At 69.8% G+C, this 113,227-nt stretch carries 97 protein-coding genes and 9 pseudogenes (1 of these 106 cut by a window edge); 53 read left to right on the top strand and 53 right to left on the bottom strand.

Features of this window, described 5'->3' with window-relative positions; all coding sequences use genetic code 11:
- Positions 1-136: 136 nt before the first annotated feature.
- A pseudogene (locus ACFYQ6_RS28125) lies at positions 137-647 on the top strand (transposase family protein).
- Between the two features lie 569 nt (positions 648-1,216).
- Here the strand turns inward: ACFYQ6_RS28125 and ACFYQ6_RS28130 are convergent.
- Complete coding sequence (locus ACFYQ6_RS28130) at positions 1,217-1,981, bottom strand: GNAT family N-acetyltransferase (protein ID WP_388765810.1); 765 nt, start codon at positions 1,979-1,981, stop codon at positions 1,217-1,219.
- An 881-nt stretch (positions 1,982-2,862) separates the two neighbouring features.
- On the opposite strand from ACFYQ6_RS28130, the pseudogene ACFYQ6_RS28135 reads away from it, so the two are divergent.
- Positions 2,863-3,670, top strand: a pseudogene (locus tag ACFYQ6_RS28135) (IS5 family transposase).
- Here ACFYQ6_RS28135 and ACFYQ6_RS28140 read toward each other — a convergent pair.
- Positions 3,583-4,062: a hypothetical protein gene (locus ACFYQ6_RS28140; RefSeq protein ID WP_388765824.1), complete on the bottom strand. Its 480-nt coding sequence runs from the start codon at positions 4,060-4,062 to the stop codon at positions 3,583-3,585. The pseudogene ACFYQ6_RS28135 and the gene ACFYQ6_RS28140 overlap by 88 nt on opposite strands.
- A 200-nt stretch (positions 4,063-4,262) precedes the next feature.
- Entirely contained in the window at positions 4,263-4,469 is a 207-nt protein-coding gene (locus ACFYQ6_RS28145; RefSeq protein ID WP_361581513.1) for a hypothetical protein, read from the bottom strand.
- Positions 4,470-5,263: 794 nt separating this feature from the next.
- Here ACFYQ6_RS28145 and ACFYQ6_RS28150 point away from each other — a divergent pair.
- Both ACFYQ6_RS28150 and ACFYQ6_RS28155 read left to right on the top strand, forming a co-directional pair.
- A pseudogene (locus ACFYQ6_RS28150) lies at positions 5,264-7,093 on the top strand (PP2C family protein-serine/threonine phosphatase); the annotation flags it as partial.
- Positions 7,094-7,325: 232 nt separating this feature from the next.
- The gene (locus ACFYQ6_RS28155; protein ID WP_388765568.1) at positions 7,326-8,090 is read left to right on the top strand and encodes a hypothetical protein; all 765 of its coding nucleotides are present in this window, start codon (positions 7,326-7,328) and stop codon (positions 8,088-8,090) included.
- Positions 8,091-8,494: 404 nt separating this feature from the next.
- Here ACFYQ6_RS28155 and ACFYQ6_RS28160 read toward each other — a convergent pair whose 3' ends face one another.
- Both ACFYQ6_RS28160 and ACFYQ6_RS28165 read right to left on the bottom strand, forming a co-directional pair.
- Positions 8,495-8,656 (bottom strand): hypothetical protein, encoded by a 162-nt coding sequence (locus ACFYQ6_RS28160; RefSeq protein WP_388765571.1) that lies wholly within the window; start codon positions 8,654-8,656, stop codon positions 8,495-8,497.
- Positions 8,657-8,793: 137 nt separating this feature from the next.
- Positions 8,794-9,477 carry a TetR/AcrR family transcriptional regulator C-terminal domain-containing protein gene (locus ACFYQ6_RS28165; RefSeq protein WP_361581521.1) on the bottom strand — a complete coding sequence of 228 codons (684 nt, stop codon included), beginning with the start codon at positions 9,475-9,477 and terminating at the stop codon, positions 8,794-8,796.
- A 121-nt stretch (positions 9,478-9,598) separates the two neighbouring features.
- Here ACFYQ6_RS28165 and ACFYQ6_RS28170 point away from each other — a divergent pair, with 121 nt between their 5' ends.
- Both ACFYQ6_RS28170 and ACFYQ6_RS28175 read left to right on the top strand, forming a co-directional pair.
- Positions 9,599-10,303 carry a DUF4386 domain-containing protein gene (locus ACFYQ6_RS28170; protein ID WP_388765573.1) on the top strand — a complete coding sequence of 235 codons (705 nt, stop codon included), beginning with the start codon at positions 9,599-9,601 and terminating at the stop codon, positions 10,301-10,303.
- 421 nt (positions 10,304-10,724) lie between these two features.
- Positions 10,725-11,447 carry a DNA polymerase beta superfamily protein gene (locus tag ACFYQ6_RS28175; protein ID WP_388765575.1) on the top strand — a complete coding sequence of 241 codons (723 nt, stop codon included), beginning with the start codon at positions 10,725-10,727 and terminating at the stop codon, positions 11,445-11,447.
- A gap of 68 nt (positions 11,448-11,515) precedes the next feature.
- On the opposite strand, the gene ACFYQ6_RS28180 is transcribed toward ACFYQ6_RS28175, so the two are convergent.
- Positions 11,516-11,761, bottom strand: coding sequence for a hypothetical protein (locus tag ACFYQ6_RS28180; protein ID WP_361581529.1), 246 nt, complete (start codon positions 11,759-11,761; stop codon positions 11,516-11,518).
- A gap of 100 nt (positions 11,762-11,861) precedes the next feature.
- On the opposite strand from ACFYQ6_RS28180, the gene ACFYQ6_RS28185 reads away from it, so the two are divergent.
- The 4 genes and pseudogenes from ACFYQ6_RS28185 to ACFYQ6_RS28200 all read left to right on the top strand — a co-directional run.
- Entirely contained in the window at positions 11,862-12,191 is a 330-nt protein-coding gene (locus ACFYQ6_RS28185) for a hypothetical protein (protein WP_361581532.1), read from the top strand.
- A 304-nt stretch (positions 12,192-12,495) separates the two neighbouring features.
- On the top strand, positions 12,496-12,801 hold the full coding sequence (locus ACFYQ6_RS28190; RefSeq protein ID WP_388765577.1) for a hypothetical protein: 306 nt from the start codon (positions 12,496-12,498) through the stop codon (positions 12,799-12,801).
- Positions 12,798-13,217 carry a hypothetical protein gene (locus ACFYQ6_RS28195; protein ID WP_361581538.1) on the top strand — a complete coding sequence of 140 codons (420 nt, stop codon included), beginning with the start codon at positions 12,798-12,800 and terminating at the stop codon, positions 13,215-13,217. The genes ACFYQ6_RS28190 and ACFYQ6_RS28195 overlap by 4 nt, the downstream gene beginning before the upstream one ends.
- A gap of 404 nt (positions 13,218-13,621) precedes the next feature.
- Positions 13,622-14,002, top strand: a pseudogene (locus ACFYQ6_RS28200) (VOC family protein); the annotation flags it as partial.
- Between the two features lie 484 nt (positions 14,003-14,486).
- Here ACFYQ6_RS28200 and ACFYQ6_RS28205 read toward each other — a convergent pair.
- Both ACFYQ6_RS28205 and ACFYQ6_RS28210 read right to left on the bottom strand, forming a co-directional pair.
- Positions 14,487-14,948, bottom strand: a complete 462-nt coding sequence (locus tag ACFYQ6_RS28205) for a HEAT repeat domain-containing protein (RefSeq protein WP_388765579.1) — start codon at positions 14,946-14,948, stop codon at positions 14,487-14,489.
- A 288-nt stretch (positions 14,949-15,236) separates the two neighbouring features.
- Positions 15,237-15,398, bottom strand: a complete 162-nt coding sequence (locus ACFYQ6_RS28210; RefSeq protein WP_388765581.1) for a hypothetical protein — start codon at positions 15,396-15,398, stop codon at positions 15,237-15,239.
- Positions 15,399-15,496: 98 nt separating this feature from the next.
- Between ACFYQ6_RS28210 and ACFYQ6_RS28215 the strand changes: the two are divergent.
- The 5 genes and pseudogenes from ACFYQ6_RS28215 to ACFYQ6_RS28235 form a co-directional block, all read left to right on the top strand.
- Positions 15,497-15,726 (top strand): annotated as a pseudogene (locus ACFYQ6_RS28215) (thioredoxin family protein); the annotation flags it as partial.
- A 173-nt stretch (positions 15,727-15,899) separates the two neighbouring features.
- A complete protein-coding gene (locus tag ACFYQ6_RS28220; RefSeq protein ID WP_388765583.1) occupies positions 15,900-16,250 on the top strand; it encodes a S41 family peptidase in 351 nt (116 codons plus the stop codon).
- 126 nt (positions 16,251-16,376) lie between these two features.
- Positions 16,377-16,607, top strand: coding sequence for a hypothetical protein (locus ACFYQ6_RS28225; RefSeq protein WP_388765812.1), 231 nt, complete (start codon positions 16,377-16,379; stop codon positions 16,605-16,607).
- Between the two features lie 43 nt (positions 16,608-16,650).
- A complete protein-coding gene (locus tag ACFYQ6_RS28230) occupies positions 16,651-17,040 on the top strand; it encodes a hypothetical protein (RefSeq protein ID WP_388765585.1) in 390 nt (129 codons plus the stop codon).
- 22 nt (positions 17,041-17,062) lie between these two features.
- On the top strand, positions 17,063-17,284 hold the full coding sequence (locus ACFYQ6_RS28235; RefSeq protein ID WP_388765813.1) for a hypothetical protein: 222 nt from the start codon (positions 17,063-17,065) through the stop codon (positions 17,282-17,284).
- Positions 17,285-17,460: 176 nt separating this feature from the next.
- On the opposite strand, the gene ACFYQ6_RS28240 is transcribed toward ACFYQ6_RS28235, so the two are convergent.
- From ACFYQ6_RS28240 to ACFYQ6_RS28250, 3 genes are all read right to left on the bottom strand, one after another.
- A complete protein-coding gene (locus tag ACFYQ6_RS28240) occupies positions 17,461-17,769 on the bottom strand; it encodes a hypothetical protein (protein WP_388765587.1) in 309 nt (102 codons plus the stop codon).
- Between the two features lie 264 nt (positions 17,770-18,033).
- Positions 18,034-18,279 (bottom strand): hypothetical protein, encoded by a 246-nt coding sequence (locus ACFYQ6_RS28245; protein WP_388765589.1) that lies wholly within the window; start codon positions 18,277-18,279, stop codon positions 18,034-18,036.
- A 108-nt stretch (positions 18,280-18,387) separates the two neighbouring features.
- Positions 18,388-18,765, bottom strand: coding sequence for a MerR family transcriptional regulator (locus ACFYQ6_RS28250; RefSeq protein WP_055704887.1), 378 nt, complete (start codon positions 18,763-18,765; stop codon positions 18,388-18,390).
- 75 nt (positions 18,766-18,840) lie between these two features.
- Between ACFYQ6_RS28250 and ACFYQ6_RS28255 the strand changes: the two genes are divergently transcribed.
- The 4 genes from ACFYQ6_RS28255 (at position 18,841) to ACFYQ6_RS28270 (ending at position 22,213) form a co-directional block, all read left to right on the top strand.
- Positions 18,841-19,569 (top strand): SDR family oxidoreductase, encoded by a 729-nt coding sequence (locus ACFYQ6_RS28255; protein ID WP_388765591.1) that lies wholly within the window; start codon positions 18,841-18,843, stop codon positions 19,567-19,569.
- Between the two features lie 141 nt (positions 19,570-19,710).
- A complete protein-coding gene (locus ACFYQ6_RS28260; RefSeq protein ID WP_388765593.1) occupies positions 19,711-20,730 on the top strand; it encodes a hypothetical protein in 1,020 nt (339 codons plus the stop codon).
- Positions 20,731-20,743: 13 nt separating this feature from the next.
- Positions 20,744-21,829, top strand: coding sequence for a hypothetical protein (locus ACFYQ6_RS28265; protein ID WP_388765595.1), 1,086 nt, complete (start codon positions 20,744-20,746; stop codon positions 21,827-21,829).
- A gap of 180 nt (positions 21,830-22,009) precedes the next feature.
- Complete coding sequence (locus ACFYQ6_RS28270; RefSeq protein WP_388765826.1) at positions 22,010-22,213, top strand: hypothetical protein; 204 nt, start codon at positions 22,010-22,012, stop codon at positions 22,211-22,213.
- Positions 22,214-22,676: 463 nt separating this feature from the next.
- Here the strand turns inward: ACFYQ6_RS28270 and ACFYQ6_RS28275 are convergent, their stop codons facing one another.
- Positions 22,677-23,798 carry a hypothetical protein gene (locus tag ACFYQ6_RS28275; protein WP_388765597.1) on the bottom strand — a complete coding sequence of 374 codons (1,122 nt, stop codon included), beginning with the start codon at positions 23,796-23,798 and terminating at the stop codon, positions 22,677-22,679.
- Positions 23,799-23,947: 149 nt separating this feature from the next.
- Between ACFYQ6_RS28275 and ACFYQ6_RS28280 the strand changes: the two genes are divergently transcribed.
- The 3 genes from ACFYQ6_RS28280 to ACFYQ6_RS28290 all read left to right on the top strand — a co-directional run bounded on the left by ACFYQ6_RS28280 (position 23,948) and on the right by ACFYQ6_RS28290 (position 26,310).
- Complete coding sequence (locus tag ACFYQ6_RS28280) at positions 23,948-24,103, top strand: hypothetical protein (protein WP_361581564.1); 156 nt, start codon at positions 23,948-23,950, stop codon at positions 24,101-24,103.
- A gap of 156 nt (positions 24,104-24,259) precedes the next feature.
- A complete protein-coding gene (locus ACFYQ6_RS28285) occupies positions 24,260-24,598 on the top strand; it encodes a thioredoxin domain-containing protein (RefSeq protein ID WP_361581567.1) in 339 nt (112 codons plus the stop codon).
- A 209-nt stretch (positions 24,599-24,807) separates the two neighbouring features.
- The gene (locus tag ACFYQ6_RS28290; protein ID WP_361581569.1) at positions 24,808-26,310 is read left to right on the top strand and encodes a hypothetical protein; all 1,503 of its coding nucleotides are present in this window, start codon (positions 24,808-24,810) and stop codon (positions 26,308-26,310) included.
- Between the two features lie 178 nt (positions 26,311-26,488).
- Here ACFYQ6_RS28290 and ACFYQ6_RS28295 read toward each other — a convergent pair.
- From ACFYQ6_RS28295 to ACFYQ6_RS28320, 6 genes and pseudogenes are all read right to left on the bottom strand, one after another.
- A pseudogene (locus ACFYQ6_RS28295) lies at positions 26,489-26,590 on the bottom strand (IS630 family transposase); the annotation flags it as partial.
- Positions 26,591-26,657: 67 nt separating this feature from the next.
- On the bottom strand, positions 26,658-28,352 hold the full coding sequence (locus ACFYQ6_RS28300) for an alpha-amylase family protein (protein WP_388765599.1): 1,695 nt from the start codon (positions 28,350-28,352) through the stop codon (positions 26,658-26,660).
- Positions 28,349-29,347, bottom strand: a complete 999-nt coding sequence (locus ACFYQ6_RS28305) for a TIGR03885 family FMN-dependent LLM class oxidoreductase (protein ID WP_388765601.1) — start codon at positions 29,345-29,347, stop codon at positions 28,349-28,351. Before ACFYQ6_RS28305 ends, ACFYQ6_RS28300 begins: the two co-directional genes overlap by 4 nt.
- Positions 29,348-29,404: 57 nt before the next feature.
- A complete protein-coding gene (locus ACFYQ6_RS28310) occupies positions 29,405-31,105 on the bottom strand; it encodes an alpha-glucosidase (RefSeq protein WP_388765603.1) in 1,701 nt (566 codons plus the stop codon).
- A gap of 443 nt (positions 31,106-31,548) precedes the next feature.
- On the bottom strand, positions 31,549-34,800 hold the full coding sequence (locus ACFYQ6_RS28315) for a GH92 family glycosyl hydrolase (RefSeq protein WP_388765605.1): 3,252 nt from the start codon (positions 34,798-34,800) through the stop codon (positions 31,549-31,551).
- Positions 34,801-35,422: 622 nt separating this feature from the next.
- Positions 35,423-36,754, bottom strand: coding sequence for a wax ester/triacylglycerol synthase domain-containing protein (locus ACFYQ6_RS28320; protein ID WP_388765607.1), 1,332 nt, complete (start codon positions 36,752-36,754; stop codon positions 35,423-35,425).
- A gap of 468 nt (positions 36,755-37,222) precedes the next feature.
- Between ACFYQ6_RS28320 and ACFYQ6_RS28325 the strand changes: the two genes are divergently transcribed.
- From ACFYQ6_RS28325 to ACFYQ6_RS28340, 4 genes are read left to right on the top strand one after another with little or no spacing between them, the layout of a single operon-like run.
- Positions 37,223-38,317 (top strand): polyprenyl synthetase family protein, encoded by a 1,095-nt coding sequence (locus ACFYQ6_RS28325; RefSeq protein WP_388765609.1) that lies wholly within the window; start codon positions 37,223-37,225, stop codon positions 38,315-38,317.
- Positions 38,314-38,799 (top strand): polyprenyl synthetase family protein, encoded by a 486-nt coding sequence (locus tag ACFYQ6_RS28330; RefSeq protein WP_388765611.1) that lies wholly within the window; start codon positions 38,314-38,316, stop codon positions 38,797-38,799. Before ACFYQ6_RS28325 ends, ACFYQ6_RS28330 begins: the two co-directional genes overlap by 4 nt.
- Positions 38,768-39,376, top strand: coding sequence for a polyprenyl synthetase family protein (locus ACFYQ6_RS28335; RefSeq protein ID WP_388765815.1), 609 nt, complete (start codon positions 38,768-38,770; stop codon positions 39,374-39,376). The genes ACFYQ6_RS28330 and ACFYQ6_RS28335 overlap by 32 nt, the downstream gene beginning before the upstream one ends.
- Complete coding sequence (locus ACFYQ6_RS28340) at positions 39,373-40,104, top strand: haloacid dehalogenase-like hydrolase (RefSeq protein WP_388765612.1); 732 nt, start codon at positions 39,373-39,375, stop codon at positions 40,102-40,104. Before ACFYQ6_RS28335 ends, ACFYQ6_RS28340 begins: the two co-directional genes overlap by 4 nt.
- Positions 40,105-40,854: 750 nt before the next feature.
- Here the strand turns inward: ACFYQ6_RS28340 and ACFYQ6_RS28345 are convergent.
- Complete coding sequence (locus tag ACFYQ6_RS28345) at positions 40,855-41,439, bottom strand: PadR family transcriptional regulator (protein ID WP_361581596.1); 585 nt, start codon at positions 41,437-41,439, stop codon at positions 40,855-40,857.
- Between the two features lie 108 nt (positions 41,440-41,547).
- Between ACFYQ6_RS28345 and ACFYQ6_RS28350 the strand changes: the two genes are divergently transcribed.
- The 4 genes from ACFYQ6_RS28350 (at position 41,548) to ACFYQ6_RS28365 (ending at position 46,139) form a co-directional block, all read left to right on the top strand.
- A complete protein-coding gene (locus ACFYQ6_RS28350) occupies positions 41,548-42,660 on the top strand; it encodes a Rieske 2Fe-2S domain-containing protein (RefSeq protein ID WP_388765614.1) in 1,113 nt (370 codons plus the stop codon).
- A 1-nt stretch (position 42,661) separates the two neighbouring features.
- On the top strand, positions 42,662-43,684 hold the full coding sequence (locus ACFYQ6_RS28355) for a PDR/VanB family oxidoreductase (protein WP_388765616.1): 1,023 nt from the start codon (positions 42,662-42,664) through the stop codon (positions 43,682-43,684).
- Positions 43,685-43,732: 48 nt separating this feature from the next.
- Positions 43,733-45,070 carry an MFS transporter gene (locus ACFYQ6_RS28360; RefSeq protein WP_388765618.1) on the top strand — a complete coding sequence of 446 codons (1,338 nt, stop codon included), beginning with the start codon at positions 43,733-43,735 and terminating at the stop codon, positions 45,068-45,070.
- 460 nt (positions 45,071-45,530) lie between these two features.
- Positions 45,531-46,139 carry a TMEM175 family protein gene (locus tag ACFYQ6_RS28365; protein WP_388765620.1) on the top strand — a complete coding sequence of 203 codons (609 nt, stop codon included), beginning with the start codon at positions 45,531-45,533 and terminating at the stop codon, positions 46,137-46,139.
- Between the two features lie 289 nt (positions 46,140-46,428).
- Here the strand turns inward: ACFYQ6_RS28365 and ACFYQ6_RS28370 are convergent, their stop codons facing one another.
- The gene (locus tag ACFYQ6_RS28370; protein WP_361581865.1) at positions 46,429-46,593 is read right to left on the bottom strand and encodes a hypothetical protein; all 165 of its coding nucleotides are present in this window, start codon (positions 46,591-46,593) and stop codon (positions 46,429-46,431) included.
- 728 nt (positions 46,594-47,321) lie between these two features.
- Between ACFYQ6_RS28370 and ACFYQ6_RS28375 the strand changes: the two genes are divergently transcribed.
- Positions 47,322-47,474, top strand: a complete 153-nt coding sequence (locus ACFYQ6_RS28375; protein WP_361581611.1) for a hypothetical protein — start codon at positions 47,322-47,324, stop codon at positions 47,472-47,474.
- 185 nt (positions 47,475-47,659) lie between these two features.
- Here ACFYQ6_RS28375 and ACFYQ6_RS28380 read toward each other — a convergent pair whose 3' ends face one another.
- Positions 47,660-49,621: an acyl-CoA dehydrogenase gene (locus ACFYQ6_RS28380; protein WP_388765623.1), complete on the bottom strand. Its 1,962-nt coding sequence runs from the start codon at positions 49,619-49,621 to the stop codon at positions 47,660-47,662.
- Positions 49,622-49,753: 132 nt separating this feature from the next.
- On the opposite strand from ACFYQ6_RS28380, the gene ACFYQ6_RS28385 reads away from it, so the two are divergent.
- Positions 49,754-49,948, top strand: a complete 195-nt coding sequence (locus ACFYQ6_RS28385; RefSeq protein WP_388765624.1) for a transposase family protein — start codon at positions 49,754-49,756, stop codon at positions 49,946-49,948.
- Here the strand turns inward: ACFYQ6_RS28385 and ACFYQ6_RS28390 are convergent.
- From ACFYQ6_RS28390 to ACFYQ6_RS28410, 5 genes are all read right to left on the bottom strand, one after another.
- Positions 49,936-50,133, bottom strand: coding sequence for a hypothetical protein (locus tag ACFYQ6_RS28390; protein ID WP_361581868.1), 198 nt, complete (start codon positions 50,131-50,133; stop codon positions 49,936-49,938). The two genes, ACFYQ6_RS28385 and ACFYQ6_RS28390, sit on opposite strands and share 13 nt — an antisense overlap.
- A 720-nt stretch (positions 50,134-50,853) precedes the next feature.
- Complete coding sequence (locus ACFYQ6_RS28395) at positions 50,854-51,270, bottom strand: nuclear transport factor 2 family protein (RefSeq protein ID WP_361581617.1); 417 nt, start codon at positions 51,268-51,270, stop codon at positions 50,854-50,856.
- A 99-nt stretch (positions 51,271-51,369) separates the two neighbouring features.
- Entirely contained in the window at positions 51,370-51,801 is a 432-nt protein-coding gene (locus ACFYQ6_RS28400) for an Rrf2 family transcriptional regulator (RefSeq protein WP_361581849.1), read from the bottom strand.
- A gap of 372 nt (positions 51,802-52,173) precedes the next feature.
- The gene (locus ACFYQ6_RS28405) at positions 52,174-53,202 is read right to left on the bottom strand and encodes an NlpC/P60 family protein (RefSeq protein ID WP_388765627.1); all 1,029 of its coding nucleotides are present in this window, start codon (positions 53,200-53,202) and stop codon (positions 52,174-52,176) included.
- A 780-nt stretch (positions 53,203-53,982) separates the two neighbouring features.
- Entirely contained in the window at positions 53,983-54,549 is a 567-nt protein-coding gene (locus ACFYQ6_RS28410) for a rhodanese-like domain-containing protein (protein ID WP_388765629.1), read from the bottom strand.
- An 83-nt stretch (positions 54,550-54,632) separates the two neighbouring features.
- Between ACFYQ6_RS28410 and ACFYQ6_RS28415 the strand changes: the two genes are divergently transcribed.
- A complete protein-coding gene (locus tag ACFYQ6_RS28415; protein WP_056792769.1) occupies positions 54,633-54,911 on the top strand; it encodes a metal-sensitive transcriptional regulator in 279 nt (92 codons plus the stop codon).
- A 24-nt stretch (positions 54,912-54,935) separates the two neighbouring features.
- On the opposite strand, the gene ACFYQ6_RS28420 is transcribed toward ACFYQ6_RS28415, so the two are convergent.
- From ACFYQ6_RS28420 to ACFYQ6_RS28440, 5 genes are all read right to left on the bottom strand, one after another.
- Positions 54,936-55,679: a sulfite exporter TauE/SafE family protein gene (locus ACFYQ6_RS28420; protein ID WP_361581626.1), complete on the bottom strand. Its 744-nt coding sequence runs from the start codon at positions 55,677-55,679 to the stop codon at positions 54,936-54,938.
- Complete coding sequence (locus tag ACFYQ6_RS28425; protein WP_361581629.1) at positions 55,676-56,041, bottom strand: rhodanese-like domain-containing protein; 366 nt, start codon at positions 56,039-56,041, stop codon at positions 55,676-55,678. Before ACFYQ6_RS28425 ends, ACFYQ6_RS28420 begins: the two co-directional genes overlap by 4 nt.
- 37 nt (positions 56,042-56,078) lie before the next feature.
- Positions 56,079-57,443 (bottom strand): rhodanese-like domain-containing protein, encoded by a 1,365-nt coding sequence (locus ACFYQ6_RS28430; protein ID WP_388765631.1) that lies wholly within the window; start codon positions 57,441-57,443, stop codon positions 56,079-56,081.
- Between the two features lie 832 nt (positions 57,444-58,275).
- The gene (locus ACFYQ6_RS28435) at positions 58,276-59,211 is read right to left on the bottom strand and encodes a nitrilase-related carbon-nitrogen hydrolase (protein WP_388765633.1); all 936 of its coding nucleotides are present in this window, start codon (positions 59,209-59,211) and stop codon (positions 58,276-58,278) included.
- 189 nt (positions 59,212-59,400) lie between these two features.
- Positions 59,401-59,619, bottom strand: coding sequence for a hypothetical protein (locus ACFYQ6_RS28440; RefSeq protein ID WP_388765635.1), 219 nt, complete (start codon positions 59,617-59,619; stop codon positions 59,401-59,403).
- Between the two features lie 505 nt (positions 59,620-60,124).
- On the opposite strand from ACFYQ6_RS28440, the gene ACFYQ6_RS28445 reads away from it, so the two are divergent.
- From ACFYQ6_RS28445 to ACFYQ6_RS28455, 3 genes are all read left to right on the top strand, one after another.
- The gene (locus tag ACFYQ6_RS28445; protein WP_388765638.1) at positions 60,125-61,318 is read left to right on the top strand and encodes an NAD(P)/FAD-dependent oxidoreductase; all 1,194 of its coding nucleotides are present in this window, start codon (positions 60,125-60,127) and stop codon (positions 61,316-61,318) included.
- Positions 61,319-61,703: 385 nt separating this feature from the next.
- Entirely contained in the window at positions 61,704-62,657 is a 954-nt protein-coding gene (locus ACFYQ6_RS28450) for a sigma-70 family RNA polymerase sigma factor (RefSeq protein ID WP_361581640.1), read from the top strand.
- 263 nt (positions 62,658-62,920) lie between these two features.
- Positions 62,921-63,163, top strand: a complete 243-nt coding sequence (locus ACFYQ6_RS28455) for a DUF6411 family protein (RefSeq protein WP_361581643.1) — start codon at positions 62,921-62,923, stop codon at positions 63,161-63,163.
- 427 nt (positions 63,164-63,590) lie between these two features.
- Here the strand turns inward: ACFYQ6_RS28455 and ACFYQ6_RS28460 are convergent, their stop codons facing one another.
- Positions 63,591-64,544: a DUF1963 domain-containing protein gene (locus ACFYQ6_RS28460; RefSeq protein WP_388765640.1), complete on the bottom strand. Its 954-nt coding sequence runs from the start codon at positions 64,542-64,544 to the stop codon at positions 63,591-63,593.
- Positions 64,545-64,696: 152 nt separating this feature from the next.
- Here ACFYQ6_RS28460 and ACFYQ6_RS28465 point away from each other — a divergent pair, with 152 nt between their 5' ends.
- Entirely contained in the window at positions 64,697-64,831 is a 135-nt protein-coding gene (locus ACFYQ6_RS28465) for a hypothetical protein (RefSeq protein WP_388765642.1), read from the top strand.
- Between the two features lie 200 nt (positions 64,832-65,031).
- Positions 65,032-65,700: a hypothetical protein gene (locus ACFYQ6_RS28470; protein WP_388765644.1), complete on the top strand. Its 669-nt coding sequence runs from the start codon at positions 65,032-65,034 to the stop codon at positions 65,698-65,700.
- A gap of 491 nt (positions 65,701-66,191) precedes the next feature.
- Here the strand turns inward: ACFYQ6_RS28470 and ACFYQ6_RS28475 are convergent, their stop codons facing one another.
- Complete coding sequence (locus tag ACFYQ6_RS28475) at positions 66,192-66,968, bottom strand: MerR family transcriptional regulator (RefSeq protein ID WP_388765647.1); 777 nt, start codon at positions 66,966-66,968, stop codon at positions 66,192-66,194.
- A gap of 218 nt (positions 66,969-67,186) precedes the next feature.
- On the opposite strand from ACFYQ6_RS28475, the pseudogene ACFYQ6_RS28480 reads away from it, so the two are divergent.
- Positions 67,187-68,352 (top strand): annotated as a pseudogene (locus ACFYQ6_RS28480) (serine hydrolase domain-containing protein).
- Positions 68,353-68,712: 360 nt separating this feature from the next.
- Here ACFYQ6_RS28480 and ACFYQ6_RS28485 read toward each other — a convergent pair.
- Positions 68,713-69,771 (bottom strand): DUF2330 domain-containing protein, encoded by a 1,059-nt coding sequence (locus ACFYQ6_RS28485; protein WP_361581658.1) that lies wholly within the window; start codon positions 69,769-69,771, stop codon positions 68,713-68,715.
- Positions 69,772-69,914: 143 nt separating this feature from the next.
- On the opposite strand from ACFYQ6_RS28485, the pseudogene ACFYQ6_RS28490 reads away from it, so the two are divergent.
- Positions 69,915-70,254 (top strand): annotated as a pseudogene (locus ACFYQ6_RS28490) (transposase); the annotation flags it as partial.
- 23 nt (positions 70,255-70,277) lie between these two features.
- Here ACFYQ6_RS28490 and ACFYQ6_RS28495 read toward each other — a convergent pair.
- Together ACFYQ6_RS28495 and ACFYQ6_RS28500 are read right to left on the bottom strand one after the other, a co-directional pair.
- Complete coding sequence (locus ACFYQ6_RS28495; protein ID WP_361581661.1) at positions 70,278-70,685, bottom strand: Imm10 family immunity protein; 408 nt, start codon at positions 70,683-70,685, stop codon at positions 70,278-70,280.
- 390 nt (positions 70,686-71,075) lie between these two features.
- Complete coding sequence (locus ACFYQ6_RS28500) at positions 71,076-72,287, bottom strand: serine hydrolase domain-containing protein (RefSeq protein WP_361581664.1); 1,212 nt, start codon at positions 72,285-72,287, stop codon at positions 71,076-71,078.
- A 728-nt stretch (positions 72,288-73,015) separates the two neighbouring features.
- Here ACFYQ6_RS28500 and ACFYQ6_RS28505 point away from each other — a divergent pair.
- Positions 73,016-73,579 (top strand): GNAT family N-acetyltransferase, encoded by a 564-nt coding sequence (locus ACFYQ6_RS28505; RefSeq protein ID WP_388765650.1) that lies wholly within the window; start codon positions 73,016-73,018, stop codon positions 73,577-73,579.
- Between the two features lie 112 nt (positions 73,580-73,691).
- Here the strand turns inward: ACFYQ6_RS28505 and ACFYQ6_RS28510 are convergent, their stop codons facing one another.
- A complete protein-coding gene (locus ACFYQ6_RS28510; protein WP_388765817.1) occupies positions 73,692-76,322 on the bottom strand; it encodes a SpoIIE family protein phosphatase in 2,631 nt (876 codons plus the stop codon).
- A 644-nt stretch (positions 76,323-76,966) separates the two neighbouring features.
- Here ACFYQ6_RS28510 and ACFYQ6_RS28515 point away from each other — a divergent pair.
- A complete protein-coding gene (locus ACFYQ6_RS28515; RefSeq protein WP_388765652.1) occupies positions 76,967-79,126 on the top strand; it encodes a cellulose binding domain-containing protein in 2,160 nt (719 codons plus the stop codon).
- Positions 79,127-79,745: 619 nt separating this feature from the next.
- Here the strand turns inward: ACFYQ6_RS28515 and ACFYQ6_RS28520 are convergent.
- Complete coding sequence (locus ACFYQ6_RS28520; protein WP_361581670.1) at positions 79,746-80,027, bottom strand: hypothetical protein; 282 nt, start codon at positions 80,025-80,027, stop codon at positions 79,746-79,748.
- 270 nt (positions 80,028-80,297) lie between these two features.
- Here ACFYQ6_RS28520 and ACFYQ6_RS28525 point away from each other — a divergent pair.
- The 3 genes and pseudogenes from ACFYQ6_RS28525 to ACFYQ6_RS28535 all read left to right on the top strand — a co-directional run.
- Positions 80,298-80,498: pseudogene (locus ACFYQ6_RS28525) on the top strand (helix-turn-helix domain-containing protein); the annotation flags it as partial.
- Positions 80,499-80,705: 207 nt separating this feature from the next.
- Positions 80,706-81,158: a hypothetical protein gene (locus ACFYQ6_RS28530; RefSeq protein WP_388765828.1), complete on the top strand. Its 453-nt coding sequence runs from the start codon at positions 80,706-80,708 to the stop codon at positions 81,156-81,158.
- Positions 81,159-81,269: 111 nt separating this feature from the next.
- A complete protein-coding gene (locus ACFYQ6_RS28535; RefSeq protein WP_361581672.1) occupies positions 81,270-81,458 on the top strand; it encodes a hypothetical protein in 189 nt (62 codons plus the stop codon).
- Between the two features lie 62 nt (positions 81,459-81,520).
- Here the strand turns inward: ACFYQ6_RS28535 and ACFYQ6_RS28540 are convergent, their stop codons facing one another.
- Positions 81,521-82,159, bottom strand: coding sequence for a hypothetical protein (locus ACFYQ6_RS28540; RefSeq protein WP_361581675.1), 639 nt, complete (start codon positions 82,157-82,159; stop codon positions 81,521-81,523).
- A 240-nt stretch (positions 82,160-82,399) separates the two neighbouring features.
- Between ACFYQ6_RS28540 and ACFYQ6_RS28545 the strand changes: the two genes are divergently transcribed.
- Positions 82,400-82,957 (top strand): hypothetical protein, encoded by a 558-nt coding sequence (locus ACFYQ6_RS28545; protein WP_388765654.1) that lies wholly within the window; start codon positions 82,400-82,402, stop codon positions 82,955-82,957.
- Positions 82,958-83,263: 306 nt separating this feature from the next.
- Here ACFYQ6_RS28545 and ACFYQ6_RS28550 read toward each other — a convergent pair whose 3' ends face one another.
- Positions 83,264-84,187 (bottom strand): RNA polymerase sigma-70 factor, encoded by a 924-nt coding sequence (locus ACFYQ6_RS28550; protein WP_388765657.1) that lies wholly within the window; start codon positions 84,185-84,187, stop codon positions 83,264-83,266.
- Between the two features lie 203 nt (positions 84,188-84,390).
- Between ACFYQ6_RS28550 and ACFYQ6_RS28555 the strand changes: the two genes are divergently transcribed.
- Complete coding sequence (locus ACFYQ6_RS28555) at positions 84,391-84,774, top strand: DoxX family protein (protein ID WP_388765659.1); 384 nt, start codon at positions 84,391-84,393, stop codon at positions 84,772-84,774.
- 49 nt (positions 84,775-84,823) lie between these two features.
- Entirely contained in the window at positions 84,824-85,162 is a 339-nt protein-coding gene (locus tag ACFYQ6_RS28560) for a hypothetical protein (RefSeq protein ID WP_388765660.1), read from the top strand.
- A gap of 86 nt (positions 85,163-85,248) precedes the next feature.
- Here ACFYQ6_RS28560 and ACFYQ6_RS28565 read toward each other — a convergent pair whose 3' ends face one another.
- Complete coding sequence (locus ACFYQ6_RS28565; RefSeq protein WP_388765663.1) at positions 85,249-87,015, bottom strand: hypothetical protein; 1,767 nt, start codon at positions 87,013-87,015, stop codon at positions 85,249-85,251.
- A gap of 916 nt (positions 87,016-87,931) precedes the next feature.
- Here ACFYQ6_RS28565 and ACFYQ6_RS28570 point away from each other — a divergent pair.
- Together ACFYQ6_RS28570 and ACFYQ6_RS28575 are read left to right on the top strand one after the other, a co-directional pair.
- Complete coding sequence (locus ACFYQ6_RS28570) at positions 87,932-89,044, top strand: serine hydrolase domain-containing protein (protein WP_388765664.1); 1,113 nt, start codon at positions 87,932-87,934, stop codon at positions 89,042-89,044.
- A 205-nt stretch (positions 89,045-89,249) separates the two neighbouring features.
- Positions 89,250-89,660: a hypothetical protein gene (locus tag ACFYQ6_RS28575; RefSeq protein ID WP_388765666.1), complete on the top strand. Its 411-nt coding sequence runs from the start codon at positions 89,250-89,252 to the stop codon at positions 89,658-89,660.
- Between the two features lie 102 nt (positions 89,661-89,762).
- On the opposite strand, the gene ACFYQ6_RS28580 is transcribed toward ACFYQ6_RS28575, so the two are convergent.
- From ACFYQ6_RS28580 to ACFYQ6_RS28630, 11 genes are all read right to left on the bottom strand, one after another.
- Positions 89,763-91,196, bottom strand: a complete 1,434-nt coding sequence (locus ACFYQ6_RS28580; RefSeq protein WP_388765819.1) for an MFS transporter — start codon at positions 91,194-91,196, stop codon at positions 89,763-89,765.
- A 138-nt stretch (positions 91,197-91,334) separates the two neighbouring features.
- Entirely contained in the window at positions 91,335-91,865 is a 531-nt protein-coding gene (locus ACFYQ6_RS28585; protein WP_361581701.1) for a flavin reductase family protein, read from the bottom strand.
- Entirely contained in the window at positions 91,862-92,830 is a 969-nt protein-coding gene (locus tag ACFYQ6_RS28590; RefSeq protein WP_388765668.1) for an acyl carrier protein, read from the bottom strand. Before ACFYQ6_RS28590 ends, ACFYQ6_RS28585 begins: the two co-directional genes overlap by 4 nt.
- Entirely contained in the window at positions 92,827-94,155 is a 1,329-nt protein-coding gene (locus tag ACFYQ6_RS28595; protein WP_361581706.1) for a condensation domain-containing protein, read from the bottom strand. The genes ACFYQ6_RS28590 and ACFYQ6_RS28595 overlap by 4 nt, the downstream gene beginning before the upstream one ends.
- The gene (locus tag ACFYQ6_RS28600) at positions 94,152-95,183 is read right to left on the bottom strand and encodes a MupA/Atu3671 family FMN-dependent luciferase-like monooxygenase (RefSeq protein WP_361581709.1); all 1,032 of its coding nucleotides are present in this window, start codon (positions 95,181-95,183) and stop codon (positions 94,152-94,154) included. The genes ACFYQ6_RS28595 and ACFYQ6_RS28600 overlap by 4 nt, the downstream gene beginning before the upstream one ends.
- A 2-nt stretch (positions 95,184-95,185) precedes the next feature.
- Entirely contained in the window at positions 95,186-99,922 is a 4,737-nt protein-coding gene (locus tag ACFYQ6_RS28605; protein ID WP_388765671.1) for an SDR family oxidoreductase, read from the bottom strand.
- Positions 99,915-101,876 (bottom strand): non-ribosomal peptide synthetase, encoded by a 1,962-nt coding sequence (locus ACFYQ6_RS28610; RefSeq protein WP_388765674.1) that lies wholly within the window; start codon positions 101,874-101,876, stop codon positions 99,915-99,917. Before ACFYQ6_RS28610 ends, ACFYQ6_RS28605 begins: the two co-directional genes overlap by 8 nt.
- Positions 101,873-102,940, bottom strand: coding sequence for a 3-hydroxyacyl-CoA dehydrogenase NAD-binding domain-containing protein (locus ACFYQ6_RS28615; RefSeq protein ID WP_388765676.1), 1,068 nt, complete (start codon positions 102,938-102,940; stop codon positions 101,873-101,875). The genes ACFYQ6_RS28610 and ACFYQ6_RS28615 overlap by 4 nt, the downstream gene beginning before the upstream one ends.
- On the bottom strand, positions 102,937-104,157 hold the full coding sequence (locus tag ACFYQ6_RS28620) for a Coenzyme F420 hydrogenase/dehydrogenase, beta subunit C-terminal domain (RefSeq protein WP_361581720.1): 1,221 nt from the start codon (positions 104,155-104,157) through the stop codon (positions 102,937-102,939). Before ACFYQ6_RS28620 ends, ACFYQ6_RS28615 begins: the two co-directional genes overlap by 4 nt.
- Complete coding sequence (locus ACFYQ6_RS28625) at positions 104,154-105,425, bottom strand: aspartate aminotransferase family protein (protein ID WP_388765678.1); 1,272 nt, start codon at positions 105,423-105,425, stop codon at positions 104,154-104,156. Before ACFYQ6_RS28625 ends, ACFYQ6_RS28620 begins: the two co-directional genes overlap by 4 nt.
- Positions 105,422-106,840, bottom strand: coding sequence for a 3-phosphoshikimate 1-carboxyvinyltransferase (locus tag ACFYQ6_RS28630; RefSeq protein ID WP_361581725.1), 1,419 nt, complete (start codon positions 106,838-106,840; stop codon positions 105,422-105,424). The genes ACFYQ6_RS28625 and ACFYQ6_RS28630 overlap by 4 nt, the downstream gene beginning before the upstream one ends.
- A 470-nt stretch (positions 106,841-107,310) precedes the next feature.
- On the opposite strand from ACFYQ6_RS28630, the gene ACFYQ6_RS28635 reads away from it, so the two are divergent.
- Both ACFYQ6_RS28635 and ACFYQ6_RS28640 read left to right on the top strand, forming a co-directional pair.
- Positions 107,311-108,318 carry a LuxR C-terminal-related transcriptional regulator gene (locus ACFYQ6_RS28635; protein WP_361581728.1) on the top strand — a complete coding sequence of 336 codons (1,008 nt, stop codon included), beginning with the start codon at positions 107,311-107,313 and terminating at the stop codon, positions 108,316-108,318.
- A 377-nt stretch (positions 108,319-108,695) separates the two neighbouring features.
- Positions 108,696-109,268: a GNAT family protein gene (locus tag ACFYQ6_RS28640; RefSeq protein WP_361581731.1), complete on the top strand. Its 573-nt coding sequence runs from the start codon at positions 108,696-108,698 to the stop codon at positions 109,266-109,268.
- A gap of 2 nt (positions 109,269-109,270) precedes the next feature.
- On the opposite strand, the gene ACFYQ6_RS28645 is transcribed toward ACFYQ6_RS28640, so the two are convergent.
- The gene (locus ACFYQ6_RS28645; protein ID WP_361581735.1) at positions 109,271-109,786 is read right to left on the bottom strand and encodes a GNAT family N-acetyltransferase; all 516 of its coding nucleotides are present in this window, start codon (positions 109,784-109,786) and stop codon (positions 109,271-109,273) included.
- A 161-nt stretch (positions 109,787-109,947) separates the two neighbouring features.
- Between ACFYQ6_RS28645 and ACFYQ6_RS28650 the strand changes: the two genes are divergently transcribed.
- On the top strand, positions 109,948-113,227 hold the 5' portion of the coding sequence (locus tag ACFYQ6_RS28650) for an amino acid adenylation domain-containing protein (RefSeq protein ID WP_388765681.1). It continues 1,265 nt past the right edge of the window; 3,280 of the gene's 4,545 nt are visible here — the first part of the coding sequence; it begins with the start codon at positions 109,948-109,950; its stop codon lies off the right edge, out of view.

Here is a 113,227-nt window from a genome sequence, read left to right on the forward strand (position 1 = left end):
GGTCCCACTCCGCATTCGTCAGATCACCACGGCCCATACAAACAGCCTGACCCCAACACCCCACGCACGTCAGGAGATCCGAGAAACAGTGCCTAAAAGTCGTTGCAGAACGTCTGGGATAGGGCATTCCTCATGTATGGGTGGGGTATTGCGGGCTGAGCCGTTGTGGGTGGAGACGTTCACTGGGTTGCGGATGGGCCGGTTCGAGAAGTTGGTGAAGGTAGTACGGGAACGGGGAGGGAACGGTCCCGGTGGAGGGCGCCCTTGGTGCCTGCCGCTGGCGGACCGAGTCCTTTTGGTGGCCGTCTACTACCGGACCAACCTCACGATGCGGGAACAAGGCCGACGCCCACGCCTGGCGAGAGTCGGACCTGCCCGCCATCGCGGCCGGGACAACGGTCATCGCGGACGGCGCCTACCTGGGAACCGGACTGATCGTCCCGCACCGCAGAAGAGCCGGACGCCCACTCCTGCGCGGCCCGGAGGAAGACAACGCCGAACACCGACGCGTCCGCGCCCGCGTCGAGCACAGCTTCGCCCGCATGAAGAACTGGAAAATCCTCCGCGACTGCCGCCAGAAAGGAGACGGGCTCCACCATGCCGTCCAAGCCGTCGCCACCATGCACAACCTCGCCATGACAGGCTGAACCAGCAGGTCAAACATCATCCCGGCCTGCCCACACCCACCCTTCTGCAACAACTTTTAGGGCATGTATCGAAACGGATCTTGAGCTGTGAATGATCACCGTTCACGGGACGAGGAGATCTCACGGACGAGCAGTGGGCAGTGCTGGAACCGTTGCTGCCGAAGGGCGCGAGAGTGGGACGGCCCCTTGTCTGGCCCCGACGGCATACGGTTCCGTGTGCGGACCGGTGTGCCCTGGCGGGACGTGCCCGTCGAGTACGGACCATGGAGCAGGGTCTACGACTTGTTCCGACGGTGGCAGCGCAACGGCACCTGGCAGCGGATCCTCAATCGGCTTCAGTCCCTGGCCGATGCGAGAGGAGCGATCGTCTGGGACCTGAGTATCGACTCCACAGTCTGCCGCGCTCACCAGCATGCAGCCGGGGCCCATAAGCGGGGTGACCCCGTGGCCACGAGATACGACAAGCTCGCGGGCCGCTACGAGGCCACTGTCCTCGTAGCGGCATCAATGAATGGCTGTGACCAGCTCAATCAAGGGCGACGGACGGACGTCCGTGGAGTCGTGGAAGTTCAGGTGTTGATGGCGTGTTCGACGAACTGGCCGCAGGCGCGGAACCCCAGGCGGCGGTACACAGGCTCGCCGTCGGCCGATGCCTGCAGGACCGCGATGCCATGGTCTCGCTCGCGGGCAGCGTGAAGGGCCGCGAGCGTGATGGCTCCGCCGTAGCCGCGCCGGCGGTGGGTGGCCAGGGTGGAGATGTTGTAGACGCCGGCGACTCCGGCGTGGTGGAACACCTCGGCGGAGCAGACCGGACGGTTCTCCACGTAGCCCACCAGATACCGGGCCGGGCAGGTCGCGGCCATCGCCTGGGAAGCAGCTCGGGCGAAGAAGTCGCGGACGGTTTCGGCGGGTGGGTTCCAGTTCGCGGCGAGGACCATGGCGTAGTCGGCGAGTTGCTCGGGCGTGGTCACCGTTCGGATGTCGAGACCCGGGGCAGAGGGAATCGGCAGGGTGTCGTCCAGCTCGGCCCACATGGCCGTCTCACGCTCGGACACCGGCAGGCCGGCTGCTGTCAGGCGGGTGGTGAGGTCTGTCGGTGTCGAGGCAGGTCCCACCCACCAGGAGAAACTGCGGCCGGTACCGGCCAGCGCCCCGACGGTCTCGGAGATACGGGCCGCGGCATCGTCGGCGGTGAAGCGGGCCGCGGCGACGATGTTGAACGTGTCGTCGTCCAGGCCGCTGTCCGCGACCAGGAGGTCGCCGGTCTCCGTGACGGTCGCACCGGACATGCTCCGGTGCAGATGGCAGGCGTGTTCCGCCAGGTTCCGTTCCATCCTGTCCGTCAAGTCGGCTTCATCGGGAGAGTAATCATTCATAGGGATCGATACCAGCACGACCGGGCGAAGACTGCATGTAATTTTAGGCGGTGCCGCGCCGACGACCAGCACTTTCGGAAACACGCCCCAGCGCCCTGCACGCCACCGTCAACGCCCTGGCGACCGAAGAGCGCGCTCGCGCCATGGACGCACTGCCCTGGATGACCGCCGTCGGCTGCGGGGAACCGGGATTCCTGCGCCGCGTCCGGCGCATGCTCCATCCGGAAGAACTCGAACCGTGCGACGCTTCATAGGCCCCGCTGCCCTGAACAACGACCGACCAGCCCTCGACCACGTCGACCAGGACCAGTTTCAAGGCCTCGCTCCGGATGCGGATGCGCCGGCAGAAGGCGACACATACGACCGGCAGGCCCGTACCTCAGCGCCCCGCCCGGGTTGGCCGGTGCGGGGCATTCGCGCCTCCGCGTGCCAACGGGACGTCAGAGCGCCCCGCGGCCGCCCATGTCGGTCAGGTGCGGATACTGCGGCTCGCCGAACGAAGAAACTTCGGCGGCGTCCAGACGCAGCCGTTCCGTAGCGCAGCGGGTGGCGCCACACGCCGTGGTCCTGTGTCACGTCGGCGCTGATCCCGATGAGGACGGGTCTACGAGGCCCGGCTCCAGGGTGGTGCAACTGGTCCAGGACGCGGCCCCCGGTCCCCGGATGGTCGAGGCCCGGGACACCCACAGTCGCCTCGACAGCCGCGCCCCTAAGATGGACCGCTCCGCGTGACAGGCGCGAACTTCCCATTCCTGTCTGCTGATCACTCACTGATCGTTTCAGAATGAGTTGAGCCGTGGGTCTTGCGCTCGACGATCTTGGTCGGCAGGGTGTCCGGCGTGCGTGCTGATCTTGTTCCTGACGACCTGTGGGAGCGGGTGGCCCCGTTGCTGCCGCCGCCCCCAAACGGCGCCATCGCCACCCGGGGCGGCTGCGTGTTCCCGATCGAGTGGCGCTCGCCGGCGTCATGTACGTGCTGCGGACCGGTGTCGCGTGGCGTGACGTCCCCGCAGAGGCGGTGGGCTGTTCCGGGGTGACGGCCTGGCGCCGACTGCGGGACTGGACCGAGGCCGGCGTCTGGCCGCGCCTGCACACCGCCCTGTTGATCGAGCTTCGTCGCGCCAGCCTGCTGGACCTGGACGACTGCTCCGTGGACGGATCGCACGTCCGGGCGCTAAAGGGGGGGACCACGTCGGACCCTCGCCCGTCGATCGGGCCCGCTCTGGCTCGAAGCACCACCTGATCGTCGACCGTAACGGAACCCCGCTCGCCGTCACGCTCACCGGTGGCAACCGGCACGACGTCACCCAGCTCCTGCCCCTGCTCGACGCCGTTCCGTCGATCCGGGGTCTGCGGGGGCGTCCCCGCCGCAAACCCCGGTGTCTGTATGCCGACCGGGGCTACGACTTCGACAAGTACCGCCGCCTGCTGCGGAAGCGCGGCATCAAGCCGATGATCGCCCGACGCAGCGTCGCTCACGGCTCCGGACTGGGCAAGGTGCGCTGGGTGGTCGAGCGCGCCTTCGCCTGGTTGCACCAGTTCAAACGGCTCCGAACCCGCTACGAGCGCCGCGCCGATCTCCACCAGGGCCTGCTCGAACTGGCCTGCAGCCTCATATACCTGCGCCGCCTCCGAACTTCATTCTGAAAGATCAGTAAGGGGCGGCGCAACGAAGTTGGTGGCAGGGTAGCGAAGTCGGGTTCCTGCCCCTGCGAGCTGAACTCAGTGGTGACGCTCACGGAGCCGTCCCAGTCCGGTGCCTCCACGAGCGTGAGGGTGGCATCCTCGGCCTCGACGACCCGCACCGTGATCCCGCCGCAGTCCTCACCTGGAAACGCAATGGAGAAGTGGGGATCCATCTCCATGAGGAAGTCCCAGCCCTCGCGTTGGGTCGCATCAAGGGCGTTGGCATGCCGACCGGTCGCCCGCCACTTGCCGACCGCGTCGACAGTGACAGTGATGTCGATGTCGTACATCTCAAGGCAAATCGACTGATTAGCCCACCATTCGAGGCGGCCCTGACCCACGAATCGATCCATGAGCACACTATGCAACTGTGCAGGCCGACCGGGCGAGCCTGCACGGCTGCCGGCCGTCGTGGGGCAGGCCGCGACACAGAACTGCATGGGGCAGACCGGACGGGGCCTCGCCTCATCCGGCTGGCACCCCACACGCCTTCGCCGCCTTGCGACCTCATTCTGAAACCATCAGTCAGTCAGGACCTCGCGCCGAAGCCCATCTATTTGAAGACTCCGAGTACCACCGCGAGCACAGCGCTGATCACCATCAGCGCCATCGCGAACGCCTTGCCCGACGTGGACACGGACTCCGGTACCGGACTGCCGCCCCAGCGGGCGACGGCGAACGCGACACCTGCCACGAGGAACGAGAAGACCACCGCCAGGCCGATCCCCAGGAGCACCATCAGGATGTGGGTGACGTTCAAGACTCCCCTCCAAGATTCACTTCGTGTAGCGGTGCGCCGTCGCACCGCACTGAAAATGACGATCCACCCCCCACCTGCGCGGATGAACCGGTTGGATGTTGTTCGCGGGACAACGTGGGGTTGTTTGGTCACAACCCGATCTGGAGGGGGACGACGTGGGAGCAGCAAGGCGGCCCGGGCGGCCGTGGGCGGAGGCTCGTGGGGCATCCCAAGAGATCAACGCGGTCGTTCACATCCTTCGCGGCTGGCTCGATGCGTCCAATGTGTCGGTGGCAGCACTGCACCGTCTCCTGACACCGGAACACTTCGACGGAAGCCCAAGATCCGTCCCTCCGGTCTGGCGGTTACGCGACCAGCTCAACGGCGTGGGTCTGACCTGGGAACTCGCTGAGGCCGTCGCAGACATCTGCTTTCCGTCCGAGACGGTGCAGGAGGCGACTCACCGGCTCGACCAGCTTCGGCGGTTGTGGGACGCCTCGAAGACCTCACCCACCGCGGCTCATGTCGATCCGACGTTCAACCTCGTCGAGGCGCAGAAGCACACGATCCGCGCACTGGAGGAACTCAACCGTGTGCGGCAGGCATACGAGGTCAGCGAGCAGGCCCGACAGCAGGCCTTGCGAGTGGCCACAGTCCTTTTCGCGCTGCTCGGCCAGACGCAGGCTCAGGTAGCACAGCTCACACGGCAGCTCGATGCCCTCCGCGCCGCTGACAGCCCTCGTTCCGTCGACGAGCTACGGACCGAGGGCCGCCTCGATCGCGCCCAGAAGCAGACTGAGGACCTTCGCCTCCAACTGGCACGAGCCGAGGAAGAACGCGACAGAGCACAGCAAGTCGCGGATCTCGCTGCCCGACAGATCAGCCGGCTCGAAGAGGAGCTCCGCGAACTCAGGCCCGATGCGGGCGACGGTATTCCGGTGCAGAGCGGAGCGGAGGTCACACTCCCTGGGCCAGTGGGGGCCGCTGCGGATGATGACGCTCTTGACCAAGTTGACGCTGCCCTCCAGAAGGCCCGCGACGTTCTCGATAGAGAACACGAGGCGGTTCAAGAAGCTGCCGAGGACGTCGGGTGGCGGGATGCCGGCCGACAGAACCAAGCCCCTCCAGAAGCTGCCGAGGACGACGCGTGGTGGCTGATCGGAAACACAGCGAGCCAGGGTGGAGTCGTCCCGGGCCAGGTCGTAAGGGACGTACCAACGGTACGAGACGACGACGAGCTGTTGTTCGGAACAACTTCTGACAACCCCCCGACCAGCGCAACTGCCCCGGGCTCCGGCACCGAACTTGCTGTCCGGAGGGAGGGTGATCGCGTGCGGTTCATCGGGGCCGCGACGCGTCGGATCTCGCGTGGGATGGACCTCGACGAGATCGTGCTCGGGCTGTGCCGCGCGAGCGTGCCGACGTTCTCCGACAGCATCCTGGTCTACCTCCGGCACCCGCTCCCTGTGGGCGACGAAAAGCCGGCCGTGCCGTTCGTACTGCGCCTGCGCCGCACCGATCAGCTGCGGTTTGATGACGTGGAAGTCGAGGAGCTGCCGCTCACCTCCGACTTGGACCCGGCTCCTGCGGCTGAACTCAGCGAAGTGCGTTCCGGTGGGGCCCTCGCCGAAGTGCTGCGCGGTGTCCGGCCGGTCTTCGGCGAGGCGATCAAGCCTCGCGCCGCGATGCGAGAGCTGTGCGGCCCCGAGCACGGCTTACCCGGTTCGCGCCGGGTCATCCTGGCACCGCTGCGGGGACGGCGCCGCGTCATCGGCGTTGCTGTCTTCCTGCGGGGCCCCGACCGGCCTGCCTTCGACCCGGACGACCTGCTCGTCTCCGCTCAGCTCGCCACCCATACGGCGCTCAGCATCGACAAGGCCGTCCTGTACGGCCGGGAGGCGTACATCGCCGGGGAGCTGCAGCGCGCAATGCTGCCGAACTCGCTGCCGCAACCCATCGGTGCCCAAATCGCCTTTCGCTACCTGCCGGCCGCCGAAACGGCCCGGGTTGGTGGCGACTGGTACGACGTGGTCCCGCTGCCTGGCAGGCGGGTGGCCCTGGTGGTTGGCGACGTTATGGGCCACTCCATGACCTCTGCTGCGATCATGGGGCAACTGGGGACCACCGTGCATACCCTGGCCGGACTCAACCTGCCGCCGGAGGAGGTTCTCAGGCGACTTGATATTCAGGCACGTCGCCTGGGTCCCGACCGGATGGCGACCTGCATGTACGTGGTGTACGACCCGGTTGCCCATCGGATCAAAATCGCCAACGCAGGCCACCCTCCTCCGATCCTGCTGCACCTCGGCGGTCGGGTGGAGGTTCTGCGGGTCCCGCCAGGGGTGCCGATCGGTGTCGGCGGGGTCAACTTCAGCACCATCGAGATCGACGCGCCTCCCGGCGCCACGCTGATTCTCTACACAGACGGTCTGGTCGAGTCCCGGATGCGGGACGTGTGGACCGGGATTGAGCAGCTGCGGGAGCGCTTAGCCACGGTCAGCTTTCGGAGCGGATCCCACCACTCGCCGCCTCTGGAGGCGCTCTGCGACGACGTCCTGGACATGCTTGGCCTGGGCGACCGGGACGACGACATCGCGTTGCTCGCGGCTCGTTTCGACGGGATCGAACCGCATGATGTGGCGTACTGATACGTGCGTCGCGCGCCTCCGGGCCAGCCTGACAAGGAACGGGCAGCAGCGCACGGCCGCGGAGGCAGAGCTGGAGCGTGCTCGGGCGGAGCGGCGTAAGGCCGATGAGCTTGCTCGAGAGGCAGCGGAACAAGTCGCCGGGCTGCGTGCCGAGATCGAGCAGTTACGCCACGGCCGGTCCCTCCCCGAGGACGCGCCCAGCCCTGCAGGTGTGAGCGCTGGAACAGGAATGATCAAACCGCACCGAGATGACGCGACGCCGGACGACGTCGATACCGCCTTGGCCAAGGCTGCCTGGCACCTCGACAAGAAGGCCGATCGTCTTGATCTACTGGCGGACGAGCTCCGCCAGGACAACCCGCCGGACAACTCCCCCACCAGCATCAATACCCCGGACAACTTGCTGCACAGGAACACCACCGGCGACCCCGGGCCCCGTCACACTGACGAGGACGAGCAGAGCCTCGCTCGGCAGCACGCGATGAAGCAGGAGATCCTGCAGAGCTACTGGCAGCTCAGGGCAAACCGTGAAGCCTATTGCCGCACCATCACGCAGTTCCCTCCCTCGGAGGCGTACGAGCTGGGCGCCCTGATCTACCAGATCGCCACCCCTGAAGAAGGCGAACTGGTCTGGAGCACGTACGGGTCTCACGCGCTCCACCTGCTCGCCTTCCTCGAGAAGCTCGCGGACGGGGGCTGGGGGCACCACGCCACGCAGATCCTCGTGGACGCTGCACGCGGCCGCAAAGTAGGCGGGTTGCTACAGCTCATCGACGAGATGGAAGTCGCAGGGACCGACCCAACGCCTGTCCTCAGCGACATCGCGATACACCGGGCCACGCGCGATATCCTCCCATCCTGGCGAACCTCAGCCTGCGGGACAGACGCAGCATGCTGGCCGACTTCCGCACGCACCGAAGCATCGGCGACAAGCAGGAATTGGTTCGCGCAATGCACGCCGCCAACCGCCCTGATTGGGAGATCTTCGACGTAGGGCTGGCCTCCATCCCAGCCCCTTTCGCACCAACTCCCGCAACCGCGGACGCCCATCCCACCTTGCGACTCCGCCTCCCGCCACAGTCTTGAGCACCAGGTTTCGACGCGACTGACAACAACGCCACCACCGCCGGCATCGTCTACGGCGGCGCACCGGCACTCACTCCTCGCCGGCAGGGAGCGGGCAACTGCGAGGGGTCGCCCAGGGGCACCGCAAGGTCGCTCAACATCACTGGAGGGCAGGGGCTTCCGCCGCCCTCATGGCCGCAGCATCACCTGTGCGGCGGCCTTTCCGGTCGAACATAGCCGCGCCCTGAGGGACTCAGGACGGCGGACAGGCGCGCAGGGCGGCAGTGCAACGCCCGGCCTCCGCAGCTGTTATGCCGGAAGCGGTGGTCTCGCTCAGGCGGCCCACCCGATAGAGGAGACGTTGCTGTGGGCGTCGTACTCGGAGCCGATGTCTTCGATGATCTGATCCCAGATCGCGTCGAGCTCTGGTAGATCCTCCTCAAGCCAGGCGTCCACCGCGCGGTCCCATACGCCGCGGACGTTGATGCGCGACAAACCAGCAGTACCCCAGTCCAGTCGCCTCGCCGTACACCAACAAACCCCCCTCCCAGCGTCAGAGGGATCGCCGTCGAGTTCTGGGCTCGGCTGGGCTTCCCTTACCCCTTCGACGCTAGGTCAGCCCTCCGCACCCGCTACGCGTTCCGTGCGGACGTCCATCCTTGGCAGCGGAGGCTTTCGAAGCCGTCCAGGAGGAGGTCGAGGGCGAATTCGAACTCGAACTGGTCATCACAGCCGCCACCGACCGGGGAACCCCCGTCGTGTGCGGCCGTCGCGGCCAGCTCCGCGATGTGCGGGTAGCGCGCCGCCAGCTCGGGGCTCGGCGGGCCGGAGGGGTCCGGGGCGTCGAACAGTTCCTGGCTGAAGCCGAGCAGGCGGCTGCCCATCGCGTGCATGACGTGGTGCGTAAGGTCGGCGGAGAGGCCGCCGTCCCGGAAGCTCCCGGCCATGGAGTCCAGATACGCCAGCACGGCCGGGGTAGGGCCGGTCCGCGACTCGATGACCCGGGCCGCCCAGGGGTGGCGCAACAGGACCCGCCGGGCCGAGAGGATCCGCCCGCGGACCGCGCTCTGCCAGTCGGGGCCCGCAGTCGGCGGGGCGATCTCGCCGACCACTGTGTCGACCATGCCGTCGAGCAGCTCCTCCTTGTTGGCCACGTGCTTGTAGAGGGCCATCGGTACGACGTCCAGCTCCTGCGCGAGCCTGCGCATGCTGAGCGCGTCGATGCCGGTGGCGTCGGCAAGCGCGACGGCGGCGCGCAGGACGCGGTCCTTGTTCAGAGGGGTCCGATGCGTGTGTGTGGCTTTCTGTCGGGTCATTCCGGTCGGCCCCTTCCCTCCTCGACAACGCCTACTCCTTGACGAGTGTACGCCGTACACCTATGCTCCGCCAGTGTCAGGTGTACGGCGTACACCACACCGAGCGAGAGGTACCGGGAAGATGAGTCCGGATCGAAGAACCGCGGTGGCCACCGGGTCGCTGTTCCTGCTGACCGAGGCCGCCGCGATAGCCGGGGCCGTTCTGTACCGCCCCCTGCTCGGAGCGGCGGACGGCCGGCTCGCGCAGGGCGCCGACATGCGGGCGACGCTCGGGGTGCTCTGCGAGGTGGTGCTGGTGGTGGCGGTGGCCGGTACCGGGGCGGCACTGTTCCCCGTCCTGCGACGCCACGGCGAGGGGCTCGCGCTCGGGTACGCCTTCGGGCGGCTGCTGGAGGCGGCCGTCATCACCCTCGGGATCGTCGCCGTCCTGGCGCTCGTCACCCTGCGGCGGGACACGGAGGCGGCGACAGGCGCCGACGTCGCGCTGGTGGCCGTGCACGACTGGACGTTCCTGCTCGGACCCAACATCGCCCTCGGCCTGAACAGCGTCCTGCTTGCCTACCTTGCGTACCGCACACGGCTCGTGCCGCGCTTCATCGCCGTGCTCGGCCTGGTCGGCGGGCCGCTGATCTGCGCCTCGGCCGTCGCCGTGATGTTCGGGACCTACCCGCAGCTCTCCGTGGCGGGGGCGGCCGCCGCACTCCCGGTGTTCGCGTGGGAGCTGGCTCTGGCCGGGTGGCTGATCGCCAAGGGGTTCGGGCCCGGCTCGGACACCGCGTCCCGGGCAGACGGAGAGGTGGCCGATCCGGCAGGTGTCCGTCGGTGAGGTCGGCCCGAGCTTGACGACAGAGCCGTCCGGGGGACGCGCCAGCCCTGCCCGGGCGGGGGAACGTCATGATCTACGAAAAGCAACGACCGACACGCGCTCGAACGGCTCAGCGGCCGCTGACGATGGTCAGCACCGGAGGCATCTCGAACGGCTCAGCGGCCGCTGACGATGGTCAGCACCGGAGGCATGACGAACGAGCGGTAAGGGCCGCGCGTGCTCGAGGCGCGACTGCCGAGTAGGCGACTGTTCACTGGGGCGGCGTGCTCCTGCCCATGCCACCGAGAGGCGACGTGAAAAGCACCGTGGCGTCACCGACCGGCCCGAATCCAGCGAGCGCTCCCGACTTGCCCTCGGTCGAATATCGGCTCGACCGCACGTCGTGCTTCTGCTGCTATGGGGACCCCGCCCGCATCTGCTGGTGGCACCGGCCAGCCGAACCAGCAAAGGATCATCCGTGAACGTCCTGCTCGCAGGGATCGTCGGCTCGACCGCCTACGGGCTGGCCCGCCCCGGATCCGACATTGACCGGCTAGGCCTGTTCGCCGCCGACACCGCCGACTTCCACGGCCTGCACCGGCCAACGGAATCCCACGTCACCAACCACCCCGACCGGACGCTTCATGAGGCCGCAAAGTGGTGCCGGCTCGCCCTCGGCGGAAACCCGACCGTCATGGAACTCGTCTGGCTACCCGACGCCCTCTATGAAGTGCGGACCCCGCTCGGCGACGAACTCATAGAAATCCGCTCGACACTGCTCTCCGCGAAACGGGTCCGCGACGCCTACCTCGGCTACGCCACCCAGCAGTTCAAGCGGCTGTACGACCGCGGCGACGGATCGTTCTCTGCCGACACGAGGAAGCGCACCGAGAAGCACGCCCGCCATCTGCGGCGCCTTTGTCACCAGGGCTTCGAGCTGTACTCCACTGGTCGCCTACGAATCCGTGTCGAAAACCCCGACGAGTATCACGAGTTCGGGGAGCAGGTCGCAGCCGACGCAATGGTCGCCCTGCCCATGCTCCAGCGGTACGAAGCCCTCTTCGATTCCACGACCAGCGTGCTACCCGACAAGCCGGATGAAGGACCGGCCGAAGCGTGGCTTCGGCGGGTACGGGCCGCCCACTACGCACCGTCGACGCACTAGCGACCAGCCGCCCCGCAGAACATCGCGGCCCCCGCCGCCCGGCGGGGGCCGTTCGTCCCGAGCCGTGCTTATGGGGCCACGGAGTGCAGCGGGGTTTCCTCGTGCTCGTAATGCGCCAGGGCCAACCCCAGCCCGAAGAACGTGGGCGCCCACTCGCCGACGAAGATCCCCCACCGGTCGGCCCGCGCCACCCCCATTGGTTCCATCTTCATCGACCCGCACCACGAAGTGATCGACAGGCCGATCGAGACGAACGCTGCGGCGTAGGCGTGCTCGGACTTCAAGCCCTTGTCATGCAACATCTTGACGATCATGGCGCTCCCGGACGAGTCGAGGACGAAACTTCGTCCAGGCTCCCCCGGAACGCAGACCGCCGCATCTTGGACCCCACGCCAGTCGAGGAGGCACACCGACGTGCTGGATAACCTGCCGGAGAAGGCAGCTCTAAGCATCGAATGCATCGAGTCTGTGACGCCGGGCGTTACCGGCGCGGCGGACGACGTGGCCGTGTGTGTGGTCCGCTGCATTGAGGGGACGGCACGGCTGGGCATGGAGTTCCAGCACCCGGCTTCCGCAGCCGGCCCTGGCACGGCCGCGCCAGGGTTCTTGCTGACTGCCATCGAGTGGTACGGGAAGCAGGTCGAGCAACTGGACACCGTTCACTCCGGCAAGGTCACGCTCACGGGAACCGGAGCGGAGACGCTGGCCAAGCGCGATGTCCTGAACTCGGCACCCCGGCACTGAATGCCCCGTCGGCTCGGCCGTCGAAGACCTCACCCCCCGGTCACCTACGCACCCGCAACAACAGCAAGGGATCGGTCAAGCTGGCCGGCAAGTCCTACTACTCCGGGGACTTGTCCACCGGCAAGGTGATGGACAACAAGTACAGCGTCTCCGCCCGCATCTACAAGGGAGGCCCCACCGGCTCCCAGACCCGCCGGGCCCAGAACCGCTGGGCCACCCGCTCCAAGGTGGGCAGAGGTTCTGCCACGGAGGTTCGACGACCGGCGAGGTCTGTAGCTGGAAAGTCACCAGCGGAAAACATACAGTGAAGTACGGCGACGGCATTAACCTCAAGAACGCCACCCGTGCCAAGAAGAACTCGGGGACGTGCATCTACCCGGGTGACTCCGGCGGTGCCATCTACACCGTACTCAGCAGTGGCCACATCTACGCCAAGGGCGTGAACTCAGGCGGACTCTGTGCCGGCTGGGGTATCGGCTCCGAGGGAAATGGCGACGGATGGAACGACGACAAGGACTGTTCCGACGCCACCGACTGGGACTGCGAGATTCCCTTCACCGACATCAAGCTGGCCGAGGATGCGCTGCCCGGCCTGGTGAAGAAGTGGTGACCCGTGCACTGCGCTGCGCCAGGGTCACACTCGCAGCCCTGGCCACGCTCACCGCTTGCGGCGGGCGTCCGGAACCCTGCCCGGCGCTCGACCTCATCCCGACGGTCGGCGTGTCCTGGCGGGCCGAATCCCTGCACTACGACACGGCCACCACGTACCGGTTGTGCGCCGCAAAAGTCTGTACGACGGGTGCATTGCAAGCGTATGGCGACCAGGTGCAGGTCTCAGTGGATCTGCCGGAGAGTTTCACCGACAGGACACCACAGGTGACACTTCGGCTGTCGGACGATTCGGGCACGCCAGTCCTGAACGCCGCTGAGACAATCACTTTGAAACAGGCGGAAGACGGCTGCGACCAGGTCCTGACCGGAGCGTTGCAACTCACCGCAGACGGTAGGTTGAAGGACGTGCGCTGAACCATGCCGGGCGGGGGCGAAGACCCCGCCCGGCAGCCAGCGACACCCTCCGGAGGTATGTGTCGTGGCCGTTAGCCGCGGTCACCGCGCGCAGCGCCTCGGACGAGGCACGCGGGGGCGGACCAGCTTCATCGCGGCAGGCATCGAGACCTTGGCCCCCTCGTGGTAGCCGGCGAGATCGGGCGGGAACAGGGCGCGTACGGCTAGGGAGGAGATCGCGGGGAGCCATATGCGGCGGCCGACCCGCCGAGCGCTCCCGGAATATCCGCCTCCTTCTTCCTGGCAGGCCAGCGCCGTGCCCCGGGTCGACGCCGAGAAGCCGGACCCGCGTTCCTCGAGAACAGCAGCCCCACGGAGACCGAGTCAGCATGTTTGATGCCCTGCGAGCCCTTAGGCTCACCCGCATGCTGAGACTCGGAATCCCCGTCATTGGAGTCACGGACGTGCCCCGTGCAGCGGCCTTCTGGACCGCGGCGTTGGACCTGGTCGCCACGCAGGAGTGGCAGAGCGAAACGTGGCAGACACTCAATCACCGAGACGGCTCCGGCCGGGCCCTTGCCCTGATGCGCAGCACGTCCCCTGTTGAGCCGTGACCTCGTCTCCACCTTGGCCTCTTCACGGACACGGCCGAGGAGCAAGAAATGGAGGTCCGGCGGCTCGTCGGCCTCGGCGCGCGAACCGTTGACTGGGACCTCTACCCTCCCGAACCCGACTTCGTTGTTCTCGCCGGCCCGGATGGCAACATCTTCTGCGTTGTGGACCTGAGCCATGCACCCAGCGGCGGCCACGACTCGGCCCGTAACAGACCCCTGCGTCCACGGCGCCCTCACCGGCCCCGCTGCAACCGGAGGCGTCCTGATGTCGGCGGGGCGCGAAAACCAAGCGCGATGCCTATCGTGCAGGAGCTCGACGAGGCCGACTCGGCGAGCCAAGGCGGGCGCGCAGCCGCTGGTTCGGTTCGGGCGACCTCATGGCGGGGCTGACTGCGGTGAGCACGCTGACATGACCGATGAGGGATACGCGGCGCGCAAGAAGACTGCGACGTACCCCAAGCGCTCGTGAGGGCCTCCCCGTGAACGCGGCAGGCATGCGAGAACTGCTGCGCGGGTGGATCGTCAGCCGTGGCGCAGCTCGCCTCGCAGGAGAGGCGAGGGGAGCTCGCGAGAAGGCGGTCGCATGCGCGTCCCGGGTGGAGCACAAGGATTCGCACCCCTCGTTGGGCTGGAAAGCCGCCGCGCTGCAAGACCGGGTGCTGCCTGGAGCGCGAGATCATCGGGCGGGCGGTTGGTTCCGTTCCCACCGCCATCTCCCCAGGGCGCTGGCTCGGTGGTCGTGCTCGAAGCCCGCACCCAGTTCTCCCACTCGGTCGATGGCCTCCGCGGTCCGGGGGTCGTCACGCAAAGCGAGACCGTACGCCGCTTCGAGCCAGGTCAGCTGATCCTCCTCGTCGAGCAGATCCGCCAGAGTGTCCGCGACGATCGCCGAACGGTCCGACGAGATGGCCAGCTGTTCGGCTGCCGCAAGCCGTACCAAAGGGTCCGGATCTGTGGCCAGTGCGAGAAGGGACAGAGTGACCTCCGGCAACAGGCCGGAGTCCCTGCGGCCCACCCTGCACGCTGCCATGCGCACTTCGGGGGCCAGGTCGTTGACAAGGGCGGCGAGAGCGGCTCGGGCGGCCGGAGATGCGACGGCGAACTCCTCGACCAGGGCGTACGGCACCTGCTCGCGCACGCGCGGGTCGGGGTGGGAGCAGAGCTGAAGACACGCTCACTCGAATTCGTCATGGTGAGTAGCGCCGTGCATGCCCCTGACCCGCCGTGGTGAGTGGGATGCCGGAGCTCACCACAGCTTCGCCGTACTCACCACGGGCCCAGGCTCCTTCACCGTGGCGGCGCCGCGCTCTCGCCAGAATTCACCAAGCCGTCCAGACCGTGCAGCTCGCCCGATGCTGAACCAGCAGGACGCCGCCCGGGTCTGGCTGATGCCGCCGGCAACCTACTCTCCGCAGGCCACCGCCACTCAGCTGAAAATGCCCGCGCTCTCCAGCCAGCCAATCAGGAGAGCAACCCCAACCAGAACCAAGCAGCCTGTTCCTGTAGAACCACAACCTCCTTTGCGGCCGACCGCCCCCAGAACCAGAGCAGCCACAATGATCACAACTAAAAACGCGATACCCGCCATGCGTCCTCCCCCGGACCGCTTCCCTTGCAAAAGAGGCTCCCAGGCAAAAGCCGTCCAGACAATGAGGCGGTAGTGGTACTGGAGGACCGGCGACGTTGTTCGAGCCCTGCCGGGTGATGGATCTCGTCGTGGGTGGCATCGCCGACGACTACACGGGCCGCCTGACGGCCGTCCGCGCCGACGTCGAACGACGTCCGACCGCAACCGAGCGATGCGGGATCACCGGAGCCCCGTCCTGCGTCCTGCTGAAGGAGGGGAGGCGGTGGCGCACGGTACGGGGCCTATGACCACCGTCGAGGTACGGAAGTTCCTGGACGGCCACCTCTGAGCGGCCGCTGTGGCACATGGCCGCGACGCCCCTCACGTCTCGTCGATGGGAGCATTTTTTCTGGTGATCAGAAGAACGATGTCGGCGTCTTGGCCGACGCGGCTGCGGTGGTGGGCACGGTGATGGGTTCGTCGGCTTCGTGGCGCCCCGCAGCCGTTGGTGGGGCCTTAGGGATGGATGCCGCCGGTGTCGCCAAGCGCAGGGGTCCCGAGCCCGGCGGCGGGGTGGCGTCGCCGGTGAGCCGCATCAGCAGCTGCTCGCCCACCCCTCCCAGCCGAGGCCCCGCTGCGCGGGAAGGCGCCCCGGCGCCCGCTTCGGCGGCACAAGCCGGGGTATGTGCGACCAGCAACCACACCTTCTCCGCGGCCGAGGAACTGGCGTACGACCTGCAGCAGCTCGGCCGCGCGGCGGTCGTCGGCGAACGCACCCGCGGCGGCGGGGTGTTGCCGGCGTCATGGGACCAGGCCACCGCGCGGGTGATGGAGATGCCCAGTACCCCGCTCAACACCGACGCCGGGATCTGAGCTGCGAGGTCCAGCAGGGCCGTGATGCGGCTGGCACGGGCGCGGATGCCGACCCTGTTGAGCCGTACTGTCGGCTGGCTCGCGGTCATCGCCTGCCCGGCGCGACCACCCGGTAAGAGCCACGGCATGCCAGCCGTCGCGGTGGTCGTCTCGACACCGCAGTCGCTGTGCCTGCAGCGGCAGAAGCCGCGAACGGCCAACCGGCGCGTGCCCGGCGACGTCGTACGGGCCCAACATCAGGCGATGACGTACTCGCAGCAGCCTGTCCGCCGAAGGGTTCACCGCGATCGTCTTTGCTTACCACCTGGACCGCCTCGAGCCGCTACCGAGCCGGCTCTCGCGAGCCAGGGAGGCTGACCTCGAGGGCAACGGCGGCGAGGGTCTGGGCGATCTGCTGCTGGTGCGCCGTTTCCTCGGTACGGAAGTCCTGCCTGTGTGGCAGTGGCGGCCCGACTCGGATCTGGTGACCGGCCGCGACCGTGTCGGGAAGAGCAGCCTGGGTCAGCGGCGGTCCCTCACCCTGGCTTGTCGCGCTGACGCGGATGGGGAGGGCGGCTTCGACTTCGACATTCTCCTGCCGTGCCCTACCGACCCGGAGTGCACTGGGCCGGCTTGGGCGCCAGGCTACTCGGTCACCGACCTGCACCAGGCGCTGACCGGTGCCATGGACAGTGACCCGGACTTGCACTGCACCGTCCATGGCTACGGCGACGTCGAGGAGCAGGACCATGGGGCCGAGGGCCGCCACGACGACGTCGATGCGCAGGGCTTGGAGGTGATCGGCGGATGACGGCCATCACTCCCCCGCGCGGCTGGGACGAGGCCACTTCCACCGCGGTCGGTGCGGCGTCAACCGCAGCGCCACCACTGAGGAGGATTACCGCCACGCCCTGGGCGTCCACGGTGACGCCCACGCCGTGTGGGACCGGCTCAACCCCATCGAGCGCGACGGGCTTGCCTCGATCCTACGCACCATCCTCACCGCACCGGATCTCGCTGCGGAACTCTTGGCCCTTGCGGACGGAAGCCGATGAACTTCCGCGAGCACACCAGCAATGAGGGCTGGAGCGACTGGGAGCTCGCCTCCCTGGCCGTCGACATCCGCAGCGGGGCCCGCTACGGCGGCATGCTGAAAGCGGAGGTGAAACCGCGGATGCGGGAGGAGTTCACCGCCGACGAGGTGCGCCGGATCGACGCGCCAATCGCTCGGTCAGTAGCGGAGGCGAGCCTCGGACCCGTTGATACGCACCATGCAGTCCTTGAAGAGCCGCAACGGAGTCTGCTGACCGTCAACCGGAGCCAGCGCGAGCCCCAGATCCTGTATCGGTTTGGCCAGGGCAACGAACCTGAGCCCATCCGGGTCCGGGCCCTTGTAGGTTGCCCATGCCTCGAACAGCGGCCTCACGCTCTCCCAGCCAGGTCCCGGGGTGAAGCGCGTCAGGAAGAACGGCTGATCACAGCCGTACTCACTGAGCTCGCCGACCAGGACGTCTCCCTGCAAGAGCTGCCACTGCGTCATTTGGTGCCCCCGTCCCCCCAACGCCCAGTCGAGTTCGCATCATCGCAGCGTGCAACTCTCTGGCCAAGCACTTCATTCTGTAACGATCAGTAAGTCGTCCAACCAGCACAGCAACAGCCAACTCACCACGCCGAAGCCGCCACTCACCACGTCACACGCAACTCACCACGAGCAGTTGCCAGACCGTGACCCCGCAGGAAGTCCCGTGATGAGCGAACCGGTGAGCAGCTACCGGTTCAGTACCTGAGCGCACACCGGCTGCTGTCAGGACTGCCAGCGTTCTTCCGGACGCGCGTCGCCTGCCGCTCCGTCGACACCTGCGTACGCAGTGAGTGCGGCGGCACGATGCTCGCAGAGCTCCTCGGAGACCGCCAGGCAGGCTTCGAGAGGGCCTGGGAGGAGTGGCTCGCCACCCAGATCGGGCCCCGCGTCGTCGGCGGCCACTACGACCACGGTGACGACGCCACCACCTACGAGGTCCTCGACATCGGCCCGGGCCCCGTCAGGCATGGCCCGATTCGGCAGATCAGAGGACGTCGGCCCGGCATACGCCAGGCAGAGCAGCAGCCCCCAGTACTCCAGCCGTAGATCGCTGGTGCGGCGTCCGACCGACCGCGCCTACGGGTGCGTGTCCGTGATCGCGATGACCTCGTCGAGGCGGTCCAGGGCGGCCTGCAGGTCGTCGACCTTGGCCTGGATGCGGTCGCGCTCGGCGCGCAGCATGGCTCGCTGCTCGGCGTCGGTGTGCCCGGTGTCCCAGCATGGAAGGAGTTCCGCGATCCTTCGACTGGTCAGACCGGCGGCGAACATCTGTTGGAAGAAGCGCACCAGGGTGACGGTGTCCTGCCGGTAGAGGCGCTGGCCCGATGGGCTGCGCTCCGCGATGAGCAGCCCCTGCTGCTCGTAGTAGCGCACGGCGCGTACCGAGACACCGGCGCCCCGCGCCACCTCGCCGATGCGGACCAGCCGCTCGGCCGCAGCCTCCGTGACGGTCATGGTGATTCCTCTCGCCCCGGTTCTGACGGCCAGCACTTGCCTCTGACGTCAACGTCAGGTTTTAGCGTACCGGGCATGGACATCAACAACTCCGTCGCCCTTGTCACCGGAGCCAACCGCGGCCTGGGCCGCGCCTTCGCCCAGCGCCTGCTCGAACGGGGCGCCCACAAGGTCTACGCGACGGCCCGCCGACCGGAGACCGTGGACCTGCCCGGGGTCAAGGTTCTGCCCCTCGACATCACCGATCCGGCGTCCGTGAGGGCCGCCGCCGAGGCCGCCCCGGACGTCTCGCTACTCGTCAACAACGCGGGAATCAGTACGGGGACCGATCTGGTGACCGGTTCGCTGGACGCGGTGCGGCACGAGCTGGAGACCAACATGTTCGGCCACCTGGGAATGATACGGGAGTTCGCGCCGGCACTCGCCAGGAACGGCGGGGGCGCGATCGTCAATGTCCTCTCCGCCATGTCGTGGTTCGGGGGCAAGGGCGCCAATGCCTACCACCTGACCAAGGCCGCCGCCTGGGCCATGACCAACGGCGTCCGCCTGGAGCTCGCCGGGCAGGGCACTCTCGTCACAGCGGTACACCTCGGCCTGGCCGACACCGACATGGCGGCGGGCTGGCCCGTGGACAAGATCGCTCCGTCGGACCTGGCCGACGCGGCGCTCGACGGTGTCGAGGTGGGCTCCGCCGAGGTCCTTGCCGACCAGTGGAGTCGGGACGTCAAGTCCCGGCTGCCGCTGACGCCGGAAGAGTTCAACGCCGCGATGGACCGCGCCCTGGCGGCGCTGATGGCGGCCTGAGAGGCCCGCGCTGACTTCGGTGTATTGCTTCTTACGGTCGGTCAATACGCGCCGTCTCAGTCGGCGGCCGGAACAGGGGTGGCGTGGGCAGCCCCCGGGGCGTGTGTCACGATCTCCCCAACCTGTGGGGGGTGTTGCTGAATGGCGCAGGACATTGCGCTGCGGCCGGTGGTGGATCCGGCCCTCGAGGACGCGGAGCGGGCGCTGCTGGAGGAGTCCGCCGACGGACTCTTCCCAGCCACGCTGCCGCTGCCCGAGGAGCCGGGGCTGGGCGGCCGTACCAAGGCGGACATCTGGACGGCCCTGGGGGTCTCCGCGGTGTGCGCGCTACTGCCGGTGACGATCCTGTGGGCGCTGATCGGCGTGTTGCCCGGCCTGGCCGTCGGACTCGCGGCGCAGGCGGGGCTGATCTGGGTCGGGGTCCAGTTCGGGTTCGAGGCGTTCATCCTGACCGTCGTGGGCGTGCACCTGCTGGCCTGGCTGCTGATCGTCGTCCTCGGCTGCGGGACCGGCGAGCGGCAGCGGGTGGCCCGGCTGCGCCACGGCCGCTACTACCTGGCCGAGGACTTCGGCGACGACTCCCTGCGCGAGCTGCTGGGTCACTCGCCGCTGCGCCGGATGGAGCGCGCCCAGGCCGCTGTGACGGCGGTACTCCAGTCGCAGGTCGACCGGGACGGGCTGCTGGACGACATCGCCAACGACGTGACGCTGCCGGCCCAACAGTACGAGATCGCCCAGCGCCTGGCCGAGCTGACCCGGCTGGCGCGGAGGGTGCGCATCGCTGCCGGGGACGCCTCCGGCTCGCGGGTGGAGGAGGTCCTGCGGACTCAGCGGCATGCGCTGCGGCTGTCGTCGAGCGCGCTGGAGGAGCGGGTGGAGGCGCTGGAGCGGTACGCCGAGAACACCCGCGCGGCGGACGCGGCGTACCGCGAGTGGGAGGCCGTACGAGAGCTGGAGGAACTTGGCGAGGACATGCACGAGCTGGTGGTGAACACGGTGCGGGACGAGCTGGCCGTCGCCGAGATCGAGGGGCTCGCCGACCGGTCCCGGCTCCAGGACCTGCACCGGGTGCTGGACGAGGCGCGGGAGGCGGGGCTGCTGGCCACGCGGTTCGCCGACGAGCCGGCCGGCCGCCGGTCCGGCGACAGCGGCCGGGCGTGAGGGGGAGGACGACATGACGCAGACATCCCAGCCGAGACGCGAGTTCCACTCCGGCCGCGGCAAGAAGACCTTCGACCGGATCCCGGGCGGGTTCTACCTGGTCGGCGCCCTGGTGATCCTCTTCGAGGTGGTCGCGCTCGGCGCGGTGGGCCTGGGCCTGGCCGTCAGCGACCCGAGCGACGATGGGGCATCCCCGGACAAGGGATCCCGGCGGGTCGAGGTCACCTACATCGCGACGGGCGACCACCCCTCGGTGGACCTCACCGTCGGGGCGGCGAACGGCAACCACGAGCCCCACGGGGTCGTCATCCTGCCGTACCGCAAGACCGTCGAGCTGGCGGCGGGTGCCGACTTCTATCTGGAGGTCAGAAGCCGCGAGGACCAGGAAGGGGGCAGTCTCACGTGCACCGTGCTGGTCGGCGGCAAGGTGGTCCAGCAGGCGCACAGCACACCGGACTCCTCGTCCGCCACCTGCGCGGGCAGCACCGCGGACGCCCCGCAGCGGGGTATCCCCGTGCCCACTCTCACCCCCGGCGCCTCCCCGCTGCCCGAGGAGCGGCGGCTCACCGGGACCGCCAAGGTGCCGGACTACCCGGGCGAGGGCTCGCCGGTCATCGGCACCGTCACGGACTCCTCCCTGGAGTACGCGGAGCTGGGCGGCACGTGGGACCGGAGCAAGACGCTCGATCCGGTCTTCGACGGCTTCACCCGCAAGCAGGAGGGGCGCCAGCGCGCACTCGTGAAGTCCACGCAGGTCGACGAGGACATCATGGCCGCGGCCGGCGGCACCGGGGAGCTGCGGGGCGTGGCGGGCGCGGTGATGGACGAGCGGCGGCGCTACGAGTACCCCCGCGACCAGGCGATCCTGGTCGACGTCGCCTCGCAGCCGCTGAAGGTCGACGGACATGACGCCTGGCTGCTGGTCAGCGAGATCCACTTCCACAAACGCGGGGTGCCGTCCACGATGGACCTGAACGCGGTCCTCGTGGTCGACACCGGGCGGGTCCGCCCCTCGGTGCTGTGGGTCGTACTGCCGGAGACGAACAAGAAGCTCTGGCCGGACCTGAACACTTTGGTCGCATCCGTCCAGGTCCGCTGACCTGCACCGATACGGGACGGGCCCGGGCGCGCGACGCGTTCCGGGCCCGTCCGGTAGAGCGCGACGCTGGCCGGCCGGGCACGGCATCGAGTCGGCGGCGACCAGGTCGACGAGCGTGCCCGACGTACGGGTGCGGTGCCAGACGATCGTGCAGTAGCGCGGGCGGAGCCACTGCTTCACGTGCTCGTACGTGGTGGCGGTGGCTGGCCATCCGTAGAGGCGTGCGACGTTCAGGCGCAGCACCTCGCGGTCGCGCTGGGCAGGGACTGCCTCGCGGATGTCGGGACGCTGCGGACCGAGACCGGCGTGTTCGGGCCGGTGGTCTCCGACCCTTCGGTCTCCCAAGAATCGCCCGTCATCGAGCGAGAGACGGAAGTCGCCTGATCCGGGGACTCAGTCCTGGCCCAGCTCCTCGCCCGGAGGGATGTAGGCGTCGGCGCTGTCGGCATCGTCAACATGCCCGTGAGCATCCATCGTGATGGCCGTTGCCCGACCGTGCGAGGTGATCAGCCAGGCGAGCACCTGTTTCGTGAGCGGGGTGTTCCCTGGGCCCTCGTCTTTCCAGTGGGCCCGCCACCCGCCACCCGCCACCCGGAATTGCGGCCACGACCTGGTCGGCCTTCGCAAGGTGAGAGAAGTCCTCGTAGTCCGTTACGGGACGCATGGCTCCTCGCTTCGGGTCGACGACAAGCGCCGTTCCGGTCGCCGGGTCCCATGCCTCGACCCGCACCATACGGCCGATCTCGGTCTCGGTGCCATTGAAGACCGCGGTCCAGCCGGTCTGATTGAAGTAACGAAGATCCACGCTCCCGTCCTTCCTCTCGACTCTGTCGCTGGGCTTGTGATGTCAGCCGTCGAAGCGGATCCAGTCGACGGGCAGATCGGCTAGCGGTGCCAGGGCGCTTCGGTGGCTGGCGCCGGCCCAGGCATCGAATTTTTCGCCGTCCTCACTGCTGACATGCACGACGAGGCCAGGGGCCACGTAGAAGTGAGTGGGCGCCCACGGCCAGAAGGGGCGCAGGGGCACAAGGTGCAGCGCTTCGGTGAATCGAGCGACCTGTGCCGCCGTGAGTGTGCGCGGCAGTGCCAGGTAGTCGGCGCTCATGGAAGCCTCGAAGAGGGAGAACTGGATCAGGAAGCCGCTGAGTGGTTCTTGTTCGGCGATCGGTTCCTCGTCGAACTCACGGAACCAGACAGTCGGATCGGCCTCAGGTCCGTCGAGGGTCCACAGGAGTGACCAGAAGAAGCCTCCTTGGTTCTCGACGCCGAAGACAAGCATCTCCCCCAGGTGGTCGGTGTGCAGACCTGGCTCGGGCAGGATGCTGTTCTGGGTTCCGAGGGCGCTCGGCCGCTGCCTCGCAAGCCGGTACAGCTGCCTCAGTCCAGCAGGCAGGCACGACGGAGAGCAGGTGGCAGGCGGTTCGGTAGCGTCTGCGTCTGAGTACCAGCCGGTGATGAACTGGTCCAGCGCTGCCGCACGGTCACCCTTCACGTTCCTGAGCCACTCCAGGCCCGGCAGGTCTACGGCGGGAAGCGGTGGGCGTACCCGATTGAGGAGCTGTCGACTCAGGGGTGCTTCGAAGCGCAGTTCGCAGTTGGTGAGAACGCCGTCGGATGTGCGGGCCCGGCTCACCTTGGCGGTGCCGAGGTACAGGGCCTGCTCCCCAAGGCGTACCGCAATGTGGATCTGCAACGAGCTTTCGTCCGCGGCCCAGGGCGATCCCATCAGTCGCTCTGTGACCGAAGCCGGTGCAGGCCCGGTCAGACGGACCTCCTCCGCACTCCACACACCGCTCCCGGCGGGCGAGTCCCCCGCTTCCACGGTGATCACCGTCTCCGCCGGGCCTATGACGATGCTGGCACCCCCCACCATGAAGCGCTCCGCGCTCACCGGGCCCCCGACGAGCACGGACACGTGCTCCTCATCGAATACCAGCGCCGAAATCGCGACAGAGCCCTGATCAGTCATCCCCGCATCATCCTCGACCACCAGTGGGCACCCCTGATCTCTGCCGGCTGGGGCCGTCACAGGAGCAGCGCCATAGCCTGTTCATCCGTACTTACTTCCCCACATACGCCAGTACGCCGACACCAGCCGCCATGGCGTTTGATCCCGGCTTGTCGAGCATCAGGGCCGCGCGCAATGCCGACGGCCGCCTGGAAGTATTCGCCACCGGCACGGACCACGCTCTCTGGCACAAGTGGGAGACAGCCCCGATCAATGGATGGGCCCCCACCTGGACCTCCCGTGGCGGCAGTCTCAAGATCTTCTGAATGAGCTCCTCCGAGGCAGTCAGGGGCGGGGACCATTTGTCTTCAGGGGCCCCGTCCTCCCTTCGAAAGGCCAACCAGACAACCGACCGGGCCGACCTGACACACCGCGAGAGGGATGATGGGAATGCAATGACGGACGTGCAGTGAGGAGCTTCCATGGCAAACAGAGTTCATCGTGCTCGTGAGGACGCGGAGTTCGATTTCATCGTCGGGGTGAGCAGCGTTCCGGTCCTCGCACACTTCACCGGGGCATGGCCCAAGGCAATCGAGCCCTGCCGGGTGATGGACCTCGTCGTGGGTGGCATCGCCGACGACTACGCGGGCCGCCTGACGGCCGTCCGCGCCGACATCAAAAGATGTCCGACCGCAACCGAGCGATACGGGATCACCGGAGCCCCGTCCTGCGTCCTGCTGAAGGAGGGGGAGGCGGTGGCGCACAGTACGGGGCCTATGACCACGGCCGAGTTGCGGAAGTTCCTGGACGGCCACCTCTGAGTGGCCGCCGGGCCGCAGCCCGGCCGTACGGATCGCCAGCTGACCGGGGGCCGCTGGCCCGGCAGCAGAGATGATGATCCGTGACGATTGATCTTGAGCTCTTCGCGCACTACTTCCAGATCCACGCGTGCGGTCAGGGGGGCGCATGATGCGCCAGGAAGGTGCCATCGGTGCGGCGGGCTGAACCGTCAAGGTGGCAGGATGACGTGGTGTCCGACTCTCTTCATGAACTGTGGCTGCGAGGCATCGCTTTCAACACGGCGGCGCCTACCGACGTGCTGATTCGTCTCCTGGGCGAAGGCGCCGGTGAGGCCGGCTTGTTGATGTGCGAGGGCCGCGACCTGCCGGACGCTGTCATCGACGAGGCTGTGCGCCACCCGGTCGAGCGAATTCGCAAGGCTCTCGCCCGCAATTGGCACCTCGACCCCGAACGACTGGCTCCTTTGGCGTCGGACCCTTCGGGCCTCGTCCGTGCGTCTCTCGCCGGCGGTCCCCGGCCCCAGCCACGGTGGGTTCGGCCCCTGCCGGACGACATCCTCGTCACGTTCCTGACCGCTGAGGAAGGAGGCGAGGACGGCAAGGTCACCGCAAAGGAGATTGTCGGGGAGCTGTGGTCCTCCCGGCAGGTCCCTCCGTCCTTCCCGCGGGACATGGCCGGTCACGATCATCCCGCCCTGCGGCTGTTCGCTGCCTACCAGTGGCAGTCGCTGACCGCTGCACAGCACGATGCCCTGCTCGACGACCCGGACCCTGTGGTGCGGAAGGCGGCGCGGGAGACCAGCTGGGTACTGGATCCGGAGGCGGTGGAGGCCAAGCTGCCGTCCGTTGGGCCACGCAACAGGTGGTTCGTGCTCGGCACCTGTGCCCTGTCACCGGCGGTCGTAAAGCAGTGCTTCACGGACGACGAGGTACACCCGCTGGCCCGGAACCGCCATACGCCGGCTGACGCCCTCGCCCGGCTCGCCCGCCACCCGGATGCAGAGATCCGTAGGCTGATCGCCACCCGGCCCGACCTGGGACCGGAAGCGGCGGCGGAGCTGAGGCAGGATCCGGACGAGGACGTGCGAATGCGCGCTCGTCTTCAGTCTTCCATCCGTACCTGGGCCGAATTCCAGGCGGTGCAAGTGGTCGTCGGGCACGGCCCCGACTGCACCTGCCCGATCACGAAGCCGGCTACCGAGCCGCCGCCCGACTGGTACGCCACCTGCGCGGCGTCCCCGGAACCGGTGCTTCGCCAGGTCGCGGCGAGCTGGCCCGGCCTGCCCGCACCACTCGTCGGGGCACTGGCGCTGGACGAGGACGAAGAGGTACGGATCCGGCTGGCCTGCCACCACCCGCTGGCTCCGGCGCCCCTTCTCCTGGATGTCTTCGTGACCCGCCCGGCCCACCGTCCGCACCTGCTGACCCTGCCGGCATTCCCCCACACCGGCCGGACCCACCTCCTCGGCCACCCGGACCCCGAAGTACGCGCCCTGGCCGCAGCCGACCCGAACCTGGCCGAACCTCCACTGCAAGACCCCGACGATGCAGTACGCCGGGCAGCCGCCGCCAACCCAACGCTTGCACCGGCGACTCTGGAAGCGCTGCTCACCGACCCCCGCACCGCAGAGGGTGCCGCGGCCAACCCGTCCCTGCCCGCCTCCCGCCTGCACGCACTCCTCGACCACTGTCTGAACGGCGTCGCCACCCCGCAGACGGCGACCCGCCTCTGAAAGAGCGTTGTGACCTTATGAGAGCGTTTCCGCGGAAACCGCCAGAGACCTTCAGCGACTGCTCCGAGCCGAGATCGGGCCGGGCGTGAGCGAGCGAGAACTCGACGCGGTCGAGACGCGGTTCGACTTCACCGTCTCGGCGGACCACAGGGTCTTCCTCTCCGCCGGGCTCCCGAACGGGCCGGATCCCGAGCGGGCCGAACTCGCCGAACGCGAAGATCCGGTCCGGGAAGCAATCCAGGATGTGCTCGATTCGGTCGAGCTTGGCGTCGTACCGAGGTCACCTCACACCGTCCACCGTCCCGCGGCACCGGGAGACCGTGTGGTCGGACACCTCGCGCGTCGGATCACACCGCTGTCGCCCGATCCGGATCGTCAAGTGGGGTGTTGACCCTCAGCCACCGGTAGCCGTACGGGTCCAGCGCGACATCGACGAGGCCGGCGGCCGCCGACTTGAGGGTGTCACCGGTGAAGACATCGGTGAGCAGCCGGCCGCCCCTCAGCCCCGGGACCTCGACGGAGGCGGTGACGGACCGCTCGGAGAAGTTGTGCAGCACGAGCACCGCGCCGCCCTCCAGCGAACTGAGGTGGACCAGCACGCCCGGATCGTCCGCGTCGATGACCCGGTAGTCGCCCCAGGCCAGTTCGGGGGTCTCCCGGTAGCGTTCGATCAGCGTCCGCATCCGGCCCAGCGGCGAAGCCGGGTCGTGCCGCTGGTCGTGCGCATTGACCCGCGTCGGGCCGAACGCACCCGTCACGACGGGATTGGGCAGCTCCGCTCCCTCCCCCGCGGTGAAGCCGCCGCTCTTGTCGGGCGTCCACTGCATCGGGGTGCGGACGGCCTGCCGGCCCTCGGCGGCGAGGTTCTCGCCCATGCCTATCTCCTCGCCGTAGAACAGCACCGGTGTGCCGGGCAGGGAGAAGAGCAGGCTGTACGCCAGTTCCACGCGCCGCCGGTCGCCGTCGACCATCGGCGGCAGACGGCGGCGCAGGCCCCGGTCGTAGAGCTGCATGTCCTTGTCGGGGCCGAAGGCGGCGAACACCTCGGCGCGCTCCTCGTCGTCGAGTTTGTCGAGCGTGAGCTCGTCGTGGTTGCGGACGAACGTCGCCCAGTGCGCGTCGCGGGGCGCCGCGGGGCGCTGCCGGAGAGCCGCCGCAAGAGGGGCCGCCTCGCCCCGCGCCATCGACAGGTACATCTGCTGCATACCGATGAAGTCGAAGCACATCGTCAGCTCGTCACCGCGGGAGGACTCCGAGTCGCCGAAGAACTTCGCGGTGTCCGGGTAGGGCAGGTTCACCTCGCCGAGCAGAACCGCGTCACCGCTGCGACGTCCGAGGAAGGCCCGCAGGTCGGCGAGGTACTCGTGCGGGTCGGGCAGCTGGTCCGCGTCCTGCTGGCCGTCGGTCTCCAGCAGGAACGGCACCGCGTCGACCCGGAATCCCGACAGTCCGAGCTGCGTCCAGAAGCCCATGATGCGCGCTATCTCGTCACGGACCGCCGGGTTGGCGACGTTGAGGTCGGGCTGCTGCTTGTAGAACCGGTGCAGGTAGTACTGCTCGGTGGTCTCGTCGTGCTCCCACACGCTCTTCTCGACGTCAGGAAAGACCACACCCTCGGGGCCGTCCTCCGGCGGGCTGTCGCACCAGACGTACCAGTCACGGTACTTCGACGTGCGGCTGGAGCGGGCGTCCTGGAACCACGGATGGTGATCGGAGGTGTGATTGACGACCAGGTCGGCGATGACCCGGATGCCCCGGTCGCGGGCGGTGCGCACGAACTCGGTGAAGTCGCCCAGTGTGCCGAGCCGGGGGTCGACGGCGTAGAAGTCGGTGATGTCGTAGCCGTCGTCGCGCTCCCGCGTCGGGTAGAACGGCATCAGCCACACGCAGGTGACGCCGAGGCGCACCAAGTGGTCGATCCGCTGTGTCAGGCCCGCGAAGTCGCCGGTGCCGTCGCCGTCGGAGTCCTGGTACGTCTCCACGTCCAGGCAGTAGACGACCGCGTTCTTCCACCACAGGTCGGAGGTGCGGGTCAGCCTCATCGGGCACCCTCCGCGACGGCGGCCGGGGGCCGGGTGACATCCAGCTGCGGCAGCACCTTCGCGCCGAACGCGTCGATGAAGGCGCTCTGCTCCTTGCCGACGTGATGCAGCATGACGGCGTCGAAGCCGAGGTCGGCGTACTCCTGGAGCCAGGCCGCGTGCCGGCCGAGATCGTCGGAGATGTTGACGGACTCCGCGACCCTGTCCGGAGAGACGTGCTCGCTGACGTTGTCGAACAGCTCGGCAGAGTCGAGGTCCCAGCTCGCCGGCGGCCCGTGCACGTTGGTGCGCCACTGGTCGTGGGCGAGTTCCTGGGCGGTTGCGAGGTCGGGGGCCCAGCTGAGGTGCACCTGGAGGTGCAGCCGGCCGACGCCGCCCGCCGAACGGTAGGCGTCCACGATCCGGAGCAGTTTCTCGCGCGGCGCGTTCACCGTGATCAGGCCGTCCGCCCACTGAGCGCACCACCGCGCGGTCGCCTCGCTGCACGCGGCCCCCACCAAGGGTGGCACCGTCTCCGGACGGGTCCACAACCTGGCCCGGTCCACGGTCACCAGCCCGTCGTGGCTCACCTCCTCGCCGCGCAGCAGCGCCCGGATGATGTCGACGCACTCGCGCAGTCTCGCGTTCCGGACGTCCTTACGCGGCCAACGGCCGCCGGTTATGTGCTCGTTGGACGCCTCACCGCTTCCCAGCGCCGCCCAGAAGCGGCCTGGGTACATCGCGGCGAGGCTGCCGATCGCCTGCGCGACGATCGCCGGATGGTAGCGCTGGCCCGGGGCGTTCACCACTCCGAAGGGGATCCTGTCGGTGGCTTGGAGCGCCGCGCCGAGCCAGGACCAGGCGAAGCCGGACTCGCCCTGCCGGACGCTCCACGGTGAGAAGTGGTCCGAGCACATCGCGGCGGTGAAGCCCGCGCCTTCCGCGCGCACGGCGGCTGCCAGCAGGTCGGCGGGAGGTACTTGTTCATGGGAGGCGTGAAATCCGTAGACGGTCATGGGATCCGCGTACCCGGCGCCGGAGGGATCATCGGTCGCCGTCCACGCCCGCTCGGGTCAGTCGTTGCGCCGGTGCACCCGCGCCTCCCACGGAGCCAGCACCAGGCGGCCTGGCCGCGGGGGGACCGACGGACCGTTGCCCATGACGAGTTCGGCGCCGTCCCATCCGGCGGGCATCACGGCCGAGGCCGTGTCGCCGGTGAAGTTCCCGACGACCAGGAGCACCGTGCGGCCGTACCTGCGGGTGAACGCGTAGATCCGCTCGTCGTCCGGCAGCAGCATCGTGAAGTCGCCGTGCACGACGGCCGGTTCCTGGTGCCGGAGGGCGATGAGCCGACGGTAGTGGTGGTAGACGGAGTCGGGATCCGCGAGGGCCGCTTCGGCGTTGACCTCGGTGTGGTCCGGGTTGACGGGGATCCACGGGGTACCTGTGGTGAACCCCGCATGCGGGGACGCGTCCCACTGCATGGGTGTACGGGCGTTGTCGCGGCCCATCGCCCGTAGTCCCGGCAGGACGTCTTCGGGTTCCGCCCCCGCGCGCAGCGCATCCGTGTAGTGGTTCAGGGACTCGATGTCCCTGAAGTCCTCGATGGTACGCAAGGGCGCGTTGGCCATGCCGAGTTCCTCGCCCTGGTAGACGTACGGCGTGCCCCGGTGCAGGTGGAGCACGGTCGCGAGCATCGTCGCGGACCGGGTCCGGTGGATCGGTCCGTCGTCACCGAACCGGGAGACCACCCGGGGCTGGTCGTGGTTGTTCCAGTACAGGCTGTTCCACCCGACGTCGGCGAGGCCTGACTGCCAGCGGCCCAGCGAGGCCTTGAGGTCGGTGAGCCGCAGCGGGCGGGGATCGAACTTGCCCCGCCCGTGGTCGAGCCCCACGTGCTCGAACTGGAAGACCATGTCGAGCTCGGCACGTGCCGGGTCGGTGAACAGGCGGGCCTGCTCGACCGTCACCCCGGGCATCTCCCCGACGGTCAGCAGCCGGCCCGGGTACCGGGCGATCACCTCGCGGTGCATCTCCTGGAGGTAGTCGTGTATGCGGGGTCCGCAGACGAAGTAAGGCGACCCGTCACCGTACGGCCCCTGTTCGTGCACCTCGGCGTCGGGGAGGGCGGGGTCCTTGGAGATGAGGTTGACCACGTCCATCCGGAAGCCGTCCACGCCCCGGTCCAGCCACCAGCGCATCATCGCGTACACGGCCCGACGCATCCAGGGGTTCTCCCAGTTGAGGTCCGGCTGCTTCGGCGAGAAGAGGTGGAGGTAGTACGCGTCGCTCGCCGCGTCCAGCTCCCAGGCGGAACCGGAGAAGAAGGAGCCCCAGTTGTTGGGTTCGCGTCCCTCACGTGGCGGACGCCACCAGTACCAGTCGCGTTTCGGGCTCGCCGGGTCGCGTGACTCCTGGAACCACGGATGTTCGTCGGAGGTGTGGTTGACGACCAGGTCCATGACGAGTTTCATCCCGCGCTCGTGGACGGCGCCCAGCAGCCGGTCGAAGGCCGCCAGGTCGCCGAAGACGGGATCGATGTCCTGGTAGTCGCTGATGTCGTACCCGTTGTCGGCCTGCGGGGAGGGGCTGACGGGCGACAGCCACAGCACGTCGACGCCGAGCCCGGACAGATGGTCCAGGCGTCCGGTGAGGCCGTCCAGGTCGCCGACGCCGTCGCCGTCGGAGTCGGCGAAGCTGCGCGGATAGACCTGGTAGACCACTGCGGACCGCCACCACGCGTCCTCGGCGTGCCCCATCTCGTCGGCTGCCATCGGTGGACTCCTCTCGCCCGGGGGTGGGAACGTGAGTCTCCTTTCCCCGGGGGCTGAGGTCATACCGTGTCAGGGCGGCATCGCCGGCCGGGCGCCTCCGGTACCCCCGGGACGAACCGACCCGCTGGGGCCCATCCCTGCGCGCACCTGCCGGCCCCTTCTCGGCGAACTCCCACGCAAGGTATGCCGGACCTCGCCCCTCCGCGGTCCCGTGCCGGAGGGCCCGCCTGATGCAGCTCACGACCCTGCACGGCCTGACGCAGATCCATCCGTCGCCGGAACGGGTGCTGGCCCCGGCAACTGTTGGACGGGCCGACTGCACGATAGCGCCTTGCTCCGGGCCGAGTGGCCCCGGCGCCTTCGCGCCGGGGCCACGATGAGATGGGTGCGCCGATACGAAACGACGCACCGTCGCCTGGGTTTCGGCGGTCCGCCGTCCCTCTCTAAACGAGCGTCATCGCGTAGATCTCGACGCGGGTGTCGTCCGGCAGCGAGACCGAACGGACCGTCTTGCCCCCGTCGAGCTCCGCGGCCGTACCGAAGAGACGAATGGACGGCCCGTCGACACCGCTGCCCCGCTTGATGCGGTGCGGCATATCGAGGACGACCGTGCCGCCGTCCGGCGCGGAGCCCGCCCAGTCGCCGAAGGTCACCGGTGCCTCCGTGCTGCTGCCGTCCGTGTAGTGCACGGTCAGTGTGGTGGTCACAGGACCGTTGTGCGCCGAGCCGACCAGCCGCAGCGCACTGTGCTGTCCGGCGGGCAACAGGAGGGCCTGCCCGCTTGCTTCGAGGAAGTTGTTCGCCGTGCCGGTGGGGTCCGGCGCGTCGTACGTCACGCCGTCCCACGTGACCGGCCCCGCCTTGGGCAGCAGGTCGCCGTCATAGCTCCAGCCGTGTCCGTCGAAGTCGCCCTCGTCGGAGTTCGCCACCGTGGCCGTGCCGTCGTGGCCGAGCTCCGTGCGCAGGTCCACTGCGCACTGCCCGTTCGCCTCACTCGCGCAGGTCGTGGCGGCTCCCACCGCGACGGTGGCCTTGCGGGTGACGGAGTTCGTCCCTCGGCCCGTGACCTTCACCTCCACCGGGTAGGACCCGGTGGCGACGCCCGGCGGCACGGTGATGTCGAGCGACACCTTCTTCTGCACCGGGAGGTGACCGGAATCGATCACCAGCGGTGAACGCTGTGCCGTCGTGGCCTTCCAGCCGCTGGGCACCTTCACCGTGACCGACACGTTCAGCTTGCCGGGTGCCTGCCCGAGGACGTCCAGAGTGAACTTCGCGGTCTGTGCGGCGTCACCCGTGGGGACGACCGCCGAAGCGGGACGCAGCGACGCGTCGACGTGCTTGCGGCTGTCGGGGGACGCCTGGTTGACGGAGGGCGGCTGAGCGCCCTTGCCCGTGCCCCATGAGGAGGGGGAGGTCCCGAGCCGATGGGCCAGGGTTCCGCCGTGCGCGAGCTTGTTCCAGCTCAGCCAGGTCTGGGGTACGTCACGGCCGTTCAGGGCCACGTTCTGCACGTACCGCTTCGTGTCACTCGCTCCGGGCGCCCCGATCGTCAGCGTGCCGCCCTGGCCCTTGGTGCCGGACACCTTGGGATAGCTGCCGATCCGGACGGTCGCCGACTCGAACTGCGGGCTGGACACGGCCAGGAAGTCGCCGCCGCTCATCGTCGGGTAGAGGCCGAGGGAGGAGAAGACGTACCAGGCCGACATGGTGCCCAGGTCGTCGTTGCCCGTCATCCCGTCCGGGCCGTCGGTGAACAGCGTCATCGCCGCACGCACCACGGTCGCGGTCTTCGCCGGGGCGCCGACCCAGTTGTACATGTACGGGGCGTGCAGGTCCGGCTCGTTGTTCGGGTTGTACGTCGGCTTGCCGTAGTAGTCGTACGGCTGCGAGATCCAGTCGTTGCGAGCGGTGCCCGCCGGGTCGGTGAGCAGCTTGTCGTGGACGAAGAAGGAGTCGAGCCGCTTCTCGGTGGCGCTCCGGCCGCCCATCAGGCTGACGAGGCCGGCCGGGTCCTGCGGTACCAGCCACTGGTACTGGTACGCGCCGCCCTCATGGAACTGGTGCGCCGCCTCGACCGGGTCGTAGGGCGTGAGCCAGGTGCCGTCGGCCGTCCGCGGCCGGAACTGCTGGATCGAGGAGTCCCACAGGTTCCGGTACCACTGCCCGCGCGCGGCGAACATCTTGGCGTCCGACTTGTGTCCGAGCCGGTCGGCCATCAGCGCGAGCGACGCATCGGCGGCGGAGTACTCCATCGTCGCCGACGCCGGGTGCTTGCAGTCGTTGTCGCCGCCCTTGTCCGCGCAGTCCTTGCCGAGCTCGAGACCTGACGGGATGTAGCCGCGCTCGGTGTAGTAATCCGATCCCGAGCGTCCGTTGTACGGCGAGTCGGCGGGTGGGGTGCTGGTCGCGTTCTTCTTCAGCAACGCGTAGGTCTCTGCCTCGTGTCCGGCGAGCAGACCCTTTGACCAGGCCTCTACGAGGAAGGGCGTGACCGGGTCACCGGTCATGATGTTGGTCTCGCTGTTGGCGAGCGCCCAGCGGGGCAGCCAGCCGCCGTCCCGGCCGGCCGCGACGACCGACAGCGCGACGTCCCGGGCGACCTTCGGCTCCAGCATCTGCAGAAGCTGGTTCTGCGGACGGTAGGTGTCCCAGAGCGAGAAGTTCTGATACGGCGTGTAGTCCTTTGCCGTGTGTGTCTTGTTGTCGAACCCCTGGTACGTGCCGTCGACGTCACCGGCGAGGTTCGGGTGCAACTGGCTGTGGTAGAGCGCGGTGTAGAAGGCCTTCTGCCGGTCCGCCGCGCCTCCGCCGACCCGGATGGAATCCAGTTGCTTCTTCCAGGTGTCCTGCAACGCCTTACGCGTGGCGTCGAAGTCGAAGGACTTCTCGGTCTCCGCGGCCAAGTTCTTACGGGCGCCCTCCACGCCCGTGTAGGAGAGCCCCACCTTCAGGACGGCGTCCCGGTCGGTGGTCGCGTCGAAGGTCACCCAGGCGCCGTTGGCGCCGCTTCCCTCAGCGTCGCGGGTATCGGGCCTGGGGGCGTCGCCCTCCCACGTCCCGTGGGCTTTGAAGGGCCGGTCGAAGGTGGCGCTGAAGTACACCGTGTGCTCATCGTGTCCGGCGCAGAAGCCCCCGGCGTGCACCCGGCCTTCGATCGTCCGGTCGCCGACGACGTGCACCTCGGAGTCCAGCACGGACTGGTTGGCCTTGCCCGTGTTGAACAGGACGTTGGCCGAACCGGTGGAGGGGAAGGTGTAGCGCTGCCACCCGGTGCGCTCGGTGGCGGTGAGCTCCGCGTCGACGTCGTACTTCTTCAGTCCCACCCGGTAGTAGCCAGGGGCGGCCTGCTCGTCGTCGTGGCTGTACGGGGAGCGGTAGGCGTTCGGGTCCACGGAGTCGACCGCGCCCGTGGTCGGCATGATGGGCAGCTCGCCCATGACGCCGCAGCCGACGCCGGACAAGTGCGTCTGGCTGAATCCGTAGATCGAGTCCTGCTTGTAGTCGTAGCCGCCCTGGCCGCCGGTGTCCGGACTGACCTGGACCATGCCGAACGGCGCGCTCGCCCCGGGGAAGGTGTTGCCGAAGTTCTGGGTTCCGACGAACGGATTGACCAGATCGATCGGTTCCGCGTCCGCGGCGGCGGCGGGCTGGGCGAGGCCGACCACTCCCCCACTCACGAGTACGGCGGCCATCAGACCGGCGGTTATACCGGAAGCACGGGGACGGAACGGTCTGAAAGCAAACCGCATGGAGTATTTCCCTTCGAGTCCTGACACGACTGACAACGTTGTCACAGTGTTCGTTGGCACCGTAACCCCGACCGCCCCAGATGTCACTGGGTGAGTGAGGGGCAAAATCCTGACGTGCCGGCAGAAGGGGCGTCGCCAAGCGACCCGCCTGCCCTGGCTCGCGGCTTGCAGGGCGGATGCGCCAGCCAACGGCGCACCCAACGACACACGCAAGGGGCGGCGCTCTCGCGGCCCGAGAGGAACAGCGCGACGGCTTCGCCGGAGACCTCGTCGGGCACGTCGAGGCACGGGGTGGGATGGAACCCCCAGGCCGGGAGCGCCAACAAGTAGCCGACGGCGAGCGGAACAGCCCGATCACGTCGCACGTCCGTGATGACCTGGGCGGGATCCAAGGCGCTGTGGAGGCCGGCGCGACATCTACCGCGACGTGGCGGCATCGGCCGGTCCGTCCACGTGGGGTTGGCCGGGCCCTCGCCGCGGGCTCGCGCAGCGGAGTCGAGGATGCGGCTCCGGCTGCGGGGCGTCGCACGGATGCGGTGGGCTCTCCCGTGGCCACCCCCTGCGTTCACGGCTCCGGGGTGAGTGCCGCTGCCGCTGCCGTGGCGGGCTGGGGGCCGGCCGGCGGGCGGCCGGCAGCTGTCGACAGGTCTTCCAGTGCCTGCCTCCACAGTCCGGGGAGGCATTCGGCGTCGGGGAGGGCTCTGTCGATGCGGAAGCACACGCTCGCCTCGCCCGCGTAGACGAGCATGACCACCGCCAGGGGTGCGCCGGGCGGGCAGCACATGAGGGGATCGATCCGGGTCACCACCGCGTCGCCATATCGGAGACGTTCGCGCATCACCAGGCAGGACGCGACGAGCGTGAGCCGGACCGGAGCGGTGCTCACGGCCACGAGGCGCTGAAGAAAACCGGCAGGCAGGCGGGTGAGAGCCGAGCGGAGTACCGCTCGGTGTCCGGGCAGCTTGAGAGGCGAAGTCGCTGCACGGGTCCCGGCGAGTCGCTGGAGGAGGGGAAGAGGGCCGGCCGGGAGGTCGACGCGGGTCAGGAAGAGGCGGTTGCCGGGGGCCCCTGCTTCATCCTTGGAACGCAGGTTGACGGGGATCATCACGGGAATGGGAGCCTCGGCGGCGAGCGGCCAGGAGGTGCTCGCCCACTGTGCGATCGCGTGGCCCAGAGCGGTGAGGTAGACGGCGTTGACGCTGGCGCCGCCGGCACGGGCTGCCGGCTTGAGCGAGGCCGCAGGGGCATGGATCCATGCGGTGCGACGGCGGCTGGACAGTGGCTGCGACGGTGAGGTCCACACCTGGTGCTTCCTGGCATACCGCAGGAGGACCGCGGCACTTCGCAGCACCTGCCGCAGCCGGGGCCGCGGCTCGGGCTGCGGCAGGGGCCGCAGTACCACCGCGGACGGCTCGGAACGTGCATCCGGGCCGAAGAGCGGTTGCAGGATCTCGACCACGGTGGCACCGTCCTGCACGCTGTGGTGCGCCGCGTACAGCAGTGCGAACCCGTTGGAGACATGGCCGTGCAGCAGGACCAGGCGCCAGGCCGGGGCATCCACGGGCCAGGGGTCACGCAGTAGATCGTGAACCGCCGCCTCGAGAGACTCCCGGCCCCTGGCCAGGCGTTGGGCGATGACATGACGCGCGGGGTCGGGAACGGCGTGTACCCACTGTGCCCGCCGGCCGTCACCATGAAGGAGATGCGACGTGCGCGCAAGGCCGGAAAGGCGCGTGGCCACGTGCTCCTGGAGCTCGAGCAGCCCGGGCGCGGCGCCCGACAGGTGCAGGACCGCACCGATGGTCGACCCTGCGTCCGGATGCTCCGCGCGTTGTTCGAGGTCTCGCAGGAAAAGGTCGGCCGCTCTGGGAGGGAGGAACGCTTGCATATCAGTCATGTACGGGGGCGGAGGCCGTTCACGCAGAGGTGGCTGGGGGCGAGAGGCAGTGCGGCTGTGTCGCGGAGTCGGCCGGCGTTAGCGAGAAGCCGTCCGATGTTCAGTCGGCTGCGGCTCTCGTCAGCCGGTGAGGACCCCGCTCCGGCTGCGCGGCCGGCGGAGGCCCCAGGTGTGGACGCTGAGGTTGCCGGCAGTGCATGGGGCGCGTGGACTCGACCTCCGGGTGCGTTCGCAGCCTGAGCCAGAAGGAGCCTTCCCCGCACGAGGCGTGACGACGGCGCCCCGCCGTCGTTGCACAGCACAACTGTCGTGGTGAGCGGCTTTCTCCAGGTCACAGCAGGCGAATGAGATTTGCTGTTGCTGGAGGACGTCCAACCACGCGTCCCGCGCCGGCGGCGGACCGCTGTCGGCGCCCGGGGGGAGGTATGCAGCCCGAAACGCGAGCGAGCGGCAAAATGGGGAGTCTTCATGAGCGCGTCACCAAGTACGGCGTGGCCTGTGAGCGCGACTGACGCCAGAGCCGATCCGACCGCAGCCCGCACTGCGGTCGACCGGGCCCTGGAAGCGTTCCTGTCCAGCAAACAGCCGTCCGGCCGGCCGGAACGCTCCGGTCCCGGAACAGACCATTTGATCGCTGTTCTGCGTGCGTTCCTGAGCGGCTGCGGCAAACGGGTCCGCCCGCTGTTCTGCCACATCGGGTGGCGGGCCGCCACGAGCACGCCGCCGGACGTGCGAATCACCAACGTCGGTGTCGGACTCGAACTCCTCCACGGGCACGCCCTGGTCCACGACGACGTAGTGGACCGCTCTCTCCTGCGGCGCGGCAACCCGGCGGTGCACGTGGCGTACGCGGACTTGCGCGGCGGGGGCGCCTGGCACGGTCTGAGCGCCGCAGTGCTCCTCGGCGACATGGCGGCCTTGTGGGCCGAGGAGCACTTCGCCCGCCTATACGAGCCGGGCGTCCCACCGGCGGCCCGTGACCACCTGGGTGCGATGCGTGCCGAACTGCTCAACGGCCAGCTTCTGGATTTGGTCAAGCCCTCCCAGCTGTTCGGAACGGTGCCCGAGGCGTTCGCCGTCATCCACGCGAAGACCGTCGCCTACACCGTCCTCGGTCCGCTCCTGATCGGTGCCGCCATGGCTGGTGCCGACCCGGACGTGACCGACGCCCTGGCCGGCTACGCCCGACCGCTGGGTGAGGCGTTCCAGCTGCAGGACGACCTGGAGGACGTCACGGCCGGACCGAACTGCCCCGGCGGCGGTGAGGACCTGAAGGAGGGCAAGCGCACCGTGGTGGTGGCTCTGGCCGCCGAGGCCGCCACGACCGGTCAGCGCGCGTCCATGACCCGGCTCCTGGGCCGGGCCGGCATGGACAAGCTGCGCTCCACGATCGCGGCCACCGGGGCCGTGGAGCAGGTGCGGGCCATGATCACCGCTCGGCGCGGGAAAGCCCTCGAGCGGGCGGCGAACGGACCCTTCACCGAGACCGGACGAGCACTGCTGAGCGCGATGACCGACGTGGCACTGCCCGGTGTCGCCGACTGGCCGGAGGTAGCCGCATGACCACGACAAGTACGGACCACACCGCACCGGCGCCGGCAGCCAGGCTGGCCCGAGCCCGGCGCGACATCGACCCGGTGCTCCGGGAAGCGGTCGACACCCTCCCCACAGGCGGAGTGCGCGAAGCAGCCCGCTACTACTTCGGCTGGATCGACGCCGAGGGCCGCCCCACCGGGAGCCTGGGAGGCGGCAAGAGCATCCGTGCCGCGCTGGTGCTCGACACCGCGACAGCTCTCGGCGCCGAGCCGCCGGCCGCGCTGCCCGCCGCGGCGGCCGTGGAGCTGATCCAGGCGTTCACGCTGCTGACCGATGACGTCCTGGATCGCGACCGCACCCGGCACGGCCGGCCCGCCACTTGGACCCTCCACACCGCTCCCACCGCGCTCCTGGCCGGCAACGCCCTGCTGTGCCTCGCCCTGGCTCTGCCGGGCCTGCCCCCCGGGCGCGGCCCGGCTGCTCGGGCACGCGACCGCAGTCACGTGTGAAGGCGCGGACGCTGACACTGCCTTCGAATCCCGGAACGACACCACCTGGGACCAGTGCCTGACCATGACCCGGCAGAAGGCGGGAGTCTTCCTCGGTGCGACGGCGGGTGTCGGCGCCCGATGCGCGGGCGCCGACACCGGGGTGGTGGACTTGTTGGTGGAGGCGTTCACCGTCGCCGGGGTGGCGTTCCAGTGCGCCAACGACATGCTGGGCGTCTGGGGAGACCCGGCCAGAACCGGCAAGCCCACCGGGGGCGACCTCTCAGGGCTCAAGCGCACCCTGGTCACGGTGGATGCCCTCGCCCACGTCAGCGATGCCGGCCAGGCCCTGACCACCCTCTACGCCACCCACGCGTCCCTGGGACCGGCGGAGACCGCACGTGCGACGGAACTGGTGAACGCGACCGATGCCGGGCGCCGCGCCCTGGACTTCATCGCCCGCCAGACCCAGCACGTCCTGGCTCTCCTCGACCAGGCGGTGCCGGACCCCGGCGCCCGCCGGTGTCTGGAGGCACTGGCCACCATGCCGACCACCTACTACACCGCCTACGCCGATGCACGAGGACCGAGGCCGTGAACCACTCCAGCCTGGCAGGTGACCCGGCCTCCGACAGCCTGCGCCCCGCCGTTCCCGCGTCCGTCGGCCGCCTGCCTCCTCTGGGTGCGGTCGTGTGCGACATCGACGGCACCCTCACCACCACCTCCAGCGCGCTGACGGTCACGAAGACCCTCGGCACCCCCGCGGCCGATCACGCCCGCCTCTACCGGGCGTTCAAGGCCGGAACCCTCGTCGGCGACGAACTGCCCCGCGCACTGTGCACGTTGTGGGCCGGGGCCCGTCGGGAGGACCTGCAGGCCGCGTTCGCCGCCGTCCCGCTGCGCGATGTCGACCACCTGACCGCCGCCGTCCGTGAGCGGAACGTGCCCCTGGCTCTGATCAGCTCCTCCGTCGTCGAGTACGCCGAGGTCACCGCCGCCCGGATCGGCGCCCGGATCGCCTGCGGCGCCGGCCGTGTCGTATACGACGACCACGGCTACATGAGCGGCCTCGCCCTCGATGCCACCGCCCAAGCGGCTCTGACCGAGCTCAAAGTCACCCAGTTCCACGATCTGGCCCGCTCCCTCCACCTGGAACCTGACCAGATCCTCGTGCTGGGCAACAGCCCGAACGACACCGGTCTGTTCGCCTCCACCCGCCGATCCGTCCTCATCGACCCGCTCGGCAACAGCCCCCACCGCCACCAGGCCGCACACACCGCGACCGACCTCCGGAACGCCGCCGCCTACCTGGCAGTGCGGCCGTGAGTGAGAATAGGGCGACGGCGCAGGCGTGGCAGGCGGGGCGGGCGGGGTGGTCACTGTCTCGTCCTGCGATCGGGTCGCGCAGTTCCCCGCCCATACGGCGGCGGTGGGGTCTCATAAGCCCGGTGCCCAAATGGGCCTCCGTCGGCGATCCTCATGGTCGTTCCGACGGCCGCTTTCGCGCTCCGGACTCCTCCCACGCCATGCAGTCGTTGCGATAAGGGCCGCCCCAGCACCACGGTCGTGGACGACCCGGCGCGGGTCATGGACGACCCGGCGCCGTACGTGACGATGACTGCTTGACGTGCAGCACTGGAGGCTGCAGCGGGCGTCGGCGACCGCGGTGCGGGTCGTCGGGGTCCGGCGGTCGTACCTCCCGAAAACCCAGCAGGGCCGGGAGCCACCAGATCACTGCGAGATTTTCGCGGTCGTGGACGGAGGTACCGCCGGAGACCGGACAGAGGCCGGGCGAAGACCGGACGGAGCGCGGCAGGCCGGACGGAGGCGCCGGCAGCGCCGTGGGCGGGCATGGGACGGGGTCAGCAGTTCGGATGCCGCGGCGGCGCGGCCACCGCCCCCAAGGCCGCCGGGCCCAGGACGGGTGGAGTCAGGGGCGGTGGGGGCCTGGGACGGGTGGGGCCAGGACGGGTGGAGTCAGGGGCGGTGGGGGTCAGGGCGCCGGGCATCGGCCCCGGGTCGACCAGGTCCCGGGTCCCCGGTACTCGCCCCGGCACCGGCGCTCGTCGGCAGGGGTCAGGACCCGTGCAGTTCGTCGGCGAGTGCGAAGCCGTCCGCGATCCATGCCAGCTCGGTGCGGGCACGGGCGATGAGCCCGTCGTAGGCGTACACCTTGTAGCGCACCGCGAGTTCGGCCTCGCGCTCGGTGAGCTTGGACAGGCGGGCCGCCAAGGTCGGATGGGTGCGCTCGACGAGTGCGGCCCTGGTGCCTTCGAGCATGCTCAACTGCTCTTGCCAGTACGCCTCTTGCTGCCGAAGCTGCTCACGCACCGAGGCGGGGTCGGCGAATTCGAAGTAGGCGGCTTTCAGATAGGCGGGGTCGCGCTGCCGCTGCGGCGTCAGCGGGGACTCCATCCAGGACCGGAAGTCGGCAAGCCCTGCGTCGGTGACGTGGTACTCCTTCTTCGTCCCCTTCTGTCCCCATCTCACCTCGATCGACTTGAGAAGCCCGTCGCGCTCCAACCGGTTGAGCTCGGGATAGATCTGCGAGTCCGGGGCGTGCCAGACGTGGGCCACCGAGCGGCTGAAGCTCTTCGAGATGTCGTACCCGGTCATGGGGCGACCGGTGAGCAGCGCGATGAGCGCGTAACGCAGCGACAAGGCACCTCCCCCTCCGAAATCACCAAGCTACACACCCTTGCCATCTCACTATATCGATAGTTAGTTTGTGGCCCGCGCAACACATACCTCTCTTCATAGGGAGTTTTCATGCCTGTCACCACTCCGCCCTCCACCGCGGCGGCGAAGATCTTCAACTACCCCCGCAACGCCTGGTACGCGGCCGCCTGGGATCACGAGGTCACCGGAAAGCAGCCGCTGGCCCGCACGATCGCCGGCGTCCCGCTGGCGCTGTGGCGCACCACCGAGGGCCGCCCGGTCGCCCTCGCCGACGCCTGCTGGCACCGGCTGGCGCCCCTGTCGATGGGCAGGATCCTGGGCGACGAGCTGCAGTGCCCTTACCACGGCCTGCGCTACAACGCGGCCGGCCGCTGCACCGGGATGCCCGCGCAGGAGACGATCAACCCCAGCGCGTTGGTCCCGTCCTTCCCTGTCGTCGAGCGGTACCGGTACGTCTGGGTCTGGGTCGGCGATCCCGACCTCGCCGACCCGACGACGGTGCCCGACATGCACCAGATGGATCACCCGGACTGGGCCGGCGACGGAGAGACGATCCACGCCGAGTGCAACTACCAGCTCATCCTCGACAACCTCATGGACCTCACCCATGAGGAGTTCGTCCACTCCTCGAGCATCGGCCAGGAGGAACTGTCCGAGGCCGAGTTCGACGTGACCCACAAGGGCGACACCGTCACCGTGGCCCGGTGGATGCGCGACATCGACGCCCCACCGTTCTGGCTGAAGAACATGCGCGACAAGTTCCCCGGATTCTCCGGCAAGGTCGACCGCTGGCAGATCATCACGTTCGAGGCACCCGGCACCATCTGCATCGACGTCGGCGTCGCGAAGGCGGGCACCGGGGCACCCGAAGGCGACCGCAGCCAAGGGGTGAACGGGTACGTGATGAACACGATCACCCCCGAGAGCGACCGCACCGCCCACTACTTCTGGGCGTTCATGCGCAACTACCGCCTGGACAGCCAGACGATCACCACCCAGCTCCGCCAGGCCGTGCACGGCGTCTTCGGCGAGGACGAGGAGATGCTGCGCGCCCAGCAGCGCGCCATCGACTCCAATCCCGAGCACGAGTTCTACAGCCTCAACATCGACGCCGGCGGTATGTGGGTGCGCCAGATCCTGGACCGCATGCTCGCGGCCGAGGGACGGGGTTCCTCCGCGCCGGCCGCCGGTCAGGTGGCCTGACATGGCGGTGCAGACACAGACCCGCTGGCAGCGGGCCCGGGTCGTCGAGGTCTCCGACGTCGCCGACGGCGTACGCCGCATCGTCCTGGCGCCGGAACACCCCGAGCACGCCGCGCCCGGCACGCACGTCGACGTCCGGATCGGTTCCGGGACCGGCACCGGAGACGGAGTGAGCCGCGTGCGGTCGTACTCGGTGGTGCGCTCGGAGGACGGCGGTCAGCGGCTGACGCTCAGCGTGCGGCTCTCCCCCACCTCGTCCGGGGGTTCGGCGGCGATGCACCGGCTGCGGACCGGGGACGAACTCACCGTCACGGGCCCGCTGCAGAACTTCCCGCTGGCGGTCGGCGCCTCCCGGTACGTGCTCGTCGCCGGCGGCATCGGCGTCACCGCACTGGTCGCGATGGCATCCGCGCTCCGTCGGCGCGGAGCCGATTACGAGCTGCGGCTCGTCGGGCGCAGCCGCGCCGTGATGGCGTACGTCGACGAGCTCGTCGGTGAGCACGGCGACCGGGTCCGCCTCCACGTCGACGACGAGGGCACCCCTCTGGCGGTCGACGACCTGGTCGCCGCGATAGCCCGGGCACCCTCCGCCGCCGGAACCGAGCTCTACATGTGCGGTCCGATCGGGCTCATGAACGCCGTTTCCCGCAGCTGGGCCGAGCACGCCCTGCCCACGACCAACCTGCGCTTCGAGACCTTCGGTTCCAGCGGCAGGTACCCCGCGCAGGAGTTCCTCGTCCGTCTGCCCGAACTCGGACGCGAGGTCACCGTCGCCCCCGGCGCGTCGATTCTCGACGCCCTCGACGCGGCAGGCGTCGAGACCCTGTCGGACTGCCGCAAGGGCGAGTGCGGGCTGTGCCTGGCGAAAGTGCTGAACTCCACCGGCACCGTCGACCACCGCGATGTCTTCCTGAGCGAAGCCCAGAAGGAACGCTCGGACATGCTCTGCCTCTGCGTCTCCCGAGCGGTCGCAGCAGACGACGGCTCGGACACCCCCGCTGTTCTCTCCCTCCGCCTGACCTGACCCGGCGGGCACCCGCGAACGCCCGGATCTCTCACCACCTGGACACCCATGAACATCACCGCACGCATTTCGCAGGCACCGATGAGCGGCTACCAATGGCTGATCGTTGCGCTCTGCACCTTCATGAACTGCCTCGACGGCTTCGACGTCATGGCGGTCGCCTTCACCGGGCCGTCGGTCACCGAGGAGTTCGGACTCAGCGGATCGGAGTTCGGGCTGTTGGTCTCCGTCGGCCTGATCGGAATGGCGATCGGCTCGATGCTGCTGGCGCCCTTCGCCGACCTCATCGGCCGACGGCCGCTCATCCTGGTCAGCCTCGTCCTCGGCACGATCGGGATGTTCGGCGCGGCGATGGCGCCGTCGGTGACGGTGATGGGCCTCTTCCGCCTGGTCACCGGCATCGGTGTCGGCGGCATCCTGGCCAGCACCAACGTGATGGCCAGCGAGTTCTCCAACGCCAGGAACCGCGGTCTCGCCATCGGTATCTACACAGCCGGGTACGGGATCGGCGCCACGGCGGCGAGCCTGGTCGCGAAGACCGTGGTGGGCGGCGACTGGCGGATCGTCTTCTACGCCGGCGGCATCGGGACGCTGCTCGCCCTGATCGTGATCGCCGCCGTCCTGCCCGAGTCGGTGGCCTTCCTGGAGCAGCGCCGTCCGGGCAACGCGCCGGCGCGGATCAACCGGACCCTGGCCCGCATGCGCATGGAACCCGTCACCGGCGCCGACCTCGACCGGGCGACCGCCACCGGGTCCGCCGCCGAGCGGGCCGGCTCGGGCTGGCTCAAGCAGCTGCTGACCCCGACGATCCTGCTCTGGCTCACCTTCATCACGATCATGTTCGGCTTCTACTTCGTCAACAGCTGGACGCCGACACTGCTGGTCGAGGAGGGCTTGTCCGAGAGCGCGGCGGTGACCGCCGGAATGGCGATCTCGATCGGCGGTACGGTCGGCTCCGTGCTCTACGGTGTCGTCGCCCGGGTACGCACGCCGCGGGTGGTGCTGATCGGGTTCTCCCTGCTCTCGGCCGCAATGATGATCGTCTTCATCGTGAGCACCTCGACCCTGTGGCTCGGGTTCGCCGTCGGCGTCGTCGTCGGCGCTCTGATCAACGGCTGCATCGCCGGCGCCTACACGGTCGGACCGCCGCTCTACCCGGCCAACGTGCGCAGCGTCGGCATGGGCTGGGCTCTCGGGATGGGCCGTATCGGCGCCATCCTGTCCCCGACCGTCGCAGGCATGCTCAAGGACGCCGGCGCCTCCGCGACGCAGCTCTACATCGGCGCGGCCGTGGTCGTTGCCCTGTGCGCACTCGTCCTGGTCGCCCTGCGTCGGCACGACCCCGAGTCCCCGCCCGTCGCGGCCGAGGAGGCGCTCGCCGCCTGACCTCCGTCCGTTCTCCGGCCGGCCGGAGACACCGCGGGACCCGCGCACCGGGCACCGGCCACCCCGGTCGTGGTCCGGCAGGCTCACCCGCACGTCAGCGTCATCGCCACCTCCGCGTGGTGCCGGTCCACGTCAACTCAGGCCTGCCCAGGCCTGTCTGCGTGGACCGGCACCACGCTTTCGTCGCCCTCGCCCTCGCCCTCGCCCCCGCCCTCGACCTCGCCACGCGCTGTGAGCCCCGCTGGTGACGGTGCGTCAGTCTCGCCTCGCCTGCGGACACCGGCGTGGGGCGGTACGACAGCAACGCGACCGGCGCCCGAGCCGCGAGCACCACACACCTGGGCGTGGCAGGCAGCGGCCCTCCGACGGCGTGCGAGGGCGGAGGGCCGACGGGCGACTGGGGGACGACACGTGTCTGGTTGGCTCCTCCGGTGGAGGGCGGGTGCTACGAAGTGTTTCCATGAACGAGAGTGCGGGGCAGGAAATCGTCCCACCCGAGGTGGAGCTTGTTTCGAAGGACAGGATGCTCGCTCTGACCGACGGAGTGGTGGCCATCGCCATGACGTTGCTCGTGCTGGACATCAAGCTGCCCGAAGGGCTCGACGGGAAGCAACTGCATCAGGCCCTGGACGACGTGCAGTCCCAGGTGGGCGCCTTCGCGCTCAGTGCGGTGGTGATCGCGCTGTTCTGGCGGGCCCACCACGCGGCGCTGCGGGTCGTCGGGCCGATCGACTCGTACCTCTTCTGGCTCAACGTCACGTTCCTGCTGCTCCTGTCGTCGATTCCCTTTCCCACCAAGGTCCTCGTGGACTACGGCGACCGATTCCTCGGCCCCGGCCTGTACGGAGCGGTCATCGGCACGACCGCGCTCGTGCTCTACGGGATGGAGCTGCGCACCAGCCGTGCCCTCGGTACTTCCTGGCGCCGCGTGCCGTTGCCGGCGCAGGCCGTCGTGTTCCTGCTCTCCGTAGGGATCGCGCGAGTCTCACCGGTCGGCGCGATGTACAGCTGGGCCGCCGCCGTACCCCTTTCCATGGTCGCGACCCGGATCGCGTCCCGGGGCCACTGACCGCCGGGCCCAGCCCTCTGCTCGACTCTGGGGCCGGGCTGCGCGGTGTGCGGTGGCGCTCTGAGGGAGGGCGGGGTCCCGGGTGGCTGTGCGGCCGAGGGCGTCGTCCGGTCGCCACGGCTCCTGGTCGGTCCGGGGCGGAGCGGGTGAGCGCTGCGTCTGCCTTCGTCACTGCGTCGTACGGGCGCGCAGGCCGGCGGCTGCTCCGAGCGGCCTTCTCCACGCAACACCCTGACAGCTGCGTTCGGTCAGGAACGCGGCTCCGCCTTCGGCGTGAGGGCTGCGTCGATCAGGCACGGAGTTCAGTGGCGGCGGGCCTCGTCGGGAAGGTCGGATCGTGGAGCCCTTCAGCGACGACGGCGTCGATCGCCCGGCCCGTGATGACGGCGAGTGTCCGGGCGTCGACCCCTGCGCCGGCGCGCGCCTGTGCCGCGGCGTCCATGAGGTGCGGCACAGGCGGCCCCACCTTGTCTCCGGCTCGTACGCGAAGCCTGTCGGTCGGCCGCTTCCACGGTCATGCGTGTGTGCTGCGGATGCCCGCGGAAGTGCTTGATCATCGAGCGCCGTGGACCGTGTCGGACAACCTGTGGGAGCGGACACAGCCACTGCCGCCGACTGCATCTGCCACGTTCCATCGGCTGACCAGCGGAGATGTCGTTCGTGGACCGTCTCCCACGGCCCGAACCGTTCCGGCGGATCCCGCACTGCACACCGGTCCGCACCCGGTGGAGACCCCCGTTGATCACCCGGTGGCGGTCGCTCCACCGGGCACCACGCGCACCACCAGGAGGTATAAACGACTGCAGCCGATCCCACTCCGCATTCGTCACATCCCCACGACCCGTACAGCCGCCCTGACCCCAACACCCCACCCACGTCGGGAGATCCGAGAGGCAGTGCCTGGTGCGCCAGGGACGCCTCACGGGCACAAGGCCCGCGTGGCCAGCTGGCGTGGCTGATGACGTCTGGACGCGACAAGGCCAATAGGTGGGGCTCGTGGCCAATAGGTGGGGCTCGTGAGGGACGGGTGACGTCATGCCTGGCCGACGCCACCAGGCGCCCCGCGTGCCCCCTGCCCGAGGTCAGCTTCCCTGACGGACCGTCGAACTCATGGGGGACACCAGGGAAGTACCGTGTGCGGCCGGGTGCGGCCGGACCGCACCACACGAAGCACTGAACGAAATGGACGACGGGCAGCACCAGTGCGACGAATGCCTCGGAACGGCTGTGGCCACCGGATCCATGGACACCACGCTGCCGACTGCAGACGAAAGCATCACCCGGCCCATCGGCGAACCCGACGAAGCCCATCACCGCAGGCGCTACGTCGCCTGACGTGCTTGCATTCCCGGCCTGAACGGCGCAGAGGTCCGGGTCGGGCCCGTTCTCGTCATCTGTTCAGCACGTGGCGCTTCCGCCGGACGAGCCGAGGAGGCGGGTGCCGAGGACCCGGCCCCCTCCCCCGGCCTCGGACGGGCAGTCCGGGGTCGCCTTGGCCGCGGCGAGACGGAGTCCGCAGATCAGCCCACCAGATCAGGCGCGCGCAGCATTTCGGTAGGGATGCCCCAGGCGTCGACGAAGGGGACTGCGAGGGGCCGGACCTTGCGGCATAGGTCGTTCACCTCGCGGCTGATCGCCTTGGAACGCTGGACGGTCAGCCGGCCGTGCTCCATGAACCAGGCCCGGTCCGCCTCGATCGTCGACAGGGCGAACAGATCGCACAGCAAGCCGAGCGCGACCTTGTTTCCGCTCTCGGGCAGCGCGCGGACCTTGTCGACGAACGCCTCCAGCACCAGCCGCTCGACGTGGGCGTGGGCCACCGCGATGACGTGGTCCTGCACCTGCGAGAAGACGACGCCGGGATCGCGCTTCTGGTCGATCCCGCGCTTGAGCCGGCGGGCCACGCCGGCGAGCATGTGCTCCTCGCGGTAGCGAAGCATGGCGAGATGGTATTCCGAGTCGAGCAGCCCGGCTTCCTGGTCCCACTCGTCACCGCCGGGCAGCAGGTCACGTACCCGTTCGAGCAGCTTGTGTACCGATGTCTTCTCGATGACCGTCTCGACGGCGAGGTTGGTGACGTAGCGGACCATACCGAGCTGGTCCAGGTCCTCGAACTCGCTCGCGTAATGGGTGAGCAGGCCCTTCGCCACAAGCTGCAACAGGACGTGGTTGTCACCCTCGAAGGTGGTGAAGATGTCGCTGTCGGCCTTGAGGGCGGCGAACCGGTTGACGGTGAGATATCCGGCGCCGCCGCATGCCTCGCGGCACTCCTGGACGACCTTGGTGGCGTGCCAGGTGCCGAGCGCCTTGGTGCCGGCGGCCCGCGACTCCAGCCGGCGTCGCGCCTGCGGGTCGTCCGCGATGCCGGAGAAGACTTCGTGCAGTTCCGTGCGCACGACGTCCTGCGCGAAGTGCAACGCGTACGTACGTGCGATGAGGGGCAGCAGACGGCGCTGATGCAGTCCGTAGTCGAGGAGCAGTTGCTCCTCCGCATTCGAGGTCGCCTCGAACTGCCGTCGCCGCACGGCGTACTTCGTCGCGATCACGAGGGCGACCTTCGCGGCGTTGACCCCGGCGCCGCCCACGCTGACCCGGCCCTGCACCAGCGTGCCGAGCATCGTGAAGAAGCGGCGGTCGGGGTTCTCGATCGAACTCTCGTAGACGCCTTCGGCGGTGACGTCGGCGAACCGGTTCAGCAGCGCCTCGCGCGGCACCCGTACGCCGTCGAACCAGATGCGGCCGTTGTCCACGCCGTTGAGGCCCATCTTGCGGCCGTCGTCCTCGATCCGGACTCCGGGCGCCACCTCGCCGCCGACCCGGACCGGCACGACGAACGCGTGCACACCCTCCGACGTCCCGCCCACCTCCAGCTGGGCGAAGACGACCGCCAGCTCGGCGTGCCGGGCCGCGTTGCCGATGTAGTCCTTGCGCGCCCGGTCACCGTGGGTGGTGATGACGAACTCCTGGCCGGCGGCGTCGTACCGCGCGACGGTGCCGAGCGCCTGGACGTTGGAGCCGTGCCCGGTCTCTGTCATCGCGAAGCACCCCATCAGCTTCCCGGTGATCAGGTCCGGCAGATAGGCGTCGTGGTGGCGTTCTGTGCCCAGATGCAGGATCGCGCCACCGAAGAGGCCGAACTGCACACCCACCTTCACCAGCACCGACAGGTCACCGAAGGCGAGCGTCTCGAACGCGGCGATCGAGGCTCCGATATCGCCGCCCCCGCCGTACTCGCTCGGGAAACCCATGCCGGTCTGGCCCGTCGCGGCCATCCCGACCACCAGCTCGCGCACCCGCTCGCGAAACGCGTCGACGCCGAGCTCGTCGGCCTCCTCGAGAACGGAGGCATACCTCACCAGGTTGGACCGGACGAGGTCGCGGATCCCGGCGTACTCGCCGTCGAGCAACTCGGTGAGTGCCCGGACGTCGACCTCGGGCTGCACGTACCCGCTCGTACCAGTGGATGTGTTGTCAGTGACCATGCCATTTCGCTACCCTGCCCGGCGACGATCAAGCGGTCGGCCGTGGCCTCTGAGCCATACGACGCAAGCGTTCACATCCCCACGATCCTGGGGCATCAGGCCTGGCTTGCGTCCCTGACACGGACGTGTGCCGTGGGCGCGGGTGCAAAGCACCACTTGGTGTTCATCGACCGGCTTCTGGCCACGCTCGTGCACCTCCGCCATGGGGTCCTCATGAGGTGCTGGTTCGGCGTGGACCGCTCGACCGTCACCCGGGCCATCGGCGAGGTGCGACCCCCGCTCGCCGAGCGAGGTTGCACCATCGAACAGGGCCTTCAGGACTCGTAAGGACCGCCGCGGAAGTACATACTCCTGTGCGCTCGGGGACGGTCACCGCGCCCGTGCGCGGCATCGGAGCGGTCGGCAGGTGCCATCCGTTCGGCCAGCACCCGCAGCGTCTCCAGGCCGGCCAGCACCTCCGCGCGATTGTTCGCCACCTTCATCCAGGCCGGCAGCCGAGCAGACATCGACATCGTCGGCCGCGCTCCGCGACGCTCCCGCAATCGCGCCCCGACGTATGCGGACAGCTCGGCAACATGCTCCTCGTTGTAGGCCCACAAGATGTGACCGGCGCAACGGGTCTGCAGCCACAGAGGCCGCTGGAGGAACGGATCCTCGCTGCCACCCAGCTCCGCGCCGACCAGCCCAGCCCCCTGCGCCTCAGGTTTCCGGTCGGCGACTGCACCGCACCCTCCACAGGCCAGGCGACGCGGCTGGAAAAGGAGCTCGCTGAAGTATCTGGGATCAGGAAGGCCAGGCCGGGGAATCACGAGAGCGCACCCGCCGCATCGCGGACAGACCACAAGCATCCGGCCTGCGAACGACCATGTTGTGCAGGTGCGTGTAGTACTCGGCCGCGTACTCATCGTCGATCGCCGGAAGGACCTTGCCGAACGCCCACGTCAGCCGCGCCAGGCGTACGCGGGCCTGTTCGTCGTAGGTCGGGTGTGGGTGATAGCGGTACAGAAGTCTCGGCGAGAACGATCACGGTCCGGACGGCGCGAGCGTGCTGAAACCGGAACCGCCGGTTACCGCGACCCACTCGTCCCACGACCGGGGCGGTCGCGGAACGAGTGCGTTCAAACCGGTTGCTGGGATGCCTGCAACGATGTGCCGTTGGCCAATGGGGTGGAGCTGGGCGAAAACGACGCGCTGTCCATGTGCCCGGGGTGCAGGTAGCTGGGCGCTTTCAATCAGCTGGCTTTGAAGGCTTCGTCCACTGTGAGGGTGTCCTCGTAGAGGTGCAGGCGGACTATTTGGGCGCCCTCGACCGTCAGGTGGATGGCTGCCGGCGTGGCGAACTCCTTACCGGTGGCCGCGACAGTGTGCGTCCAGGCAGCCAGCAGGACCACTTCGCCGCCGTCGGCGATGATGTTCTTGAGTTCGACCACGCTCCGGCCGGGTACGAAGTGCGGCCACATCGTGGTGAAGTACGACGCGACCTCCTCCCGCCGGGTGCGGCGCCCGGTCCACGACAGCGTGTCACTGCCGGGGACATACCAGTCGATCTCCTGGCTGAACAGTTCCTGGATGCCATCCGGGTCCTGCTTGCCGAGGCGTTGCACGAACTCCTCGGCCACGGTCCGCGAGGTCTGCGTGTCTGTTGTCATCGTTCTCGTCCTTCGTCTCAGCACCCGAGCGGTGCAAGATTGACGTAACCATTTCCGTTACATCACTGGGCGCAGAAAAGCGTGCCTCGACCGGGAAGGTCAGGCGGCTTTGAGGATGTCGCGGAGGACGTCCTCCAACGTGGTCCTGGCCAGCTCCCTACGCAGAGCCGCCTCCACATCGCCGTAGACCGCGGTCAGGGTCGGCCCGATGCCATGGCCCACGACGCATCCGGAGTCGGGCGCGGAAGGATGCATGGCGAAGACCGGCCCTGGCTCGATCGCCTGGTAGACGTCGAGCAGCGTGATGGCCGCCAGATCTCGGGCGAGCATCCAGCCCGCACCGGCGCCACGCCGCGAAGCGACCAGACCGGCCCGGCTCAGGGGGGCGAGCAGGCGACGGATCACCACCGGATTGGTGTTGACGCTCGTTGCGATCTGCTCGGAGGTGGCAACCTCGTGGCCCTGTCGTTGATACAGGCCGATCCAGGTCAGTGCGTGTGTCGCGATGGTCAGTCTGCTGTTGGCGCTCACGGTGGCTGCCACCCCCTCTCCTGTCGTAACAGTATGCGTTACGACAGGTATCGGCAACCGCCCTCCGTCGAGTGACCTGGGTCATGCCGTTCCGAGGTCCCTGGAGGGTCGGTCAGATCGTCGCCTTCGACGGTCTCCACGACGGCAACCCGCATCCGGTGCGGCATTCCGCCGTATCGCCCCTGCCCACAGTTGACGAAGACCCAGGCGGCGCCCGTACCGGGCGGTAAGCAGAGCCTTGAGCGTTCCCGGCCGGGTGCCGCTGGGCGAGGCCCGCAGCACCTTCCCGAAGTACGCGGCAGACGGCCCCATCTCCCTCAGCCGCGGCCGGAGCACTGCCCGCGCTCGCAGGGTGCAGGTGCCGCGGTGTGATCAGATGCGGACCGCACCGTAGAAACTGCCGATGGTGCTCATCGATTCGATGCGGACGTAGGCGCCCGGGTAGGGGGCGTGCAGGACGTTGCCGCCGCCGGCGTACAGCCCGACGTGCGAGTTACCACTGAAGAAGACAAGGTCGCCAGGCTTCAGCTGGCTCTGCCCGATGCGGGTGCCCTGGTTGATCTGGGTGTACGTGGTGCGGGTGATCTCGACACCGGCCTGGTGGTACGCCCATTGGGTCAGGCCCGAGCAATCGAACGAGTTGGGGCCCGTGGTGACGGAGTGCGAGTACGGCATTCCGATCCGCGTGCTGGCCGCCTGGAGCGCGGCGGCTCCGAGGCCTGACGCGGCGACCTCGTTGCCGAGGTCGAGCCGCCCGCCCGCATCGCGACTGGCCCTCTGCTCCTTCTCGGCGAGCTCGGCGCGCTCGGCCACGGTCAGGGTGTTCAGCAGGTGCTGGGCGGCGGCGAGCTTGGCCTGGGACGCCTTCTTGCTCTTGCCGAGTGCCTCACGCACCTCGGCGAGCTCGGCAAGCTTGCCCTGGGCCTCCTTGCGCTCCTGCGCCAGTGAACGCTGCTTGGCCTGGATCTTCTGCAGAGACTCTGCCTGCCTGGCAGTCAGGCCGTCCAGCGCCGACGCCTGGTCGAGGAAGTGGTCCGGGTCCGAGGAGAAGAAGAGCTGTACGGAAGGGCTGATGCCTCCGGAGCGGTACTGCGCGGTGGCGATCGAACCGAGTTGGCTCCGCAGCGTGTTCAGCTCGTCCTGCCCGCGCGCGACCTTGTCCTGTACCGCGCCGATTTCCTTCGTGAGCTTGTCCTGCTGTTCCTTCGCTCCGTTGTACTTTTCGCTGGCTTTCTCGGCCTCCGAGTAGAGCTTGTCGACCTTCGCCTTGACCTCGCTCCTGGTCGGCTTGGGGTCGGCGTGGGCTGCCTGGGCGGTCAGGGCGACAGCGGCGGCGGCGGAGGCGGTGAGCACAGTCACTCGGGCGCGGCTCGGTGCTTTGGGACGACGGTGGGACGCCACGGAGGCGAACTCCTTCTCCTCGAGCCGCCCACCGGGTCGCGGAGGAGCTGAATCGCTGGCTCCAGGCGCGTCACGGACACGACGGCGTCTTCGCTGCCACCCGGACGGGTGATCGATCGCGCGAAGGTTCGATCGCAAACTTTAGTGATCATTTCGTGATCGGAGCAATTTCCGCCAGGAGAATCGTGAGGTCCGGAAGATTTCTTTACTCGCCACGTACAACGCGTAACGGCTACCTGACAGTTCGCTTCCGACCGGTGGGTCCAACCCCTCTGCGCGCCCTAGTTGGTGGCCTGAGCCGACGGCTGCCTTCGTCCTGTCATGCAAAGGGATGACTGAAGTCGACGCTTGGCAGGATGACTTGGGATCGGTGCCCGCTCGAGCGGCGGCTCGGTTCTCTCGGGCGGATCTGCCGTGGCGTGCGCGGTGTGAAGTCCGCGGCCTGATGGAACGCCCCACCCGCAAGAGCGCAGGTCACCGTACCCCGGGACGTCCACCAGCGGCCTCAGTCGCAGGCGCGCCAGTACCGCCTGATGGTCGACCGCCAGGGGCCCGCTCGCCGTCCACCAGCGGCAACTCGTACGGGAGGATCCCGCGGCCGGGTGCGGCCGGATCATGGTGGAACCGGTTGCGGGGCCCGCGCGCGGCTCGGGCTCCACGGTCCGGTGTACGGAAATGCCCCGGGCAGTCTGTTCGTCACGCAGGGCCTGGAGGGTGGTCGCCTTCCCGACTCCGCTGGGGCCGTGGGCCACCCGTTCCTGACCTGGAGCCTGTGGTCGGTCAGTCCTGCAGGACGCGCAGGGTGGCGAGGAGGTCGGTGGTGCGGGGCTGGTTGTGGGGAAGTTTGGCGAGAACGGCGGCCATGCCGCAGGTGTTGGTGGCGGCTGAGAAGACGAGACCGGTGCCGATGGCTGCGGACAGCCAGCGGGCGGGGCGCCAGCGGGTGCCGGCGGCAAGGCCGAGGGCGACGAGGGATCCTGCGGCAAGGCGGACTTGGCGTTCCATGGGCCAGACGGCCGGGGCGTTTTCGGGGCGGAGGAGGGTGTGGCCTTCGCCCGCCCAGGCGGTGGTGCCGCCGGCGAGGGTAGTGGCGGGAATGCCGGCTGCGGCGAGTTCGGTGCAGGCGGTGGCGGAGCGGTTGCCGGAGGCGCAGACCATGAGAAGGGTCCCCCGAGAGGCGGCCGCCTTGAGGGCGGGCAGGGCGGTGTGGAGGTGGTCGAGGGGGATGTTGTGGGCGCCGGGAAGGTGGCCGGAGGCGTACTCGCCGGGGGTGCGCACGTCGATGACGGTGTAGTCGTCGAGGCGGGCGGCTGCCTGGGCGGGGATGAGTGCGGTGGGGGTGGTCATGCGGGGGCGGTCCTTCCGTGCTGTTCCGGGAGCGGGTACAGCTTCCCGTATAATACCCCTAGGGGTATCTATGGAGGTGGATGGTGGAGCTGGAGATGGCGGCCGACGAGCTGAAGTCGGTCCTCAATCGGCTGCGGCGGGCTCAGGGCCAGATCGCGGGGATCATCAAGATGATCGAGGAGGGCCGGGACTGCGAGGACGTGATCACACAGCTCGCCGCCGTCTCCCGTGCGCTGGACCGGGCCGGGTTCGCGATCATCGCGACCGGGCTGCAGCACTGCATGGCGGAGGGCGGTCAGGAGGCCGGTGACCGGGATCAGATGCGGGCCCGGCTGGAGAAGCTGTTCCTGTCCCTGGCCTGAGTCGGGACCCTGCGGCCGGCATGTTCATAGGATCACGTCGATCACCATGAACACAGCCACCGCCAGGAGCACACCGGCAAAGGCTCTTTGCAGGCTGTTGCCGGAGACCTTGGCGCTCAGGCGTTTGCCGTCCCAGGCGCCGAGGATAGCCGCTCCCGTGAACGGCCCGATCAGCGTCCAGTCGAGGCCGCCGCTGTTGCCGGTGCGGGCGATCAGGCCGGCGAGTGAGTTGACGGTGATGACGAGCAGGCTGGTGCCCACCGCCCGCCGCATGGTCAGGCCGAGCACGCTCACCAGGGCCGGGACGGCGAGAAATCCGCCGCCGACACCGAGGAATCCGGTTACCGCGCCGAGTCCGGCGCCTGCCCCGGCCGCCTGGCCGGGTCGTATCCGCTCCGCCGGCCGCGATGAGGACGGGCGGAACATCCGTACGGCCGCCAACGCGGCTATGACAGAGAACGCGATGGTGAGGGCTGCTTCGGGTACACGTCCGGCGGCTGCTCCCGCGAAGTAGGCGGGGATGATGCCGGCGGCGGCGAACAGTGATCCGGCTCTCCAGGCGACCTGGCCGTCCCGGGCGTGGGCGTACAGGGCGGTGGCGGAGGTGGCGGCCACGATGATCAGGCTGGCGGTGGTGGCCGCGGAGGGGCTGAAGCCGAGCAGGTAGATCAGGGCGGGCACGGCCAGGACGCTGCCGCCGCCGCCCAGCGCCCCGAGGGCGAGACCGACGACGGCCCCGGCGATGAGGGCGAGAACGAGGGCACTCACGCTATCTGGCCGCTGTTCCCACGCTCGTCGAGGACCGGGTGTCCGGCGGCGGCCCACGCGTTCATGCCGCCCTTGACGTCGACGGCCTGCGCTCCGCGCTGGGCGAGGAGTTTCGCGGCCTGCTGGGAGCGATGACCGCTGCGGCAGATCACCACCAGCGGCCGGTCGGAGGCATCGGCCGGCAGGCCTCCGCCGGCCATCAGCTTCGACAGGGGTACGTGGACGGCACCGGGGGCGTGGCCCGCGTTCCACTCGGGCTTCTCCCGGACGTCGAGCAGGATGGCGTCCGGCATGGCGCCGCTGGTGCGGCTGAAGGCCTGGTCCACGCTGACGCGGGGCCGGCTTCGGCGGAAGAGGAACATCTGGCTCTCCACTCCTTCTCGTGCGGTGGGCGGGTTGTCAGCCGGTGATCAGGGGCAGACCGGCGTCGGTGGCGGCGTCGAAGCCGTCGTCGACGGCGACGACGTCGCGGCCGACGGCGTCCAGCAGGGAGGCGGCGATCGCGGCGCGCATGCCGCCGGCGCAGTGCACCCACACCGGCCCCGGCGGCACCTCCGCGAGGCGGCCGTGGAGCTCGTGGACGGGGATGTGCACCGAGCCTTCGATCCACCCGTTCACGCGCTCGGAGTCACGGCGCACGTCCAGGACCACCACCCCGTCGCGGCCGTGTGCGGCCAGCCCGGCGAAGGTCGAGCGCGGGAAGGATGCCGGAGTCCGGCCGGCGGGCAGCCAGTCGGCGGGGGTACCGGTGGCGGCGGCGGCCGGGCGGTCGATGCCCACCCGAACCAGTTCGCGCTGGGCGCCGGCCAGCTGCTCCGCCGATTCGGCGAGCAGGGTGACCGGCTTGCCCCAAGGGATCATCCAGGCGAGGTAGGTGGCGAGCTTGCCATCGGCCTCGAAGTTGAACGATCCCGCGACATGTCCTTGGGCGAACGCGATGCGGTTGCGCAGGTCGACGACCCACTCGCCGGCCGCGAGGCGGGCGGCGATCTCATCGGCGTCCGCGCGGGCGGTAGGGGTCAGGTCGAGCGGTGCGGGGCCCGCGGCGTTGGCCGGGCCCATGTGCGCGTAGTAGGCGGGCACGTCTTCCAGCCCGGCCAGCAGGTCCGCGACGAAGGTGTCCACGTCGACGGTGAGCGCGGTGTTGGCACTCTTCTCCTTGCCGATCGTGGTCTCCTCCCCCTCGGACTGGGCCGAGGAGCAGAAGCTGCCGAAGCCGTGGGTTGGCAGCACCGCCGTCTCGTCGGGAAGAGCGGAGACCAGGCGGTGGGCGGAGGCGTGCTGGGCCCGGGCCAGCTGCTCGGTCAGCCGCGGCTCGACCAGGTCCGGCCGTCCCACCGTGCCGATCAGCAGCGACCCGCCCGTGAAGACGACCACCGCACGTCCCGACTCGTGCAGCGCGTAGGAGGTGTGGTGCGGTGTGTGTCCCGGCGTCGCGATCGCCGTCAGCGTCACCCCACTGCCGGCGTCGACCTCCACGGTGTCGCCGTCTGCCACAGGGACCCGGGCGAAGGTGACATTCGCGCCCGCCGGCACGAGGTACTGGGCGCCGGTGATCCGGGCGAGGTCGAGTCCGCCGGTGATGTAGTCGTTGTGGACGTGGGTCTCCACCACATGGGAGATCCGCACACCGCGCCGGGCTGCTGCCGCCAGAACCTGGTCGATGTCGCGCGGTGGGTCCACCGCCACTGCGGTGCCTTCACCGCCGGCCAGGTAGCTGCGGTTGCCGAGACCTTCCAGCTCGATGGTGTCAACGAAGAACACGCCGGTACTCCTTACGAATGGAAATTACCCCGGGGGGTATCTGCTTCCACCGTAACACCAGTACCCCCGGGGGTATATTCCAAGGAGTGTGAGGAGGGACTTCGAACCCCGCGGCTTCCGCGCGCGCCTACCGGATCACCCTCCCCACGTCGACGTGGGGATCGGCCGCTCTCCGGCGGACCGCCGCCGCCCGGACCGGCAGCCCGAAGCGCGAAACCGCCCGTCTCCCCCGTCGCCGACAGCGACGACCCGGCGCTGCCGGAAGCCCCGGCCGAGGCGGGCGGCGCAGCGGACGATTTGGAGGTGTAGGGGCTTCCGCCGAGGCGCGGGGGCCGTCGGCACACCGAGCCCCTTCCGCCGGACGCCCGCCGACGCCACCGACCGGCTGCCGAACCTGCACCCGTGATCCTCATAGCGGGCGCCGGACACAACAGACGGGTGGCGGGCGTGACTCTGATCGGCGGTGCCGACCATCTCTCGGCCCCCAACGGCGAGAGGGCCGACCTGACCATGCATGACTGCGGCCGGGCTGGCCGAGGCCACCGCCGCACACCCTTGCGGCTTCGAGGCCGCATTCATCGCATACGAGCAGTCCGTGTGCTCCCGCAGCGGCGCTGTGGCCGCCGTCGGGGCGGAACTCCACGAGTTCCCTGGGTGCCGGCACACCCTACGAACTGATCAACATGGACATCGCATACGTACAAGCCCGGAGCTGGGCGGCCGCGGCGTCGATGTCACCGCCGTTCAGGAGCGTACGAACACGCTCGTGGCCAGGCCCAGGCCGAGGAAGTGGGCCAGGGGCCGTCGCGTGAACGGAGCCGGGCGGGCGCTGTCAGCTCGCGGGCTTGAGGGTGTGGTTGAGGGTGAGGCGGTTGTCGGTGGGGTGGTGACCTTCTGGGCTGAAGGGCGGGACGGTTGCTGGGAGACAGTCGGCGATGAGCAGGCAGTCGTGATGGCGGTCTTCGGCGGTGGCGGCGATCAGGGGTTCACCGTCGGGGGCCCAGATGCCGGAGTTGCCTTGGTACTGCCATGCGCCGGCGGAGACCTGTTCCCAGCCGCGACGGTTGGCGTAGGCGATGAACAGGCGCCAGATGCTGGCCATGGCGGGGATGATGTGGCGGGTGGCGTCCTGGTAGGGGACCTGGCTCATGGTCCCGTCGGCCAGGCGGAAGTGCGCGTCGGCGGCGGTGGGCCCGATCACGACCTGGGCTCCGCGTTCGGCCAGGTACTGGTACAGCGGCGGGAACTCGCACTCGTAGCAGTTGAGCACGCTCACCGCGATGCCGTTGAGACTGACCACGGGAGGCAGGTCCTGCCCGAAGGAGTAGTTGCGCCGCTCGGCGGCCCCGTACAGGTGGGTCTTGCGGTAGTTCGCCGTCACCAGCCCGTCGGCCGCGATCACGCTGATCGAGTCGTAGAACTCGGCTCCGTCGCGTTCCGGATACGGCAGAACCACAGCCAGGCCGTTCTCCTTGGCTGCCAGTCGGGCGCGGTCGACCGAAGGGCCCTCACGGTGCTCGGCCAGCTCGCGGCACTGCCCGGGGTCGATGGCGTAGCCGGTGGTGTACTTCTCCGGGAACACCACCACCTGGCAGCCGTACTCCGCCGCCAGCGCGCTCACCTCCACCAGCCGCTCCATGTTGCACTCCACTGCCTGCCGGCTGCCGACAGCGCCCTGCCCCTGATAGAGGGCCACCCGCAGGCCCTCACCGAAAGTGGGCGCCGCACGCGAAGCGGAACGGAAGACGACGCGGACAGGTGCGGTCATCAGCAGGAATCCCTCTACGAAGAACGGCCCGGGTGACCGCCACTGCAGCAAGAACGACTCACCCCGCCTTCGGACACCAAGATCCTCAACCTGCCCCTACCGGGCCCCGACGCGACGAACTCGAGGCTCCCGCCTGCGCGCCTGACCGGTAGCCGAGTCGCTCGGAGCGGGACAGGGACGTCGGCACGCTCACGGTGACCAGGCTGCGGTCGCACGGACAGACAGGCCGGTGCGCACCCGGATGCCGGTGAAGAGGACCTCGGCGACGCCGAAGAAGGTGACGCCCAGGTCGTGCGCGCGGCGGAAGGCGGCAACACCCACTTCTTCGTCTCCTGGGCCATAGGCCACGGTCAGGCTCATCGAGCCGTCGCCGACCGCCGAGGCGGTAAGGCCCCTGCTGCAGAGCACGTCAACACGCTGTTGCTGCGGCAGGTCCTCGCCGAAACGGCTTGGGCGAGGATGCTCACCGAGAGGACCGGCGCGGCTTGACCGCCCTGTTCTGGCCCAACGGCAATCTGTACAGCGCCTTCCGCCTGGACATGGACGCCGGGCGCGACCTGGGACCAGTTGCCGCGATGCCTCGCCGCCGCACGTCTGCTCGCGCCGTCGACCGGTCAGAAACGGAGGCACGTCAGAGGAGTTCCCGGCTCAATCGACCAGGTGTACGACACCCGAGCCGGCCCGGCAAGGTCAGATACAGATGCGGAGCAGTGGTCGCCGCGTCGCAGGTTCGGTGACCCGTGTCCATCACACGCCCGCGGATTCCTGTCCGCGTCGCCTCGGCATGGCGGGCATCGGGTAGCAACGGTTCCACCTTGCCGTGATCCACATCACACCTGATTCCTGTCAGGAATCAGGCCGCTGTCCCGTTCAGGTCACCGACAGGGAGCCGGTCAACCGACAGGAGCAACACATGAAGCACCGCATCGTCGTTCTCGGCGCCGGCTATGCCGGGGCCTACGCAGCCGGGACCCTGGCCCGTCGGCTGTCCCCGGCAGGCACCGAGATCACCGTGGTCAACGGTGAGCCGGATTTCGTCCAGCGGCTGCGGTTACACCAGCTCGCGGCCGGCCAGGAGATCGAGGCTCCGCGGCTCGCCGACGTCTTCGCGGGCACGGGGATACGGCTGCGCCTGGCCCGTGTCACCGCCCTCTACCCCGAGCGGCAGGTCGTCGCCGTGGCTGACGCCGACGGCGGAAGCGGCGAGCTCGGATACGACACCCTCCTCTACGCGCTCGGCAGCCGCGTCGCCGACCACGGCGTCCCCGGCGTGGCCGAACACTCCTTCCATGTCACCAGCCGTCCGGCGGCGCTGCGCCTGCGCGAGTGCCTGGACAGCCTGGGCGCAGGCGCGAGGGTACTGGTCGTCGGCGACGGGCTGACCGGCATCGAGACCGCCACCGAGATCGCCGAATCCCGGCCCAGCCTGTCGGTGACGCTGGTTGCTCGCGACGAACTGGGCGCCCCACTGTCCCTGGGAGCCCGCAGCCATCTGCGCCAGGCCTGTGACCGGCTGGGCATCACTGTCCTGGAGCACACCAGCGTCGAAGGCGTCGAAGCGGCGCGAGTGCGGTGCGCCGACGGCACCGTCCTGGCGTCCGACGCGACCGTGTGGACGGCCGGGTTCGCGGTCGAAACCATCGCCGCCGTCGGCGGGCTGGAGGTCATCGACAGCGGTCGGATCGTCGTCGATCGCACCATGCGGTCGGTCTCGCACCCGAACGTCTACGCCGTGGGCGACAGCGCCTATGCCATCGGCGACAACGGCCGGCCGCTGCCGATGTCCTGCGCTTCGGCCGGCTATACCGGCATGCAGGCCACGGCGGCGATCGTGGCACGCCTGACCGGGCGCACGATCCCTAACGCCAAGCTGGACTACCACGGCAACCACATCAGCCTCGGGCGGCGGGACGGGATCCTGCAGATGGTCGACGGCGAAGCACAGGCGAAGCCGCAGTACGTGGGCGGCAGGAAAGCCGCGTGGATCAAGGCGGGCATCCTGAAGATGTCGCTGTGGACCACCTCGCACCCGACTTTCGGCCTCCCCAAGCGCAAGAGCCACCTGGTCGCCGTACCGGATGTGTCCGCAGAGAGAGCGGCCTCGTAGCCGCAGCCGTGGGCAAGCACTGCCACGACGCTTCGACACCTGTCGCTTCGAGGGTCGGGGGCGGATCACCCTCGCCCCGTCCTGTGCACGCCTGAGCACCCCGGTACCGGGCCGGATACCGGCCGCCCACCTGCGAGGCCGGACCAGCAACCGGGCGGAGCCACCGCTGACCCACGGTGTGTGCAACCAGCCCCGGCACCAGGTGAAAACCTCTCTCCGTCCGAGGAGGGCGCATGGGTACTCCGGCCCCACATGGGGCCGACACACTGCCGTCGTCCTGGCCGACGGTGGCCAGGACAGCCGTCCTGCTCACCACACTCATCAGTGTGCTGCTCCGAATCCGCCGAGAACGTGGTAGCTCAGCCGTCCAGTTAGGTGGTTCCGCGTGGACAGCACCGCCGATCATCGCTTCGACACCAGTCGGTTCGAAGCCAGCCGGAACCGGCTGGCTTCGCTGGCGTACCGGATGCTTGGCTCCGCCGCCGACTCGGAAGACACCGTGCAGGACGCGTTCTTGCACTGGCACACTGCCGACCGGCAGCGGATCAAGGTGCCGGAGGCATGGCTGACCAAGGTCGTCACCAACCTGTGCCTCGACCGGCTCCGCTCCGCGCAGGCCCGCCGCGAACGCGCCGTCGGTGCCTGGCTGCCCGAACCGCTCCTCGACGGCGACCCGATGCTCGGCCCGGCCGACACTTTCGAGCAGCGTGAATCGGTCTCCCTGGCCGTGCTGACACTTATGGAGCGCCTGTCACCGCTGGAGCGGGCCGTCTACGTCCTGCGCGAAGCGTTCTCACACAGCCATGCCGAGATCGCCGAGATCCTCGACATCACCGATTCCGCAAGCCAGCAGCACCTCCACCGGGCCCGGCAACGCATCACCGCCGCGCGCCGCGGCGCCGGCGAAGTCGACCCGGCATCCGCCCGCAGGATCGTCGAGGAATTCCTCGCCGCTGCCACCTCGGGCCGCACCGAACGCCTGGTGGCGCTGCTCACCGACGACGCGACCGCGATCTCCGACGGTGCCGGCCTGACCGAGAAACTGCTGCGGTACGACACTCCGCAGCGCATCGCAGCCATCGCACGGGCCGGCTTCAAATCCACACCCGCAAAGCAGCGACTTGCCGGAGGAATCTCTGCTGTCCACTACGCGCTCGTCAACGGCGCCCCCGCCATCCTCTTCGTGCCCGACGGCAAGGTTGTCGGCGCCGTGACGTTCGACATCACAGGCGGCAAGATCGCGACCGTGCGCGGAATCGCCGCCCCCGCCCGCCTCTTCCGCCTCACCGAAGCCTGGCGGCAGCACGGACCGGACACACCGGTCATCCCCCAGTGGTGAGACGGAGGCGACCGCGGCCAGGCGCGGCGCCCGCGTTGCACAGGCCCCGCGTCGCCGCCGCGCTCCGCCCGGCCGGTGACGCAAGGAGTTCTTCGCCCACGCCCCACTACTCGCCGCCATCGGGCCCAGCAGCCGTACGGAGCCGCCAGGACAGCGAGGCGGGCAGGCAGCCTCACCACCTGATACCCACCACGTGACTGCATCGGCGCATACCGGTGGACCACGAGGGCACACGGCATGACACCTCAACCTAGGAGTCATTCATGGTGATTGTTGGCATCATCGCTGTCTGTGTAGTTTTGGCCGTACTCGCATTCTTCGTGCCTCGGCTCTCTCGCCATCCCGAACGAGGCACCCAGCGAACCCTCGGGGCGGGTTCGCGCGCCGGTAGCAAGGCCCCAGGGCCGCTGGGCCGTCTCTTCAGCAAGCCGTTCCGAAGCAGCTCCAAGGCCGTTGGCAGCAGCGGATCCGCCGGCCGCCGGGCCCGCGGCCACATGCCGTTCTGACCGGCCCGCCGCCCCCGGCGACGGGAGAGGACGCGATCGCATCCGCCCTCGAAAGCGAGCAACGGTTGACGCGCCCGCGGTGGGGCGGAATGCCCCACCGCGCCTGGCCTTCCCTCTCCAAGATCTCCCGGCACAGGTGCTGGGACACATACGCCCGGACCGCGTCCTGCCACGCGCGCGAGCCCACCCCGAGCCGCCCGGAACCACGGCATGACAGCGCACGGCCTGCGACAGCGGCGTTCGCGGGTACGTCGGAGCTGGTGGCTCGCGTCTGGGAGACGCTGGAGCTTCCGGGCTCGGCAATGGGCTGCAGCCCGCTGAACGGGGCTGTCCAGGAATTCCGGCGCCATGATCACACCAGCTACCGGAACACGATCTCAGCTGAAACCAGTGGTTACGGGAGAGCGCTCGAGGTGCGTCGAATTGATCACGGGGCCTCGAAGTTGGTCACGGCCAGTGCCTTGACCACCCGAGCGGCGGCCAAGTCGTCTCGGCAGATCACGAAACTCGTGTAGTACTCCTCGTACACCCGGGCTTCACTGGCGAGCGATATCCATTCGCTCGTCAGCCGGTGCTTCTCCTCCTCCAGGTGGGAATACCATTTCGAGATCGGGATGGCTGGGATCTCGCCTGCCTTCTCGCGTCCCGCGAGGGTCTGCTCCGCAATGCTGTTGATCACCTCATCATCGGCATATCCGCCGATGACTGCGCTGACAACGCCTGCGCCGGACGGCCAGAAGTCGTGTGCCAGCGCCCGGAGTTCCTCCAGATGCGGCAGGTCACGCTCCATGTACCGGGCGAGCTGCTGCTGGAAGGGCGACATGTCCTCCCGATCGAGGTCCTCCCAGAACTCGTGCCAGTCCTCGTCGTCGCCCTCCTGGAGCCAGAGGGGCAGTTCGGCTCTGAGTTCGGCGCTGACGTCGAAGTGCTCGCGGACGCACGTGGAGCTGGGGGCCTCCGCGACTGCGGTTTCGGTGCCGTCCGGTACGTACACGACTCGCGCGTACCTTCCGGTCGTGTCCTCGTGATCCATTTCCTGGTTCACGAAGAAGAGCAGCGTCCCGTCCGCCGGCAGGTCGAAGCCGTCGACTTTCGGCAGCGCCCCACAATCGACGGAAAGAAGCAACGGCAACGGAATGTCCTCCGCGGAGGGCCAGTTCATGCCCACCGGCAGCCGGGGCAGCCCACCGAGCTGCCCGACCGGAAAACCACCGCCCACGGACAATCCGATCGACAGGCGAAGGTGCTCGCCGAATCTGCTGATCTCGTCGCCCGGGATGCCCGACTCAAGCGCTGCCCGACGAAATTCTCCCTGAAGATCCATACCCGAGAAGATAAGCCCGTTCCAACCCAGCTGTGCCGTCGGAGTGTCGGTGGACATGAGCTGTACGTGGTGGAGCGAGCAGTCGGCAACCTTGGATCGTCCCAGCGGATCCGCCTCCAGGAAGCGGTGCGTCGGACGGATAGGCACCGGCCTCACGGACCTGCGCGGCATTCCGGTCAGGGAGACGGTTGTGGCCGCCGGGGCTGCCGATGTCCACCGTCCACATGCTCCGCCGCGGGCACAACCCGAATCTGCTGCAGGCCCGCCTGCTCGCCGGGGTAGCGAACATGTCCGAAGCAGACGTCGGAGTCAGCGCCGGACTCGGCGACGGCAGTACGCGGTAGCTGGCAGGTGGTGGCGGCACGACGCGGCCCTGGCGCTGCGTCAAGCGGCGTTCGCCCTGAGGCCTGACCACTTCGCGTAGACGCTCCTCCACGGTGTGCTCTTCCGCCAGATGATGGAGCGGCGGACCATCCTGCCCTGAGCCTCGAGGCTTCGGGCGCCGCAGGCCTTCCTCGATCCAGCCTCTTCTAGAGTGCTCTGCATGCCGATATCCGTACATGCGCTCGCACACCGGCCGGTGACCGCTGCTGTCGTCGCCGAGCTCGTCGCCCTGCCCGCTGTTGCTGCCCCGGACACCGACGACGTGATGGCCGCGGAGATGCAGCGGCGCGGATGGAGCTGGGAACACGAGCTGGTCTGCGATTCCGTCAGGACCGGATACGGACACATCCTTTGCACCGACGGCTATGACCCGTTCGGCCGCCCTGACGCCCGGCGCTTCCTTGTCTTCGGCGAACTGTATCCCGTCGACCCGGACGACAAGGACATGGCCAACGGCCCCTGGCTGTACGACATCATGGACGACTGGCAGCGACTGCCCGGCTGGAGCGGCCGCCGGCCGTGCACAGATCAGGACTGCGAAGCAGTTCTCGCCGAGGCGGAGCAAGCCGTGACCGAACACCTCGGGTCAGGTCCGGAGAGGACGCTGCTGTCATCGGCAGCAGTTGTCACCGGACCACCGCTGACCCACCGCATCTGGCGCACCCCCACACACGCCGTGGTCCTGGGGCCGGCTGCCGACAACGGCCCCTACGCCTACCTCACCCACCTGCAGCTGTCCCTCACACCCCTTACCTGCGGCCCCGCTCTCCCAGCCGCTGAAGACGAGGACGGCCTGACCGCTTGGATCAGCACGCACGTCGACTGGTGATCTCGCCTCTGACGCGCCCGTGCGCACCATCGGCACACGATCCCGGACCACAGGCTGCCGCCAAGGTGATCCGTCAGGTTTCCGTGGTCGACGAACGGGCGGCTACCACAGCAGCAGGACGGTATCCCGCCACGCCCTGGAGCTCCCACTCCCCCGTCGCCAACCCGTCGAACGCCTCCGTACGCACCGACCATTCCCCCTCAGCGCGGGCCTACGCGTACACCACCTGGCCTGCGCGCCGGGCGTGCAAGCGGGCAGCAGCGCCTCCCCGGTGTCGGAGACGACCCGCAGTGACTGCACGCGGAGTCGAAGCCGCCCAGGTCAAGGACGCCGCGGGCGGCGGGGTGGCGTAGTCGGTCGCGGACACCCTCGGTCCGGTCGCAGCGGCCGGGAGGGGAAGCCGTCCTCGAGGGCCCGCCACCGCCCTCGTCGCACGACGGCGCCGGAGGCGCATGTCCAGTCTGCGGTCCCGACCTTCTCCTGCGAGGGCGTCACTGATGCGGGATGTGGATACCCGCCGCCCGCAGGTTCGCTTCGACCAAGGCGTTCAACCGGGCGATGGCGGGCCCCTGGTCTTCCCGGTGGTGGTTGACCAGTCCGTACCGGGCGGCGGCGTCGGACTGGTTCCGGAAACCGGCCGGCATCGTCTGCAGCGCACTGTTGGTCAGCAGGTTGGCAGCTACTGCAGAGGCGAGCCCGTCGATCCGTGGGTCGTCGGGATCCCAGGATCTGGCGTCCCAGCTTCGCTTGGTCAGCTCGACGAACTCCGGGTCTGCGAGCGAGCGTTCGAGGTGGGTCAGGAAGTTGTCGAATATCTCCGGAATCAGTGCCCGGGCCAGCACCAGGCCCTCGCGCTGAACGGCCATGTAGTCGGAGCTGAAGCCGAGTTCGGCGAGTCGGTCCAAGATCGCACAGGCACGGTCGGGCAGAAGGGCCCGGTCGCTGTGGTTGAGCCGGTGCAGCGTGTCGCGGCGTTCGGTCAGGTCCTCGATCCGTTCGGTGAGGCGGTGATGGACGTCGTCCAGGGCGGCGGCGAACCGCTCGGGATCGGCGTCGAGCAGGTCGCCGATCTCGGCCAGTGGTACCCCGGCCCCGGCCAGGGTCCTGGCCTGGATCAGCCGAAGCAGGTCGGCCGACCCGTAACGCCGGTAGCCCGAACCGTCCCGCTCCGGTTCGGCGACCAGGCCGAGCCGGTGATAGTGGCGCACCGTTCTGATCGTGACGCCGACGAACGCCGCTGCCTGACCGATCGTGAGCCCGTTCGCCATCGGCTCAGCACACCTCCAGAGCGTGGGCGGCACCGGTCTCGGAGTACGGGTTGCGGGGGATCACAGGGGCGAGGGTAGCGCGCAGAGGTCGGTGCCGGTCAGCCCATGGCCGCGCGAGGTTGACCTTGACCTTGGGTCAGGGTGCACGCTCATCGCGAGGCCGCCTCGAAGGGGCCGGTAGCCACTTGGGCCAACTGACGCGAAATTGAGGAACGACCATGAGCGAGTCCCTCCACACCACACAGAACTCCGCTGCCGGACAGGATCGTCCGGAGCTGTGGAAGGCCATCCAGGAGATCGTCGATTCCGGTCTCGCCGGGGTGTCGCTGCGCGTGAACGATGAGCGGGGCGAGTGGGTCGGCAGTGCCGGGGTGGCCGAACTGGGCGAGGCCGGCAAGCCGCCGGTCGACGGGTACGTCCGCATCGGCAGCAACACCAAGACCTTCACCGCGACGCTGGTGCTGCAACTGGTGGCCGAAGGCAAGATACAACTGGACGCTCCGGCGGCCGACTACCTGCCCGAGTTCGCCCTTGACCGGCGGATAACGGTGCGGATGCTGTTGCAGCACACCAGCGGCGTGTTCAACTTCACCGGCGAGCTCCTCGCGGACGGGACGGTCGTAGCGGGGATCCCCTCCACCATCTCGGGTCAGGAGTGGGTGGACAGCCGGTTCAAGACCTACCCGCCGGAGGACCTGGTAGGGCTGGCCTTGTCCAAGCCGGCACGGTTCGAGCCGGGAACGGGCTGGAGCTACTCCAACACCAACTACGTGCTGGCCAGGCTGCTGGTCGAAAAGGTCACCGGCCGTTCGTGTGCCGAGGGGAGACGCAGGAGCGGATTCTGGGGCCGCTCGGACTGTCGGGCACTGTGGTTCCGGAGACCTCACCGGAGATCCCCGAGCCGCATGCCCACGCCTACTACCGGTACGAGGAAGCCGGCCGGCAGAAGACGGTCGACGTCACCCGCCAGAACCCTTCCTGGATCTCCGCCGGCGGCGACATGATCTCCACCACCCAGGACCTCCACACGTTCATCTCCGCGCTGGCGGGCGGCAAACTCCTGCCGGCCGGGCTGCTGGCCGAGATGCGCACGCCGCATCCCGAGAGCGGCTTCGGCCTGGGGCTGCGTGTGCAGGACGCGGGACCCGAGGGCGGCACCCTCCTCTTTCACAACGGCGGCGCCGCGGGCCACGCGGCGCTGATGTACAGCACACCCGACGGCAGCAAGACCCTCACCGCCGCGCTCAACTATGTGGACGACGCCTCGATGTCCCTGGCCGGGGCGTTTCTGAAGGCGATGGAGAGGCTCGTCGAGGAGGTGTTCGGCGGCGGACAGGCCGGATCGACCGACGAAGTAACTGGTCCGGCCCAGCCGACGAACTGACCACCCCGCGCCCCTCGGAATGGGCATGAGTGCGACCCGTGCCCTGGGCGACGCGTACCCCGAACCCTCGGCGGTCTCGCTCTGCGGCACGGTGTGGCCGCCGATGTGCGCGCAGAGCACGTTCGGTGCCCCCGCTCCGACCCGTGCCCGGCGGGCTTCGGCGTTCCGACGGCCCAGGGGCGCGGAGGAGGATCGCCCGGCTCGACAAGGAGTCCAGGCCCGGACCGGCAAGGGGCAGTCAGCCGGCAGCGAGGGGCGGCTCACGGGCAGTGAGCCGGCCGCGGCAGTGGCTCATGGGGCGACGGGCCGGCCGCAGCGGTCGGCCCGCCGGGACATGGGGGCGCCGACCAGCACGGTGGTTCAGGTGGCCGGACGTACCGCAGGGCGCCGCCGCCGGACACGTACCGCAACGGCCGTCCCGACGGCCGCGAGCAGCACACCTGCCACCGTGAGGAACCAGACCGGGATTCCGCCGCCGACCGTGAGAAGCCGGTCGTGGTAGATCACTTCCCGGTACGGGGTGTCGACGGCCGCCGACGTCAGCTCGTGGTCGCCGTCGATCCGTGCCGGGAACGGGAACGACTGGTCGATCGCGGTCAGGTACACCGGTCCGTCGGCGCCCACGAGCTCGGCGACCGCGCCCTCCGGTTCGATCGGGCCGGCGAAGGTCACCTCGGGCGCCCGCCCGCCGATGTCGTCGCGCGGTTCCATGCGGTGGTCGGCGAGGACGTACAGGCCGAGTGACTGGGGGGTCTTCGCGAGACGAGAGAGCCGCATGGGATAGATCAGCCGCTCGCTGGCGAAGCTGATCCGCAGCGGATCGAGCTCGCCCCGGAGCGTTGTGCCGTCCGCGTCGGGTGCGAGGCGCACCGCGACGTACTCCCAATTCTGCTCGACATACGGCTGCAGTTCCGCCGCAAGTCCGTCGGACAGCTCGAAGCCGTTCTTCTCCAGCCAGCCGCTGAGTGCTTTCGGGTCGGTGGCGGTGAGCCGTGCCACGTCGAAGGGGCCGAGTCGCTCGCGGCCGACGACCCCGACTGCGCCGGCGCGGGGCGGTGCGGCTCCCGCGCCGTCCGAGGCAGCGCCGGCGAATGGCCAGTCCTTACCGCGCGGCCAGAAGTAGTGCCGGTCCTTGTGCTCGGGGCGGGTGAGCTGTTCGAGCTCGTCGAAGAGCTCCGTGTCACCGAGTTCGACGTCGGCGCGGCCTGGTACTGGCATGATCCAGGCGGCCCGCTCGGCGGTCCCCCGCACGGTGAAGCGCATGACGATCTGTTCCGTACGGCCGTCCCAGCGCACGGCGGAGCTCTCCCGGTCCACCCCGATGTACTGGTTCCGGTCCGGGATCATGGCTCCGCAGCCGCACGCGTACGCCGGCGCGATCAGTGAGCCGAGCTGCAGCGCGAGCAGCGCGACGAGCATGGCCAGAATTCTGTGTGTCCCCCGCATGCACCCTCAGACGCGGAGCACGAAGATCCGGTTCCGGCAGGCGGCACCCCTTGTGTACGGGCGGAGTGCGGCAGGCAGCACTACCGGCGCCTGTCTGCAGCCACGCCTCGTCGCAGGAGCGCGGTCCGTCGGGTTCGAGGATCCAACTGACCTGTGACCGGAACGGGCTTCCGCGGTCGTTGCGTATCTCCGGTGTGACCATCCACGACAGTCAGGGCCTGGAGCCGCTCGTACGAGACATCCCCCCACCCGGTCCCGCCGCGGGCCCCGGCGCCGGCGAAACTGCTTGCACATAAGGGCTACGACTACGACCACCTGCGTCGATGGCCGCGTGAGCGTGGAATCCGCCAGCGTATTGCCCGCAGGGGCGCCGAGTCCGCGCAGCGGCTGGGCCGGCGTCGCTGGGTGGTCGCGAGAACGGTGTCCTGGCTTGCGGGCTGCCGTCGGCTCCCACGGATATCGACGTCTCGACAATCGGATCAAACCGGGAAACCGGTGAGCCGAGGCCGGGCTTCCTCACGTCCGAAGGTCAGCACCTTCACAAGCACGTCGCGCATCTCGGCAATGCTCTCGGCCGGCACGTCGAGCACTGCCTCGATCTTCGCGTCCTCCAGCTCCAGATCGTCCAGACAACCGGGGTCGAGCGTCACCGTGAGCAAGGTCCCTGTGAGAGCCACCTCGCGGACACAGCCATAGGCTGTGCTCTCGTCCGGGGTCATCACGCAGTACGTGTCGAGCCCGAGCACGATGTCCTGCGGAGATGGCTCGTCGGCAGCGCTCGTGAACAGGAGGAAGAAGCCCTCGTCCTCCTCCGCGACGCCGGCCTGCATCTCGCCGTCGACATCGGCCTCGGCCGCAACCGCACGGGCCGTGAACCTGTATGTCATATGCCGGTTCTACCAGGAACCCAGCAGATCTCACACTCACCCCCTCCGCCGCAAGTGTGTGAGATACCCGTGGGCGGTCGCGGACACCACCGTGAGGTGGACGACGTTCGACCGGGTGCACCTCGACCGTCGGCCGGAACGTCCACCGGGCCGTGGAGGAGGAGTCCGAGGAGTTGTTCGAGACCGTCCGGCTTCTCCTTGGTCCCGACACGGGCTCCTCCCCCGGCGACGTCAGCGAGCAGGGAGTACGTCATTGACGCGGCAGTGCTCGCCATGGACCGGGCGTCGCTCGATCCGCTGGATTCTGAAGAACCGGCCTGCACACCTGCACCGGTAGGTGCCGCTCCGTGGGCAAGTGCGGACCGGTCACCTCACGGACGCGTCACCGTCTCAGTGGCGCACGACGCCGGGTGCGATGTCCTCGGTGAACGACGCACCGGCGGAGCGGAACTGCTTGCTGCTCTTGACGGGGTCGACACCGCAGAAGGCGGCTTCGAGCGTGCCGGCGAGACCCGTGTTGACGGTGCCGTTGTTCGACGTGTTGGCCATCGACGTCATGCTGCGCTTGCCGTCGGCAGTCGTGAAGGCGTACGTGTAGTAGCCCTGCACGGTTCCGGTGTGACCGTAGACCTGCACACCGCAGGAGAGCACCCTGCCCCGCAGGCCGAGGCCGTAGGACTGGGTACCGTCCGCGTTGACCGGGACCATGCTCATCATCTCCCGCAACTGCGGCTGGGGGACGAGCTTGCCGGACACGAGTGCGGCGAAGAACCGGTTCAGGTCTGCGCCGTTCGAGATCACGGCACCGGCGGACTGGGCCCAGGAGGCCGTCTGCTCCGTGGAGTCCACCAGGGGGAGCGTGGTGTCGTCGTCGCGTACGTAGCCCCGTGCGAAGGACCCCGTGAGGGTCGTCACCGGATGCACGTACGAGGTGTTCCTCAGGCTGAGCGGCTGGAAGATCCGCTGCTCGTACTGAGTGGCCATCGGCACCCCTGTGAGGTGCTCGATCATCTGGCCCAGCACCACGAAGTTGGTGTTGGAGTAGCTGTAAGCGGCCCCCGGTGCGCCGGTGGGCTGGTGCGCGGTCGACAGGTCGATGAGCTCCTGGAAGGAGAACACCTTGTTCCGCACCGCTTCGAAGCCCGGAACGGTGTTGTAGAACATGTCGTTCGTGTAGTCCCACAGTCCGCTGCGGTGGCTCAGCAGGTGCCTCACCGTGACGCGGTCATCCGGCAGCGGCTCGGGGAGGTAGTCGTTCGCCGGTGCGTCGAGGTCGACGCGCCCTTCGGCGACGAGCTGCATGAGCACAACGGTGGTGAAGCTCTTGCTGACACTGCCGACGCGGAATTTGCGATCCGCGTCCATCGCGGTACCGGCCGCGGTGTCCGCCTCGCCCGAGGCGATCCGGTAGCTGGAAGCACCGGAATCGATGCGGGTGAGCGCGCCGGGCGCGCCCTGCGCCATCGCCTGCTTCTGCACGGCGAGGACGCCCGTGATCGACGGACTGGGGAGGACAGTGGTGGCGGCGCCGGCAGGGGTGACGGCCAAGGCCGTCATCATGACGGTGCCTGCGAGCGCGACGCTCGCGTTCTTGATGCGCATCCGATTCTTTCTGACGTGATCGGGTGAAGACGCTGACGGCAGTCGCAAGCAAGCCAGGACGAGTACCTGACGGGAGAAGTCGTTCAGCTCTCGGCCCGGAGAAGGTCCTGGGCCCACGATGTGCCGGCCAGAACCATAACGCACAGGGTGGTCGGCGGCGGGGAGCCGAGCTGCTGGTACTGCACTTGCCGAGGCCCCGTCAGGTGGCAGGCGGGCAAGGCGAGGAGGCCCTTCCTACGGTGAACGCAGCAAGGGCGGCACCGTGTACCGTGCGTTGCTCGGACGTCGTCTCCACCAACCCCTCCCGATCCCAGCAACGGTGATGACGGGGCTCGCCCATTTCCGTTCAGTTCGGAGGCCGTAGCGATCGCCAAGGACGTGATCGCACCAAGATGATCAAGCGCCAGATGTTCGGCCGGGCCAGATTTCCGCTCCTCCGTATGCGTGTCCTCCTCGCCGGCCCCCGCCGCACAGCCACTGAACGCCAGGCAGGTCCGGAGAATTCTGAGAGGCGCATGGCGGATCTCCTCGACGACCGGGCCGGAGCATGCCATGGAGATCACCGTCCGGTCCACGGACTTCCTGGTGGGCGGATCCTCGCGCGGATCGGTCGGAGACACGCAGGACGATCGCGAGACGTGTCTCGGCGTAGGTGTCACGGCGTCCGTGTGGCCGCCGCCTCCATGTCCGCCGAGGCCGTAACCCGGTGGACAGCTCTCCGGCTCCGGGTGAACATCACCGCGATGAACAACAAACCTCTCTCCGCCCCCAAACGCGTCCGTTTCGTCGAGCTCAGCGCAAAGGCGCTGCGGGCGCTTGCTGACGGTGACATCGCCGGCGGCAGCGCCGAGGCCGGGGTCGCCCTTGACGCGCACTTCGTCGGTGAGCGAGCCCGCTGGATCTTCGGGTATCGCGCCGACCAGCTCGCCGAAGACCCCTCTGCCGCGCCCTGGATCACGCGTGCCGCGGTGTCCGAGCCGGACGGGGCAGTCGTTGGCGACGCCGGGTTCCACGGGCCGCCGGATGAGGCCGGCATGGTCGAGGTCGGCTGTACCGTCGTGCCCAGGTACCGCCGCCAGGGCTATGCCCGCGCCATCCTGAAGGCGTTGCTCCTCAGGGCCGCGGCCGACCCCGACGTCAGGACCGTGCGCGCCAGGATCGAATCCGACAACACCGCCTCCCTGGCGTGCATCGAGGGCTTCGGCTTCACGCGCGTCGGCGAGCGGGGGGACGAGCGCGACGGACTCACCATCGTCTTCGAGGTTCCGGCGGACGCCATTCAGGCCGGATAGCTCCGAACGACGTTGTGTCCTGACGAGAGTGTCGGTTAACGCGGTGCTGCCTCGCTGCCCGCAAGTCCTCAGCGGGCAGCGAGGCAGCAGTCCACATGTCACAGACGTCGCTCTATTCTTCGTCGGTCCACTGGTCCAGAAGGTCGTCCTCGGTGACCGTGGGCGAAGGCGCTCGGTCACGCAAGGACTGCTCGGTCCAGATGACCTTGCCGCGAGGGGTGTATCTGGTACCCCAGTGCTGGGAGCACTGGGCAACCAGGAACAGTCCGCGTCCGCCTTCGTCCGTGGTAGCCGCACGGCGTAGATGGGGGGAAGTGCTGCTGGCGTCGGAGACTTCGCAGATCAAGTTCCTGGTGTCGTGGAGCAGCCGCAGGCGGATGGGCTGGGTGCCGTAGCGGATGGCATTGGTGACCAGTTCGCTGACGATCAGTTCGGTGGCGAACGTATGCTCTTCCAGGCCCCAGGTTTCCAACTGCTGAGTGGTTTCGGCGCGGACACGTGAGACGGTGGCGGGATCGCTCGGAACATCCCAGACCGCGACCTTGTCCGGGCCCAGCACACGAGTGCGGGCCACCAGTAGCGCGATGTCGTCGATGGGGCGATCGGGCTGAAGTGCCTGCATGACGGCGCTGCAGGTCTCCTCCAGAGTTCGGCGGGGCTGGTCGGTCAGGACGTCACGCAGGATGGTCAGGCCGGTGTCGATGTCGCGTTCGCGGTTCTCGATGAGGCCGTCCGTGAACAGCACCAGCCGGGAGTCGGCAGGCAGATGCAGGGTCGCTGTCTCGATCGGCAGGCCGGCGCCCAGGCCCAGAGGCGGCGAGACGGGGATGTCGGGGAAGGTGACAGTGCCGTCGGGGTGGGCGAGAGCAGGGCCCAGGTGCCCGGCCCGGGCGACGGTACACACCGCGCTGACCGGGTCGTAGATCGCGTAGAGGCAGGTGGCACCGGTGATGCCCGTACTGTCGGCGCCCGTCGCGCCCTCCGTGTCGAGAGTGGCCACCAGCTCGTCGAGGTGGGCAAGGAGCTCGTCGGGCGGCAGGTCCAAGGCGGAGAAGTTGCGCACAGCGGTGCGCAGTCGCCCCATGGTGGCCGCCGCGTGCAGTCCATGACCGACCACATCGCCCACCACAAGGGCTACGCGTGCGCCGGGCAGGGTGATGACGTCGAACCAGTCCCCACCCACCCCGGCTTGCGCGGGCAGGTAGCGCTGGGCCGCCTCGATCGCGGACTGTACGGGCAGGCCGTGGGGCAACAAGCTGCGCTGCAGCTCTACTGCCATGGAGTGCTCGCGGGTGTAACGGCGAGCATTGTCGATGCACACCGCTGCCCGGACACCCAGCTCCTCGGCAAAAGACCTGTCGTCCTCCTCGAAGGCCGGGGACTCTCCCGTCCTCCAGAAGTTCGCCACCCCCAGCACCACTCCTCGGGCCCACAGCGGAACGGCCACCCACGAATGGAAACCGTGATCCAGGATCTGCTGAGCGCGTTCCGGGGCCTGGGCGCGCCAGCCGTCTGAGGCGGTGAGGTCCGGCTCCAGGACGGTGTGGCCGTGCGCGAGGCTGACGGCCGCAGGGGTGGTGGGGAGGAACCGGATCAACTGCCCGACAGCGTGGAAGGGGTGTTCCTCATGCAGACCGGCAACGGCCGTGCGGCGCATCTCCGTATTGGCCCCGTCGGGCTCCTCGCCGCGCAGGACCGGGTCCAGAAGCTCCACGCTGACGACGTCCGCGAACCGGGGAACGGCCACCTGCGCCAGTTCCTCCGCGGTGCGCACCACATCCAGTGTCGTGCCGATCCGTACACCGGCGTCGTAGAGTAGCTGCAGCCGCTCCCGGGCGACCTCGGCCCTTCCCGTCAGCGCCTGCAGTTCGGTGGTGTCCCGCAGCGTGACCACCCTGCCCGCCTGGCCACCATGCCCGTTGACGGACCGCACGTTGACCGCCAGCAGCCGGTCCCCGGCCAGATACACCTCGTCGGTGGCCGTGCGGCCGCCGGCCAGCAGCTCTCCGAGGCCCGTGGCCAGGCCGAGGTCACTGACGGGCTGTTGCTCCGCGTCCTCGGGCAGGCCCAGCAGCCGCCGCGCCTCGTCGTTGGCAAGCAGAAGCCGCCCGTCGCCCCCGACGATGAGCACTCCCTCGCGAACAGAGTGGAGTACGGCATTGTGATGCTCGTACATCCGGGTCATCTCGACCGGGCCGAGGCCCCCGGTCTGGCGCCGCAGCCGCCCGCTCACCAGTGCCGACCCGCCCGCGGCCAGCACGAGCGCGGCGCCCGCTGCGCCGAAGAACACCGGTAGCTGACGCCCCACCGTCTCGTTCACGTTCTCGATCGTGATCTCTGGATAAACGACGCCCGCGACCGAGCCATCGGGCCGGAAGACCGGGACCGCTGCGTACACGGCCGGCCCCACAGGCCCGTCGAAAATATGAGTGAGGGTTTTGCCCTGTGCCGCCTCCTTGTAGGGCCCTACGACATGTTTCCCGATCAGGTCCGGGTCCCGGTGGGTGAGCCGGATTCCGGACGTCGTCGAAACGACAATGTTGTCGAGGTCGGATTTCTTCCGTACGGCTTCGGTGTACGGCTGCAGAACAGCCGTCGGGTCGGAACTGTCCAGCGCTTCAACCACTCCCGGGGAGTTCGCGAACGTCTCGCCGGCGACCATCACCTCGTCGCGGGCCGTTTGCGTGGCCTGGTGCCGTGCCTGCAACACCAGAGCCACCACGGTCGCGGCAACGAGCAGCATCACTACGGCCAGCTGCAGGAAAAACACCTGACCGGCCACGCTTCGCAGACTCAGCAGTGACCGCAGGCGTTCCCCTGGCGTGCGATGAACCGCGTCCCGCTCACTCTTGGACCGAGTCGGCCGCCCGGCTTCGGAGGACGGCCCTTTCCGCCCGGACCTGGTACGCAAGAAGCGAGGGGCGAAGGCAAGGAATCGACCGCGGTATTTAATTCCACCCATCGCCCCAGTCTGCTGCCTCCTGATGGAAAATCTCCGCACTGTCCCCGATGGCCGCGCACCTTTACCTGAAAGAGCCGCGGGCGGTGACAAACCAGGGCTTCATCACGTTACGGAGTCGGTGCGGCTGGTCCGGACATGACCGGTCGGGGTGCACAGGAGAGCAGGTTCGATGTCCGGGGCCGCTTCCTGACTGTCTGTCACCCCACGGAACTATCGGGCTCCACTCCTGGTCCGCGTCGAGTCCGGCGTCCCGCAGAGCGCGTACCGCGGGGGCGAGGGCGCCCTGGTCCGCACCATTGACGCGGTCATGCCTCCCCCGCATCATCATGGGAGCGCTCCCATCAGCGTCGCACCGAAGGTGCCCACCGAACACGCACACCGGGCGTCCTGCCGACCGACGCGGCGCTCGCCGAGGAGGACACGTCATGCCGCTCGCACGCCTCTTTGACATCGGCCGGTTAGGCCGGCCGCCTCACAGAGCCGGAAGAACCGCTGGCAGACGCCCGGCCGCCGCGCTCGCCTGCGCCCTGGCCACGGTCGCCGCCCTCGCCGCCGCTCCCCCGGCGCCCGCCGCGACCGGCCGGACCGCGGCGGCCCCTGCCCCCACGGCGACGGCCGCCGACGAGGCGTCGACCGTCGAGGTGTCCGTCAACGCGGGGCTCGGGCTCGGCACCATCGACAAGGCGGCCTTCGGCGTCAACCACGCGCTCTGGGACTCTCGCATGAACGACCCCGAGGTGACCGGCCTGCTGGGCGAGGCGGGCGTCGGCGTGATGCGCTACCCCGGCGGCTCCTACGGCGACATCTACCATTGGAAGGACCACACCGCCCCTGGCGGTTACGTGGCGCCCGGTACCACCTTCGACGAGTTCATGGGCAGCGTCCGCGCCTCCGGCTCCCAGCCGATGATCATCGCCAACTACGGCACCGGCACCCCGCAGGAGGCCGCCGACTGGGTCCGGTACGCCAACGTCACCCGCGGCTACGGGGCGAAGTACTGGGAAATCGGCAACGAGATCTACGGCAACGGCCATTACGGCGGCGGCTGGGAGGCCGACGACCACCCGGACAAGAGCCCGCGTGAGTACGCCCGCAACGTCCTTGCCTACGCCGAGGCCATGAAGGCGGTCGACCCGACGATCAAGATCGGCGCCGTGCTGACCACGCCGGGCGACTGGCCGGACGGCATCGTCGGCCCGGGTGACTCGGCTGACTGGAACCACACCGTGCTGTCCGCGGTCGCCGGGAAGATCGACTTCGCCATCGTGCACTCCTACCCGGGCGGCTCCACCGCCGACGAGGCCCTGGAGCGGACCGCCCGGCTGCCCGGACAGCTCCGCGAGGTCCGCCGGCAGATCGACCGGTACGCCGGGGAACGCTCGTCGAAGATCGGCATCGCGCTCACCGAGGTCAACTCCAACGTCCAGATGAACAGCCGCCCCAACGGCCTGTTCGCCGCGGACACCTACATGACGGCGCTGGAGAACGGCGTCTTCAACGTCGACTGGTGGAACGTCCACAACGGGCCCACCAAGGTGGAGACGGTGGACGGCGACACCGACTTCAACGACTTCGGCCTGCTCTCCAGCGGCGGCTGCGTCGGCGACGTCTGCCAGCCGGCCGTGAACACGCCGTTCCACCCGTACTTCGGCATCAAGTCGCTGACCGAGCTGGGGCGTCCCGGCGACACGATGGTCGCCTCCTCCACCGACAGCGACCAGGTCTCCGCGCACGCCGTGCACCGGGCCGACGGCACGCTGAGTGTGATGCTGATCAACAAGGACCCGATGAACTCCCGCACCGCGGACATCAGTTACGCCGGATACACGCCCACTGCCCAGGCACCGGTGGTGCACCGTTACGGCCGCGGCGACACCGATGTCACCCGGGTGGCTGCCACCGACGGCGGCGACCAGGTGCTGCCGCCGTACTCGATCACCACGATCACCGTCGCCCCGCACGCCGCCGCGGCCTCGGTCGGCGCGCCAGGCGCACCGAAGACCACCTCCGTGGGCAGCTCGACCGCCACGGTGAGCTGGACGGCACCCGCCAACGGCAAGGCAGTGCGCTATGAGGTGTACGAACGCCTGGGAGCGAACGCCCAGTTGCTCGTCACCTCGACCTCCACCTCGGCGACGCTGCACAACTTGCCGCCGGGGTCCGAGCACACGGTCAACGTCCTCGCCCGGGACGCCGACGGCCGCCTGTCGCGCCCCTCCGAGCCGCTGACCTTTGCCACCACGGCTCCACGCGACAGCAGCTGCCTGGTCAACTACCGGGTGGACAGCGGATGGAGCAGCGGATTCGTCGCCACCGTCACGGTCTCCAACGTCGGTGACGCACCGATCAACGGCTGGACGCTGGACTTCACCTGGCCGTCCACCGGCCAGTCCGTGCAGAGCTCCTGGAACGCGAACGTCACCAATTCGGGCACACGCGTGCATGTGACCGACAACGGCACCAACGCCGAGCTGGCCCCTCACGGCGGCTCCACCGCCACCTTCGGCTTCGTCGGAGCAAACGATGGCGCCAACCCCACGCCGACGACCTTCACCCTCAACGGAACGGTCTGCCGCACCTCCTGATCCACGCCCGTGCCCGGCCGGCCCTCCGACAGGCCGGGCACGGGCACGGGCACGTCAGAGGATCGGCACCCGCACCCTGAGGGGAGGCGGGAGTTGCGCGAGTACTTCGCTCTGAACGGGGTTACCGTCGTGTCGAACCCGGCCGCCGGGGTCGCGCGTCCGTATCTGCGTCAGGTGCCGGTGTTCGAGGCCGAGACCGGGCTGCCGTCCGGCCTCAGGGCCGACGGGCGACGACGAGTGCGCCGTCGATGCCGCCGCGCGGATGGGTGAGCCCACGGACTGGCGTGGGTCTGGCACCGTACACGCAACCGTCGCTCTCCGCGCCGGGAGCGGGCCGCCCCGGCACGGATGGGCGGCCCGCTCCTCGACGGTCAGGTGTCGTACGTGTCCGCGCGCAGACGGTCAGGTGTCGTACGTGTCCGCGCGCAGTGGTGGCCCGCACGGCAGGGGCACGATGGCCTGACGCCGAGGCAATCGCCCGGTTGCGATAGCAAAAGCTATGGTGTCTGCCGCTGCGCTCCCCTCGCGTCACGGGTGCTCAGCAAGGCTCGCAAGGCCGTCGGTGTCCTCCTCCTGCGATCGTAAGGAGGAGAACACCGACGGCGGCAAGGTCAGGTGCTCAGCGGTTGGTCCACAGGTTCCAGACCCAGGGCCAGGCGGAGCCCTCGGCACACTGGTATCGGTCCCAGTGCCCGCGGTCGATGCCCTGCTGGCCGGCCGTCTGGCAGCCGTTCAGGGTCATGAACTTTTCGCGGTGGACGTCGAGACTCTCGGCTGCCTGCACCGTGGTCACCCGCTGGTACGTGGTGTCGGATGCCGCGATGGCCGGCGCGACCATGCTGAGGCCGAGCCCGGCCACCGTGATCGCGGTGAAAGCGGACAGTGCGATGCGTACACGCATGGTGTAGATCCTTTCGGTGGGAGTGTGAAGCCTGGCCGTGCGGCGTCCGCCGGCGAGGCCACGATTACCGGCACGCTCACCCCTGGGAGTGATCTGCTCTCGGCCGGTACGCAGAGTTTGCACGGGAACCGGCCCTTGGCTGACGAAATCCCGCTTGCTTCAGTGATGTCGGGATAAATACATTCCTGACCTGCTGGGATGTGCTCGTCCCGGGACATGGGACGCCGGCGGGACACCGCTCCCCCGCTCTGTGAAAGGGCCTTTATCTCGATGACCGGCCAACAACACGATCATCGTGCAGCAGCACGAGAACTGGGTGCAGCACTGCGGAGCCTGCAGCAGCGGTCGGGGCGCACTTTGCGCAGCCTCGAAGCTGAGGTCCGCATCAGCGACTCGTCGCTGTCCCGCTACTTCCGCGGCGAAACCGTGCCGCCATGGCCCGCGGTCAGAGACCTGTGCCGGGCGTTGAAGGCAGACCCCACTCCGTACCGGGTCCTTTGGGAAGCTACCGAGAACACCTCACCCGCTGACCATGACGTTGCGGCGGCGAACGTCAGCGTCGCACTCCAGACTGCCGACGATGGTGCCGGTCCCTCGCACACGGGCGGTCCGGCGTGGTGGCGAAGATGGCGCGAACTGCCCGGACGTCGTGGGAGCGTGACGGGCCGGAGGGCTGTCGTGCTGGCCGGTGTCGCGGGCGCCGTGGTGGCCGTCGGCCTCTTGGTGCTCCTGGTGTCCTCGCACACCACCCCCAGCACCGCGACAGCAACGCAAGGCGCTCAGGGAAAGAATCATGGGGCAGACGGAAGCAGCCACGCCGGGGTGGTGGTCCACAATGTCGAGAGGGCCTGCCAGAGGCCCCGCACGGCCACGTGCGCTCTCTCTCTGGCCTACAACCCTTACCGCCCCTACAACACCGCCAACTCCGCAGGTCGCGTCTGGCACCACGACCTGCTCCAGGCGACCTGCACAGTCGCCAACGGCGTCTCCGTCACCGACGAGAACCATAAACACACCAGCATCTGGATCCGGATCACGCACCACGGGGAACAGCTCTGGCTCCCCGGAATTCGCGTCCACCCCGACCACCTGACCCAGCTGACCACCGTCTTGCCCACCTGCGAGCCGTGAACACCGGCCGGCCCGCCGCGCCCCCATGCCGTAGGGACTCCAGCCCGTCACAGGGGCGTGTCGGCCGGAGGGACGAGATGCGGGAGATCGTCAACGCGATCCGCTGCCAGCATGGGACGGCTGCCAGAGCTGCCGGTGGCGGCTGTCCCACGGGCCGAGAGGTGGTTGGTGGAGCAGGGGCTCGGCGTCATGCCGTCTCTGCGGCCCGTGCGGGACGCCGAGAGCAGGCCGAGGCCCTCGGAGTCCAAGGGCGTCCTCGCCGAGACCGCACCCGGCCTGTTCTTCCGGTGCCGCCCGTAGCAGCCCTCCGTTGCAGGTCACCCGTCCGTCGGGCTGCCGCATCTGCCGTCCGGCTCACGACGTCAGTGACCCGCCATGCGGAGCCACTCCATCGTTGTGACGACCTCTTCGCCGAAGTCCTCGCAGAGCGCGAGCAGCTCGCGTCCCGTGGACGAGTCGAGCAGCCCCGCGGAATCGGGGAGAACTCGCAGAGCAGCATGACAGGCGATCTTGACGGCGAGGTGGCGCGACGCGAAATAGCCCTCGCCCGCCCGGTCCGCCAGGTCTGCGAGGAACCGGCGGTGGGCATCCTCTGCGGGATGGTCGTAGAAGGAGCCCTCGACGAGGCCGTCGAGGTAGGTCGCCAGGCCGGCTGAGGCTTCCACCACTCGCTCGACTTGCACGCCGGGACTGTCCAGCAGTTCACCGAACGTGAGCAGGTTGCTGATGGTCTCCAGCTGGAAGAGCTGGACCGTGTCCGGGTCGACTTCAGACGTGAAGAGCGGGGCCCTGCACAACTCGGCCGCTTCTCTCCGGTATGCGCGATCCGGCCGTTCACCAGCGGGTGATGCTGCCAGTCGGAAAAGCGACTCCAGCACGGACCGGTCGACGCCCCACTCGGCATCGAACTCGAACGCGAGCACCGGCGCGCGCCACTGCCACAGGGCCAGGACGGCCGCCTGGCGCTGATGGACGGGCTTCAGGTCCGCCAGTCTCTCCATCCGCTCCACGTTCTTGAGTCAGCCCTTCTGATCTGCTGTCTCCGCCTGCCAGCTTCGCCTCGGAACACTGTGGAAGCCGCCGGAGAACCACGTGACCGCCGAAGCGGGGCCCGACCCAAGCCAACCATGAGGATCGGGCCTGGCTTCAGAACGCCGTAGGTCGTTTCATTTGGATCAGCGCGCGGACCGGAGGAAGATGCCCGCGACGTGGAGTCGAGCCCGGCGCGAAGGAACAAGGCCATGACGTTGCATTCCGGTGTGGCCGAGTTGTTGGCGGGGGCCGGCATCCTCGATGTGGACGTCGACGCCGCCGTCGCGGACGAGCACGTGCGATCGTCCGCGTACCGACGCGTCGTCCTGGTGGCCGCCTCCTCGCCGAGCCGTGACCGAGACCGCGCGATCGTGGCCACGATCCTGCGCGACCCCGTTGAGCTGGTCTCCAAGACGGCGGTGGTCGCCCTCGTGGACAGCATCGCGATGAAGGTCACCGGTCCTGCTGATTTCCAGCAGTGGTCGGCGGGACTGCTGCCGGAGATCGACAAGCTCACGGCGGAGGGGCATCGCGCCTTCATCCGTCGCCGCATCCACGACTGGCTGTTCTATCTGTCCGTCAGGGACGGTCACGTGCCGACACCGGTGGAGTTGACGCGGGTCACGGACTGGATGCAGCGTGTCCTCGCAGAGGAGGCGACGTCGCCGGCCGCCCTCGCCCTGCTCGCCGAGTCGGGCAGCACCAAGAAGATCCGAAACATCGCGAAGAACAGGGCCGGCCGGAAGCCGCAAACCGAGACGCGGTGAATCGGTGGGGGCGATCGGCAGGCACGCCGGCCGCCGCACCCACACGAACGGCGTCAGGACCGATGATCACGTGGAGTAACACCTGGAGGGCGACGGTGACTCGGGCATTCCTGCCCGGGCCTCCTCACGTGGGCGAGGAGGCGGGCCCTGGCCGGTCTGGTCATCATCTGCAGGACTCGTACTGCGTCTTCGATGCGGCCAAGGTCGGTGGCCGCATCGAAACGCTCGGTCTCCGCCGTCACCGCTACCAGGGCCTCCGGTTCGCTCCTCATCGAGTCGGCGGTCGAGTTCCTGGACCGGCCGTGCTCACACCGACGGCCGGCGAGCCTGCCGTACTTCGCGGTCCATGGCCCAGGCGTCGGCCACCGGTCCGAGGTGGGCGAGCTTGTCGGGGTTGATGACGGAGCGGATGCTGTGCACCTGCCCGTCCAGCACATCCAGTACGAAGGTCTGCAGGACGTTTCCGTCGCGATCACGAAGGAGCGCGCCCGGCTGGCCGTTGATCCGGCGTGGCGTGCACGTGATACCGGTACGCACCTTCAAGGGGTGAACGGTGGCCAGCAGCCGCGCGACATTCGCAGCACCGGCGACGACACTGGCCAGCCGCGGCGCCTTGCCGCCCCCGTCACCGACGAGCCGGACGTCGGCGGACAGCAGACTCTGCAGCCCTTCCATGTCCCCCTGTGCCATCGCGTCGAAGAACCGCCGCGCCAGCTCGTCACGCTCCCCCCGGTCCGCCTCGAACCGGGGCCGCCCCTCATGCATGTGGCGCCGTGCCCGTACGAGCAGTTGCCGGCACGCTGCCTGCGAACGGCCGACCGCCGCGGCAACGTCCTCGAACCCGAAGGCGAAGACGTCCCGCAGTACGAACACCGACCGCTCCAGCGGACTGAGCCGTTCCAGAAGCAACAGCGCCGCCATCGACAGTGAGTCGGCGAGCTCCACCGCGCGAGCCGGATCCTCGTACGGATCGTCGAGCAGCGGCTCGGGCAGCCACGGCCCGACGTACGCCTCGCGCCGCACCCGCGCGGAACGCAGCACATCGATCGAGATCCGGGTCACCGTGGTCGAGAGGAACGCCTTGACCGACACAGGCCGTACGGACGAGGCGTCGTAGCGCAGCCAGGTCTCCTGCACCGCGTCCTCCGCGTCGCTGACACTGCCCAGCATCCGGTACGCGATCGAGAACAGCAGAGGCCTCAGCTCCTCGAACTCCTCTGCGCTGCCCACGCTTTGCTCCCCCTCTGCGCGAATACCCCGTACGGATCATGGCATCTCGCACCCCGGGCCGAGGTGCTTCGACCGAATCCGGAGAGCGCGGCCACGACCCGACGCGATGTGACCCACGTCTCCGTCCATTTCGGCGCCTCGATGTCACTGAACCGACCGCTGCCTCGTCTCGGGTCCAGAAGACCTCGAACAGGGAGTTGCTGATGGACATCGCGCTGTGGATCACCGCCGGAGTGCTGGCAGCCGTCTGCCTCGTGGGCAGCTCCAAGATGTTCGTGGCCCGCGAGAGGCTGGCCTCCGTCGGCGCCTCCGCGCAGTGGGTGATGGAGTTCAGCCCGGGGGCGCTCAAAGCCATCGGTGCCGTCGAGATGCTCGCCGCAGCCGGGATGATCCTGCCCGCGGTCCTCGGCATCGCCCCGGTCCTGGTGCCGGTCACAGCCACCGGACTCGTCGTTCTGTTCATCTGCGCAGCCGTGACGCGGCTACGTCGGGGCGAGCGCGCCACGATCACCGGGGACCTCGTCTACCTCGTCCTGGCCGCGTTCGTCGCCTGGGGCCGTTTCGGCTCCACTCCCTTCACCGGCTGACCCGGCAATCCTTCCCGTCCACGCACCGTCGCACAGAAAGACCACTGGCATGGAGATCCTCCGGTACGTGTTCCTCGTCTTCCATCTCTTCGGTTTCGCTGCGATCCTCGGCGGGATCTTCTACCAGCTGCGCGGCAAGGACCCCGTGACCGGTGGCTACATGGTGACCAGCGCTGTCGTGCAGCTCGTCACCGGCGTCGGCCTCATCTGGGCCCGTCTCGCCCTCGACCTGCCGGTGTCGCACGCGAAGATGGGCGTGAAACTGGCCCTCGACGTCCTGGTGGCACTCATCGCGCTGGTAGGGATGCGCACCAGGGCGGCCTCGGCCTTCTACGCGGTGGCCACGGTCACGGCGGCCGCGGTGGTCGTGGCCGTCGCGTGGACGTGACGGCGGACAGGTCGGCGGTCATCGCAGCGGCGGATCCCACGACGAGATCACTTCGAGGGCAGCACCTTCCTGTCTGCTGCGGGTCTTCAGCCCCGCTTGAGTACCCCGCTCAGCCCTGCTGCTACTGCCGTGGTCAGTACCCATCCGGCGCCGGAGAGCAGCCAGGACCAGTACAGGGCGCTGCCGGTGGGCAACCATGCCTTCTGCTGTCCGAGGTCGATGATCGGGAGCAAGACGTCGAGGGAGTAGGCAACCGAGTGGTAGGCCGGGGCGGGCGTGCTTGCGGCGGTCATGTGGGAAGGGTGGGCGTGGTCGAAGACGACGGTGCCGAGGGCAAGCAGGACGAGCAGCCACAGGGCGGCCAGCCAGGTTCGGTAGCCGTAGCCGACGGTCAGGTAGAGCAGCCAGTTGACCAGCCTTCCGGCAGGATTGAGCGTACGGCGCCGGCGGTATTGCTTGTGGATGGCCACGAGGCGTGCGGCGTCCTCCTGGCCGGCTTGGCGGTAGGCGGCGGCGAGTTGGTCGTAGGGCTGCGGGGCGTAGCCGCCGGGCTGCCGCCCCAGCCAGTTCAGTCTCTGCCGTACCGAGGTGTGCTCGTTGGTGAGCGTGGTGTAGGTCAGTCCGCGAAGGTCGAGCCTGTCGGGCCAGGTCGCGGGGTCGTCGTGGAGAGTTCCGACCTTCGCGTGGCTGAGATCGACGAGCCCGTCCGGTGAGCGTCGGGGAAGCAGGTACAGGGCCGGGGTGTCGAGTCGCTCGAAGTCGAGGGCGAGGCTGCCGGGGTTGGTGAAGGCGGCGTCGCGCAGGTCCACCCGCGTGCCGATCCGTGCGCCGTACAGGCTGAATTCGCCTCGCACGGTGAGTTCGTGGCGGCCCGAGACCTGGCGGTCCACAGCGAGCCAGCCGCCCTCCAGCGCAGATCCGCCGGGGTTGTCGAGTTCGGCTCGATCGAGGGTGAGCGTCCCGAGGCGTGCTCCGCGCAGGTCGATGCCTCCGAGCGAGGAGAAGCCGTGGCTGAGCCGCATCTCCTGCGCCACCTGCAAGTCGGAGCCGAGAAGTGCCCAGTCGTCCTCGCGGGCGATGCTGGCTCCGGTGAAGGTGAGCGAGCCGCCTATGCCCGCGCCGACGAGGCTGATGCCGCCTTCGACCGAGATGTCGTCGCCTGTCACGCTCTGAGCCACGTGCAACTGGTCGGCGGCGAGAGCCACGCCCTGGGGGTTGGTCAGCCGCGCGCCGGTCAGAACGAGGTCTCCCCCGACTTGGGCGCCGGTGATACAGACTTCACCGCGGGCGGTGAAGCCTGTGTCCAGCAGCATGTGGTGATCGACGGTGAGCCGTGCGGCATCCAGCGCGGTCGCGCCGGGGTTGTCGAGGCCGGCCCCGGCAAGGGACAGCACGCCGCCCACCCGAGCACGGGCCAGTCTGACCTCGCCGTGGGCGGTGAATCCGTGCTCCAGCGCGAGGTCTGCGTGGACGCACAGGTCTTCGGCGTCCAGGCCGGGTAGGTGGCAGCCGGTCATGCGTATCAGAGGGGCGGTGGCATGACAAAGGGAGACCGGTTCGTCCAGCCAGCAATCCGTGAGCAGCAGCCAGCGGCTCAGGGTGGCACCTTCGAGGTCGAGCGAGCCGGTGATCCGCGCGCCTGCCAATCGGACCGGGGTGCGCACGTCGGCGTCCAGGAGCAGTTGGGCGACAACCTCAGCCCGTACGGTGCGCTCCGGGGTCCACGACGCACCGCGGCCAGGGGCGTCCGTCTCGGCATCGCCGACCCGCAGGTCGGCGGCCTCACCACTGGCCACCGCACTCATCACCTGCTGCTCGGCTGCCGTCAGGTCGTCGGCGGTCAGCATCGTCACCCCAAGGCATCGGCTATCGAACCTGGTGAGCCTATCCATCCCCGCCGGGCGAAATCCGCTTCTGCCCACGACGATCTCCGCCCAGTACCGAAGTAGGCCACATCTACGTCGACCTCAACTTCGTTGACTTCGTCGGCGGCCCCTGGTCGTCCTCCTCCTGAACGTCACCTGCTTCACACTGGACGAGCGCATCACCTGATCAGGCGGTGCGTAGCCGTCGGAGTACGTACGCCGACGGCCGGCAGAGGGCTCGGACAAGCACGTTCGTGACGACGAAGTACGCAGGGCTCACCCAGCCGTCCTCCTTGCTCACCAGGCCCGGTCCGCCTTCTCCGCAGTGGCGACGCAGCATGCGCCGGCGCAACGACGTCCCGGCCACGAACAGGACTGGGGCTGCAACGACCGCACCGGCTGTCACGGCGAGCCGCACTGCCTGGATCCTGGCGACGCTCTCTGTCCGCATCGCCCCAGTCTGCCGATCAGAGGAGACTCGTGCGCCCCTCTGACGAAGCAAATTCCAGCCAACGAGGCGCCCCGCCTTCCCGGAGACCATGTCAGCGCTGTGACCGATCCATGCCCCCCGCCGGCCGGTCACCCAGCCCTCGGCCAGCCGGAGCCACGCCAGGAGACTCCACAGCAGTGTCGTGACGCTGCCCCACCAGGCGTGCTCCGCCCGGAGTGGGCGTGCCCTGCCTCCTTGAGGGGGCAAGCCCCCGGCACCGCCCTGAGGACAGCGCCTCGGTACGTCAGGGGGAAAGCCGGATGGGGCAATCCCTTCTCCGCTGGTGGGATGGTCGTCCACCGCCAGCTCCGGGGGCGACACGGTCGCGGGCCACAGCCTGAGTGGTCCCCGAAGGCGCGCAACCTGAACAGAGATGAGGTCGTCATGCATGGGTCAAGAAGGCGTCGGCAAGGCATGCTCGTCCGGACCGGCATCGCCGCAGCCGTCCTCGCCGCGTCAACCGCGCCCGCGGCGGCGGCGAAGCCGGGGCCGGCCGATCCGCTCCAACGGCAGGTGGAGGCGATCCACGACACCGGGGCGGTCGGTGTGCACGCCGAGGTGACGTCACCGGACGTGCGTGACAGCGCGTACGCCGGGACGGCCGCGATGAACACAAGGAGGCCGATGCCGCGGGAGGGCAGGTTCCGGATCGGCAGCGCCACCAAGACCTTCACCGCCACGGTCGTGCTGCAACTCGTCGGCGAGGGGCGGATGTCCCTGGACGACACCGTCGAGCAGTGGCTGCCGGGAGTGGTCCGGGGCAACGGCCATGACGGCAGCCGGATCACCGTGCGGCAGTTGCTGCAGCACACCAGCGGCATCCCTGACGTCGGGCCGGAGATGTCCGCGTTGAACAGCGCGGACGGCTATCGAGCCGAGCGGTTCCGCACCTACACCCCCAAGGAGCTGGTGGGGCTGGCGATGCAGCAGCCTCACTCGGATGCCGGCTGGTCGTACTCCAACACCAACTACATTCTCGCCGCGATGGTCATCCACAAGGTCACCGGCCGGAGTTGGACACGGGAGGTGAAGGACCGGATCATCCGCCCCCTGGACCTGAGGGACACCAGTACGCCCGGCGTCTTCCCGTTCATCCTGGGTCCGCACGCCCAGAGCTACGCCGCGTTCGGCACCGACACCGACATCGACGTCACGGAGCTCAATCCGAGTATGGCCGTCGGCTCCGGCTCGATCATCAGCACCGCGCGCGACCTGAACCGGTTCTACGCCGCGCTGCTCGGCGGCCGTCTGCTGTCTCCGGCGCAGCTCGACGAGATGACGACCTCCATGCCCGCAATGCCCGAGCTGGGCGTGCGGTACGGCCTCGGTCTTGCCGAGATTCCGTTGCCCTGTGGCGGCAGCTACTTCGGCCACCGGGGCGAACTCCTCGGCTATGTCACCTGGGGCGGCGCCACCCGGGACGGGACCCGGACAGCCGTGGTGTACGTCACCAGTGACGGCGGGCAGGACACCCAGCAGGCCATGATCACACTCGTGGGTCAGGAACTGTGCCGGACCCTTTCGTAGCCGGTCGGGCCCGACAGAAGCTCCGGCGGGGGCCTGCGCCGGGCAAGATCAGCGGTCCCGGCATCAACGTGCTGACGGGCGAGGAGCGTCGGTTCGTACGCGGGCGATAAGGTTCGCCGGCGGCAGTGGTTCGGCGTCGTCGAGGACGGAGCGTATGACCGACGGTAGTTCTTACGGGAGTCGTCCGGAGTACCTTCCGGACTTCATGAACGACCCCCGTGACGAGGACGGCCGGCAGGTGACAAAGCTGGATCTCGCCGAGAGCCGCGCACTGGCCGCAGCGACGCTGAGCAGATTTCCGGCTGCTACCGGCGATGTGATCGACTTCGAGTCCACTCCGTTCGAAGACCGCCTCTGGTGGGACGATGAGGAGCACTGGACGAGGATGGCGGCGGTGCTGCTTTCCTCGTACGTACAGAGGGGCGAGCGGATCGCCGTCATCTGGGGCAACTATCTGATGCCGGTCGTGACCATGCCTGCGGATGTCGCGGTGCGACATGCGCGGGACATCCTGGATGCCGGGCCGCACTTCTGGATCCACCCGCTCGGCGGTTCGGTGCTCATCGAATGCCTGATGGACGGACAAGTGACGGTCGTGACGATTCCGTCGAGCTGAGCACTCCGGGGCGGCCGTCCGGGCGGGGCGGTGTTCGCCGGCCGCCCCGGGCGCAGCCGGCGTGGTGCCGGCTGCGCCCGGGTGCGTCGGGGGGACCCCCCGTCAGTGCTTTGCGGGACGGGCGCGGCCCAGGCCGAAGGCGACCAGGGCGGCGGTGGCCAGGACGACGGCCGCGTCGATCACCAGGACGGTGTGGACACCCGACAGCCGGTCCGAGGTCGTCGTGGCGACGACACCTAGGAGCGGAATGCCTACGGTGATGCCGACCTGCTGTGTGGAGGTGACCAGTCCGGTGGCGAGTCCCTGCTCCTCGTCGGGCACGCCGGAGGTGACCGTCAGGCCGTAGGAGACGATTGCTCCGAGGTTGCACACGCAGGCCAGTGCGAGGCAGAGGGCCGCCGGCCATACGCTCCAGCTCTCGGTCCCGACGACGAGCAGCCCGGCCACGGAGAGTCCCTGCCCGGCGAGGGACGCGACCAGGGTCCAGCGGGCCCCCAGGAGGCCGAGGACCTTGGGGACGAAACTGCCGGAGACCGCGGCCGCAGTGCCCTGGAAGCCGAAGACCAGCCCGGTCTGGAACGCCGAGAGCTCCAGAACATCCTGGAAGTACAGGGTCATGGCGAAGACGACGGTGCTCATCATCGAGAAGGTGACGAGACCGCCGAGATTGCCCCAGGCCACCGTGCGGCGCTTCAGCATCGGCAGCGAGACCAGCGGTTCGGCCGTACGGGACTCCACCAGGACGAACGCCGCCAGGAGCGCGACGCCCACGACGAGCGCCGCGATGACGTCGCTCCCGCCGAACCCCCGGTCCGCGGCGGTCGACAGGGCGTAGATCACCGCGAGCAGACCGCCGGTGACGGTGACCGCGCCCGGCACGTCCAGGCGGGGCCGCTCGGGCCGCCGGGACTCGTTGAGCAGGGCGGGGGCGAGCGGCAGGACGACCAGGGCGAACAGGGCGAGGAGCGCCATCGTCGAGCGCCAGCCCAGGGTGTCCGTCAGGACACCGCCCAGCACCATCCCGGTGGTGAAGCCGAGCGAGAGCAGCGTGCCGCTGATGCCCAGCGCCCGGTCACGCAGGGGGCCTTCGGGAAACGTGGTGGTCAGCAGCGACATGCCTGTCGGGACGATCGCCGCAGCGCCGACGCCCTGCAGCGCGCGTCCGGCGAGGAAGGAGGCGGGGTCCCAGGCGAAGGTGGCGAGGAGCGAGGCCGCGCCGAAGAGAGCGAGGCCCGAGAGGAACAGCTTCCGACGGCCGTACAGGTCCCCCATCCGCCCGAACAGCAGCAGGAACCCTCCCGAGGGCAGGGCGAAGGCGGTGACCGCCCACTGCAGCTCCGCCTGTCCGAGACCGAGGTCCGTGCCAAGCTCGGGAAGGGCCACGTTCAGTACGGAGAAGTCGAGGGCGATCATGAACTGTGCGGCGCACAGCACGAAGAGGATCAGCCTGTCCCGGCGGGAGAGCCGGACGGGTGTTCCGGCTGCGGGCGCTTCGGGGAGGGGCGCGGCGGACCGGGGCGAGCGGTCCTCACGCATGAGTTCGTCGTCGAGGTGCTGGGTCATGGTCTTCCTAGGGGACGGGGCCGTGCGGGCCGGGGGCCCGGCGGGCACGGCTGACAGGGCGGACGGGCGAGGGGGTGCCGGTGGCGGGCGGAGCGCCCTGGAGCGGGGCGGTCAGTCCGGCGCGACGGGCCTCAGGGTGCGGAAGGCGCCGCCCTCGAACACCAGGGGCGGCGCGTCCCGCAGCGTCCCGCAGTGCTCCACCGCGCCGATCGCGATGACGTGGTCGCCCGCCTCGACGAACCGCACGAGGCGGCACGTGAAGTAGCCGATCGCTCCGGCCAGTACGAAGCCACAGGCCGGCGGGGGGTCCGCCGGCTCGGCGCCGTCGGCGAACCCGCCCGTCCCCATGGGACGTTCGGGGTCGGCGAACCATCGCGCCGCATAAGCCTGATCAGCCGCGAGGACGTTGACGACGAACGCGCCGGACTCCTCGATGAGGCCGCGGACGCGGGCGCCCTCCTTGACGGAGAACGACGCGAGGGGCGGGGTGAGCGACAGCGTGGTGAACGAGCTCACCGTCATGCCGTGCACCGACGCGCCCCGCCCGCTGGTCACGACCGTCACCCCGGCGGGCAGACAACGGGCCGCGGCGCGCAGTTGGGCCGCGGTGACCGTGGCCGGTTCGACACCCGTGGTGCTCACAGGTCTCCTTCCGCCCGCCGGGGCAGCGGTTCCGCGCCGAGCAGGACGGCCGCGAGGTGCGAGACCCCCGCGCCGAAGAGGACGAGCGAGTCGTCGCCCGCCGCCCCGCTCGTGGTGTCCTTCCGCTGCGCCAGCCGGTCCGCGAGGTTGATCAGCGGATCGCTGCCGAGGCAGTGGGCGATCCGGCCGACGTTGCCGAGCGACAGTTCGTCGCCGAGTCCCACCTCGGAGAGGTACAGCGTCAGGACGTTGCGGGCGAAGTTGCTGGGCAGCACGGATCGCACGGTGCCGAGGCCCGTTCCGGCCCGGTCGGCGAGGCGGGCGAACAACGCGCGGTGGGCGGTGATCCGGGACAGCAGCTGCTGCTGGGGCCCGCCTCCCAGGTTCAGTTCGGGTGCGGAGTGGTGGGCCATGCCCCGGACGGGGAGCCCGGGCGCGGTGGCGGACACCAGGACCGATGCTGCGGCGTCGCTCGCGATCGCCGCGCCGCCGGCCACGATCCGCGCCCCGCCGGTCGCCCGGTCGGCGAGGTCGCCGGTGACCACCAGGACGTTGCGGGCCGTCCCGTCGCGCACGTAGGACGCCGCCGTGCCCACCGCGACCATGGCCGTGGCGCAGTCCATGAGTCCCATCGTGACCACGGTCGCTCCGTCGATGCCCGTCCCATCGAGGAGTTCGGCCACGTCCCGGTGGGCTGTGCGGTCGCGCGGCAGCGAGTCCGTCGCCAGGATCACCATGTCGACGTCGGTCCCGGGCACCCGCGCCTCCGCGAGCGTGCGGCCCACGGCGAGGGCCATGAGTTCGGTGACGTCGGCGTCCGACCAACGGTAGGTGTGGAATCCGGCCGCGGGCGCGGTGAGTTCGGCGGCGGCCGCGGGGTCGGCGAGCATCTCGGGCAGCTCCGCCACCGGATCGGCGCATTCGCCGAGCTCGTAGGCAGGGGCGCACAACCGTGCGGTGATCACTGGTCCGCCTCCTGTGCCACGGTGTGCGCCAGTGCCGTGAACCGCTCGGCGAGGCGGCGCACGGTGGCCTCGTCGTAGAGTCCGGTGTCGAACTCCAGCCATCCGGCGACCCCGTCGGGTCCCGGGTAGACGGCGAGGGTCAGGTCGAACCGCGCTGTGCCCTTGTCCAGGTCGGTGGTGGTGACGTGGGCGCCCTGGATACGGCGCTCGTCCGCGCCGAGGTTGTCGAAGACGAAGACGGCGTCGAGGAGCGGGTGGGTACCGGCGACGCGCCGGCCGGCGTCGATGAGTTCCCCGGGGTACGAGGCGTGCTTCAGTCCGGCGCGGGTGGCGGTGCGCACCGCGCGGACCCGGTCCCGGTGGGACCCGGTGCCGCTGTCCCGCAGCCGTACCGGCAGGACGTTGAGCAGATAGCCCACGACCGTGTCGGTGCCCGGCCGGTTCCGGCCGGTGGTGAAGGTGCCGAGCAGGGTGTCCTCGGTGCCGCCGAACTCCGCGAACGCGGCCCAGGCGACGGCCAGCCAGCCCGTGTAGGCGGTGGCCGACTCCCTCTTCGCGGACGCCGCCACGGCGTCGGCGACGGAGGCGGGCAGGGTGAACCCGATCCGCTTGCCAGTACGCCGGGTCCGCTCGCCGCGGGGCCGGTCCGTCGGCAGGGGTGCGGGGGCGTCCGCGGTCTCGGCGGCCCAGTGTGCCGCGCCGGCCCGGCCGTCGGGGCCCCGCAGCCAGCTCGCCTGGTCGTGGACGAAGGAGCCGAACGGACGGGAGGGGGCGGGCGTGGCGGTGTCCCGGGCCAGTTCGTCGAGCAGCAGCTCGAACGACCAGGCGTCGAAGACCAGGTTGTGCACGGCGACCAGCACCCATGCCAGGCCCGCTGCCGGCCCTTCTGCCAGGGCCACTCTCAGCAGCGGCCCGGTGGCCAGGTCGAACGGTTCCGCCGCGAGTCGCCGGGCTGCGGCGTGGGCCTCGGCCTCGTCGGCGCAGCGGATGCGGGAGAGGCGCGGCGCGAGCTCGCGGTGGACGACGCGGCGTACCGTGCCGTCACCGGAGGTCTCGAAGGTGGTGCGCAGCGCCTCGTGGGCCGTCACGAAGCCGCGCACCCGCTCGGCCAGGAGCCCGAGGTCGACCGGTGCCCCGCTGAGCCGGACGGCCTGGCACACCACGTCGACCGGGCGGCCGTCCACCTGGTGGTGCACCTGCCACAGGCGCAGCTGGCCCGGTGTCAGCTCACCGGTGTCGGGCCGCTGCTGCGGCAGAGCGGCGCGGAGCCGGGCGCGTTGTTCCGGGCCGAGTGCGGCGAGGCGGGTCGCGAGCGCGTCATTCATGCGTACCGCCTGCGCAGCTCGTCGAGGTGGCTCAGGCTCTGCACGACGAGGTCCTCGTCGACGCCGAAGTCGATGAGGCAGGCGATCTCGGTGACGCCCATCCCCTTGAACCGGTCGACCACGGTGCCGCAGGAGTCCGGGGTGCCGAGCAGGGCCCCCTTCTCGAAGTACTTGTCGAAGGCGAACTCGATCAGCTGGTCCTGGTCGCTCTGCGTCATGTCGCGGACGCCGGCGCCCGGTGCGAGGTTCTTCTTCTGCGAGTCGATGACGGTGAAGAAGGAGCGCAGGTAGTCGCTGAAGGGCTCCCGGACCGTCTCGCGGACCTCGTCGAGGTCGTCCCCGATGAACGTGTGGAGCATCAGCGTGACGGTGACGCCCTCCGGGTCGTGTCCGTACTCCTGGAGGGTCTTGAAGTACAGCGCCAGCTTCTCCTCCAGCTCCTCGTTGGTCATGTCGATGAGCGCGGTCAGTACGTTGCAGCCGAGCCGGCCCGCGGCCTCGAAGGTCTCGGGGCTCTTGGTGCAGGTGAGCCAGATCGGCAGCTCGGGCTGGACGGGCTGCGGATGCAGCTCCACCTCGACGTGGTTGCCCAGGCCGTCCTGTACGTAGACCGGGGCCCCCTCCCACAGTTCGCGCAGGGTGGTCACGGCGTCGAAGGTGCGACGGCGGCGGTCCTCCCAGCCGGTCGGGTTGATGGCGAAGTCGACCGGGCTGAAGCCGGTCGCCAGGGCGATGCCGGCGCGTCCGCGCGAGAGGTTGTCGACCACGGACCACTCCTCGGCGACGCGGATCGGGCTGTGCAGCGGGAGGATGACGCTGCCGGCCCTGATCTGGAGCCGCTGGGTGGCCATGGCCAGGCCGGCTCCGAGCACCGAGGGGTTCGGGTAGAGGCCGCCGAACCGGTGGAAGTGCCGTTCCGGGGTCCAGATCGCGGTGAAGCCGTGTTCGTCGGCGTACTTGGCCGCGTCCAGGACGAACCGGTATTTGTTCTTCTCGTCGCCCGAGAAGAAGATCAGACTGAAGTCCACCGTCAGCGCTCCTGTTCCTGAGAAATCACGGCCGTCGCATCCGGGGCCGGGTCGGTCTCGGCCGCCGCGAGCAGCCGTTCGAGCTCGGCCGGGTCGAGCCCGTCCAGCTCTCTGGCCAGCAGGGCGACTTCGTCGTCCTCCTCGGCGGTGGCCACGAGACGGTCCCCGACCAGGCCGGCGAGCGCCCGCGGGGTCGGGTCGCCGAGCACGTCGGCCAGCGACACCTCGACGGAGAACTGCTCGCGCACGTTCGAGAGCAGCCGGACGATGAGCAGCGAGTCGCCGCCGAACTCGAAGATGTCGCCGTCGAGCGGCATGTCCTCGCTGCCCAGGGCGTCACGCACCAGCCGGGCCACCTGGTCGGTGAGGTCACCCGCGTCGCCGTCCGCGTCGGCTCCGGTGACGAGGACTCCCGCCACCGGCTTGGCGATGCGCTCGTCGCGCACCCACTGGTCCAGCCGGAAGTCGATGTCCCAGGTGGAGACGGCCACATGGCTGATGTCGCGCAGCGTCAGGAGCCGGCGGATGGTCTCCAGGCCCTCCTCGGGCTGGATGGCCTTGTCGTCCATGCTGCGGCCGATGGCCGACAGGGCCCGCTTCTCGTCCTGGTGGTGCTGCCACACGTCCCAGGCCGCGCTGATCCAGACGGTGCGGTCGAGGCCCCGGTTGGCGCGCTCGGCCGCCGCGTCCATGAAGTGGTTGGCCGCGCCGTAGCCGAGCAGTCGCAGGCCGCCGAGCACACCGGCGAGGGAGGACAGCATGAGGCAGAAGTCGACGGGGTGGTCGGCGAGCACCTTCTCCAGGGCGATCTGGCCGTGCGCCTTGGACACGAAGTGCCACTGGCACTGCTCGACACTGGCCGCGGTGATGGCGCGGTCCCACTGCTCGCTGGGCAGGCCCGCCGCGTGGACGACCCCGTCGAGGCCGCCGAACTGGGCCTTGACCTTCTCGACGGCGGTACGCAGCCCGTCCTCGTCGGCGACGTCGGCGTTCACCAGGAACGGCGTGGCCCCTGCGGCCTCCAGGGCGCGCAGCCGGCCGATCCGCAGCGTCGTCTCGTCGTCGTGCGGGTGGTCCTCCAGCCAGGCGTCCCAGGTACTGCGCGCGGGCAGGGCCTCGCGCGTGAGCAGGGCGAGCCGGGCCCCGCACTCGCGGTGCAGCCACCCCGCGATCGTGGAGCCGATCTCACCGAGTCCGCCGGTGATCAGGTAGACGCCGCCGTCCTTCAGCCGGGTCTCGGCCGGGGCGGTCCAGTCCGCGCGGACCCGGGCCATCTCGGCGACCCAGCGGGTGGCGCCGCGCAGGGTGACGGCCACCTCCGGGCGCCGGAAGGAGCCGAGCTCGACGGCGAGCGTGCGCAGCGACCGCTCGTCCGGCCGTGCGGGCAGGTCGAAGTGGCGGGAGCCGATGTTCCCGTGCTCCTGGCCGATGACCCGGGCGGCCACGGCCAGCGTGACGAGTTCGGACGCCGGCTCGGGCTCGGCGGGGCTCACCGCGTACGCGCCGGCGCTCACCAGGTCGAGCTGTACGGGTCGGGTCACGCCGTGCTCGCTCAGCGCCTTCACCAGGGCTATCAGGCTGTAGAGCCCGGCCTGCTGGGCCCGCTCGAAGCGCTCGGTGCCGCGTTCCGGCGGGAGTGTCCCGGTGGACCAGGCGTGCACCACGTGGCCGGGCAGCCGGTCCTCGCCGAGCAGGTCGGCGACGAGACGGCTGTGGTCGTCCTCGGCGGCGGGGCGCACCGTCCAGGTGTCGCCGTCGCGTCCGTACGCGTCACCCGCGCGCACCGTGAGCACCTCGCCGGCGAAGGCGTGCGCGGCGAGGCGCAGGGCGGTGCCGTCCGGGTCGGCGAAGAGGAGCACGGGTTCGGTGAGCGGCCGGGCCGCGGTGTCCGGGGTGCCGACGGCCTGGCGCCACACGGGCGCCGAGAGCCAGTCGTCCAGCGGCAGCTTCCCGCCCGGGGCCGCGGTGCTGCGGCCGGTGCCCGCGGTGCTGCGGCCGGTGCCCGCGGTCAGGGTGTCCGGGCCTGGCTCGATCCAGTACCGGGTGCCCTCGAAGGGGTAGGTGGGCAGCGGCACCCGGCCGCGGCCGCGGCCGGAGTGGAAGCCCGCCCAGTCCACCGTCAGCCCGGCCGCCCAGAGCCGGCCGAGCGCGGCGTGCACCGCGGTGAGGTCGGCGCCGGCGTCGCGGCCGCGTGCGGCGGAGGTGATGACCGGCACGCCGGTCTCCCGGTCCGGGTGGCGGCGCGTGAAGGTGGCCAGGGTCTGGCCGGGACCGACTTCGAGGAAGACGTGGTCGCCGTCGGCGAGGAGGGTGGCGAGACAGTCGGCGAAGCGGACCGTGTCGCGCAGGTGGCCGCCCCAGTACGCGGGGTCGGTGGCCTGCTCGTCCGTGATCCAGGTTCCGGTCCGGTTGGACAGGAACGGTGTCTGCGGGCGGCTGAGCTCGACGGTGCGCAGCAGATCGGTGAGCGGGCCGACGGCGGGGTCCATCATCGGCGAGTGGAAGGCGTGGGAGGTGGTGACCTTGCGGTGGGCCACGCCGTCGGCGGTGAGGCGGGCGGTCAGCTCGCGTACCGCTTCCCGGCTCCCGGCGACGGTGCACACGGCGGGCTCGTTGACCGCGGCCAGCGCGACGTCGTCGCCGAGATAGGCGGCCAGCTCGGCGGGAGGCAGCATCACCGCGGCCATCGCGCCGCCCGGAAGCCCGTCCACCAGGCGGCCGCGTTCGGCGATCACCCGCAGGGCGTCCGGCAGCCGGAAGACCCCGGCCAGGGTGGCGGCGACGTACTCGCCGACGCTGTGTCCGACGAGGGCGGCGGGGCGGATGCCCCACTCCTGCCACTGCCGGGCGAGGGCGTACTCGACGGCGAACAGGGCGGGCTGGGTGAGGCGGGTGCGGTCCAGGTTCAGTTCGGGGGACGGGGCGCCGCCACCGCGCAGGGAGGGATGGAGCGCGTCACGCAGGTCGAGCCCCAGGTGGGGCAGGAGCAGTTCGGCGCACTCGTCCAGGGCGTCGCGGAAGACCGGCAGGTGCTCGTACCAGCCCTGGCCCATGGCGGGGTGCTGGGTGCCCTGGCCGGGGAACAGCAGGACGACGGGCCGGTCGGCGGGCTGCCCGGAGTCCTGGTGGGTGTGGCGCGGGTCCGCACTGCGCAGGGCCCGTACGGCGGTCTCCCGGTCCGGGGCGGTGATGACGGCCCGGTAGTTGAAGGTGCGGCGCGCGGTGGCGAGGGTGTACGACGTGTCGTCGAGACCGGTGTCGCCGGACGGGCCCGCCTCGGCGGGGGCCGTGGCCTCCAGGTGGTCGGCGAGCGCGGTCCGCGCCGCCTGGAGCGCGGCCGGCGATTTCGCGGAGACCGGCAGCACCACCACGGGCGCGGCGTGGGCGCGGGGGCGGACGCCGCTCTCCGGGGCCTCCTCCAGGATGACGTGGGCGGTGGTCCCTCCCATGCCCGTGGAGGTGACGGCGCAGCGCAGGGGGCCGTCGCCGCCCTCCCAGCGTTCGACGGCGGTGCCCACGCGGAAGCGGGTGCCCTCCACGGCGCACTCCGGGTTCCACCCGGTGAAGTGCGGGGTGGGCACGAGGGTGCGGTGGTGCAGCATCAGGACGCACTTGATGAAGGCGGTGACGCCCGCGGCCACGCTCAGATGGCCCAGGTTGGCCTTGACCGAGCCGATGGTGAGCGGCTGCGCGCCGTCGGCGGCGTAGGCCTGCGCCACGGCGGACAGCTCGATCGGGTCGCCCATCCTGGTGCCCGTGCCGTGCGCCTCCAGGTAGCTGACCTCGGCGGGTTCCACGTCGGCCACGGCCAGCGCCTCGGCGAGGACGGCGGCCTGCCCGGAGACTCCGGGCGCCGGGTAACCCGCCCGGTCGGCGCCGTCGTTGCCGACGGCGGAACCCCGGACCACCGCCCAGACGGTGTCGCCGTCGGCGAGCGCGTCGGCCAGGCGCTTGAGGACCACGACGCCGGCGCCGTTGCCGAAGACGGTGCCGTCGGCCCCGGCGTCGAACGGCCGGACCGTTCCGGAGGCCGAGGCGATGCCGTCGGACTCGTGGAGGTACCCCGCCTCCTGGGGGAAGCGCAGGGCGACTCCCCCGGCCAGGGCGACGTCGCACTCCTGGGACAGCAGGCTCTGGACCGCGGTGTGCACGGCGACCAGCGAGGTCGAGCAGGCCGTCTGCACCGAGATGCTGGGGCCCGTGAGGTTGAGGTGGTAGGAGACCCTGGTGGCCAGGTAGTTGGGGTCGTTCCCCATCATCGTGGGCAGGTCCTGGCGCATCCGCCGGATCGACCCGTTGAAGCCCTTCTCCCCCGTGAGCACGTTGTTGAGGAGGTAGGTGCTGCTGAGTGAGCCGGCGAAGACACCGATCCGGCCGGGGTACTGCTCCGAGTCGTGACCGCTGTGCTCCAGCGCGGCCCAGGAGCACTGGAGGAACATCCGCAGCTGCGGGTCCATCCGCTCCGCCTCGCGGGCGCTGAGGTAGAAGAACGACGCGTCGAACAGGTCGGCGTCCGCGACCGTCGAGGCGCGGCGCACGTAGCGGGGGTCGGCGAACGCCTCCGGGGCGACCCCGGCAGCGCTCAGCAGGTCCTCGTCCACATCGGTTATCTGTTCGGTCCCGGCGAGCAGATTGCGCCAGAACTCCGCGTGGTCACGGGCCCCCGGCAGTCGGCAGTCCAGGCCCACGACGGCGATCCGGCCGTCCAGGGCTGCGTCGTCGTACGCGCGATCAGTCACGGGTCCCTCCAGGGGCCATGGTTCGGTCCCCGCCGGGAGGCGGGAGTGTCGGGAGGTGGGCGGCGCCGGCCGAGGGGCGGCGTGGGCGGCGGGCCGCGCGGCGGCGGGCGCCGCGCGCCGTGCCGCCGGCGGCGTCCTCGGTGCCCGGCTCCTCGCTGCCTGGCGGCGAGGAGCCGGCGGCCTTTCGGATCAGCCGGGCCAGGCTCCGGATGGTCGGCGCCCGGTAGAGGTCCGTCATCCGCAGTCCGGGGGCGACGGTCCGGGTCAGCCGTTCGTGCACGGCGGCCATGCGGAGCGACGTGCCCCCGAGGTCGAAGAAGTTGTCGTCGGGGCCGGCGCCCGTGGTGCCGAGCACCTCGTGCCAGGCCGCCGCGACGGCGCGTTCGAGGGAGCCGGCGGGGCGCGGACCGGTGTCGTCGGCCGTGTGCGCCGCCGTCAGCGGATCGGGCAGCGCCCTCCGGTCGATCTTGTGGTTCGCGGTCAGCGGCAGTTCGTCGAGCAGGACGTACGCGGTGGGGACCGCGTGGTCCGGGAGGATGCCCCGGAGCGCCGCCCGCAACCCGGCGGCTGTGGGCCGGGTGCCGGGTTCGGCCACCAGGTGGGCCGCCAGCTGGCGTTCGCCGAGCCGGTCGGTGAACGGCATGACGACTGCCTCGCGGACCTGTGGCAGCTCCTTGAGCGTGCTCTCCACCTCGCCGGTCTCGACCCGGATGCCGGAGATCTTGACCTGGAAGTCGGCCCGCCCGATGAGGAGCAGGGTGCCGTCGGCGAGCCGCCGCGCCAGGTCACCGGTGCGGTACGACAGGTCCGCGGCGACGGCCCCGGGTGCCAGATAGGGGCTGACGACGACGATCTCGCCCTCGCCGGGCCCTTCGACCGTCCTCCCCTCGCCGTCCTGGAGACGGACGGTGGTCCCCACCACGGGGAGGCCGAGAGGGAAGACACCTGTAGGCGGGCGGTAGTTGGGGTCCTCGACGCGCAGCAGCGCGCACGAGCACTCGGTGGAGCCGTAGGCGCCCGCGATCCGGCACTGCGGCCCGAAGGAACGCCGGTAGGCGTCGAGGTCGCTGAGGTGCAGGGTGTCGCCGCCGAGGGCGAGCAGGCGCATCGCGGGGAGAGCCGTGCCGCGCGACTCCATGGCCCGGACGAGCGCCCGGAAGACAGGCAGGGTCGAGTGATAGACAGTGAGGCTCTCCAGCGCCATCCACTCCAGCAGACCGCTCACGCCCAGCGATTTGAGGTCCACGGGATACAGGGCGGCGCCGTTGAGCAGAGCGGCGAAGGTGTCCTGAACGGCGGAGTCCCAGCTGTACGCGGACTGCAGGGACAACCGGTCCCCGGGCCCGATCCGCAAGCCGTCGGTCCACACCCGGGTGTGGTGCAGCACGTTGCGGTGTACCTGGGCGACGGGCTTGGGGCGGCCGGTGGAGCCCGAGGTGTAGAGCACGTACGCCTCGCCGTCCGGCGTCGCGCGCACCACCGGGTCACCCTCGTCGTGGAGCACCAGGTCCTCGTAGGCGAGCACGGGCCGGCCCTGGGCGAGCGCGGTGGCCGACGGCAGGCTCTCCCGTACGGTGACGAGGGCACGGGCCCCGGAGTCCTCGGCCATGAAGGCGAGCCGTGGTTCGGGGTAGGCGGCGTCCAGCGGTACGTAGGACAGGCCGGCCCGCAGCACTCCGAGGAGCGTGGCGATCATCTCGGCGCCGTGCGAGAACAGCAGGGCGACCCGCTCGCCCGGGCGCAGACCTGACGCGGCGAGCCCGGCGGCCACCCGGGCGGACAGCCGGTCGGTCTCCTGGTACGTCCACCGGGTCGCGGGGGTCACGACCGCGTCCCGGTCGGGATACGCGGCGGCGATCTCCAGGAAGCGGTGGGCCAGGGTCCCGGCCCGCTCGGCGGCGGGGAACGGTCGGTGGCCGGTGTCCGGGGCGCCGGACGGGATGTCGGTGGTCACGGTGCGCGGTGCTCCTCGGGTCGGTCGCCGGTGCGGTGCGAGAAGAGCACCGCCGGGTGGGCGGGTCTCGCGCGCAGTTCGGCGTAGGCCTCGCCGGCCCGGTCCAGCGGGAAGCGCGGCAGGCGCATCGCGGCCGGCCGGATGCCACCCGAGACGATCAGGTCGAGGGCTCGCTGGAGGTTCTCGGTGACGGTGCCCTCGCCGTCCGGCGCCGTGACCTCGGCCCGGCCGCGCGCGTACGCGGCGTCGCGGTAACCGGCGCCGCACCGGGCCGCGTACCGGATGTCCAGGTTGCCCAGCTCGACGCTGAACTCGACCCGGGCGGCGAACCGCCCGACCCCGACCAGCCGAGGCCGTCCGGAGGCCCGGCCCGCCCAGCGGGCCGCCGCGGCGACGGTCTCGTCGGCGTCACCGGTGCCACAGAGCAGCACACAGCGGCCGCCCTCGGCCCAGGTGCGGGTGCCGGCCAGGAACGGGGCCGCCTCGGCGACGTCGAGGCCGAGCGCGGCGGCCTCCTTCAGCCGGTCCTGGCGCACGTCGAGAAGGGTGACCCGGTTGCCGCGGGCGGCGGCGGTCTGCGCGACGAGCTGGCCGACGATGCCCGCCCCGACCACGGCGACCTCGTCGCCGGGAGCGAGCCCGGCACGGTCGACGGCGTGGACGGCGGTGGCGGCCAGAGTGGCCACGACGGCGTCGGCGAGCCCGAGCCCGTCCGGGACCCTCCGGCAGAGCCGGTACCCGGCGGTGATCACCCCGGCGTGCACGGCTTCGCCCCAGCCCATCGCGATGCCCCGGTCACCGGGGGCGAAGCCCGGCGCGTCGGGGCCGACGGCTTCGACGACGCCGGCCGAGCAGTAGCCGAGCGGGAAGGCTTCGCCGGTGCGCGCGGAGCGGTCCAGGTAATGCAGTTCGGTGCCCGGGCTGACCAGGCTGTAGGCGGCGCGGACGCGCAGCTCGCCGGGGCCGGGTGCGGGGCAGTCGGTCTCCTCCAGCACGGGGAGCGGGGCACCCTTGGCGACCAGGCGACGGGTGCGCAGCGCACGGGCGGCGGGCGGGGCCGTCATCGCTGCTCCTCCGTGGACGTGGGGGCGGCGATCCAGCGCTCGTCAGGGACGATCTCCAGGTCCTCCCGGAAGCCCGGGATGGGGCCCATGGGGGTGGGCTTGCCCGATCTCTCGTACGAGGCACGCCGGTTGCGCTTGCGCTCCAGTCCGAGGTTCAGGCCCGTGAGGTCCACGGGGCTGTGCGTGAGCAGTCCACGGGCCCTGCCCTCGGCCACCGCTTCCGCACCGGCCTCCGTACGGATGAACACCCGTCCGTGTTTCACCTGTTCGCCGCCGCCCACGCTCGCGGCGAAGATGTTGGGGTCGCCGTCGCTGACGCTCACGTCGGCCAGGCCGGACATCCAGTCACCGCAGGAGAGACAGCGGTAGGTCTTGTTGCCGGCGAAGTCCCTGACGGCCTGCCAGAAAGCGACCTGGTGCTCCGCCCCGTCGTCCGTACGGATCCTGATGTCGCCCGGGTACTCGCCTTCCCGGTAGCGCAGCCGGACCACCGACTCCAGGGGCACTTCGGCCCGGTCTCGGATCACGGCGGCGGTGCCCTCGGGCCGGGTGCTGGAGGAACAGGCCGGCTCGATCGCCAGCACCACGTGGTCGCGGGCCCAGCGGCCCGCGGCGGTGTCCATCGCCTGGAGCTTGCGCAGCGCCTGGATGTGGCAGGCCACCCCGGTCATCGCGACCCGGGCGTCCGGCTCCTGCTCCATCACCTGACGCAACGCGCCCAGGTAGGGCGCCAGTTGGTAGGTGGACTGGGCGGTCTCGGTCAGCTGACCCGGCTCCCGGACGAGCGCGGGGGCCGCCCTCCACGGCTCGTCCGGATCCCGGCCCATGGAGAGCACGACGTCCACGTCGAGCGCGGCCATCGCGGTCTGCAGGAGCGCGGTGAGGGTGCCGCCGCTGGCGGACGCCTCGAAGACCGCGGGGTCGAGCGAGTGTCCCGCGACCACCTCGGAGAAGACACCGGTCCAGCGCTCCTCGGGGGTGCGCCTGCGGCCGAACAGCCTCTCCTCGGAGACGGGGGTGGCGGGGTCGGCGCCGGGGCAGACGTCGAGGCAGTCGCCGCAGTCACCGCAGTCCGTGTCCGTCCAGGACGCGGCGGTGAGGACCGGGGCGAGCCCGTCGAAGCCGATGACCGCTTCCGGGCAGGCGAGTTGGCAGGCCCCGCACACGGTACAGAGGTCGAGGTCGAGTACGTCCTTCTGCAGTTGCTGGAACGTCACAGGGATTCCTCACTACAGGATTCGGCCTCGGCGGTCGCGGCCGACAGACCGTTCATCAGATATCGGTACGCTTCGTCGTCGAGCAGCGCAGGCGGGACGATCTTGACGCTGGCACCTTCCGGCCCGCCCCCGAACAGCAGCAGCCGCCGGTCCAGGGCCGCCCGCAGCACCGCGCGGGCACGCGCGGGGTCCGGCAGTCCGTCCCGTACGCAGTCGAAGGCGGCGAGCGCGCCCGCGGTGCGGACCGAGCCGATCCATGGGTGCCGTTCGGCCAGGGCGCCCAGGTCGCCGAGGAGCCGGTCACCGAGAGCGCGTGCCCGGGCCGGCAGGTCGGTCTCGACCACGGTGTCGAGCACGGCGGCCGCCGCAGCGCAGGAGACGGGGTGGCCCGAGAAGGTGGAGGTCTGCACTCCGGCGGGAAGTGCGTCGACGACGTGCCGATCGCCGACGACTGCCGCCACCGGGAAGCCGTTGCCCAGCGTCTTGCCGAGCAGTGTCAGGTCGGGGCGTTCGGTCATCGCCTCGGCGGCGAACATCCGCCCTGCGCGGCCCAGGCCCGTGTAGATCTCGTCCAGGACGAGCAGCGCCCCCCGGCTGTGCGCCTGCCGGGCGATCTCGTCGAGCAGGGCCGGCGCCACCGTCAGGACGCCTTCGGTGACCTGGACCGGCTCCAGGACGACCGCGGCCGTCCCGCCCAGCTGGTCGGCCTCGTCGAGCGCGGCGGACAGGGCGGCCGCGAAGTCCCGGGCGTCGTCAGGGTGCGGCCGTCGCGGGTCGGGCAGCTCGGCGCGCACCACGGGGCCGGCCGTCCGACCGCTGTAGGCCTTGAACGCGTCCCGCCAGGTCAGGGCGAGCGCCCCCGCGGTCTTGCCGTGGTAGCCGTGCCGGAAGGCGACCACCGCACGGTGCCCGGTGAAGGCCCGGGCGATCTTCAGCGCGGACTCGACGGCTTCGGCGCCCGTCGTGGTGGGCAGCACGGCGGGGTCCTCGTACGGGCTGATCCGGCCGATGGCGGAGACCATCCGGGTGCGCGCGTCGGAGCCCAGTTTGCAGCCGGTGTGGGTGAGCCGTCCGAGCTGCTGCGCGGCGGCCGCGGTGACCGCGGGGTGCTGGTGGCCGAGGGTCGCCGCACCACTGCCCGACGTGCCGTCGAACCAGGCGGTGCCGTCCTCGGTGTACAGCCAGGGGCCGCTGCCCGTGGCGAACTCGGGTCCGAGCACGGTGCCGGTGGACCGTGCTTCGGCAACCGGGGCCTTCACTTCCGTCATCGGTTGGTGTCCTCGCAGATCCTGGCGCCGACGGCACGCTGCACGTCGGCGAAGTCGGGAAACGACGTGCGGTGGCAGGCGCCGCCGGCGACGGTGGTGCGGCCGGGCAGGGCTGTCGCGAGGGTCGCGGCCGCCATGGCGATACGGTGGTCCTCGAAACCGGGCACCAGGCCGGCGCCGAGTACCGAGCCGCCCCGGATCAGGAGGCCGTCGTCGGCCACGTCGACGGTGGCTCCGAAGGCCTCGGTCATCCGGGCCGTGGTGGCCAGCCGGTCGGTCTCCTTGAAGCGCAGCTCCTCGGCACAGCCGATCCACGAGTCACCGGGAAGGGTGGCGGCGACCACAGCGAGCAGGGGGACCTCGTCGATCAGCGCGTGCAGAAGGGCGGGGCTGTCGACCCGCACGGAGGTCACTCCGTCCAGACCACCGCGTGCGACGACGGTTCCGACCGGCTCTCCGCCGGTGGTGGTGCGCCGGTCCTCATAGGTGATGTCCGCCCCGGCGGCGCGCAGCACGTCGAAGAAGCCCAGCCGGGTCGGGTTGAGGCAGACCCGCGGTACCCGGAGCACACCGCCGTCGCCCCAGAGCAGATGGGCGGCGACGGGATAGGCCGCGAGCGACGGGTCGGCGGGGATGTCGATGACCTCGGGCACGGTGTATCCACCGTCACCGCACACGACTTCGCGCTCCGTCCCGGTCAGCAGCTTGCCGAACGCGGCGAGCATCCGCTCGGTGTGGTCCCGGGATCTGACCGGGTGCCGCACCGTGACCGGCAGGCCGGCCGCCACCGCGGCGAGCACCACGGCCGAGCGTGCCTGCGCGCTCCCGACGCGCAGGTCGACCGTGCCCGGGCGGTCGACGGGGCCGGCTGTCCGTACGGGCAGCCGGCCGGGCTCACCGAGATAGGTGATGTCCGCGCCGAGTTCGGTCAGCGGGTCCACCAGCCAGTCCATGGGCCGGTGCCGCAGCACCTCGTCACCGTCGACGACGGCGTGCGTGCCCGTTCCCGCGAGCACGCCGATCAGCAGGCGTGCGGCGGCACTCGATCCCTCCGTGTGCAGGTACGGAACGTCCTCCGGCCAGACGTCCACGTCCGGATGCGGACGTACGGCCTGCGGCCGGGGCGTCACGGGCCGGCGGACCACGAGCGCGTCGCCCTCGGTCCGGACTCCGAGGCCGAGGGCGCGCATCGCGGGGAGCAGGGCGCGCACCGCGCCCCCCGGGTTGGCGCCCCGCACCGTGAGGGTCGCGGGTGCGCCGGGAAGCAGGGCCGCGAGGAGCGCCCGATGGCTCACCGACTTGTCGCCCGGCACGACGACCTCGTGTGCCGCACCGGATCGCGTGGTCCTGCCGCCGTCCACCACGAGGTCCGCCGACTCTGTCATCGGCATGGCGAAGCTCTGGACTTCTGGCACTGGTTACTCCTCTTCTGACGCCCGGATCACCGGCGGGGTGGCCGGGGGAACCCAGCACCGCGGCGGGCTCTGAAAGGGGGTGGGCCCGCAGCGCTGCGAACCGTGCGGCGGATTCCGGGGGCGGCCGGGGTCCGACGTGTGAGGGCGGTGGAGCCGGGCGGTGTACCGCTGCTGCCCGGAGGGATGCCGTGGACCGTGTGGCGTGGCCCGTGCTGCCCGCCACCGCCGCACCGGCCCGGCTCAAACTGTCACGGCCGGAGACCGGGTCACAGGGGCTCGCGCTGGCCACCCCGTGACTTGGCCCCAACCGGACAGCCCGCCCGGGGCCGCGCGGGGTGCCGTGGAACGTCCTGGCTGAACCACCCACGAGGGCGTGCCGAGCCCGGATATTGGACCGGTACCAGCAAGGACGTGCTGCTCATTACCATGCAAGGGGCAGCGCGAAACGGATTGTTGGGGGACACAGGCACATGGACGCACAGGGGAAGGCGCAGGAGCTGTTCCGCTTCATGCTCGACGATCCCGACTGGACACCGGAGGGCGCCCGGCGCAGTCTCGGGTTCTCCCAGATCGATCTCGAACTGGCTCAGCACTCGCTGCTGGAGGCAGGCCTGCTGCACATGACGCGCGGCAAGTCGGCGCGCCCCACGGCGGTCGAGCCGGCGATCGCCGTCGCCAGGCTGCTCGCGATGGAGGAGGAGGGCGCCAGGCAGTGGATGGCCTCCGTGCACGAGAGGCGCTCCACGCTGGCCGCGCTCGGCTCGAAGATGATGCGGCTCCAGGCGCAGGCCGACACCGACACCCGGGTCGGGCTGCTGACCGGCCAGGAGCGTATAGCCACCGCGCTGAACGGGGTCTCGGTGACCGCGCAGCAGGAGATCCTGAGCATGCATCCGGGCACGCCGCTCCCGCGGACCGTGCTGGAGGGCAGCATGGACCGCAACCGCGCGGCGCTCGAACGGGGCGTCACCATGCGCTCCCTGCACCTGGAGGCCATGAACAAGGTGCCTCGTGCCAGGGCGCACCTGGAGGCCTTGGAGGATTCCGGGTGCCAGGTCCGGCTGACCCCGGCGCTGCCGTTCCGGCTGATCCTCGTCGACGGGGTGCTCGCCTACGTCTCCGCCCCTTCCGCCGGGTCGCAGGTGTCGGCGCTGGAGATACGGGGGGAGGAGATCTGCTGGTTGCTGCGTCAGGTCTTCGAACACTGCTGGCTGCACGGGAGGGCCATCCCGAAGGGGGAGAGCGCCGTCCAGGAGGTGGATCTGTCGGATCGGGAGAGGGCCGTACTGCGCATGCTGGCCGCCGGTTACACCGACGCCTCGGTGGCCCGCGCCCTGGGGATCTCCACCCGTACCCTGCGCCGGATGACCACCGTGATCCTGGAGAAGATCGGCGCCCGGAGCCGGTTCGAGGCAGGGGTCAGGGCCGCCACGCTGGCTCTCGTCGAGACGTCCCCGGGCGGCCCCGCGGACCGGTGAGACGGGACGGCACCGGGCCTTCGGCGGGGCGTCGATCACGGCACCGGGGCCTTGGCGGGTTGCCCGACCGCGGCCCGGAGCCTTTGCGGGTCACCCGATCGCGGCACTCGCTCCCCGGCGGGGTGTCCGACCACGGCACCCGGCCCCTGGCGGGGTGTCCGATCGCGGCACTCGGTCCCTGGCAGGTTGTCCGATCGCGGCACTGGCTCCTCGGCGGGTAGCCGGGCCACGGCACTCGGTCCCCGGCGGGGTGTCCGATCGCGGCACTGGCCTGTCCCGGCCAGCGGCCGGGCATGGACACCGGCCCGGCCGCTCCGTTGGATGGGCGCTGCGCTCTCTCAGGCAGTGGCTCGCCCCGTCGAAGGCAGGAACTCCAGATGGCTCCCGACCGTGCCGCGGCATCGGCCCGCGTCCCCTCCCCACCCTCCGAACTGACCGACGGTGTGGTGTGGTTGCGGCCCTTGCGGGCCGCGGACGCGCAGGCCGTGGCCCAGGCAGGTGACGATCCGGAGGTGGCGCGCTGGACGCCGTTCCCCTCCCCCTTCACGGCCGAGCACGCCCGCCACTGGATGGCGGCCCAGGACGCCGCCGGCACCGTGAACCTGATCGTCACCGACCGGGCGAACGGCACACGGGTGCTCGGCTGGGTCGGGCTGCACGACCTCGACCTGCCGCAACGGCGGGCCGAACTCGGCATCTGGCTGGCGGCCGACGCGCGCGGCCGGGGCGTCGGCCGCCGGGCCATGGCGCTCCTGACCGGGTGGGGCTTCCGCGAGATGGGTCTGCTGCGGATCGCGGCCCTCTGTCTCAGCGGCAACACCAGGGGCCGCCGCGCCATGGAAGCGGCCGGCTTCGTCCCGGAAGGAGTGCTGCGCGCCTACGAGGACGTGAAGGGCGTCCGCCACGACACCGCGATCCTCGCCATGGTCCACACCGATCCGCGCGGCTGACCTCAGAGGGAACGGACGAAGGAGACCCGGTCGAGACCGGGGCCGTCGTAGTCAGGCTGGACGGGCCGCCCGTCGAGTTCGGCGGGGCCCGCCTCCGCGGTGAATCCCATGCGCGTGTGGAAGGCGAACGATCCCGCGTTGGCGGCGGAGGTGATCGCGCGCACCACGCTGCGTCCGTGGTCCCTGCTGTAGGCGAAGAACTGCTGGTAGAGGAATGCGCCGAGCCCACTGCGCTGCTCCTCGGGAGCGACCCCGACGAAATGAATGTAGCTCTCGTCCATTCGCGTCTGAGACAGGAAGCCGATGAGGAATCCGACCAATTCCCCGTCCCGCTCCACAAGGAAACTCCCCGTGGTGAAATGCTGAAAGTAAAGACGGGGCAGGAGAAGCGCCCGCTGAACACTTCCCGTACTTCCTTCGAACTCCCCCCACCACCGGTCGAGCACCCGCAACACCCGGGCCTGGTCGTCGGGTTCCGGATGCCGGACCCACATTCCGTTGAATTCGATGTTCGACATGGCGGGATGCTAGCACGGTCACCGAACAGGGTGGCCGGATCGAAAAGGACAGACATTCCGGCAGAGGACGTGGCCGCATACGGACACCCTCCGAACCTGTACAGGCCCCCTTCGGCACACCAGTATTCAATCGTTCCCTCGACGGTTTATGGAGACGAAATATGCCGGGCTCACCTCTCTCCGCAGCAGCGGCTGTCCGCGACAAGCTGTACGCCGCCGGACTCGTCCTGCGCCTGGAGGACGGGGCGCTCCGCTACTCCGCTCCTCCCGGCGCGCTCACCGAGGAACTGCGCAGATCGGTGCGCGCCTGCCGCGACGAGCTGATCGAGCTGCTGCGCGAGGCGGAAGCCCATCCGGACAGCCGGGACGCCTCCGGCTCCCCCGCCGAGGACGCCTGGCACTTCACGTGCGACCCCGCCTCCGCCGGCGCCGCCTTCTCCCTGACCGACCTGCAACAGGCCTATCTCGTAGGTGAGCAGGACTTCTACGACCACCCCGCGCCTGCCGTGTTCGTGCACGAGTACGCCTTCCCCGCCGGATCGCTCCCGGACGCGGACGTCCTGCAGACGGCACTCACCCTGCTGCGCCGGGCCCACGGGGCGCTGCGGCTCGCGGTGTCCAGCGACGGCACCCAGCGGATCCTGCCGGTCCCGGAGAACGGCGAGGAGCCTTCCCTGGTCGACCGGCACGACCTGGTCGCCCTGCCCGACGAGGAGGCATGGGCCGCACTCCTGGCGCTGCGCGGACGTCTCACGGACGACCTGCCGCCGTACGACGAGGGAATTCCTTTCCTCCTCCGCCACATCCTGTTGCCCGACGGCACCGCCCGGCTCCAGATCGCCCTGCGGCTGATCGCGTTCGACGGCGTCACCACCCAGTTGTTCTTCACCGAGCTGGCCCGATGTTGCGTCGAACCCACCTACCTCCCGGACACGCTGAGCCTCTCCTTCCGCGACTACGTACGGGGCCTGGAGGAGCGTCGCGCGACCGGTGCGCACCACTCCGCCCTGCGCTACTGGGAGCGCAGGGCCGGTCTGCTCCCGGCGCCCCCCGCCCTTCCGGCCCGGCCGGCGGCCGCACCCGCTGCCGAGGCCGACGCCACCGCGGAGCCCCGCCCGGGCGCCCCGCTGCGCCGCCTGTCGACCCGCCTCGACGCCTTGGCCTGGGCCCGCTTCCGGGCGCACGCCGCGGCCTCCGGACTCCCGGCGGGAAGCGCCCTGTTCACCCTGTTCGTCGAGGCCTTGCACCGGTGGTCCGACGGGGCCGCCGGGGCCGTCACCGTCCTGGCATCGCACCGCCCCGGCAGCCACCCGGAGCTCCCACGTGTCTGGGGCAACGCCAGCACCACCGTGCTCATCGGCTACGGCCCCGACGAGCCGGGGCTCTCCTTCGCCGAGCGGTGCCGCCGGCTGCAGAGCGGCCTCTACGCGGACCTCGCCGCGCTGGAGGTCTCCGGCGTGGAGGTGAGCCGCTCCCTGCAGAGCCGCCGGCCGGGGACAGGCAGCCCGGCTCCCGTGGTGTTCACCAGCGGACTCGATCTGGTCGACGGCGCCCCCGGCGGCTTCCTGCTGCCGCTGCCCGGGGCCGAGTTGGTGCACAGTTCCATCAGCACGCCGCAGATCCTCCTCGACCACCAGGTGTACGAGGAGGGCGGAGAGCTGGTCTGCAACCTGGACTATGCCGAGAGCGCCTACCCACCCGGTCTGATCGAGGAGTTGGCGGCCTACCACGGCGAACGGCTGCGATCGCTGGCCGGGGCCGTCGAGGAGTGGGGCCGGAGCGCCCCGGCTCCTCTGCCGGACGCCCAGCTGGCCGACCGGCGCCGGGCCAACGCCACCGCGACCCCCCTGCCCACCGGCGAGCTCCACTCGTTCGCCCTGCGATCGTGCCGCACCGCGCCGGACTCGGCCGCCGTGCACGACGCCGAGGGCACGTTGAGCCGGGCCGAGCTCGACGCGGCCTCCGCCGCGCTCGCCGGCCGCCTGCGGGAACTGGGCATCGGCCTGACCCCGGACCGGCCCGAGCTGGTCGGCGTTCGGGTGCCCCGGGGCCGGTCGCAGTCGGTGGCCGTCCTGGCGGTGCTGCGCGCCGGCGGAGCGTACGTACCCATCGATCCGAGCTGGCCCGAGGCACGGGTCCGTACGGTGCTGCGGCACAGCGGCGCCCGTGCGCTGGTGACCGGGGCGGAGCTCGGGACGCCCGGCGAGCTCCCCGACACCGTGCGCGCGGTCGTCCTCGACCCTCACCCCGGCACGGCCGACCTCGCCCCCTCCCCTGGCAGGCCCGAGTCCGGAGCCCCCTCCCCCGGCAGGCCCCTGTCCGAAGCCACCTCCCCCGGCAGGCCCGAGTCCGGAGCCGCCTCCCCCGGCAGGCCCGAGTCCGGAGCCCCGGACACCTCGGCGGAGCCGGACGACGGCGGTCTCGACCGGAGTGCCTACGTCATCTACACCTCAGGGTCGACCGGTACCCCCAAGGGTGTGGTCATATCCCACCGGGCGGCCGTCAACACCCTGCTCGACCTCACGGAGCGGTTCGCCCTGACCTCCTCCGACAAGGTGCTCGCGGTCTCCTCGCTCGCCTTCGACCTGTCGGTCTTCGACCAGTTCGCCGTTCTCGGCTGCGGCGGCACCGTGGTGTGCCCCCCGCAGAGCGCCGTGCCGGACCCTCAGGCCTGGGGCGAGAGCGTGCGGCGCCACGGCGTGACCGTGTGGAACTCGGTCCCCGCGCTGCTCGCCCTGACCCTGGAGTACCTCGGGGAGCAGGCCCGCGAACTCCTCGCCCCGCTGCGTCTGATCATGCTCAGCGGTGACTGGGTGCCGCTGCCGCTGCTGGACCGGCTGGCCGAGTACTGCCCCGGGGCCGAGGTCATCGCGATGGGGGGCGCCACCGAGGCCTCGATCTGGTCGAACTGGTACCCCGTGACCGGCGTCCCCGCCGGCTGGCAGAGCGTGCCGTACGGGACTCCGCTGGCCAACCAGACCATGCACGTCCTGGACCGGAACATGGCCGACGTCCCCACCTGGGTGCCCGGTGACCTCTACATCGGCGGCGCCGGTCTGGCCACCGGTTACCTCGACGAGCCCGGGCGTACGGCCGCGTCGTTCCTTCGGCACCCCACGACCGGTGAGCGGCTGTACCGGACCGGCGACCGCGCCCGGTACCGGCCGGGCGGGATCCTGGAGTTCCTCGGACGGGCCGACCACCAGGTCAAGATCAACGGCTACCGGGTCGAACTGGGCGAGATCGAGGCCAGGCTGACCGGCTGCGCCGGGGTCCGGTCCGCCGTCGCGCTGGTCGACACCGCGCACAGCCAGCCGTATCTCGCGGCGTTCATCACCCGGGACGTACCGGACGCCTCGGTGGACGCGGCCCGGAACGCTCCCGACGGGCCGGCGCTGCGACGGGAACTCGGCGGCACCCTGCCCCCGTACATGGTGCCGG

The organism is Streptomyces sp. NPDC005494, assembly GCF_042872025.1.
Lineage (GTDB): Bacteria > Actinomycetota > Actinomycetes > Streptomycetales > Streptomycetaceae > Streptomyces.

What these genes read in the sequence shown, in the direction of transcription:
- ACFYQ6_RS28130 (WP_388765810.1), bottom strand. Translation starts at nt 1,981, where the DNA reads ATGGAACGGAACCTGGCGGAACACGCCTGCCATCTGCACCGGAGCATG.
- ACFYQ6_RS28140 (WP_388765824.1), bottom strand. Translation starts at nt 4,062, where the DNA reads ATGGATCGATTCGTGGGTCAGGGCCGCCTCGAATGGTGGGCTAATCAG.
- ACFYQ6_RS28155 (WP_388765568.1), top strand. Translation starts at nt 7,326, where the DNA reads ATGATCAAACCGCACCGAGATGACGCGACGCCGGACGACGTCGATACC.
- ACFYQ6_RS28165 (WP_361581521.1), bottom strand. Translation starts at nt 9,477, where the DNA reads ATGACCCGACAGAAAGCCACACACACGCATCGGACCCCTCTGAACAAG.
- ACFYQ6_RS28170 (WP_388765573.1), top strand. Translation starts at nt 9,599, where the DNA reads ATGAGTCCGGATCGAAGAACCGCGGTGGCCACCGGGTCGCTGTTCCTG.
- ACFYQ6_RS28180 (WP_361581529.1), bottom strand. Translation starts at nt 11,761, where the DNA reads ATGATCGTCAAGATGTTGCATGACAAGGGCTTGAAGTCCGAGCACGCC.
- ACFYQ6_RS28210 (WP_388765581.1), bottom strand. Translation starts at nt 15,398, where the DNA reads ATGGCGGGTATCGCGTTTTTAGTTGTGATCATTGTGGCTGCTCTGGTT.
- ACFYQ6_RS28220 (WP_388765583.1), top strand. Translation starts at nt 15,900, where the DNA reads ATGGATGCCGCCGGTGTCGCCAAGCGCAGGGGTCCCGAGCCCGGCGGC.
- ACFYQ6_RS28225 (WP_388765812.1), top strand. Translation starts at nt 16,377, where the DNA reads ATGCCAGCCGTCGCGGTGGTCGTCTCGACACCGCAGTCGCTGTGCCTG.
- ACFYQ6_RS28240 (WP_388765587.1), bottom strand. Translation starts at nt 17,769, where the DNA reads ATGACGCAGTGGCAGCTCTTGCAGGGAGACGTCCTGGTCGGCGAGCTC.
- ACFYQ6_RS28245 (WP_388765589.1), bottom strand. Translation starts at nt 18,279, where the DNA reads ATGCCTGACGGGGCCCGGGCCGATGTCGAGGACCTCGTAGGTGGTGGC.
- ACFYQ6_RS28250 (WP_055704887.1), bottom strand. Translation starts at nt 18,765, where the DNA reads ATGACCGTCACGGAGGCTGCGGCCGAGCGGCTGGTCCGCATCGGCGAG.
- ACFYQ6_RS28255 (WP_388765591.1), top strand. Translation starts at nt 18,841, where the DNA reads ATGGACATCAACAACTCCGTCGCCCTTGTCACCGGAGCCAACCGCGGC.
- ACFYQ6_RS28260 (WP_388765593.1), top strand. Translation starts at nt 19,711, where the DNA reads ATGGCGCAGGACATTGCGCTGCGGCCGGTGGTGGATCCGGCCCTCGAG.
- ACFYQ6_RS28265 (WP_388765595.1), top strand. Translation starts at nt 20,744, where the DNA reads ATGACGCAGACATCCCAGCCGAGACGCGAGTTCCACTCCGGCCGCGGC.
- ACFYQ6_RS28275 (WP_388765597.1), bottom strand. Translation starts at nt 23,798, where the DNA reads ATGACTGATCAGGGCTCTGTCGCGATTTCGGCGCTGGTATTCGATGAG.
- ACFYQ6_RS28285 (WP_361581567.1), top strand. Translation starts at nt 24,260, where the DNA reads ATGGCAAACAGAGTTCATCGTGCTCGTGAGGACGCGGAGTTCGATTTC.
- ACFYQ6_RS28300 (WP_388765599.1), bottom strand. Translation starts at nt 28,352, where the DNA reads ATGAGGCTGACCCGCACCTCCGACCTGTGGTGGAAGAACGCGGTCGTC.
- ACFYQ6_RS28305 (WP_388765601.1), bottom strand. Translation starts at nt 29,347, where the DNA reads ATGACCGTCTACGGATTTCACGCCTCCCATGAACAAGTACCTCCCGCC.
- ACFYQ6_RS28310 (WP_388765603.1), bottom strand. Translation starts at nt 31,105, where the DNA reads ATGGCAGCCGACGAGATGGGGCACGCCGAGGACGCGTGGTGGCGGTCC.
- ACFYQ6_RS28315 (WP_388765605.1), bottom strand. Translation starts at nt 34,800, where the DNA reads ATGGCCGCCGTACTCGTGAGTGGGGGAGTGGTCGGCCTCGCCCAGCCC.
- ACFYQ6_RS28320 (WP_388765607.1), bottom strand. Translation starts at nt 36,754, where the DNA reads ATGACTGATATGCAAGCGTTCCTCCCTCCCAGAGCGGCCGACCTTTTC.
- ACFYQ6_RS28325 (WP_388765609.1), top strand. Translation starts at nt 37,223, where the DNA reads ATGAGCGCGTCACCAAGTACGGCGTGGCCTGTGAGCGCGACTGACGCC.
- ACFYQ6_RS28330 (WP_388765611.1), top strand. Translation starts at nt 38,314, where the DNA reads ATGACCACGACAAGTACGGACCACACCGCACCGGCGCCGGCAGCCAGG.
- ACFYQ6_RS28350 (WP_388765614.1), top strand. Translation starts at nt 41,548, where the DNA reads ATGCCTGTCACCACTCCGCCCTCCACCGCGGCGGCGAAGATCTTCAAC.
- ACFYQ6_RS28355 (WP_388765616.1), top strand. Translation starts at nt 42,662, where the DNA reads ATGGCGGTGCAGACACAGACCCGCTGGCAGCGGGCCCGGGTCGTCGAG.
- ACFYQ6_RS28360 (WP_388765618.1), top strand. Translation starts at nt 43,733, where the DNA reads ATGAACATCACCGCACGCATTTCGCAGGCACCGATGAGCGGCTACCAA.
- ACFYQ6_RS28365 (WP_388765620.1), top strand. Translation starts at nt 45,531, where the DNA reads ATGAACGAGAGTGCGGGGCAGGAAATCGTCCCACCCGAGGTGGAGCTT.
- ACFYQ6_RS28375 (WP_361581611.1), top strand. Translation starts at nt 47,322, where the DNA reads ATGGACGACGGGCAGCACCAGTGCGACGAATGCCTCGGAACGGCTGTG.
- ACFYQ6_RS28380 (WP_388765623.1), bottom strand. Translation starts at nt 49,621, where the DNA reads ATGGTCACTGACAACACATCCACTGGTACGAGCGGGTACGTGCAGCCC.
- ACFYQ6_RS28390 (WP_361581868.1), bottom strand. Translation starts at nt 50,133, where the DNA reads ATGTCGATGTCTGCTCGGCTGCCGGCCTGGATGAAGGTGGCGAACAAT.
- ACFYQ6_RS28395 (WP_361581617.1), bottom strand. Translation starts at nt 51,270, where the DNA reads ATGACAACAGACACGCAGACCTCGCGGACCGTGGCCGAGGAGTTCGTG.
- ACFYQ6_RS28410 (WP_388765629.1), bottom strand. Translation starts at nt 54,549, where the DNA reads ATGACCACCCCCACCGCACTCATCCCCGCCCAGGCAGCCGCCCGCCTC.
- ACFYQ6_RS28425 (WP_361581629.1), bottom strand. Translation starts at nt 56,041, where the DNA reads ATGTTCCTCTTCCGCCGAAGCCGGCCCCGCGTCAGCGTGGACCAGGCC.
- ACFYQ6_RS28435 (WP_388765633.1), bottom strand. Translation starts at nt 59,211, where the DNA reads ATGACCGCACCTGTCCGCGTCGTCTTCCGTTCCGCTTCGCGTGCGGCG.
- ACFYQ6_RS28445 (WP_388765638.1), top strand. Translation starts at nt 60,125, where the DNA reads ATGAAGCACCGCATCGTCGTTCTCGGCGCCGGCTATGCCGGGGCCTAC.
- ACFYQ6_RS28455 (WP_361581643.1), top strand. Translation starts at nt 62,921, where the DNA reads ATGGTGATTGTTGGCATCATCGCTGTCTGTGTAGTTTTGGCCGTACTC.
- ACFYQ6_RS28460 (WP_388765640.1), bottom strand. Translation starts at nt 64,544, where the DNA reads ATGTCCACCGACACTCCGACGGCACAGCTGGGTTGGAACGGGCTTATC.
- ACFYQ6_RS28465 (WP_388765642.1), top strand. Translation starts at nt 64,697, where the DNA reads ATGTCCACCGTCCACATGCTCCGCCGCGGGCACAACCCGAATCTGCTG.
- ACFYQ6_RS28470 (WP_388765644.1), top strand. Translation starts at nt 65,032, where the DNA reads ATGCCGATATCCGTACATGCGCTCGCACACCGGCCGGTGACCGCTGCT.
- ACFYQ6_RS28475 (WP_388765647.1), bottom strand. Translation starts at nt 66,968, where the DNA reads ATGGCGAACGGGCTCACGATCGGTCAGGCAGCGGCGTTCGTCGGCGTC.
- ACFYQ6_RS28485 (WP_361581658.1), bottom strand. Translation starts at nt 69,771, where the DNA reads ATGCTCGTCGCGCTGCTCGCGCTGCAGCTCGGCTCACTGATCGCGCCG.
- ACFYQ6_RS28495 (WP_361581661.1), bottom strand. Translation starts at nt 70,685, where the DNA reads ATGACATACAGGTTCACGGCCCGTGCGGTTGCGGCCGAGGCCGATGTC.
- ACFYQ6_RS28500 (WP_361581664.1), bottom strand. Translation starts at nt 72,287, where the DNA reads ATGCGCATCAAGAACGCGAGCGTCGCGCTCGCAGGCACCGTCATGATG.
- ACFYQ6_RS28510 (WP_388765817.1), bottom strand. Translation starts at nt 76,322, where the DNA reads ATGCTGCTCGTTGCCGCGACCGTGGTGGCTCTGGTGTTGCAGGCACGG.
- ACFYQ6_RS28515 (WP_388765652.1), top strand. Translation starts at nt 76,967, where the DNA reads ATGCCGCTCGCACGCCTCTTTGACATCGGCCGGTTAGGCCGGCCGCCT.
- ACFYQ6_RS28520 (WP_361581670.1), bottom strand. Translation starts at nt 80,027, where the DNA reads ATGCGTGTACGCATCGCACTGTCCGCTTTCACCGCGATCACGGTGGCC.
- ACFYQ6_RS28535 (WP_361581672.1), top strand. Translation starts at nt 81,270, where the DNA reads ATGGGACGGCTGCCAGAGCTGCCGGTGGCGGCTGTCCCACGGGCCGAG.
- ACFYQ6_RS28540 (WP_361581675.1), bottom strand. Translation starts at nt 82,159, where the DNA reads ATGGAGAGACTGGCGGACCTGAAGCCCGTCCATCAGCGCCAGGCGGCC.
- ACFYQ6_RS28545 (WP_388765654.1), top strand. Translation starts at nt 82,400, where the DNA reads ATGACGTTGCATTCCGGTGTGGCCGAGTTGTTGGCGGGGGCCGGCATC.
- ACFYQ6_RS28555 (WP_388765659.1), top strand. Translation starts at nt 84,391, where the DNA reads ATGGACATCGCGCTGTGGATCACCGCCGGAGTGCTGGCAGCCGTCTGC.
- ACFYQ6_RS28560 (WP_388765660.1), top strand. Translation starts at nt 84,824, where the DNA reads ATGGAGATCCTCCGGTACGTGTTCCTCGTCTTCCATCTCTTCGGTTTC.
- ACFYQ6_RS28570 (WP_388765664.1), top strand. Translation starts at nt 87,932, where the DNA reads ATGCTCGTCCGGACCGGCATCGCCGCAGCCGTCCTCGCCGCGTCAACC.
- ACFYQ6_RS28575 (WP_388765666.1), top strand. Translation starts at nt 89,250, where the DNA reads ATGAACGACCCCCGTGACGAGGACGGCCGGCAGGTGACAAAGCTGGAT.
- ACFYQ6_RS28580 (WP_388765819.1), bottom strand. Translation starts at nt 91,196, where the DNA reads ATGCGTGAGGACCGCTCGCCCCGGTCCGCCGCGCCCCTCCCCGAAGCG.
- ACFYQ6_RS28595 (WP_361581706.1), bottom strand. Translation starts at nt 94,155, where the DNA reads ATGAATGACGCGCTCGCGACCCGCCTCGCCGCACTCGGCCCGGAACAA.
- ACFYQ6_RS28615 (WP_388765676.1), bottom strand. Translation starts at nt 102,940, where the DNA reads ATGACGGCCCCGCCCGCCGCCCGTGCGCTGCGCACCCGTCGCCTGGTC.
- ACFYQ6_RS28625 (WP_388765678.1), bottom strand. Translation starts at nt 105,425, where the DNA reads ATGACGGAAGTGAAGGCCCCGGTTGCCGAAGCACGGTCCACCGGCACC.
- ACFYQ6_RS28635 (WP_361581728.1), top strand. Translation starts at nt 107,311, where the DNA reads ATGGACGCACAGGGGAAGGCGCAGGAGCTGTTCCGCTTCATGCTCGAC.
- ACFYQ6_RS28640 (WP_361581731.1), top strand. Translation starts at nt 108,696, where the DNA reads ATGGCTCCCGACCGTGCCGCGGCATCGGCCCGCGTCCCCTCCCCACCC.
- ACFYQ6_RS28645 (WP_361581735.1), bottom strand. Translation starts at nt 109,786, where the DNA reads ATGTCGAACATCGAATTCAACGGAATGTGGGTCCGGCATCCGGAACCC.